This window comes from Rhizobium sp. BR 362, from assembly GCF_036528765.1.
In the GTDB taxonomy this organism is placed as follows: Bacteria; Pseudomonadota; Alphaproteobacteria; order Rhizobiales; family Rhizobiaceae; genus Rhizobium.
Genome location: NZ_JARWGH010000005.1, coordinates 113,381 through 228,126 on the forward strand (window position 1 = coordinate 113,381; position 114,746 = coordinate 228,126).

The following is a 114,746-nucleotide window of genomic DNA, read 5'->3' on the forward strand; positions in this document are numbered from 1 at the left end:
TGCTTTACGACACCATCTTCGGTTGACGAATCACCCGTGATGCGAGAATCTGCACGCGCTGAAGATCACGGTAATTAACCGATCCGTAATATTTGCCCAGATTTTGACATGATTTGCCCTAGTTTGGGCCCACCGCAGTCTGCAGGGTTCCTCAATTCATGGTCGAAAGTCCATTGCGCGTCCAATTTCCTGCAGAAGCTGCAATTCAGGCGCGGCCGCATCATGAATTTCACGTTCCTTTTCTGCCCCGTTCTGCTCATCTTCGCCACCTGATCGCCATCGGCCTTGCCGGCACCGCCTCCTTCGGCCTTCTCGCCACCGTTCTTTACCCGCTGCTTGCCCGCCACACGATCGAGCAGGCCGTGCCGGTCCGCATAGCCCAGCTCATCCGGTCACAGCCGGCGTTGCCCAAGAGCGACCGGATCGCCGCGAAACAGCGTTTCGACGGCGCCCGCTTTGCGCAGGTGGCGGAAAAGACCTCGAGCGGCGAAACCCGCATCTTCACCTATCACCGCACGACGCTGGTCTTCAAAGCCGAGGCTGCCGAGCCTTCCGACGACGATGCCACGGCCATCAATGCGGCCTATGGCGACGATGCCCAAGCCGAGCCTGCTCTCTTCTCGGCGCCGGCGCTTGCAGATATCCGCCCGGGCATCTATCCGCATGCCAATCGTTACGACGCGGTCCGGCGCTCCCGCTTCCCGGTCCGCGGCGTGCCGTTGAATGTCAGTGTGTCGAAGGCGACCACAGGCGAGGCCGGCCGCGAGTTCAAAAGGTTGGTTTCCATGCCGAAGGATCGGCAGGAGCTGCAGGATATCCTTGCCTCCGCCGGTCTCGGTGAAGACGCTGGCGACGAGCTGCAGCGCGCCTTGGAAACGGATACGGTTTCGCCCGGCGATAGCCTGGAACTGCTGCTAGAGAAAAAGACCGCCGACGCGGCGCCGAAACTGATCATGGCCCGCCTCAGCGGTGAGAAAACGCCCGAGCGCGTCGTCGCACGCGACGATGCCGACGGCTTCGTGCCCCTCACCGACGACCGGCTGTTTTCCACGCTCTATAGCGAGAGCCAGGCTGAAGCGCCCTCCTCCTCGGACGTGGCCGCCGTCGACCTCAAGGGCATCGACAGCGACGATCGCTCGACGATCCGAGCCAAACTGCAGAAGGCGGGGCTTTCGGCGGAATGCGCCGACCAGCTTATGAAGCTCGCCAAGGCAAATGGCATTTCCCTGACGGGGGGCGACGACGCGCCCGACAGTGTCGATCTGCTGTTCCGCAAGGCGGACAATGGCAAAAGCGAACTGATGTTCATCGAGTTCCATACCGATGGCGACACGCACCGCTTCTATCTGCACAAAGAGGGTGGCGAAGGCCCCTCGGAATTCTACGATGAGGGCGGTCACTCCGTCGCCAAGGTGCTGACTCACCGTCCAGTGCCGAACGGCACGCTCGGCGACGGATTTGCCTGGCGCATCCATCCGATCCTCGGCGTCCGGAAATTCCACAATGGCGTCGATTTCCGCGCCCCGATGGGCAGCCCGATCATGGCGGCCGGCGACGGCACCGTCGAAAAGATTTCCTGGGAAACAGGCTACGGCAAATATGTCCGCATTCGCCACGATGGCGGCTACGAGACCACCTATGCCCATATTGCCTCGACGCCGTCGGACCTGCATGTCGGCGAGCGTGTCACCCAGGGCCAGGTCATTGCCTATGTCGGCTCCACCGGCTATTCCACCGGTCCGCATCTCTATTACGAACTGCGCGTCAACGGCCGCTACGAAAACCCGCTGACCGCCCAATTACCAGCCGGCACCAATCTCACCGGCAAGTCGCTGGACAGCCTGCGCTCGCAGGTCAGCCACGTCGACAATATCATGACCTATCTCGACGTGCCGCCGCCCAACGAAGCCCGCCCCTTCTCAGCTTTCGATCAGGGACCAGAGTGAGGCCCAGGCCCCGGACCGGGTCACTTCGGCAGACCCTAATACGCCGATTGCAGCGGCGCTTTGCTGCGGATCATCGGCGAACCCCTCGATGGGATCGCTACACCGCTGATTTAAATCTCAACGCATCGCTGGCTGGAACACATACTCGATCAGATGCTGAGCCAATCTTGCGGCGAAGGCTATGGTCGTAAGGGTAGGGTTTGCCTGGCTCGAGGTCGGGAAAACCGAGCTGCTGGCGACGTAGAGATTCTTCAGATCGAAAACTTTGAGGTTCCGGTCGACGACGGCTTTTTGCCGGCTGACACCCATTCGCGTCGTCCCAATCTGATGGGTACCGTGGCGAGCCATGGTCAGCATCGCTCCCGATAGCTCGCCGGTTGGTTCGCGAAACCGCAATTCGGCGCAGCCGGTCTCTCGAAGCCACTCGTTAAGAAGGTAATGAGCACGCGCTAGCGCGTCGGCGTTCTCCTTCGAGAATTTGATATCGATTTCGAGGCGGGGCAGACCGAGTGCGTCTTGCTGATTTCCCAGCCGAACATGGCTGTCCCGATCCGGAAAGTGCTCGGAATGAAAATAGAGCCCATAGAGGCGATGACGATTTTTGGCGTAGAAGCCCGGCCGGCGAACCGTCGCGAGGTACCGCCAATACAGAAATGACGGAAGGAATGAGAGTATCTCCAATGGGCTTCTGACTATATTCTTGACATGATCCGCGTTGCTGACCCGGTGCATCGCGTGATGCCTTCGTATGACTTCGGATGTCAGCCTCCTGCCGAGCGGCGGGAATTTGACCGCGAGATAGGCCAGCGATAGCAGCGCGCTCCCATGAGTGGGATCCGACACCTGCGATACCACTGGCCAGAAAGCCACATTTGGCAGCTTGTGCTGAAGAATCTGGTCGTCGGCAGGTATTATCCTTCGGCGAACGTAGGATCGGTGTTCGTCCAACTCGAAATTGAACGCGGCCTCGATCCCGGGATCGCGGAAATAGATCTGACTGGCTTGGCCAACGATGTGGCTCATATAATAGCGGCCGAGAGCGCCTTCGGCGCCGCCGAACAAAGCGGGTTTGCGTCGTTGGAGCGCCAGGAGCAGTCGTGTGGTCTCCAGACCGCCCATAGCAAGAACCGTCACCTTGGAGGAGATCATGATCTCCGCGCCGTCGGGTCGACGGGCGATTACTTTTTCAACGTTTCCGTCCTCGGAGATCACCAGATCGGAAACCGTCAGCTTAAGGTGAATATCAAGTTGATCGTCGTGGAGGGTGTCGGTGAACACCGATTGGATGAGTTTCTTGTTGCGGCTGTAACGTTCGCGCCTGCTGAGGTCGAATTGGCCGTTTCCGCAGTCGAGGCGAGAATCTGGATTTTGGAAGGTGGAAGGGCCGCAGTCTGCATACTGCGCGGCCACATCGAAGTAAGGCGCTATGTCGGCATAGCCTATCGGCCACTGGCCGTCGTCGAAGCGATCAACGAAATCCACCGGATCGTATGGTACGCATCGGCCGCTCCAAAGATTGGACGTGCCGCCAAGTTGGCGCGAGACGCAAATCCTCACGTCGTCGTGCAAGTTGGAATCGACGATATGCGCTTGAGCGAGCTGTTGAGCGGCTGGCGAGGGCCGTCGGCCGCCCGATTCCGCAATCAAGATTCTAAGCTTGGTTTTTCGCAGTTCCGATGCAAGTGCCAGACCGACCGGACCGGATCCAATGATGCAAACATCATAGCTATCGCAAGCCGGTTGTGTGGCTTCTTCGAAAATCATGCTCGCTCCCATTCACGCGAGGCGGGAGGACATAGCGCGTCCGCAATCGATTAAAACATGATTTTCTAATTTAGCATGAATATTGGGTATCGCCAGGCCTGCGGCCCGCCAGCGCAAGCGATGGCATCGGCTCGGATGCCAGGTTGGAATTTAAGGGAATGTGAATTTGGTCGGATGCCCCGAGCAGTCGCACCTTCGCAGGCACACGAGGATCTAAGCAACCATTGCGCTCAGAAAGAATTCAGTTCCTGCGGCTTGCCACGAAGCGTGCCGTCTCGATCAGCAAAGACGCCTTCTCTCCATAGGGAGACAGTAGTTCGGCAGCTTCCGTCACCAGACGGGCAAGCGTGCTTTCGGCCCATGCCTGGCCATGCAGCGCGAGCAATGTTCCCTTGCCCCGCGCGGCGTCCTTGCCGGTAGCCTTGCCCATGGTTGCGGCGTCGGCGGTGAGGTCGAGGAGATCGTCGGCAAGCTGGAAGGCAAGGCCAATCTTTTCGCCGAAGATACGCAGCCGCTGGCGGTCCTCGGCCGAGGCGCCGGCGATGATAGCGCCGGCCTCGCAGGCAAAGCGGATCAGTGCCCCGGTCTTCATCGCCTGCAGCATGGTGATGCCGCGCTCGTCGGGAGCCTCTTTTTCGGCAGCAAGATCGAGCGCCTGGCCGCCCGCCATGCCGCCGATGCCGGCCGCGCGCGACAGCGCCAGCACGAGTTCGATCTTTCGGTCCGCCGGCAGATCGGTCTCCGGTGCGGCGATGATGTCGAAGGCGTAGGTCAGCAGGCTGTCACCGGCCAGGATCGCCGTCGCATAGTCGAAGGCGACATGCACGGTCGGTTGGCCGCGGCGCAGGTCGTCGTCATCCATGGCCGGCAGATCGTCATGCACCAGCGAATAGCAGTGCACGCATTCGAGCGCCGCGCCGATGCGGAGCGCCGCATCGGCTTTGCCGCCGAGAAGTGCTGCAGCCTCCATCACCAGAAACGGTCTCAGCCGCTTGCCGCCGTTTAGCACGCCATGACGCATCGCTTCGAGCAGGCGTATGGGGCGAATGATTTCGCCGTTCAGGCAGGTATCTGCGAAAAGCCGGCTCAGGACGGTCTCGACCTTGCCGGCATTGTCCTTAAGGCGATGTTCGAAGGAGGAATTGGTGCTGTCCATGGCCGCTGTTTGGCACGAGTGCGGGTTGCTGGCAACGAGAATTGTCAACAGCGGGGATGGGAATCTCGTCGCACTCTGGTCATCGCTCTGTGTAGACGGTATGACAATTGCAGCATTCCTGGCGCGCTCCTTTTCGCGCGAAGGGTGCTCCGGGGCGGAGCAGCGGAGGGGGCCTTCAGCAATTGGAAGTATCGACGGATAGCGATGAGGAAGCAGAAATGCCGCGACGCCCGGGTCGGCTTGCGCGGTTCAGGAGCCGTCCCCTCTGGCAGCGCATCGTTCTCGTCCTCGTCGCTTTGATGCTGCTGCCCTATTTGTTCATTCTGCTTTATGTTCTCCCGTTCATTCACCCGATTTCCACCCTGATGCTGCGCGATGCCGTCACCTTTCAGGGATATGATCGCCGATGGGTTTCTTTCGATGACATAGCGCCGGTGCTCGTCCAGTCGGTCATGGTCTCCGAGGATGGGCAATTCTGTTTTCACGGTGGTGTCGACTGGGGCGAGATGCGCATGCTGGTGCGGGAGACGATGCGGGGCGAGTCCACGCGCGGCGGCAGCACCATCCCGATGCAGACCTCGAAGAACCTTTTCCTTTGGAACAGCCGCTCCTTCGTGCGCAAGGCGCTGGAGCTGCCGCTGGCCGTTTCCTCCTCCTTCGTCTGGTCGAAGCGGCGGATGATGGAAATCTATCTGAATATCGCCGAATGGGGGCCGGGTATTTATGGCATAGACGCGGCCGCGCGCCATCATTTCAAGGTGCCGGCCTCCAAGTTGAACGCCCGCCAGGCCGCCCTTCTCGCCGTCTCGCTGCCCAATCCGATCGACCGGGTGGCAAGCAAGCCGGGGCGCGGGCTGCGCCAGCTCGCCTCGCTGATCCAGCGGCGGGCGAAGAATTCCGGCGAGTACATCAAATGCCTTTATAACTGATATCAGAACTTGTCGTTCGATCGGCTGACCGTCATCTGGCATTCTTGCTCGTGACGTAAGGGCGGGTGATCTGCCAACCAAATCGGACCTGCCCCATGAGCATCGATGCCTTTTCGCCCGAACTTCTGAAATATTCCAAGAGCCGCCATCCCGAACCATCCGTTCATCTCGGCACGCGCTTCGATCTTTCGGGCAATTTCCAATATGAGCCGGGCAATACGATCGTATGCCATGTGGTGGAAGGCTCCGAAACGCAGCGCGCCCTCGTTGCGGCCCGGGAGAAATTTCTGGCAATGCCGGAAGCTTCGCAATTCACCTTCACGCCGATTTCCAGCCTGCACATGACGCTGTTTCAGGGTATTATCGAATACCGCCGCACGCAGCCCTTTTGGCCTGCGGATATTGCGCTGGACACGCCGATCGATGAGATGACCGAGATCCTGGGCGAGCGCCTGAAGGCCTTTTCGATGCGCGATCCCTTCAAGGTGGCGGTGACGCATGCGCGGCCGAGCGGCCTTTTGATGGATGGCGCGACCGAGACGGATCGAAAGGTGATGCGGCAATGGCGCAACGCTTTTGCGGATCTTCTCGGCTACCGCCATCCCGATCACGATGTCTATCCGTTCCACATCACCTTTTCCTATGTGATCGAGCGGCTGAGTGATGAGGCGCTGCCGCGTTGGCAGGCGATGCTGGACAAGGTTGCTGCAGAAGTCCGCGCCGAGGTGCCGGTTCTCGAGCTGCATCCGCCGGCCTTCTGCGCCTTCAACGACATGAAGCATTTCGAGGAACTTCTGGTGTTCGAGTTCGCAAAGTAAAAAGGAAAAACCATGGACAAGCTGACCCTCTATATCGGAAACAAGAACTATTCCTCCTGGTCGTTTCGCCCGTGGATCGCATTGGAGGGTTGCGGCATCGCTTTCGAAGAAGTGCTGATCCCCTTCGATTTTCCGGCCGGCAATCCGCGCATCCGCGAGGTTTCGCCGACAGGCAGGGTGCCGATGCTGGTCCATGACGGTTTCAAGGTCTGGGAATCGCTCGCCATCATCGAATATGTGGCCGAGCTTTTCCCAGATGCCGGCCTCTGGCCCAAGGAGCGGCAGGCGCGCGCACTGGCGCGCTCGATCTCCATGGAAATGCTGGCGGGCTTCCGGGCGCTCCGCAATGCCTGCCCGATGAACATTCGTCGTCCTGTCAGCCGGCTCGATCTGCCGGAAGGCGTCATGGAGGACGTTGCGCGTATCGAAACGATCTGGCGCGAAATGCGCGCCCGATCCGGCGGCCCCTTCCTGTTCGGCACTTTTTCAGGCGCCGACGCCATGTTCGCGCCGATCGTCAACCGCTTTGAAGTTTATGATCTCGTCGGTTCCGCTGACACGCTGGACTATATGGCGGCGATGAAAGCCCTGCCCGCCTGGCAGAAGTGGGAAAAAGCGGCGCGTGAGGAGCCGTGGATCGTGCCGGAAGACGAAGCCTGATCGCTGATTCGGCATTCATCTGGCTGAATCCGACGGTGCGGGCAAAAAATGCGGGAAGGGACTGGTCAAAGTCCCTTTAGCCATGTATAAGCCCGCCCAATTTCCGAAATTGATCCATGTCTGTTTCGGCCGCCTGGCTGGCCGCTGATATGTTTCGTCCGCAAAGTGGAGTAACGAGAATGGCTGTACCGAAGAGAAAAACGAGCCCGTCCAAGCGCGGTATGCGCCGCTCGGCCGATGCGCTGAAGGCTCCGACCTATGTCGAAGACAAGAACTCCGGCGAACTGCGTCGCCCGCATCATATCGATCTGAAGACCGGCATGTATCGCGGCCGTCAGGTTCTGACGCCGAAGGAAAGCGCATAATCCAGCGCTCCTTAAGGGCTGAGATCAAAAGGCTGGCGTTTCGCCGGCCTTTTTCTGTTTGCGCATTTGGTGCCGCAGGATCCCCGCCGAAAACCGCTTCGCAGTTTTGAGGCTATGCGCTAAGACTTGCGGCGACTTTTATTCCGAAGAGATTTTCTGACTATGATTGTTGCCTTCCCGCTAATGATCGTTCCCCTCGTGCTCTACAATCTGGCGATGCTGGGTCTGATGGGCGCCGGCGGCATTGCTTCCCTCAACGATGTCATTCTTGCGCTCGCCATGCTCTCGGGCGCGACATGGACCCTGCAGCTCGGCGATCTTTTCATCGTAATCGCCCTGATTACGCTGTTCTTCGAAATTCTGAAGGCAACGCGCAATGGTTCGGGTTCATTGCTCAACCACATGCTGTCGATGCTGGTGTTCATCGCCTATCTCGTCGAATTCCTGCTGGTCAAGGATGCCGCGACACAGACTTTCTTCGTCCTGATGACCATCGCCTTCATCGACGTCATCGGCGGATTCACGATCTCGATCCGCTCGGCGGGACGAGATGTGTCGATCGGGTTGTGAGGGGTGTTTGGCTTCTCCCCGGCGGGGAGAAGCTCGACCGGAGCATGCTTGCAGGGTGTTGCGCCGTTAGAGGGCGGTAAAAGCGCGAGAACACAGATCGCCAGTAGCGCCCCCTCACCCGGCGCCCCTTCGATAAACTCAGGAGCGCCACCCTCTCCCCGACGGGGCGAGGGTAAAAGTTCAGCTCACAAGCTATCCAGCTTGTTCTGCATCGCGCGTAGCTGCTCTTTCAACTCGTCGATGTCCTTTGCCTCTGCCTTGCGGCTTTCTTTCGCCGGCGGCTTCATGAAGGGCGAGAACATCTGCATGGCCTGCTGGAACATTTCGGTATTGCGGCGAACCTGTTCTTCTACCATTTGGATCGGCAGTTGCAGGTTCTTGCCGAGCGGCGTTTCACCAAAGGCGCGATTGATCTGCTCGCGCATCTGTGTCTGCTGCTCGGTGAAGGCGCGCATGGAATGTTCGAGAAAGCTCGGTACGACCATCTGCATCTGGTCACCGTAGTAGGTGATCAGTTGCCTCAGGAACGAAATCGGCAACAGCGTATTTCCGGTCTTCGATTCCTGTTCGAAAATGATCTGCGTCAGCACCGAATGCGTGATTTCCTCGCCGCTTTTTGCATCCTGGACGATAAATTCCTCTCCCTTTTTTACCATCTCCGCCAAGTCATCCAACGTCACATATGTGCTGGTGCCGGTATTATATAGGCGGCGATTGGCATATTTCTTGATTACGATCTGGCCCTCATTCTTTGCCATTATCAGTCTCCTGGACCCGTCTGATTGTATGGAAACTCCTCCGCGACCAAGTGTAGACGCAAAAGAAGCTTGGTGACAATCGCTTTGTGCGATGCGGCAAGCCCTTTCCTTTGATTGGATTTTTTGCCGGCGATGACGGCTTCATGAAATCTGCAAGATCAAAATTCTTGGCGTTTGACTCGGGCGCAAAGCTTTGACAGTTTCGGCTTATATATGTTTTCAACCTGTGAGGAGCTTCCCATGAGCAATCCATCTATCGTCGTCGCCAGTGCGGCTCGCACTGCTGTCGGTTCCTTCAACGGCGCCTTTGCGACCATTCCGGCTCATGAGCTCGGCGCGGCCGCGATCAAGGGCGCATTGGAGCGCGCCGGTGTCGAGGGCCGGGAGGTCGACGAGGTGATTCTCGGCCAGGTGCTGCAGGCCGGCGAAGGACAGAACCCTGCCCGCCAGGCCGCCATGAAAGCCGGCCTCCCGCAGGAGGCGACCGCCTGGGGTGTCAACCAGCTCTGCGGCTCCGGTTTGCGCGCCGTGGCGCTCGGCATGCAGCAGATCGCTTCCGGCGATGCCAAAATCATCGTCGCCGGCGGTCAGGAATCCATGTCGATGGCCCCGCATGCAGCCCATCTTCGCGGCGGCACCAAGATGGGCGACATGAAGATGGTCGACACGATGATCAAGGACGGCCTGACGGACGCCTTCTACGGCTATCACATGGGCATCACGGCGGAAAACATTGCCCGCCAGTGGCAGCTTTCGCGCGACGACCAGGATCAGTTCGCCGTTTCCTCGCAGAACAAGGCCGAGGCAGCGCAGCTTGCCGGCCGCTTCAAGGATGAGATCGTGCCTTTCATCGTCAAAGGCCGCAACGGTGACGTCAGCGTCGATGCCGACGAATATATCCGTCACGGTGCGACGCTGGACGGCATGACCAAGCTGCGTCCGGCCTTCGACAAGGAAGGCACGGTGACGGCCGGCAATGCTTCGGGTCTCAATGACGGCGCAGCGGCCGCCGTGCTGATGACCGAGGCGGAAGCCTCGCGCCGCGGCATCCAGCCGCTTGCACGCATCGTCTCCTGGGCAACCGCGGGCGTCGACCCGCAGATCATGGGCACCGGCCCGATCCCGGCCTCGCGCAAGGCCTTGGAAAAGGCGGGATGGTCCGTCGGCGATCTCGATCTCGTCGAGGCCAATGAGGCATTTGCCGCGCAGGCCTGCGCCGTCAACAAGGATCTCGGCTGGGATACATCGATCGTCAACGTCAATGGCGGCGCGATCGCCATCGGCCATCCGATCGGTGCGTCCGGCGCCCGCATCCTCAACACGCTGCTGTTCGAGATGAAGCGTCGCGGCGCCAAGAAGGGGCTCGCAACGCTTTGCATCGGCGGCGGCATGGGCGTTGCCATGTGCTTCGAGGCGCTCTAGTGCGCTTTCCTCGATCCCCGCACATGCGAGGGTTGTGAGTAAGCTCGTACTAAAATAAACAGCAGGCGCGGATGAACGATTCGAGATCGCTCATCCCCGCTTTGGCGACAACAGAGGGGAGTAGACTATGAGCAGAGTGGCGTTGGTGACAGGCGGTACGCGCGGCATCGGGGCATCCATTTCGGTGGCGCTGCGCAATGCGGGCTACAAGGTTGCAGCAACCTATGCCGGCAACGAGGAAAAAGCACAGGCTTTTCGTAACGAGACCGGCATTTCCGTTCACAAGTGGGACGTGTCCGACTATGAAGCCTGCGGCGCGGGCATCGCCAAGGTGCAGGACGAGCTTGGCCCGATCGATATCCTCGTGAACAACGCCGGAATCACCCGAGACGCCATGTTCCACAAGATGACGCCGCAGCAGTGGCACGAGGTCATCAATACGAATCTCACCGGCCTGTTCAACATGACCCATCATGTCTGGCAGGGCATGCGCGACCGCAGCTTCGGTCGTGTGATCAACATCTCCTCGATCAACGGTCAGAAGGGCCAGATGGGTCAGGCGAATTATTCCGCCGCCAAGGCCGGCGATCTCGGCTTCACCAAGGCGCTTGCGCAGGAAGGCGCCGCCAAGAACATCACCGTCAACGCCATTTGCCCCGGTTATATCGGTACGGAGATGGTGCTTGCAGTGCCGGAAAAGGTGCTGAACGAGCGGATTATTCCGCAGATCCCGGTGGGACGCCTCGGCGAGCCGGAGGAAATCGCCCGCATCGCTGTCTTCCTTGCCAGCGACGATGCCGGCTTTATTACGGGATCGACCATCAGCGCCAATGGCGGGCAGTTCTTCGTCTGAGCTGATGACACGAAGTGACGGATGATTGCCGGGGACTACCCGGCAGTCATTGCTGACTTGAACTCACGGGCGCCGTTGCCGAGGTTTGAATTCCAAAACGACAGCCTCCAGCGCCACGCGGCGCATTTCCTTGTCGCGCATCCGTACGGCATGACCTAGTGCATAAAATGTGGTGCCGACAAGAGTGAGTGCTGCGATGCTTGCGATGAACTCGGCCATGGTGCCGTTCCTTTCCAAAAACGTTGACGCGATCCCCCCGAATCCGGCGTGGGTTTGAGTGTTCGTCTTAAGAAAATCGGCCCGAAATTTTCGAAAGCGGGACCTTCATGGCCGATCGTCAACGAAACGTTGACGATCGGCCGAAGGAAAATCGATCCTCGCGTGTAAGCGCTTAGCGGCAACGAGCCTCATAGCGGCGGCCGTGACGGTCGCGGTAGATGCAATAGCCTGGGTGCTCCTGCGACCGACCGATGAGGTAGCCGACGGCACCACCGGCGACGGCGCCTATTGCGGCACCACCCCAGCTATTGCTGGCGACGCCGCCTATGATCGCGCCGGTTCCGGCGCCAATGGCTGTTCCCCTCTCGGTTGCCGTGCACGAGGCAAGTGCGCCGGCAAGAGCGAGCGCGACGATGATTTTTTTCATAACATTGCTCCCTAGTGTGTGAGGTCTTCAACAAATCGGCCGGATCAGATCCGGCCCATCAATAGCAGAATGAGAACGATGACAAAAACCAGCCCGAGACCGCCCGATGGACCGTAACCCCACCCCCGGCTATAACCCCAGTTCGGAAGCGCTCCGATCAGCAACAGAATCAAAATCACGAGCAATATTGTACCAAGCATAGCGTAATCCTCCGCGTCCAGCCCTAGAGCATCCCGCCAGAGCGACCTCACGCAAGCGGATAAGATGCGCTAGATACAAGTGCTGATGCGTCCTTATCCGTTTCTTCGAATGAGAAGCGCATCAATGCCGCTGTCGATAGAAACTTATTTCCTCGAAAATTGTTCCGGCTCAGAAATAAAAACCCATAAAGATGAGCCGGCATGCGGAGGCAAACAAGTTAACGCAGGCACGGACGCCATGCGGCTGAAGAGCTGAAAAGGACTTCGGCTTATGGTTAAAATTTTCTTTAAATACAATATCTTGCGGTGAACGAAACGAGAAAGCGGCCGTGTCCGTGATTCGTCAGCGATTCGTTCTGCATTTGGGCTTTGGTTAACGGCGGCAGCGGTTGGCCATGACGGGATCTACTTCTTTGGATGGATCGGGTTAGGTCTTGTCACCGAAAAGTAGTATCTTCTGCGCCGAAATGGTTAATGTCGCGCAATTTTCTCCCAACCGGCTCATTTATCTCATTCTCCATCTGGATGAGCTCATTCGTTCAAACGCTATATCTAGCCGTGAACAAATCGAGTACACGAAGGAAAAGGCGATTCGTCGCCGATTCGTTCCGGCTTTGATCGAGAAGTTAACGCATTCAATCAGAACGCGAAATTATGGGCTTTTTATATTACGATTCTCTCAAAAGTTAATTGCAATCCACGATTCGATGTGATTCGCCGCTTCAACCCTGCAGAGTCCTGTGCTTTTCTTTCGGAAAGACGCTAGATATTGTGGAGAACAAATGCGGAATTGAGGGAAGTCAGCGATTCGTCGCCAATTCGTTCCGGCTTTGGCCCGAATCTTAATGGGAAGTCGGTCGCGGCATGCGTTGTGAAATTCGGCGACGTTTACAAAAGGTTAACCATGTTCGCAAACGCGCCTGCCCTTCCGCTGGATTCGACGTTTGTCCGCCAGTTCACATAAAAAAAGCAGAAAAATCCGATTCACGATCTGGTGGACTTTCGCAGAGCGAAATCCACATATAGTGGTGAACATAAAGGGAACTGAATGGAGTCAGCGATTCGTCGCCGATTCGTTCTCAAGCTGTTCCCGACTCGTCGGGACTCGTGTGGGATGTAGGGAGAATGTAGCTCTTGGTTGAACCTGCCGGAAATAAAATCGCATATTGCGGCCGTTGTTTTTTCATTCAGGTCTTGCCTTTGTCACATATGGTCGTCATCTCTTCTTCTCTTCCTTGGGGACCTTGCTGATCGGAAGACAGTGGTTTCTCGCCCATGCATGGACCTATGACTCAGACTTCGCAGCCAATGATCCTGAGCGGACGCGGCGTGACCGCGGTGCTCGGACCCACCAATACAGGCAAAACCCATTATGCCATCGAGCGCATGGTAGCGCATGGGAACGGCGTCATCGGCCTGCCGCTGCGGCTGCTGGCGCGCGAGGTCTATACCCGTGTCGTCGAGAAGGTCGGGGCGCAGAATGTCGCGCTGGTCACCGGCGAGGAGAAGATTTCGCCGCCGAATGCGCGTTATTCCGTCTGCACCGTCGAAGCCATGCCGCGCGACACGCGGGCATCTTTCGTCGCCATCGACGAAGTACAGCTCGCCGGCGATCTCGAGCGGGGCCATATCTTTACCGACCGCATTTTGCATTTGCGCGGGCGTGACGAGACGCTGCTGCTTGGCGCCGGCACGATGCGGCCGATCCTCGAGCAGCTCTTGCCGGGGATCACCGTCGTCGAGCGCCCCCGGCTCTCCCATCTCTTCTATGCCGGGCAAAAGAAGATCACCCGCCTGCCGCAGCGCACGGCGATCGTCGCCTTCTCCGCCGACGAAGTCTATGCTATCGCCGAACTCATCCGCCGCCAGCGCGGCGGAGCGGCTGTTGTCCTCGGCGCGCTCAGCCCGCGTACCCGCAACGCACAGGTCGCTCTTTATCAGGCGGGCGATGTTGAATATCTCGTCGCGACCGATGCGATCGGCATGGGACTTAATCTCGATGTCGATCATGTGGCCTTTGCCCAGGATCGCAAGTTCGACGGCTATCAGTTCCGCAAGCTCAATCCGGGCGAACTCGGCCAGATCGCCGGCCGCGCCGGCCGCCATCTGAAGGACGGCACTTTTGGTGTGACGGGCCACGTCGATCCCTTCGACGACGAATTGGTGCGACGCATCGAGGGTCACGAGTTCGATACGGTTAAAGTGCTACAATGGCGCTCAAAGGACTTCGATTTTTCCTCGATCGCATCGCTGCGCGCGAGCCTCGAGAGCGCGCCGCGCGTTCAGGGCCTGACGCGCGCGCTGCCGGCAGTCGATCAGCAGGCGCTGGAATATCTGTCGCGCGATCTGGAGATTTCCGATCTCGCCAATACTCCGGAGCGAGTGGAAAAATTATGGGAAGCCTGTGCGCTTCCGGACTATCGGCGGATTACGCCCGCCCAGCATGCCGATCTCATCGCCACCCTCTTTTCCGACCTTGTACGCTATGGCACGGTAAAAGAGGACTTCCTGGCCGAACAGGTGCATCGCGCCGATCGGACGGATGGCGAAATCGACACGCTTTCGGCGCGAATCGCGCAGATAAGGACTTGGACCTATGTGTCGAACCGGCCCGGTTGGCTTGCCGATCCGACACACTGGCAAGAAAAGACGCGGGAAATCGAAGATCGATTGTCTGACGCGTTACATGAGAGGTTGACGAAACGCTTTGTTGATCGCAGGACATCTGTGCTCATGAAGCGCCTGAGAGAGAATGCGATGCTGGAAGCTGAAATCAGTGTGAATGGGGATGTCTTCGTCGAGGGGCATCATGTGGGACAGTTGACCGGATTCCGGTTCACGCCTATCGCGGGAACCGAGGGGCCGGACGCCAAGGCTGTCCAGACGGCCTCTCAAAAGGCGCTGGCGCTGGAGTTCGAGGCGCGCGCCGCCCGCATCCATGCGGCCGGCAACAGCGATCTGGCGATCAGTGCGGATGGCCTCGTCCGTTGGCTCGGCGATCCCGTGGCGCGGCTCTCGGGCAGCGATCATGTCATGCGTCCGCGCGTCATCCTGCTGGCTGACGAGCAGTTGACGGGCAATGCGCGCGACCATGTCGCCGCTCGCATCGAGCGCTTCGTGAACCATCATGTCAGCACGGTGCTGAAACCGCTCGACGATCTGTCGCGCGCCGAAGATCTGCAGGGTCTTGCCAAGGGTCTGGCCTTCCAGCTCGTCGAAAATCTCGGCGTGCTCTTCCGCCGCGACGTCACGGAAGAGGTTAAGTCGCTGGATCAGGACGCGCGCGCCTCGATGCGCCGCTACGGCGTCCGCTTCGGCGCCTACCACATTTTCGTGCCCGCCCTGCTGAAGCCGGCGCCGGCCGAGCTCATCACCCTGCTTTGGGCGTTGAAGAATGACGGCCTTGACAAGCCGGGCTATGGCGACCTGATCCCGGTTCTGGCGGCAGGCCGCACCTCCGTGGTCACCGATCCGACTTTCGAGCGCATGTTCTACAAGCTTGCCGGCTTCCGTTTCCTCGGCAAGCGCGCTGTGCGCATCGATATTCTCGAGCGGCTGGCGGATATCATCCGTCCGCTGCTGCAGTGGAAGCCCGGCCAGGCGTCTCGTCCGGAAGGTGCTTATGACGGCCGCCGCTTCACGACGACGACGGCGATGCTGTCCATCCTCGGCGCGACGCTGGAAGATATGGAAGAGATCCTGAAGGGTCTCGGCTACCGGGCCGACGCGGTGAAGGCCGAAGACGCTGCAACCTTCCTCTCGCAGCAGGATGCCTCCTCGGCACCTGCAGCAACACAGGCTGCAGAGGCCGCCGCCGACAAGGCCGATCACGACGATGCCGATGGCACCAGCGATGAGCCGGCTACGGAAGTCGAAACCGTCGCCCAGGATGCGGTTGCCGCAGCGCAAGCTCCGGCTGAGCCGGCCGTAGCTGCCGAGCCGGCGGAAGCCGCCGAGGCTGCGACCGAGCTCGCGGGCGCCGATGTCGTCGCCGCCGAGGCGGTCGAACCGAAGCCGGTCCTTCTTTGGCGTCTTGGCGGACGCAGCGACAATCAGCAGCGTCAGGGCGGACGCGGTCATGGCGATCGCCGCGGCCATCAGGGCGAGGGACGCGGTCATCATGGCAACCGCCGCAACGGCAGCGACGAGCAGCAAGCGAGCGGCAACGGCAACCGTGAAGGCCGGGACAATCGCGAAGGGCGCGAGGCTCGCGGCGACAACAAGGGACCGCGCGGCAATCGCGACGGCGGCCGTCCGCAGCATCAGGGCAACCGCTCCGATCGCCAGGACCGCGGCGAGCGGAAAGAGCGCAACGATCGCAATGACCGGAACGACCGCAACAATCGCGGCGCTTCGCAGCCGCTGCGTTTCGAGGCCAAGCCGCCGCGCAAGGAAAAGCCGATCGATCCGGATTCTCCTTTCGCCAAGCTCGCAGCCCTCAAGGAGCAGATGAAGAAATAAGCCATGACGGACGAAAAGCAGCCATCTTCCGGTTCGCGTCAGCGCATCGACAAATGGCTGTTCTTTGCCCGCATGGTGAAATCCCGCTCGCTGGCGCAGGTCTATGTCCAGAACGGCAGCGTGCGGGTGAACGGCGAGCGGGTCGTGCAGCCGAGCTATGGCGTCAAGGCTGGCGACCGGGTCGAGCTCTCGCTGGAGTGGCGCGACGTCGTCCTGATTGTCCGTCAGCCGGGCTCGCGGAGAGGTCCTTTCGAAGAGGCGAAGCTGCTTTATGAGGATTTGACACCGCCGCCGGATGAGACAAAACGTCTCACCCCCTTTGAGCAGGCGCTCCGAGCGCCGGGCAGCGGACGACCGACGAAACGCGACCGGCGCGCCATCGACCGCCTGACCTCCGAGGACGATTAGAAAACTCTGCCCGCTCTCCATGCTTTTGAGATTGTTTATCCCTTGAAATTGGCCGGTAAAGTCGATACCTCACGGTCAACCCGCTGGTAACCAGCCGGTCGGCATGCCTGCGCTTAGCGCATGCGCTTGCCTGCCGGCTTCCGAGGGAAAGGCGCGACGTTCCAGGTTGCGCATCCACGGAAACGAGAGACATTCCTGGAGTGCTTCATGACATATGTCGTGACCGACAATTGCGTTCGCTGCAAATACACCGACTGCGTGGAAGTCTGCCCTGTCGACTGCTTCTACGAAGGTGAGAACTTTCTCGTCATCCACCCCGACGAATGCATCGATTGCGGCGTTTGCGAGCCCGAATGTCCTGCCGAGGCGATCAAGCCGGACACCGAGCCGGGCCTCGACAAGTGGCTGAAAATCAATGCAGATTATGCATCGATCTGGCCGAACATCACGGTCAAGCGCGATCCTCTTCCCGAAGCCAAGGAAATGGACGGCGAACAGGGCAAGTTCGAGAAATATTTCTCGACCAACCCTGGTTCCGGTGACTGATTGAAGGTCGTGACAGGCCATCGATAAAGGTGTAGTCGATAAGCCTTGAAGACGAATCATTACCGTCGGCTGCAGGAGCGGTCGACGTCGCCGCTTTTGGTGTGCGTAAAGCAAATTATTGATTTAGTCAGATTTTTGTGATAGCTTCCTCACACTGATCCACTGCGGCATTTCGCGTGCCCCAAACCATCACGAAAGCAAATAACAAATCCGTACGCGGTTTCCTTGACATATCAAAGTTTTGAATTGTCGGGGTCTGTGATCGCGATGAACGGATTTCTTTTTGCACGCGTCTGGCTGGACCAGGATGAAGTCACCCCGACGGTGCTTCCGTCTCAACCGGGCCTGACTGACCCGGCCCCGGCTCACGCTGGGTGCGTAACAGGGAGTTTTTGAAAAGAATGACGATCCAGCAGAAAAAACCTTCAGCAGCACGCCATGGCTTCAAGACCGGTGAATCGATCGTGTACCCCGCCCACGGTGTTGGTACGATCACCGCCATTGAAGAGCAAGAAGTCGCAGGCATGAAGCTTGAGCTTTTTGTAATCGACTTCGAAAAAGACAAGATGCGTCTGAAGGTGCCTGTGGCAAAGGCCATGAGCATCGGAATGCGTAAGCTTTCCGAGACGGATTTCGTCGATCGGGCGCTCAAGGTTGTCCAGGGCAAGGCTCGCGTCAAGCGCACCATGTGGTCGCGCCGCGCCCAGGAATATGATGCCAAGATCAATTCCGGCGATCTGATCTCGATTGCCGAGGTGGTTCGCGATCTTTATCGCGCTGAGAACCAGCCTGAGCAGTCCTATTCCGAACGCCAGCTCTATGAAGCTGCACTTGATCGCATGGCGCGCGAAATTGCCGCCGTCAACAAGATGTCGGAAACCGAGGCCGTTCGCCTCGTCGAAGTTAATCTGAACAAAGGCCCGAAACGCGGCAAGGTCGTCGAAGAAGACGATTCCCAGGACGAAGCCGCATAAGGCCAGAGGCCATATACCACATCCAAAAAACCCGGCCTCGCGCCGGGTTTTTTCTTGGAACCTTTTTTGGTCTGCCGCGTTTATGCCTCGTATTCGCGGCTGGTGCGCGCATTCTCGTGATGTGAGTTTCTCGCCCAGCCGCTTCCCTTAACGTTCACGAGGACCGGACCCCATGCATTTTGATTGGAAATTTCCCGGCGATCTGAAGCCACTTCGTTCGCTAGGTCGTTTCGGTGCAGCCGAATTAGATCCGTAACCGATTGTCGGATATCCGGAGATCGGCCTCCAATTGAATTCCATTCATAGATTTTCACCGGCGCAGCAATGTCCGGACATGATGTTTGCTGCCTTTTGCGTTGACCGTGGCACAGAGACGATTTTGGGGCAGGATTAGGGGATATGCATATGAAGAATATGTCTGCAGATCGGCGTATGATTAAGATCGCGATGGCCGCTCCCTATCTCGGCCGTGACGAAGAGCACGATCTCGCCATCCGCTGGAAGGATCACGACGACCGCGGCGCTCGCAACAAGATCGCCACAGCCCACATGCGCCTCGTTATTTCGATGGCGGGCAAATTCCGCAATTTCGGCTTGCCGATGAGCGATCTGGTACAGGAAGGCTATGTAGGTCTCCTGGAGGCGGCGGCAAGGTTCGAACCGGAACGGGAAGTACGGTTTTCGACCTATGCAAGCTGGTGGATCCGCGCTTCGATCCAGGACTACATTCTCCGCAACTGGTCCATCGTACGCGGAGGCACAAGCTCGGCGCAGAAGGCGCTGTTCTTCAATCTCCGCCGCTTGCGTGCCAAGCTGGCCAGGGGCAATACCGGCGTCACGGTGCAATCCATCCATGAGGAAATCGCCGTCGCGCTTGGCGTTAGCCTTGCCGATGTGCAGACGATGGATGCGCGCCTTTCCAGCAATGATGCGTCCTTGCAGGCGCCGTCGATTTCCGGGGATGCCGAAAGCGCCGAACGCATGGATTTCCTGATCAGCGACGAGCCCCTGCCGGATGAACAGGTTTCCAACATGATCGACGGCGAGCGGCGCCGCGTCTGGCTGGCTTCAGCCTTGAAGCACCTCAACGAGCGTGAAATGAAGATCATTCGCGCACGCCGCCTGGTGGAGGATGGTGCGACGCTGGAGGAACTGGGTGCCGACCTCGGCATTTCCAAGGAACGCGTGCGCCAGATCGAAAGCCGCGCCATGGAGAAACTCCGCAGCGCACTGGTGGACGCCGATCCGCGCATGGCGAGCTATGCTTGATATAGCCGCATTTCGGTGGCGGCTCCCACGACGCTGCGCGCTCTTTCGGATCGTCACCATCACTTGGAACGCGCCAGAAATTATTTTTCGTAGTGAAACCGGCACTGGATGATTTCCAGCCGCTGATCCGAATCCTTGCCTGTGACGCAATACACGAGTCGATGCTCTCCGAGGATGCGTCTTGACCAAAATCCGGATAGATCGCCCTTCAGTGGCTCTGGCTTGCCCAGACCTTTGAAGGGTGATCTTTTTGCATCCCTAAGCAGTTCGTTGATTTTCTCGACCATCTTCTGGTCGTTTTTCTGCCAGTATTCGTATTCTTCCCAGGAATTCGGGGTCCACAGCAACTTCATGTCAGAGAGTTGGATCGCTCTCTATCGCCTGCCCCTTGCGAAGCTGTTCGATACTGTCGCGTAGCCGGGCAGAATTAGCGGGCGTCGAAAGCAGGTGTAGCGTCTCTTGCATGCTCTCGTACTCGCCCTCGGCAACCAAAACCATTGCTTCGGAACCTTGACGGGTCACCAGCAGAGGAGCCCGAGAAGATAGAACCTGATCAAAATAGGTTGCGATGTTCTGCCGGAACTCCGTCAAACGAACGTGTGCCATCGAGCATCCTTTCTCAGTTATCGTATGTACGGATATGCGTACAGATTCCTTGAAAAGTCAAGCGAGGCCAATACACGGCGCGAGGGCGCGAGGGCATAGTTCGGACAGTCTTCAGCGCCAGCAAAAAAGCGGTTTGGCGGGCAAGGTGCTCCAAACCGCGCTCTGTACGCGGCCCCTCCGGCGGGGCAAAGGCGGGACAATCCGATTATTCCGAAATAATTTTTACCCTGTCGCCGGGCGCAACCGTTGCACCCGTCGGCAAGGCGTTGATCAGCTTGAAGAGATCGAGCTTGCGGTCGGTGCCCATCATGCGGGCGGCGAGCGTGGTGATGTTGTCGCCGCCTTTGACCGTGACGACCCGGACGCGCAGCGGCTTCAGTGAGGAGGCCTCCTCCGGCGTCATGTGCCGGAAACTTGAGCGAAGCACGTCGGCCGTCTGCTGGAGCGCGGCGGTATTGCCTTTCGGCACGGCCGTCAGGAAGCGGAAGATCTGCGAGCGGTCGCGGATAACGGTGACGTCGAAATCCCAGCGATCGGCCGAGGCTCGCGCAGTGGCCGCGTCCATGCCGTTGACGGTGATGGGCTTGATGGTCGAGGGATCGAGCCCGGTGACCCAGCCGCTGGAAATATAATTGGTCAGATTCTGATTCTGGCTGTCGGCCACGCCGTCGAAGCGGACGGCGATGTCGCCGGGCCCGGTCGCCATGACCGCCTCGACCTTGTTGTCGATGTGAAAATCGGGCGGCACGTCGAAGCGAATACCAAGGCCGCCGTGCAGGAAAGTCTGACCGCGCACATAGCCTTCTTCCGGACTGTCGCCGTAAAGCAGGCCGTCGATGCCGTTGAGGTAATAATCGCGGCCGGTATCGCCGACCTTGCCTTCCTCGCCGAATTCGCGGGCATGCATCTTGGCAAGATCAATGCGCTGCGGCGTGCTCGGGTGGCTCGACAGGAAGTCCAGGCTCTGGTCGGCGTCGGAATTGGCCGACATGAAATGGCTGTAGTCTTCCATCGCATTGAGGAAGCGGGCTGCCGCATAAGGGTCGTAGCCGGCCTGGCCGAGCGTGCGGATGCCGATTTCGTCGGCTTGCAGTTCCTGCTGGCGGGAGAAGGCGGCGAGTCGCAGTTTGCCGCGCGCAAGCGCCTGCTTGCCGGCAAGATCGCTCGACAGAACTTCCGAGACGACACGGCTGGCGATGACTTCGGCCTCTTCGCGCTTCTGACGCTCGATACCGTGGTTGGCGGTGACGTGCGCCATCTCATGCGACAGCACGGCGGCCACTTCCGAAGCATCGTTGGCAAGGGCGAGCAGGCCGCGGGTCACGTAGAGATAGCCGCCGGGCAGCGCGAAGGCATTGATCGACGGCGAATTCAAAATGGTGATGCGATAGGATTGCTGCGGATTTTCCGACACGCTGGTCAGCGCGCCGGCAATGCGGGCGACAAGACGCTCGGTCCTGGCATCCTTGTACTCGCCGCCATAGCTCGCAAGAATGCGGGGATGCTCGCGGGCGCCCATCTGCGCGCGCGGATCGTTTTTCTGCACTTCGGAAACGATCTGCGGACTGGCCGACGGCGAAACATTCGGCTTGTAGGATTGATCCAGCACCGACTGGCAACCGTTGAGCACCGTCGCGGCAACGAGGATCGCAGTAAGGCGGCGCGCATGGGCCGCGACAATCGCGTTGATCCTTCGTTCTGCGTGCTTGCTCTGCTTCAGTGCCTGTGTCCCACTCATTTCGCTGCCATACTGGCTGCGCGTCAAACCTGGTTGATCATGACCGGGCCGATCATCGCCGTGCTTCGTCAAAGGTTGCATCCACCACGGTCAAACCTGAGTTCACCCGGATGGTCTACGCCCTTTGCTGTAGCCGATTTCGGCAGCAGTTGCATAGCGAGACTCCGTTTAATTGTGGCAGCGTTGTATTTTGGCAAGCATATGCCAGGACTTTCAGCCGCTCGCCACGACGAAATTAAGGCAAAACAGGCAGCAAAATGCTGCGACGCACTCAATGCTGCAAAAATGTGGTCAGCGCCGGAATGCCGTCCTGTTTCAGGAAACGGTCGATGGGAGCGGAAAGCGGGATGGTTCCGCCATCGATGAAGACGGCATGGTCGGCGAGACGGCGAACTTCGGCCGGGTCGTGCGAGACGATCAGCACCGTATTGCCGGTCTCCCGATGAAGCGCCGACAAAAGCTCGGCCATGCCGGAGCGCAGGCCGGGATCGAGCGCGGCGAAGGGCTCGTCCAGCAACAGGATCGGCTTATCGCGCACCAGCGCCCGGGCAAAGGCAGCCCGTTGTCGCTCGCCGCCGGAGAGTGTGCCGGGCATGCGCCTGTCGAAGCCGGCTAGCCCGACGCGGGCCAGAGCCTGCGAAATCCTTTGCCGATCATCTGCGGAGAGCTTCAGCGACGGACTGATGCCAAGTCCGACATTGGTGAAGAGATCGAGATGGGCAAAGAGATTGTTGTCCTGAAAAACCAGCGACACCGGCCGTTCGGAGGGATGCAGCTTGGTGACATCCTGTCCGGCAAGCATGATGCGGCCACGGTCCGGCGTCTCGAAGCCGGCGAGCAGATTGAGGAAGGTGGATTTTCCAGATCCGGACGGACCCGTGATGGCGATGATCCGGCCCTGCGGCAGTTCGCAATCGAAGCGGAAATCATGCGTGCCGAGCCGCAATTCGACACCGGTCATCGCGATGCCTCGTGCCGCCGTGCCCTGATTATCGCTCATCCTGCTTGCTTTCGTGCTCATGCGTGCCTTGGCCGGCCGTGCCGGCGATGGTCAGGAGAAGACATATCAGCCCCAGGATGAAAGCAAGTCCGTCTGCGTCATTGGTGCGATAGCTGCCGAGCTTGCTGTAGACCAGCCAGGGCAGCGTCATCAGGCTATCGGAGCCGAAGAGGGCGATGGCGCCGAGATCGCCGAGCGATAGCGCCATGGCGAAGGAGAGCGCCGTAAAAAGCGGCTTGCGCAGCCCGGGCCAGTCGACCAGCCGCACCCGTGCGAGACCCTGAAGGCCGAGACTTGCCGCCAAACGCTCGGTGCGGCGGCGATGGACGGCATGGGCCGGCTCGATGACGCGGATGACGAAGGGAAGCGCCATGAGAGCGTTGATGACGACGATCAGAAGCGCGGCAAAGCGGGCGGGATCGCCAAACAGCCTGAGTGCCAGAAACCATCCGGTCGCCAGCACGATCGGCGGCACCAGCAAAACGAGAGAGGACGTGCCGCTCAAGGCAACGGCCAGACCCCGCAGGCTCGGCACTTTCCTGCGCTCGGCCGATATAGCCGCGCGGGCGCGGATGATGGCGAAGGAGACCAGGACCGCCAAGATGCCGGCGGCAAGCGCGATTGCGAGGCTGGTCAAGGTCGCCTGCAGGAAGATCGTCTGGCCGAGAAGCCTGAGAAGATCTGCCTTCAGGCCGGTGACGACCACCGAGGCGAGCGGCAGGCCGATGAACAGGGTGGCGAGCAGAAGCAGCACACTATCGGCCAGTTTAGCGGCGGGCAAGGTGCCGTCGATGCGCCGCACGGCGCGGCCGGCCGTCAGTCCGTGATCGTCCGGCGCTTGAAGCAAGGCCATCGCGCCTAAGATGGCGGCAGTTACCAAGATCTGCAGGAGGGATAGGGCCACGGCGCGGCCCGGGTCGAAATCGAAGCGCAGTGCCTGATAGATCGCCACTTCGAGCGTGGTCGCGGCCGGGCCGCCACCCAAGATCAGCACCAGCGTGAAACTGGTGGCGCAGAGCATGAAGATCAGGCCGGCGATGCCGGGAATGAGGCCGCGCAGTATTGGCCATTCGATGAAACGGAAGACGGAGGCCGGGCGCATGCCGAGCCCGCCGGCCATCAGCCAATATTCCGCCGGCACACGTTCCAGCCCAGCAAGCATCAGGCGGACAGCCAGCGGCAGGTTGAAGAAGACGTGCGCCAGCAGGATGCCCGTCAGCCCGTAGATGCTGACCGGCTGTGCCAGGCCAAGCCCCGTCAGCGCCTGGTTTAAAATGCCCTGACGCCCCCAGATGCCGAGCAGACCGAGCGCGCCGATCAATACCGGCAGGCCCATCGGAATAGCCATCAGCCGGATCAGCCAGAGCCGGCCGGGAAAGCGAGGCTGGCGCGCCAGCGCGCGGGCGACGGGAATTGCGAGAACAACGGAAAGCAGGGTGGACAGCGTTGCCTGCAGCAGGGTGAAGCGAAGCACGCGCAGAAGATAGGGATCGGTGAGCGGATTGCCGCCGGCGGATTTGATGCCGGCGGCAAGCAGGGTGGCGGTGGCAAGGCCGATGAAAAACACGATGCCGACGAGGCTGAAGGCCCCGCCGGCAATGGCACGTCTTCTCTCGGGCGCCGTCAATATCATCCAGATGTCAGTTCGTGCTGGTGGCGGCCAGCCATTCGTCGATCCAGATCTTGCGGTTCTTCTCGACCACATCGGGGCTCATCAGGAAGGTCTTCGACGGGACGACCAGCTTGCTGAAGGCGTCCGGCAGCGGCTCGGACGTGGCCGAGACCGGCATCATCCAATTGTTGGTGGAAATCGTGTCCTGAAAGCCGGGCGAAACCATGAATTTCAGGAAGTCGCGGGCAAGCTCCTTGTTCGGCGACGACTTGATCAGGCCGGCGACTTCGATCTGGATGTAGTGACCCTCGGAGAAGGCCGCTGCCTGATAGCGGTCGGTCTTGTCCGTGATCATGTGATAGGCCGGCGATGTCGTGTAGGAGAGCACCATCGGCGCTTCGCCCTTGGTGAAGAGATCGTAGGCTTCCGACCAGCCGGGCGTCACGGTGAGGATGCGACCCTTGAGCTTCGCCCAGGCATCGGCCGCCTTGTCGCCGTAGACCGACTTGACCCAGAGCAGCAGGCCGAGACCCGGCGTCGAGGTACGGGGATCCTCGATGACGATCTTCTGCGACGGATCGCCTTCGACCAGATCCTTCATGCTCTTCGGTGGGTTCTTAATCGCCTGCGTGTCGTAGACGACGGCAAAATGGCCGTAGTCGTAGGGAACGAAGACGTCGTCCTTGAAATCGCCGGGGACCTTGAGGCCCGATGTGTCTATGCCGCTCGCGTCGAACAGCCCGGTGTCCTTGGCTTCGTCGACGAGGTTGGTATCGAGGCCGAGAACGACGTCGGCCTTCGTGCCCGTGCCTTCCAACTTCAGGCGGGAAAGCAGCGCCACGCCGTCGGTGACGCTGACGTAATTGACCGTGCAGCCGCAGGTCTTCTCGAAAGCGGCCTTGACCTTGGCGCCCGGACCCCAGTCGGCGGTGAAGCTCTCATAGGTGTAGATGGTGAGCGTCTTGTCGGCGGCCTCGGAGTCCTGGGCGGCAAAAAGCGTTGCAGCGGCGGCGAGAGCCACGCCGGCAAACAGTGATAACAGCGATCGGTTGGGCATGACAGCGCCTCCTCGTTGGTTTGTCTTGAACGGGAAAAGGGCGCTATGATTTTGTCACGCGTCTAATCCCTCCGCCGGTGTTAGCCGGATCAGGTTCCGCGGGTTGGCCGGTGAAAGCCTCTCAGCCAGATGTCGTTGAATGACATAAGGCACCCCGTTAGAGCGTTGGCAGGTTTAGTCCTGTGACGGAGCGATGACAAGGGGATAAAGAAGGGGGAAATGATTCCCTTGTCGATTGCAGGACGCGTCTTACTCGGCGGCGTGCGCGGCCGCCTGGCTGTCGAGCTTCTTGGCGGCGCCGGGCAATTGCACGTTCTTCAATGTGATCGCCGTCAGCAGGCCGAGGAAGCAGATGGCGGCCGCCGTCATGAACAGCGGGCTGAAGGCGCTCGCATAGGCATTGGCGACGGCTTCGCGTGTGGCGTCCGGCAGAGCCGCCATCATCTTCGGCGTCAGTTCCTCGATGTTGGAGACTCCGGGAATGGAGACGCCGACATTGCCGAGCTTGGCGGCGATGATGGCGCCGTAGATGGAAATGGCGATCGAGGCGCCGCCCATCCGCGAGAGCGTTACGGCGCCGGTGGCAGCCCCGACATCACCCCTCGCCGCGGCATTCTGTACGCCGATGACGGGGACCTGCTGTGCCAGACCGATGCCGATGCCGTGCAGCAGCATCAGGGCGCCGATGAAAAAGATCGGCGTGCCGGCATGAACCTGCGCCAGCGTGGCGAAGGCGATGGTGCTGCAGGCCGCGCTGGCGATGGCGAAGGGCTTGTAGCGGCCCCTAGCCGAGATCAGCCGGCCAGCCGAAAGCGAACCGCAGACGATGCCGCCGGTCAAGAGTATGAACAGCAGGCCGGCCATGGAGGGCGACAGGCCGGTCGTCGTCTGCAGGAAGAGCGCGAAGTAATTGACCATGCCGATCGCGACCGCGCCGCTGGTGACCGAGATGATCAGCAGCAGGCCGAAGGTTGGGTTGCGGAAAAGCGTCATCGGTACGATCGGCTCTGGTGCGCGGCGTTCGACGGAGACCCAGGCCAGCGCACAAAGCGCACCGAAGGCGATGATGCCGAGGCATTGCGGCGAGAGCAGCGAACCGAAAAGCTCGGTGCCATCGGCGGCGAGCACGATGCTGGTGGTCGTCAGCGCCAGCAGGAGCGCACCGGCATAGTCGATCTTCGGCTTGCGGGCCGGTTTGCGGTAGGGCAGCATGAAGGCGAGGCCGGCCAGAACGATGAAGCCGATCGGTACGTTGACGAGAAAAATCGAGCGCCAGCCGAAGAGGTCGCTCATCGTGCCGCCGAGGACGGGGCCAATGGCGCCGGAGGCCATGAGCACCGGGCTGGAATAGCTCTGATAACGGGCGCGTTCACGCGGCTCGAAGAGATCGGCGTTGACGGCGAAGATCGACACCAAAATGCCGCCGCCGCCGAGACCCTGCAGCACGCGGGCGGCGATCAACGTGTTCATCGATACCGCAAGGCCGCAGACAGCCGAGCCGATGGTGAAGATCGCAATTGCGGTCATCATCACATATTTGCGGCCGAAGAGGTCACCGAACTTGCCGTAGACGGGCATCGAGGCGGAAAGCGCCAGCAGATAGGCCGAGCCGATCCAGCCGAAGCGTTCCAAATGCCCGAATTCTCCGACGATGGTCGGCAGCGCCGTCGAGACGATCTGGTTGTCAAGGGTTGCCATGAACATGGCGGTCATCAGGAAAAAGAAGAGAATAAGCCGGCGGCGATGATCCGCCACGAGTGGCGCGTGCGCAATTTGCATATCCATGGAACGAGAAATCCGAGCTTGCCCGAAACGCTATGCGTCCGACCGAACGCATGGGAACGCCCCGGTTCCTGAATGCGGAACACGGCGTTTTCGAGAGGTCTTCGAAAGCGGATGTTCCGTAACAACATATGTGCTATCAGCATATAACTGTCAATGGCAAGTGAATGCTGTCTGCATATTTCAATTTCTGTCCGTCTCTGATATGTTGGAATAATGACAACAGCAACGAACACACGAGAAGTTGAAGCCTCGCCGCTGCCCGAAGACGAAAACCTGCTGCGCATCGGACAGGTGATGACCCGCATGCGCCTGATGACGGGCCGCCGGATGATCGGCCGGCTTGCCATCCAGAACGTCGCGCCGGGCCTGGAGCTTTCGCATCTCGACGTCATCGATGCCGTGAGGCGCGCGGAAGAGGCCGGCGAAGTAACCGTCGGTACGATCGCCGAGATCCTGCGCATCGATCCTTCACGGGCAAGCCGTATCGTCGCTGAGATGGTCACTCGCGGCGTGCTGCGTCGCAAGGCCTCGCAGGCCGATGCGCGACGCATCGTCGTCGTGCTCACCGCTCTTGGCCAAAGATTGCTCGCCGAGATCCAGGCGCAGAAATTTTCGGTCATCGAGAGCATCATTGCCGACTGGCCGGCGGAGGATATTGAGACTTTCTCGCTGCTGTTCGATCGGTTCGTTGGCGGTTACGAGCGGGTTTTCCAGGCGCGCATCAAGGAAACGGACGGCTGAGCGGCTAACACCGCCGTTCTTGCCAACAGCGCTCTTCCCTACGGACGCGTCTTTGCGCTATGGGCTTGGCACATGAGCCAATCCACCATCTTCACCATCCTTCTCGGCGGCGAGCTTCGTCTGACAGACCGGCTGTGCGCGGCGGTCGCCGGTAGCCGGTTCATCGCGGCGGATGGCGGCATGCGCCATGCCGTTGCACTCAATGTGACTCCCGAAGTCTGGGTGGGCGATTTCGACTCGACGCCGGCAGACTTGCGCGGTGCGTTCCCGGAAGTGCCCAGGCAGCCCTATCAGCCGGCAAAGGCGGTGACGGACGGCGAGATCGCCATATCTGAAGCGATCGACCGCGGCGCGACCCGGCTGATCCTTGCCGGCGCGATGGGTGGGGAACGTTCGGACCATGCGATCCAGCATATGCTCTATGGCGTTCAGCTCGCCGAATTAGGTTTTGAGGTGCTGCTGACCTCCGGCGACGAAGAGGCCGTGCCGCTGCTGCCGGGTGAACTGGAACTGGCGCTGCCGGCCGGCTCGCTGTTTTCCATCCTCGGCTTCAGCGATCTGACGGGTCTTTTCATTCACAATGCCCGCTATCCCCTGCGCGATTTCCATCTGCCTTTCGGCGCATCGCGCACTATTTCCAATGTGGCGGAAGGCCCTGTGCGTCTTTCGCTTGGCAGCGGCAGGGCGATCGTCCTTGCCCGCCCCTATGATCTCAGCGGAGTCTGATCTTGGCCCCTCCAATCCTGAAACTCGATGACATCTTCCTGAGCTTCGGCGGCGCGCCGCTCTTGGCCGGCGCCGGGCTGCAGGTGGAGCCGGGCGACAAGATCTGCCTCGTCGGCCGCAACGGCTCCGGCAAGTCGACCCTCCTCAAGATCGCCGCCGGCCTTGTCGAGGCGCAATCCGGCGAAGTCTTCCGTCATCCGTCGTCGACGGTGCGTTATCTCGAACAAGCGCCGGACTTTGCCGATTACAAAACCGTCGCCGCCTATGCCGAAGCCGGGCTCGGCCCGGGCGACGATCCCTATCGCGTCACCTATCTGCTCTCCCATCTTGGCCTGACCGGCGAAGAAGATCCGAAGAACCTCTCGGGCGGCGAGGCGCGCCGTGCGGCTCTGGCCCGCGTCCTCGCGCCGGAACCGGATATTCTTCTGCTCGACGAGCCGACCAACCACCTCGACCTGCCGACCATCGAATGGCTGGAAGGCGAGTTGCAGAAGAGCCGCAGCGCGCTGGTGCTGATCTCGCACGACCGGCGCTTCCTGGAAAAAGTATCGACCGCGACCGTCTGGCTCGACCGTGGTGCGTCGCGGCGGCTCGATCGTGGCTTCGCCTTCTTCGAGGCCTGGCGCGACCAGGTGCTGGAAGCCGAGGAGCTGGAGCAGCACAAGCTCGGCAAGGCGATCGAACGCGAGGAACATTGGCTGCGGTATGGCGTGACCGCTCGGCGTAAGCGCAACATGCGCCGCCTCGGCGAATTGCAGGACATGCGCGCGCGTCATCGCGGCCACAAGGGACCGCAGGGCACGGTGCAGGCGACCGCGGCCGACGCGCAGGAGAGCGGCAAGCTGGTGATCGAGGCGGAGAAGATCACCAAGTCCTATGACGAGCGTATCATCGTGGCGCCGTTTTCGATCCGCGTGCATCGCGGCGATTGCATCGGTCTCGTCGGCCCGAACGGTGCCGGCAAGACGACGCTTTTGAAGATGCTGACCGGGCAATTGGCGCCGGATAGCGGCACAGTCAAGCTCGGCACCAATCTGGAGATCGCCACCCTCGACCAGAAGCGCGAGGACCTCAATCCGGAGGATACGCTCGCCAATTATCTGACGGATGGGCGCGGCGAAAACCTGCTCGTCAACGGCGAACAGCGGCATGTCACCGGTTATATGAAGGAATTTCTCTTCCAGCCGGAACAGGCGCGTACGCCGATGAAGAATCTTTCCGGCGGCGAGCGCGCCCGGCTGATCCTGGCGCGCATCCTGTCGCGGCCGACCAATCTCTTGATCCTCGACGAACCGACCAACGATCTCGACATCGAGACCCTGGACCTGCTGCAGGAAATCGTCGCCGGCTTCAACGGCACGGTCATCCTCGTCAGCCACGATCGCGATTTCCTCGATCGCACCGTGACCTCGACCATCGCACCCGCCAATCCGGAAGAGCCCGACGGCCGCTGGACCGAATATGCCGGCGGCTATTCCGACATGCTCGCCCAACGCAAGGGCGCGATCGAGGAGCGTAGACGAACCGAAAAGGCCGCCGAGAAGCCGAAAGCAGCGGAGACGCAGTCAGCGGCCGGCGAGGCTTCGAAGGGCAAGGGCAAGCTCTCCTACAAGCAGAAATTCGCCCTGGAAAACCTGCCGAAGGAGATGGCGAAGGCCGAGGCAGATATCGCCGCCCGCGAAAAGAAAATGGCCGACCCAACCCTCTTCACCAAAGATCCGGCCGGCTTCAACCGGCTTGCGACCGAGATGGAAAAGCTGCGCGCCAGCCTGACGAAGATGGAAGAGGAATGGCTGGAGCTCGAGATGCTGCGGGAAGAGCTGGAGGGGTGAAGACCGGTTCACACCGTGTCATCAACCTTTCATCGCCATCGCTATATTAAAGAAAACAGATGGTTGCAGCCGACGCTATTCCCTGTTGTCGAATTCGATAAACGGTTTATACATTGTGTTGAAAGTCCCGGACTAGAGCATCCCCTTTCAGGTGAATCACCTAGGCGGACAGATGCTCCAGGTTCAAATGTCCAGAGCCCCTTCTGCGTTTAGGCAAACGGTCGGCGCTCTAGAGCTGGAGGACGTCGCGGATCGTCACTCATCCGCGACGCATTGGGGAAGTCCGAAGAGACCTGACGATATGACGCCGCCCCGCGGCGGTAGGTCCTTCGTGGAAGACCGCAGGCATACATCACGAACGCTTGGCGCGGCAGTTTTGCCGCGGGTGATTTATTGTTCAGGGGGCCTCCATGCCGATGACGCTGGCGCGTGTCGCATTATTGAGCTGTGCAATTGCTGCTTTCCCGGGATCTCAGGTGCTGGCGCAGAATGCGCCGCCCGCGGCCCCCGTGACAGTCGCCAAACCCGTGGTCCGCGATGTCATCGACAGCGATGAATTCATCGGGCGCTTCCAGGCGGTAGACGAGGTCTCCGTGCGTTCGCGCATCGGCGGCTACCTGCAGGAAGTGCATTTTCAGGACGGCACCATAGTCAAGCAGGGAGACCTGCTCTTCGTCATAGACCAGCGGCCCTATGTGAACGCGCTGAATGAGGCCACGGCTTCCCTGGAAGTGGCGAAATCGACCCTGACGAATGCCGATGCGCAATTTGCGCGCACGCAGGCATTGGCGGGTACCGGCAGCTTGTCCGCGTCCAATCTCGATGACCGCCGCCGTGACCTGATCTCGGCGCAGGCGAACGTCCGCGGCGCGCAAGCGGCCGTCGATCGTGCCTCGCTCGACATGGAATATACCAAGATCACCGCGCCGCTCAGCGGCCGCATCGACCGGCGCCTGATTTCGGTCGGCAATCTCGTGCAGGCCGACCAGACCGTTTTGACGACCATCGTTTCGCTCGATCCGATCGATTTCTATTTCGACGTCGACGAGCGCCGCCTGCTTTCCTATGCCGATGAAGCGCGCAAGAACGGCAGCGCCCTGCAGCAGGGCGGCGGCGGCCTCGATGTCACTGTCATGATCGCCGACTCCCGCCAGCAACCGTTCAAGGGCAAGCTCGATTTCGCGGAAAACCGCGTTGACAACCAGACCGGTACGATCCGCGTCCGCGCCCGCTTCCCGAATCCGAATTTCGTTCTGCAGCCCGGCCTGTTCGGGCGCATCCAGGTCGCTGGTTCCAACAGCTACAAGGCAGTGCTCGTTCCTGACGAGGCCATCGGTGCCGATCAGGATCAGCGCGTCGTCTATGTCGTCGGTGCCGATGGCAGCGTGACGCCGAAGTCCGTGCGGCTCGGACCGAAGCTTTACGGCTACCGCGTCATCCGCAGCGGCATGACCGGCGACGAAACCATCGTCGTCAATGGGTTGATACGCATCAGGCCGGGCGTCAAAGTCGCGCCGCAAATGATCCAACTACCCCAGGACGCGACGAACGAAGAGGCGCCGACCCAAGCCTCGGCCCAGGGGTCGGATCAATGAGATTTTCCCATTTCTTCGTCGACCGGCCGATTTTCGCGTCGGTCCTTTCCATCGTGCTGCTGATCGTCGGCGGCATTGCCTATTTCCAGCTTCCGGTCGCGCAGTATCCGGAGGTAGCGCCACCGACGATCGTGGTGCGGACCTCTTATCCAGGCGCCGATTCACAGACCATCGCCGATACGGTGGCAACGCCGATCGAACAGGAGGTCAACGGCGTCGAGGACATGCTCTACATGTCCTCCTATTCGAGCGCCGACGGCTCTATGTCGCTGACCATCACCTTCAAGCTCGGCACCGATCTCGACAAGGCGCAGGTTCTGGTCCAGAACCGCGTCTCCATCGCAGAACCCCGCTTGCCGGACGAAGTCCGCCGCATCGGCATCACCACTGTCAAAAGCTCGCCCGATCTGATGATGGTCGTGCATCTGCTTTCGCCAAGCAATCGCTATGATCAGCTCTATATCTCCAACTACGCCCGCACGCGCATCCGCGACCTTCTCGTCAGGCTCGACGGCGTCGGCGACGTGCAGCTCTTCGGCGAGCGTCAATATTCCCTGCGCATCTGGCTCGACCCGGAAAAGCTTGCCGCCTATGGCATGACCGCCGGCGACATCGTCCAGGCATTGCGGGATCAGAACGTGCAAGTCTCGGGCGGCGCGATCGGCGGCCCGCCGATTTCGGGTACCAACGCCTTTCAATATACGGTGACGACCCAGGGGCGTTTTTCCGACGCGCGGCAATTCCGCTATGTCATCGTCAAGGCGACGGATAGCGGCCGGCTCGTGCAGTTGCAGGATGTGGCGCGTATCGAACTCGGCGCGCAGGACTATGTTACCAACAGCTATCTGAACGGCGCTCCTGCCGTTGCGCTCGGCATCTTTTCGCGGCCGGGCACCAATGCGCTCGCCGCCGCCGCGGATATCCAGAAGACGATGAAGGATCTGGCACAGGATTTCCCCCAGGGCCTCGAATACCGCATCGTCTACAATCCGACGGAATTCATCTCGGAATCGATCAACGAGGTCTACAAGACCATCTTCGAGGCAGCGCTCCTCGTCGCCATCGTCGTGCTGGTCTTCCTGCAATCCTGGCGAACGGCGATCATTCCGATCGTCGCCATCCCGGTGTCGCTGATCGGTACCTTCGCCTTTCTGCTCGCCTTCGGCTTCTCGCTGAACATGCTGACGCTATTCGGCCTGGTGCTTGCCATCGGCATCGTTGTCGACGATGCGATCGTCGTCGTCGAAAACGTCGAGCGCAATCTCGCGCTCGGAATGACGCCGAAAGAGGCCTCGCACGTGACCATGAACGAGGTCGGCACGGCGGTGCTGGCGATTTCGCTGGTGCTTATCGCCGTCTTCCTGCCGACGGCTTTCATTCCCGGCATAACGGGGCAGTTCTACCGGCAGTTCGCAGTGACGATTTCCGTTGCGACGGCGATTTCCTGCCTGAATTCACTAACGCTGTCGCCGGCGATAGCGTCGATCGTGCTGCGCCCGCACGACCACAAGAAATCGACGAACATCTTCTCGCGCTTCGGCCGTGCGCTCGGCAATGGCTTCAACCGTGGTTTCGACCGGATGAGCAGCGGCTATTCCTGGCTCATCAGCCATCTCGTCACGACCTGGGTCGCGCTCGGCTGCGCTCTCATCGTTTTCGTCGGGCTGCTTGGCGCGACTTGGTACATGGCCAAGATCGTGCCACAGGGTTTCGTCCCGACCATGGACCAGGGCTATGCCATCGTCGTCGTACAGCTTCCGGACGGCGCCTCACTCGCACGCACCAACGCGGTCATTCAGAAGGCGACGGAGATCATCAGGAAAACACCGGGCATCGAAAATGCCGTCGCCTTTGCCGGCTTCAACGGCGCGACCTTCACGAATGCCTCGAATTCCGGCGTGATCTTCACGCCCTTCAAATCATTCGAGGAGAGACTGAAGAGCGGCGAGACGGCAAGCAAGATCATCGGTCAGCTCTATGGCAGCCTGCAGGGCATCCAGGAAGCCTTCATCATCGCCATTCCGCCGCCTTCGATCCGCGGCGTCGGCAATTCCGGCGGCTTCAAGATGCAGATCATGGACCGGGAAAATGCCGACATGCGCCGGATTCTCCCGCTTGCCTATCAGCTCATGGGGATCGCCGCCCAGAACAAGGGCGTCAGCGGCGTCTTCACCACCTTCTCGGCCAACAGCCCGCAATATTTCCTGGCGGTCGACCGCGACAAGGCGCGGGCGTTGAACGTGCCGATCCCGAATATTTTCGAGACCTTGTCGATCAATCTCGGCACATCCTATGTCAATGACTTCAACGCCTTTGGGCGCGTCTACCAGGTGCGCGCGCAGGCGGATCAGCAATACCGCATGGATCGAGACGATATTCTCGCTCTGAAGGTTCGATCGGCCACCGGCGCGCTCGTGCCGCTCGGCACGCTGGTCGACATTCAGGATACGACCGGGCCGACGCTCGTTCAGCGCTATAACATGTATGTCTCGGTTCCCCTTCAGGGCAATCCGGGGCCGGGTGTGTCGACCGGCAGCGCGCTCGATACGATGGAGGGACTGGCGAAGAACCTGCTGCCCACGGGCACGACCTTCGAGTGGACCGAGCTCGCCTATCAGGAAAGGAACACCGGCAATACCGCCGTCTACATCTTCGCGCTGTCGGTCATTTTCGTCTTCCTGGCGCTTTCGGCGCAATATGAAAGCTGGATCTTGCCGCTGGCCATCATCCTGATCGTACCGCTGGCAGTGCTGGCTGCGCTCATCGGCGTGCATCTGAGGGGCATGGACAACAATATCCTGACGCAGATCGGCCTCATCGTGCTGATCGGCCTTGCGGCGAAGAACGCGATCCTGATCGTGGAATTCGCCCGCCAGGCGCAGTTGGAGGGCAAGAGCGCCGTCGAAGCGGCGATCGAGGCCAGCCATCTGCGCCTGCGGCCGATCCTGATGACCGCCTTCGCCTTCATCTTCGGCGTCGTGCCGCTGATGATCGCCACCGGTCCCGGTGCAGAAATGCGCCAATCTCTCGGCACAGCGGTCTTTTCGGGCATGCTCGGCGTGACGCTGTTCGGCTTGTTCCTGACGCCTGTCTTCTACGTCGTGCTGCGCAAGCGGCGCAGGCAGGCGGAGGAGGTCGCGACGGAAACGTCAGTCCACGACGCTGCGGCGCAGTGACACCGATCAGAGATGCGGATTGCGCGGCCGGTATTTTTTCACCAGCCGCTGATTGATTTCCTTGGCGCGCGGCATGTTGGCGCTGAGATAGACCGGCGGATCGCCGTCCTTGCAAAGCTCGGCGGCGACTTCGGCGAAAATGGCGTTCAGCACCGTGGCGCCGATTGCGGTCGACGCCGGCCCGACTTTCAAATCACTACCCGGCAGATCGATGATGGCGTCGCCCGGCGGCAGGCCATTGTCGAGGACGATGTCGGCAATATCCGCCAACCGACGGCGGCCATTGGCAATGGCCGCGGAGTAGGCGAGCGAGGTAATGGCGATGACGGTCGCGCCGATCTCGCGGCCATAGTCCGCCGCCTCGATCGGTGCGGCGTTGACGCCGGAATTGGAAGCAATGATCAGCACATCGCCGGGCTGCATGCCGTAACGCTCGAAAATCGGCCGTATCAGACCCTCGGTGCGCTCGTAGACGGAGCTGATGACGGCGCCTTCGTGCAGCATGGCGGAGCCGACCAGCACGGGTATGGTGAAGGCTAGGCCGCCGGCGCGATAATGCACCTCTTCCGCCAGCATGTGCGAATGGCCGGTGCCGAAGACATAGACGCGTCGGTCGGCGCGCGCCGCCGCTGAGATGACACCGGCTGCCTTCGCCATCGGCTCGGCAAGCGTTTCGCGCAAGGTTTCCAGCCGGCCGATGAGGGCGGAGAAATAGCTGTCCGTGACTTCGGTCATTCCGTGCCTCTCTCGTTTGCTGTCTCAGGCCGATGGCTGGCCCGAGATCCATGTTCCGGTGACTTCGATGCCGTCATTGATATGGACGAGATCTGCCCGCGCGCCGGGCGTCAGATATCCACGGTCGGTGAGCCGCAGGAACTGGGCCGGATAGGATGTCGCCATGCGCAGGGCTTCCGCGAGCGGCAATTCGAGCATGTTGACGCCGTAGCGGATAGTCGAAATCATATCGACGTCGGAGCCGGCAAGCGTGCCGTCGTCCAGTGTCAGCTTCGAGCAATAACCACCCTTGGTGCGATAGACCGTGCGGCCGTTCAGAGTGAAGCTCGGAAGGTCGGTGCCGACCAGCGACATGGCGTCGGTGACGAAGAACAGCCGGCCTTCGCCGCGCTTGGCGCGGAGCGCGATGCGCAGGGCTCGGGGATCGACATGGTGACCATCGGCGATGATGCCGCACCAAGGCGAGGGATGGTCGATCGCCGCTCCGACGAGACCCGGCGCGCGATGGCCCATCTGGCTCATGGCGTTGAAAAGATGGGTGACGCCGCGGGCGCCTGCATCGAAGCGAGCGTCCGCGGCTTCCGCAGTGCAGTCGCTGTGGCCGATGCTGACGATGACGCCGCCTTCGTTCAGCGCCTGTACCTGGCGCTCGGTGACCTGCTCGGCCGCCATGGTGACCAGCAGGGTGCCGATCGCCTCACGGGCGCGGATGAAAGTCTTGACATCCTTATCTTCGACCGGGCGCATCAGTTCGGCGAGATGCGCGCCCTTGCGGGCCGGCGCCAGGTGCGGGCCTTCGAGATGCAGGCCGGCGACGCCGCGATTGGCCTTGACGGCCTCGATGGCCGCTTCGATCGCCGCCGACGTGGCGGCTGCGACATCGGTGATAAGGGTCGGCAGCACCGACGTCGTGCCGTAGGGGCGATGCCCCTTGGCAATCATGTACATGGATTCGGCCGAAGGTTCGTCGTTCAGCATGCGGCCGCCGCCGCCGTTCACCTGGGCATCGATGAAGCCGGGGGCGAGGACGCCGCCATTCAGGCGGATGGTCTCGGCATTGTCGGGCACGTCATTTGCGCCGGTGATGGCGTGCACGCGGCCATTGCCGATCACCAGCGCACTGTCTTCATGAAACCGGTCGCCATCGAAGATGCCGGCGCCGGTAAAGACCTTGTAATCCATCACATGGTCTCCGTTACCTTAAGAAGATTAGCCGGCTTATCCGGATCGAAACCCTTGCGCCGCGTCACGGATTCGATGAGGCGATAATAGCAGAGCAGCGACACCAGCGGGTCGATCAGTCCGCTGCCGGTGGTGGGCATGCGAAGGTTGATGCCCGGGAGAGGCGCGTTGGAGAAGGATACCGCCGTGGCGCCAAGCTTCTGCAGGCGTTCCAGCGCCTGGGCGTTGTTGGCAAAGGCTGCATCGTCGGGCGAAAAGGCGACGATCGGGAAGCCCGGCTGCACTAGCCGCATCGGCCCGTGCATCAGCTCGGCAAGCGAAAAGGCTTCAGCATGCAGGCCGGAGGTTTCCTTGGCCTTCAGCGCTGCCTCCAGCGCGATGGCAAAGGCAGGGCCGCGTCCGCCGGTGTAAAGCGATGTTGCATTGAAGAGCACGTCCTCGGCGGCCTTGCCGTCGATCCCCGATGTCGCGGCAAGCGCCTCCGGCAATTTGGCGAGGCCGGCGGCAAGCGCCTGATCTTTCGAGATTGCCGCGGTGACGCCGGCAAGTGCCGCGACGGAGGCAATGAAGGATTTTGTGGCGGCGACGCTTTTTTCCGGGCCGGCATTGAGGCCGAGCACGATATCGGCCTCTTTGGCGAGCGGGCTGTCGGTGACATTGACGACGGCAATCGTCGTGGCGCCGCCCCGCTTGGCGGCGGCCTGCAGCGCGATGATGTCGGGGCTGCCGCCGGATTGCGATACGGTGAAGTGGATGCCGCCCTTCAGGTACAGAGGCGCGCCATAGACCGAGGCGATCGACGGCCCGACCGAGGCGACCGGAATGCCATGGGAAATTTCGAAGAGATATTTGAAGAAGGTGGCTGCGTGGTCGGAAGAGCCGCGCGCCGCCGTGGTGATCACAGACGGGCGGCTGGAGGCGAAGAGTTTTGCAATTTCCGCAAAGACGGACTTTTCTTTCTCAAGCAGGGCCGCGACGACATCCGGCGACTGGCCGGCTTCCGTCAGCATCAGGGATTGGGTCTCGCTCATAGGTCATCTCCAATTCTCAATTCGGCAACGAAATCGTAGGCATCGCCGCGATAATGCGAGCGGGTGTATTCAACGACGCGCTGGTCTTCCAGGCGTGAAATGCGTTCGATCAAGAGCGCCGGCGCCCCGGCTTTGACGTTGAGGATCGACGCGGAGGTCGGATCGAGCGTCACGGCTGTCAGCCGCTGCAGGGCCCGGACCGGCTTGAAGCCGTTTTCAGCCAGCGCATCATAGAGCGAACCCTCTGAAACCGCATCCTCGCCGACAAATTTGATCGGAACGACGGCACGCTCGATGGCGAGCGGCTGGCCGTCCGCCAGGCGCAGACGATCGAGCCGCAGCACAGGCTCGTCGAGGCCGAGCCCGAGCAGGAAGGATTCTTCCGGGGCCGGCGTGCTGATGGTGCACGACAGGATCTTCGCCGCCGGCTCGCGCCCACGCGAGCGCATATCGGCTGAGAAGGAGGAGAGCCGCCAGAGCGGTTGTTCGATGCGCTCGACGCGCTGCGACACGAAAGTACCGCTGCCATGACGCGACTCGATCGCGCCGGAGGCCAGCAGATCACGATAGGCGGTGCGGACCGTGACGCGGCCGACCCGCAAGGCCTCGGCGAGGTCACGCTCGCCCGGCAGAGCCGTTCCCGATTTCAGCAGGCCTTCCTGGATAAGACCGGTCAGCGCCTGCGCCAGGCGCTTGTACAACGGACCGGTCATGGCCTCATCGCGGAGACCACGGCTGTTCAGTTCAGCGATTAAACTGGTTCTATCCATGGGTTCCTTATAGAACCTATCTAGAACCAATCCGCAAGATAAAACTGGTCTATCGGCTAAAATGAATCGCCTGAGCGCTATCTGCGCCCAGGCGATAAGTCCGGGATAGCAGGGTCTTCAGCTCAATTCTTGGTGAAGATGTAGTCCGTTTCCTGTCGCAGCACTTCACCGGGGCGAAGGACGGCGTTCGGGAAGCCCTGGTGGTTGATGGCATCCGGCCAGACCTGAGTTTCCAGGCAGAAACCCGCAAAGGGGCCGATCTTGCGGCCGTCGTGACCGGGAACGGGAACATCCAGCTTGAAACCGGCATAGAACTGCACGCCCGGCTCGGTCGTGCGCACTTCGAGCGAGACGCCGGAATTGACGCTACGCGCCAGCACCACCGAGCGCTTGGCGGTACGCTCGGACGACAGGCAGAAATTATGGTCGTAGAGCGCCTGTTCAGCCCCATCGAAGCGCATCATCGGCGCCATTTCGCGGAAATCGAAAACGGTGTCGGCGACGGGGCGCACTTCCCCCGTCGGCACCTGCTTCTCGTCCGTCGGCGTATAATGATCGGCGGCGATCATGATGTCGTGGCCGAGTGCGTCGTCACGTCCGTCGAGATTGAAATAGGCATGCTGGCAGACATTGGCGAGCGTCGGCTTGTCGGTCGTCGATTCGTAGGTGACCGAGAATTCGCCGTTGCCATGCACCCAATAGGTCGCCTGTATCGTGCAATTGCCGGGATAGCCGGCGCGGCCGTCGGGATCGACGATCTTCAGGACAACGCGGTCGACGGCGTGTTCGACGATCGTCCAGTTGCGCTTGGCGATATTGTCCTTGCCGCCATGCAGATGGGTGACGCCTTTTTCGTTGAGCTCGAGCTGATAATCCTTACCGTCCAGCGTGAAATGGCCGGCGCCGATACGGTTGGCACAGCGGCCAGGCGTCGCGCCGAAATAGGAGGAATGGGCCGGGTAATCGTCGAAATTGTCGAAACCGAGCAAAAGGGCCGGGCTATGGCCATCTAGACGCAGGTCCTGAATGACGGCACCCCAGGTCATGATATGGGCCGTCAGACCACCGCCCGCTATTCTGACGCGATAAACCGTTTCTCCATCGGCCGTCGTTCCGAAAACTTCCCGCTCCAAACTGTCTGTCGTCATATCAGCTCATCCATTCCTGTCGAAATATTCGATGCCAGACCCTGCCCCCATTTTCGCCGGTCCGCAACCGGTTCCCTCGCGAAATTTAGGAGCGGCCGACGGGCGATCAAGCCTTGGTCTGGCTTCGGAGTTGCTACCCTGCGCCGGTAATGTGGAATGCGTGCGACAGGCTGGCGAGTTGGTTTCGTTTGGGCCTGTCAGGAAAGTTCGATTTTGCCGCGATCTTGTGCCAGGCACAAAGATGCGGCATCAACGCAGATTGTCTCAACGCGACAATTCCTTTGTCGCCTTCTCCAAACCGCCGAGCGTCAGAGGATACATCCTTCCGCCAAGCAGGCGGCGGATGATCGAGATCGAGGTGGTATGGCTCCAATAGTCTTCGGGCACGGGATTGAGCCAGACGCATTTGCGGAAATGGCCGGTGATACGGCTGAGCCAGATCTCGCCGGGCTCCTTGTTCCAATGTTCCACCGAGCCGCCGGGATGGGTGACCTCATAGGGGCTCATCGAGGCATCGCCGACGAAAACGACGCGATAGTCGGGGCCGAAGGTGCGGATCAGATCGGTCGTCGCAATGACATCGGCGCGCCGGCGGCGATTGTCCTTCCAGACGCCTTCGTAGAGGCAGTTATGAAAATAGAAATATTCCATGTGCCGGAATTCGGCGCGGGCTGCGGAGAATAGTTCCTCGACCACGCGGATATGATCGTCCATCGAGCCGCCGACATCGAAGAACATCAGCAGTTTGACGGCATTGCGCCGCTCCGGCCGGGTCTGGACGTCGAGATAGCCGTGCTCGGCGGTGGAGCGGATCGTGCCGGATAGGTCGAGCTCTTCGGCCGCCCCTTCGCGCACCCAGCGGCGGAGCCGTTTCAGAGCGACCTTGATGTTACGGGTGCCGAGCTCGACGCTGTCATCGAGATTTTGAAATTCGCGGCGATCCCAGACTTTTGCAGCCTTGCGGTGACGGGAGGCTTTCTGGCCGATTCGCACGCCTTCCGGATTGTAGCCATAGGCGCCGAACGGCGAAGTGCCGGCCGTACCGATCCATTTCGAGCCGCCCTGGTGCCGGCCCTTCTGCTCTGCAAGGCGCTGACGCAGCGTCTCCATCAGCTTTTCGAAGCCGCCGAGCGCCTCGACCAGCTTCTTTTCCTCGTCCGTCAGATGTCTTTCGGCGAGCTTGCGCAGCCATTCATCGGGGATGACGGCCAGCTCGGCCGGCTCGGCGTCACCGCCGAGGGTCTCGACGCCGCGAAAATAATCGGCAAAGACCTGGTCGAAACGGTCGATGAAACGCTCATCTTTGATCAGCGCCGTGCGCGCCAGATAATAGAAGGCCTCGACATCGTAGTCGGCGATCCCTTCTTCCATCCCTTCCAGAAGCGACAGGAATTCCCGGAGCGTCACCGGAACCTTCGCTTCCTTCAGCTTCAGGAAGAAGGGAATGAACAAGCTCAGAACCTCTCTTGGCCGATCTCCTCGAGATCATAGGGCGTCGTCTGGTAGATCTCATTGATCCAGTTGCCGAAGAACAGATGCGCATGGCTGCGCCAACGGTTCTGTGGCGCAATGTCCGGGTCGTTATGCGGGAAATAGTTATGCGGCATCTTGATCGGCACGCCCGCATTCACGTCCCGAAAATATTCGTCGGCCAGCGAGGTGGAATCATACTCCACGTGATTGAACATGTAGAGCCGGTTGCAGGCCTGCTCGTGGACGAGGCAAACGCCCATCTCGCTCGAATCCATCAGTATCTGCAGTCCCGGCACCTTTTCGATATCGGCGCGGCGCACTTCCGTCCAGCGCGAGACCGGAATGGCGAAATCATCCGAGAAGCCGTTGAGATAGACCGAGGACGGCTTCAGGTTCTGGTGGCGATAAACGCCAAAGGCTTTTTCCTTCAGCGTATATTTCGGCACCTTATGGAAATGATAGGCAGCCGCCATAGCGCCCCAGCAGACATTCATAGTCGAATGAACGTTGGTTGCCGTCCAGTCGAAGATCTGCTGCATCTCGTTCCAGTAGGTGACCTCCTCATAGTCCAGCAGCTCGATCGGCGCGCCGGTGATGATGAAGCCGTCGTACTTGCGGTGCTTCACCTCCTCCCAGGTCTCGTAGAAGGCGAGCAGATGCTCTTCCGAAGTATTCTTTGCCTTGTGGCCGCCGACGCGGATCAGCGAGAATTCCACCTGCAGCGGCGAGGCGCCGACGAGGCGCGCCATCTGTACCTCGGTCTTGATCTTGTTCGGCATGAGATTGAGAAGCCCGATCTGAAGGGGGCGGATATCCTGCCGGATCGCCACCGTTTCGGTCATCACCCGCACGCCCTCGCTCTGGAGGGCTTCAAACGCGGGCAGCGTATCGGGAATCTTGATGGGCATCGTTATCACTCGACCAAAAACAAAAAACCGGCCGCGATAAGAATCGCTACCGGTCCGCACGCGGCCCTTTAGCGACTTTTTTAACGTGGCTGCAAGCCGGCCGGCCAAATCACCACGGGAGAAATTCAATAGACCTGACATCTCGGCCGGTCAATGGGCAAGCGTCGAAGGAAGGCTGGCGGCCGCGCCCTGATGTCGGATGCGGCCTACAGATGTTCAAGCAGGGCTTCCATGCCATAGCCGAGCCGCTGCTTGGCGGCCTCGATCGGCAGCCAGAAGAAGCGAAAGGCAATCGGGCTGCTACCGTCGAAAGGCGTCATTTCGTAGTGGAGCCAAGTGGCGGGCGCTGTCTGGGAGATACGGCAGCGGAAATAGTGCCGCTGGTGATGATGCTCGCGGCCGTTCTTTTCGAAGCGGTAGTCGTGGAGGCCGAGCGGATGGAGTTCGTCCGGCGCAAAACCGGTCTCCTCCTCGAATTCGCGCGCCGCCGCCGCTACAATATCCTCACCGGATTCGACAGTGCCGCCGGGAACCTGGAGCTGGACAGCGGGAAAATCTGGCTCATCGAATACCAGCAGGTGCCGGTCGCGCACCGCGTAGATCAAGACCTTCACGGCATCCGGCCGCATTATTTCCCCTGCCCGCGCGCGATAAAAGCCAGCCGCTCGAAGAGATGGACGTCCTGCTCGTTCTTCAGCAAGGCTCCGTGCAGCTTTGGCAGTGCGCTCTTCGCATCGGCACGCAGTGGGGCGGGATCGACGTCGTCGGCGACGAGGAGGCGGATCCAATCGAGCGCTTCGGAGGTCGAGGGCTTTTTCTTCAGCCCCGGCACATCGCGGATCTCGAAAAATTGCGTGAGTGCGGCCCGCACCAGCGTCTGCTTGATGCCGGGATAGTGCACCTCGACGATACGCGTCAGCGTTTCGGCATCGGGGAAGCGGATGTAATGGAAGAAGCAGCGGCGCAGGAAAGCATCCGGCAGCTCCTTTTCATTGTTCGAGGTGATGATGACGATCGGCCTGACCGCGGCGCGGATCGTTTCGCCGGTCTCATAGACATGGAACTCCATGCGGTCGAGTTCCTGCAGCAGATCGTTCGGGAATTCGATGTCGGCCTTGTCGATCTCATCAATTAGCAGCACGCATTTCTCTGGTGCCGTAAAAGCCTGCCAGAGCTTGCCTTGGCGGATGTAATTCCTGACGTCATTGACGCGCGCATCGCCCAACTGGCTGTCGCGCAGGCGCGAGACGGCATCGTATTCGTAAAGGCCCTGCTGCGCCTTCGTGGTCGATTTGATATTCCATTCGATGAGGTCGAGGCCGAGGGCAGTGGCGACCTGGCGCGCCAGTTCCGTCTTGCCGGTTCCCGGCTCGCCCTTTACCAAAAGCGGACGTTCCAGCCGAATTGCGGCATTGACGGCGACCATCAAATCCTTGTCGGCAATATAGTCTGCAGTGCCGTGAAATTGCATTGGAAGGCTTTCATCAATCTTTGAGGCGCAAGCTAGTCCTTGGTCTTATTCGGTTCAAGGCATGAAACGGTGTATATACCGAACGTGATCACGCTGATGTATCGCATGGATGGACATGTGAGCAGGTCATGATTAACTGGGAATTAAGTGCGTTGCAGGGACGTGTTGATGGCAGTTGAAACGCAAGCCAAGTCGAACATCGAGGGAGCTGACCGGGTCGGATACGACTTCAGCGTCCTTTATCGGCTGCGCATGATGTTTTCCGCTTTTTGGTATTCGGCGGTACGCATCAAGATCATTTCTCTCACGATTGCCTTGTTCGTGATCATCATTGTGACGGCCTATGTCCAGGTTCTGCTGAACAATTGGAATGCGCCGTTTTATGATTCACTCGCGCGGCGCGATACTGCCGCGTTTTTCCATCAGCTTGGCGTCTTCGGCATCATCGCCGGCCTGCTTCTGGTCCTCAATGTCGTGCAGGCATGGCTTAATCAGATGACTGCGCTTTATATGCGCGAAGGCCTTGCGCGTGACCTCGTCGATCAATGGCTGCAGGCTAAACGCGCGCTTCGTCTCGCCTCTTCCGGCCTGATCGGCGTCAATCCGGACCAGCGGCTGCACGAGGATGCCCGCAATCTTGCCGAAAGCACGACAGGGCTCGCGATCGGCCTGGTGCAGGCGACCATCCTGCTGTTCAGCTTCATCGGCGTGCTCTGGGAACTCTCCAGCGGCATGGTCTTCAATTTCAAGGGCATGAGCTTCTCCATCCCCGGCTATATGGTCTGGGCGGCCATCATCTATGCCGGTTCTGCCTCGTTCCTGAGCCAGTTCGTCGGCCGCCGGCTGGTGCGGCTGAATGCCGATCGTTATTCGAAGGAAGCCGAGCTGCGCTTTGCGCTGATGCACGCCAACGAGCATATGCCGGCGATCACCATTGCCGGCGGCGAGGAGAATGAGCGCCGGCGGATCAATCTCGATATCTCCGCCGTGCTTGCCGTCATCCGTCAGCTCGCCATTGCCAATACCAATCTCACCTGGGTTTCGGCCGGTTATGGCTGGCTGGTGCTGATCATTCCGATCCTGGTGGCTGCGCCCGCCTATTTCTCCGGCGGGCTGACCATCGGCCAGTTGATGGTGGCGGTCGGCGCTTTCAACCAGGTCAATACTGCCTTGCGCTGGTATGTCGCCAATTTTGGCCCGATCGCGGAATGGCGCGCTACGCTGATGCGCGTCACCGATTTTCGCCAGGCGTTGACGGAGATGGATGACGGTAAGGTCATGCCGCATACCATTGCTTTCGATCACGCGGCGCCCGGTAAAATGGTCTGGACGGACATGGAGATTTCGACCAAGACCAGCGAGGATGCCATCGAGAACGGTTTCCGTATCCGCGAAGGCACGGTGACGATCGCCGCCGGCGAGCACATCATGGTCAATGGCGACCATGGCGTGAACCGCAGGCTGCTGTTCCAGTCGCTGGCGCATCAATGGAATTGCGGCGCCGGCAAGATCAGCCTGCCGCCGATGGAAGACATGCTGTTCATGCCGCATACGCCCTATGTACCGGGCGGCACGCTGCGCGAAGCGATCTGCTTTCCCGAGGATCGGGATGCCTATGACGAAGCCGCCGTCGAGGCAGCAATGGATAAAGTCGGCCTTAGCCGCCTGAAGAGCCGGCTCGATACGCAGGCGCGCTGGGACCGGCTGCTGGACAATGACGAGCAAAAGGCGCTCGCCTTCGCGCATTTGCTGCTGGCGCAGCCGAAATGGATCATCCTCGATGAAGTGATGGAAGGCCTGGAACCGGATATTCAGGCCAAGTTCTCGGCACTGCTGACGGAGTTCACCGACGCCGCCGTCATTTATATCGGCCGCTCCGAAGCCTATCTTCAGGCAATGTCGCCACGCGTCCTACATCTTCAGGCGCTGGTGCCGCACGAGGAAGTCGTTGCCGAAGTCGTGCCCCCGGCGGCCGTGATACGGGATGCGAGCCCCAAGAGAGCGAATTCGCCGTCGCGGTAGTAACCTCTGTCAGGAATGTCCCGCAGATTTCTTGGGGCGGCCGCCCTTGGCGCCGTTTGCACGGCTTGCCGCGATTTTAGCAGGCGAGCGGGATTGGCCTCCACGGCGCTGGGCTTCCATAAATGCTTTTGTGCCGAATATCCCGTTCATCAGACCGGTAATCGTGTAGTCGGCGTCGAGACTTTCCCAGTGCAGTGCTGTCTCCCCTAAAAGCTCCACTTCGGCCAACTGCGCAGCGGTCGCCTCTTCCAAACCCTCTAAGGAGCGGGCCGGGAACATAAAGGACGCCCCGTTTGTAAATTCAACGACGATGCGTTCCGAAAGACCATCGAAACGCACGGAAAGTGGAATAGGCCTTTCGACTCGTTCTGCCTCCCAACGCTGCTTTGCTCGGGCCAATTCCGCGTCAGTGACCTCAACCATGATACTTTCTCCAGGTATCGAGGAATAATTGCTGGTTTGCTTCTATTGTAGCGACCGCCCGGCGGACGTCTCTATCGGACATTCCGCCTTGAGTGATTACGGTTAGGGTGACAATATCGATCCGAGCTTCCCCTTCGCCGACAACATGAGCATGAGGAGGTTCGTGATCAGCCGTGTAAATGACGAACCGCATTCCATGCTGACGAAGCACTGTGACCATCAGAGAAAATAACCTAACAACTTGGGTATTTCAAGCGTTCAGCAAGCGCATCTGCCGAATTGTAATTCCGCCAAGACTCCAAACAAAAACGCCCCATCCATAAGGACAGGGCGTTTCCCATGAAACGATAGACCGTTCTCTCAGTCCTTGGCGCGCTCGACGTAGGAATTGTCTTCCGTGGCGATGACGACGCGGGTGCCGGCGTTGATGTGCGGCGGCACCATGGTGCGCACGCCGTTCGACAGCATGGCAGGCTTGTAGGAGGACGATGCCGTCTGGCCCTTCACGACCGGTTCCGTTTCGGTGATTTCCAGCGTGACATGGCGCGGCAGTTCGATGGCGAGCGGAACGCCTTCATGGATCGACAGGATGCAGGTCATGCCTTCCTGGAGATAGGCCTTCTGGTCGCCCATGGTTTCGGCGTCGACGACGACCTGATCGTAGGTGGCCGGGTTCATGAAGTGGAAGCCTTCGCCGTCTTCATAGAGATACTGGAAGTTCACATCTTCGACGAAGGCGCGCTCGACCTGCTCGGTGGTGCGCCAGCGCTCGGACACCTTCACGCCATCGACGATGCGGCGCATGTCGACCTGGGTGACCGGCGTGCCCTTGCCCGGATGAAAGTTCTGAGCGGTAAGAACGACGTAGAGTTTGCCGTCGACGTCGAGAACGTTGCCCTTGCGGACTGAAGAGGCGATGACCTTGACCATAAGACTTCCTTGTAACTCGGCCTGTCGCGTCGTAGAGGACTGTCGAAATGCACCTCGCGACGCAGCTATTGTTTGCTTGGGGGCGCAACTACCCTAAATCAGTGGAAATAGCCACCCCCATACCCGGCGATCCCGAGAAGAAAGCGCGCAATGGAGCCAACGAGCAGCAAAGCGTCCCCCTGGTGGACCCGCAGCGTGCATGCGGACCGGCGGCCATTCCTCATCGGCCGCAATGCCATCCAGGCGGCGCTGCGCGAATTCTTCGCCCGCAATGGTTTCATCGAAGTCGACACGCCGACGCTGCAGGTGTCGCCGGGCAACGAGGCACATCTTCATGCCTTCGCCACCGAGGCGCTGACGACGGATGGCCAGAAAGCGCCTTTCTATCTCCACACCTCGCCGGAGTTCGCCTGCAAGAAGCTGCTGGCCGCCGGCGAGGAGCGCATTGCCTGCTTCGCCCATGTCTATCGCAACCGCGAGCGCGGACCGCTGCACCATCCGGAATTCACCATGCTGGAATGGTATCGGGCGGGCGAGACCTATGAGACGCTGATGACCGATTGTGCTGCGCTGCTGGCGCTGGCGGCGGAGACGGTCGGAGCGAAGACACTCAGCTATCGCGGCGCCGAAACTGACCCGTTCCTTACGCCGGAACGCATCAGTGTTGCCGCCGCCTTCGAACGCTATGCCGGCATCGATCTGCTGGGCTCGGTCGGCCTCGACGGATCGACGGATCGCGACTATCTGGCGGCCGAGATGCAGCGTATCGGCATGCGCGTTGCAAAGGACGATCACTGGCCGGATCTTTTCAGCCGCGTGCTGGTCGAAAAGGTCGAGCCCTATCTCGGCTTCGGCCGGGCGACGATCCTCGACGAATATCCGGTCTCGGAAGCTGCCCTTGCCCGACCTTCGGCGCGCGATCACCGGGTGGCCGAACGCTTCGAACTCTATGCCTGCGGTGTCGAGCTCGCCAATGCTTTCGGCGAACTCACCAATCCCGACGAGCAGCGGCGGCGGTTCGGGATCGAGATGGCGGAAAAGATGCGCATCTATGGCGAAAGCTATCCGCTGGACGAGGAATTTCTCGAAGCCCTTGCCGCCATGCCGGAGGCGAGCGGCATAGCGCTCGGCTTCGACCGGCTGGTGATGTTGGCGACCGGTGCCTCGCGGATCGAACAGGTGCTCTGGGCGCCCGTTTCGGAGTTTGGTTCATGAACGTGATGCGCCCGATCAGAAATGTCGACGACCTAGCACAGGCCGGTTTGATCGATGCCGGTGAGGCTCTGTCGCTGGAGGCGGTTGCCGAGCGCTATGCCATTGCTCTGACCTCGACCATGGCAAAGCTGATCGACCGCAGCGACCCTGCCGATCCCATCGCCCGGCAATTCGTGCCTGACATCGCCGAACTCCTCGCCACGCCGGAAGAGCGGATCGATCCGATTGGCGATCACGCCCATAGTCCCGTTGAGGGTATCGTCCATCGCTATCCCGACCGCGTGCTGCTGAAGGCGGTGCATGTCTGCCCGGTCTATTGCCGCTTCTGTTTCCGCCGCGAAATGGTCGGACCGCAGGGCCTCGGCACACTGGACGCGGCGGCGCTCGACGCCGCCTTTGCCTATATCCGCGATCACCGGGAAATCTGGGAGGTCATCTTGACCGGCGGCGATCCGCTGGTGCTGTCGCCGCGCCGGCTGGAGGAGATGCTGAGTGCGCTCGCCGATATCGAGCATGTGAAGATCGTCCGCTTCCATACCCGCGTGCCGGTTGTCGATCCCCTGAAGATCGATGGGGCGCTGATCGCGGCACTGAAAGCGAGCGGCAAGACCATTTATGTGGCGCTGCATGCCAACCACCCGCGCGAGCTGACCGCCGAGGCGCGTGCCGCCTGTGCGCGGCTTGTCGATGCGGGCATCGTGCTCGTCAGCCAGTCCGTGTTGCTGAAGGGCGTCAATGACGATCCGGATGTGCTGGCGGCGCTGATGAAGGCTTTCGTCGAGACGCGGATCAAGCCCTATTACCTGCATCACCCCGATCTTGCCCCCGGCACCAGTCATTTCCGGCTGACGATAGCCGAGGGGCAGAAGATCGTCGCGGCACTGCGCGGCCGCATTTCCGGCCTCTGCCAGCCGACCTACATCCTCGATATCCCGGGCGGCCATGGCAAGGCAGATATCGGCCGAAACGCCGTCCGCGAGATCGGCGAAGGCTGCTATTCCATTTCGGACTATCGCGGTGGCGAGCATATCTATCCGCCGGCGGATTAAGGTCTGCTCCCCGCCCGCTTTTTCTACTTCAGCGTGTCCGAAACCCCGCGTTTGTAAATGAACTTTGCTGGAAAATTTGGCACATTAACCTTGGTGTCAAGTACCGTTTTCCGCACATCAACCCGTCTAGGTTTTAGAAATTACAAATATTATCCTGTAAACGACAGGTTATATGGTTTAGATATCGTAAATTTATTTTAGACAAATATAAAAGATAAGATTTTCTTGCTAAGTATTGCCTGGTTATATTTACCACGTCGCTTAGCGGAATGTTCTAATTTCCCTGTTACTTCTCGGCTCAGGATAAGACGGCGTTGCTGCCGTCGTGTTTACGATTGCCTGGAGGAACTACAAGATGAATGAGACGATTCGCGATTTGCTGGCCAAGTTTGGTGCGCTCCCCGTTACGATGGATCAGATAGCTGACGATGCCGATCTCTATGCGGCCGGACTGTCTTCCTTTGCATCGGTGCAGCTCATGCTCGGCATCGAAGAAGCCTTCGACATCGAATTTCCCGACAATCTGCTGAACCGCAAATCCTTTGCCAGCATCGTTGCCATCGAAAAGACGGTCGGCATGATCCTGGACAGCCGAAAGGTTGCCTGATGAACGTCGCGGTCGCTTTGGTTGAAGCCGGAGCCGGAGACACGGCGGCGGTGCGAGCCGCGCGCGTCGCGGCAATCGCCGGCAAATATGCCGATGCAGTCGACGTCGAGGGCAGGTTCCCGCGCGAGGCCGTGGATGCGATGCGCGCCGAAAGGCTGCTGTCGATGCAGATCCCGGCCGATCTTGGCGGCGAAGGTGCATCGACCATTGAAATAGCCGAGCTCTGCTCGATTCTCGGCCAGGCCTGCGCGGCGAGCGCCATGGTCTTCGCCATGCATCAGATCAAGCTGTCGAGCTTGGTCGAACACGGCGCCGGCAGCGAGTGGCACCGCGAGTTCATGCGCCGCATCGCCAAGGAACAGCTTCTGCTGGCATCGGCGACGACGGAAGGCGGCATCGGTGGCAATCTCCGCAACAGCATCTGCGCCATCAGGGTGGAGGGCGACCGTTGCTTCCTCGAGAAGGACGCAACCGTCATCTCCTACGGTGCCCATGCCGACGCGATCCTGATCACCTCGCGCAGCCATGCCGAGGCGGCCTCTTCCGATCAAGTTCTGACCGTCTTCCTGAAAGATCAATACACGCTGGAGCGCACCGTCGAGTGGAACACGCTCGGCATGCGCGGCACCTGCTCCGACGGCTTCCTCTTCAAGGGCGAAGCGCCGGCCGTGCAGATCCTGCCGAAACCGTTCGCCGAGATTGCCGCGCAATCGATGCTGGCAAGCTCGCATCTGCTCTGGAGCGGCGTCTGGTATGGCATCGCAGCCGATGCGGTGGCCCGCGCCCAGGCTTTCGTGCGCGCTGCGGCCCGCAAGTCGCCCGGCACGCAGCCGCCCGGCGCGCTGCGGCTGGCGGAAGTCTCGAGCCTGCTGCAGATGGTGAAATCGAACGTCGTCGCCGGCCTGAAAGTCTATGAAGAGGCCAAGGCCGATGCCGACCGGCTCTCCTCAATGGCGTTTGCCGTCGCCATGAACAACGTCAAGATCGCGTCGTCGGAGATGATCCTGCCGATCATCAACCACGCGATGCTGATCTGCGGCATCATGGGCTACAAGAACGGCACGCCCTACAGCCTCGGCCGCCATTTGCGCGATGCGCATTCCGCTCAACTGATGATCTCGAACGACCGCATTCTCGGCAACACGTCGACCATGTTGCTCGTCCACAAACAAGATGCCAGCCTACTGGGATAATCGTCATGGATATGCAGACCTCGTTTCTCGACCGCCTTTTTGAATCCGGTCTTTTGATCGATACCGGCGTTGATGGCCTTTACGGCCGCAGCGGCCAGTTCGAAGACGTCATTTCCGCCTTCGAGCGCCTGATCGATAAGTTCGGCGGCGCCGATGGTGCCGAAGCCATCCGCTTTCCGCCCGGTATGAACCGCGCCTTCTTCGAAAAGAGCGGGTACATGAAGAGCTTTCCGCAGCTTGCCGGCACGGTGCACAGCTTCTGCGGCAACGAACTCGATCACATGAGCCTCCTGAAGTGCATGGAAGTTGGCGACGACTGGACCAAGGACCAGCAGGCGACCGACATCGTGCTGACGCCGGCGGCCTGCTATCCGCTCTATCCGACGGTGGCCAAACGCGGCGCATTGCCGGAGAGCGGCGCGCTCTTCGACCTGCAGTCCTATTGCTTCCGCCACGAGCCCTCCAAGGATCCGGCCCGCCAGCAGCTCTTCCGCATGCGCGAATATGTCTGTATGGGCACCGACAAGCATGTGACCGATTTCCGCCAGAGTTGGATGGATCGCGGCATCGAGATGATGAAGGCTGTCGGCCTGGAAGTGACCATCGATGTCGCCAACGACCCGTTCTTCGGCCGCGCCGGCAAGATGCTTGCCAACAACCAGCGCGACCAGAACCTGAAGTTCGAGCTGCTGATTCCGATCACCTCATCGGCCAATCCGACCGCCTGCATGAGCTTCAACTATCATCAGGATGCCTTCGGCGCGAAATGGGGCTTGAACTTCAAGGACGGCAATGTCGCACACACCGCTTGCGTTGGCTTCGGTCTGGAGCGCATCGCGCTGGCACTGTTCCATCATCACGGTCTCGATACCAAGGAATGGCCCGAAAGCGTGTGCAAGGCGTTGTGGGGCTGATCGTCTCCATGGCCTCCGTCTTCGCTGGACTCGATCCCACCGCCTATAAGCCACATGCGCTGCACGACAGCGAGCGCATGTGGCCGGAAACCAATTGCTATATCGATCTCTGGATCGAGGTGCTTTCAAGCCTGAAGCTGCCGCCGGAAGCCATGCTCGGCTTCACGGTGACCCAGGATTTCGAGGGCGACCAATTCACCTTCTTCAAGGTGCCGCTCGAAGATCTGGAGGCGCTCTACGGCATCCGCTGCACCGAACTGGCGATCTACGACAAGGTCCAGCACCACATCGCCGAGCAGATCGGCCGTGGCCGGCTCTGCCTGGTCGAAATGGATTCCTTCTACACGCCGGACACCCAGGGTGTCGGCTATCGCCGCGAGCATGGCAAGACGACCGTTGCCATCAACCGGTTGGACATGGCGGCCCGCGAGCTCGACTATTTCCACAATGGTGGCTTCTTCCGGCTGTCGGGCGAGGATTTCGACGGGCTGTTCCAATTGCACCTGACGGAAGAAGATCTGCCCTTCCTGCCCTATGCCGAATTTGCGAAGTTTCCGGGGAACGCACCGGGCGAGGCTGCGATCCGAGAGACGTCTAGGCAACTTCTGGCCTTCCATTTCCGCCGCCGCCCGGGGGCAAATCCCATCCGTGCCTTCGCAGCGGTTTTCCCGGCGCAGGTGGAAGCGGTGGCCGAGCGGCCCTTCGGCTTTTTCCACAAATATGCCTTCAATACGCTGCGCCAGCTCGGGGCTAATTTCGAGCTCGCCGGCAGTCATCTCGATTGGCTGTCGGCAGATTTTTCCGAGATTGCCGGTGAGGCCCGGCGGATTTCGGAGGTGGCGAAATCGGTGCAGTTCCAGCTAGCCCGCGCCATAACACGCAAGAAATTCGAGCCGCTGCAGACGGCCCTTGATCCGGCCGCTGATGCATGGGATTCGATGATGGGGCTGCTTGAACAAAAGCTGTAGGCGAACATGATCTCCTCCCAAAAGCCGCCTGCACTTTTGGGAAAGATGTTCTGAGCTGAGGAATTGAATGCAAGGGCGTTTGGCTGATTTTGGCGGCGAGACGCTGCTAAGCGAAGGATGGAACCTGGTTCTGACGGATGCGGGCGCCTGCGCCTCGCCTTCGGACGTCCCGCTTTCGGGCGGGTTCATTCCGGCGTCAGTGCCGGACACCGTCGCCGTGGCGCTGGAAAAGGCCGGCCTCTTCAATCGCGAGAATCCCCACCCGCTGAACGACAAGGACGCCTGGTATCTTTGCCGATTGGTCGACGCCGACCCCGGCAATGCCGTTCTGCGGCTCGGAGGGTTGGCAACGCTCTGCGAAGTCTTCCTGAACGGCAGAAAAATTCTCGTCTCCGAAAGCATGTTCGAATCGCACGAACTTGCCGTCCACCTGCTTGGCGGCGATGAGCTGGCGCTCTGCTTCCGCGCACTGGAGCCGCGCCTTGCCGAAGCTGGCCCCAGAGCCCGCTGGCGGCCGCAGATGATCACGCCGCAGAGCCTGCGCCTGGTGCGCACGACCCTTCTCGGCCATATGCCCGGCTGGTGCCCCGAAATCCACGCCGTCGGTCCTTGGCGGCCGATCTCGCTGTTGCGTCCGCATGGCCCAGTTATTCGCGACCTTTCACTGCGGCCGGACCTGCTGGAGGATGGTGAGGGCCGGCTTTATGCCTCGCTCACCGTCGAGGGGCAGGTCGGAGAGATCGTGCTTCGCTGTGGCGATGTCGAACAGGCCTTCCAGAAAGACAATGGCGGCCATTGCACGGCGATCCTGAAAATCCCCGGCGTGGCGCCTTGGTGGCCGCATACGCACGGAACGCCCAATCTTCATGACGTCGCGCTGATGATCGATGGAGTCGAGCATCCTATCGGGCGCACCGGCTTCCGCCGGCTCGCGGTCGATCGCGGTGCGGACGGGCAGGATTTTGCACTTATCATCAATGGCGAGCGCATCTTCTGCCGTGGTGCCGTCTGGACGACGGCGGATATCGCGCGTCTGCCCGGCGGTCGCGAAGACTACGAGCCATGGCTGCGGTTGGCGGCAGAAGCGGGCATGAACATGGTCCGCATCGGCGGCACCATGGCCTATGAAACCCCGGAATTCTTCCGGCTCTGCGACAAACTTGGCCTGCTGGTCTGGCAGGATTTCATGTTCGCCAATTTCGATTATCCGAAGAACGATAAAGCTTTCAATGCCCATGTCGAGGCGGAGGCGGCGCAGCTTCTCTCCGCGACGCGCCTGTCGCCGTCAGTCGCCGTGCTTTGCGGCGGCAGCGAGATGTATCAGCAGGCGGCGATGCTCGGATTGCCGGAGCGGTTTTGGGCAAGCCCGATCGTGGAAGAAATCATTCCGGCCGTCGTAAAGTCGCTGCGGCCCGATGTTCCCTATGTCGTCAATTCCCCCTCGAGCGGCGCCATGCCGTTTTCCCCGAATGAGGGGGTGACGCACTATTACGGCGTCGGCGCCTATATGCGGCCGCTCGCCGATGCGCGCCGTGCCGATGTCCGCTTCGCGGCCGAAAGCCTGGCTTTCGCGCATGTGCCGCAAGCCCGGACCTTGGCACGGCATTTGCCGGTTCCGCCGGTCCATAGCCCACTATGGAAGGAGCGGGTGCCGCGCGATCGCGGTGCATCCTGGGATTTTGAGGATGTGCGCGACCACTATTTGACCGAACTCTATGGTTTTGAACCGAATCGGCTGCGGCGGGAGGACCCCGATCTCTATCTGGCTTTGTCGCGGGCGGTCACCGGCGAAGTCGCGGAAGAAACCTTTACCGAATGGCGGCGGCAGGGCTCGGGCTGCAATGGCGCCCTCGTCTGGACGCTGCAGGATTTGCTGCCCGGCCCCGGCTGGGGCGTGATCGATTCCACCGGCGAGCCGAAGCCCATATGGTATGCGCTCCGCCGCGCCTTTCGGCCGGTGCAGGTACTGCTTACCGACGAAGGCACCAATGGCCTCGATGCGCATGTCATCAACGAGGGTGACGTTGCCCTCAACCTTGATCTCGATGTGATCTGCCTGCGCGACGGCCGGCAGACCGTGGTCAGCGGCAAGCGGGAGTTATCGGTCGAAGCCCGCGCCAAGTGCAAGATCGCCTGCACCGATCTCTTCGGCGCCTTCTTCGACACGACCTATGCCTTCCGGTTCGGACCGCCGTCGCATGATGTGACAGTGGCGCGTCTCACAGCGCGTGAGACGGGGGCGGTGATTGCCGAGGCTTTTTACTTCCCGCTTGGGCGAACCAAGGCGTTTCACGATGCCGAGATCAGGGCGTCGGTCCTTCAGGAGGGCGAGGATTGGTTCCTCGATTTGCGCAGCGACCGACTGGCGCAATCGGTACAGATCGATTTCGAAGCCTATCGGGCGGAGGATGATTGGTTCCATCTTGCACCGGGCATTAGCCGGAGGTTGAGGCTGTATCCGCGCGAGGGCGTTCCGGCCGATATCATTCCATCCGGCCAGATCCGCACTATGGGTGGCCGGCGGATCGTCGAAGTCTGATTGAAGCGCTGCAAACGCGGAACCCTATCTCGCCCTTGGCGGGCGAGATAATTCTGCGGATGCCGCCGGCTTCCGTTACAGCGTCTTTCCATCCGGCCCGAACAGATGGCAGCGCTCGGGATCAATATGGATGCTGACTGTTTCGCCAGCGCGAATGGCCTGCTGATCTTCCAGCGCGACCGTCAGCGCTTGACCGCCGTGGAGCGTGACGTAGAGGATCGTCTGGCCGCCGAGATGTTCGACCAGATCGACGCGGGCGTTGCCCAGCGCCAGGCCGCGGTCGCCGACGTTCAGATGTTCGGGGCGGGCGCCGAGGGTGGCGGGTTGTCCGGGCTGGAGACCGCCCAGCCGGCGCGGCAGGCGCACCGTCTGGCCGTTGAGGTCGATGACGGCAGAGCCATCGTCGGAGGCAACGATCTTGGCATCCAGGAAGTTCATCTTCGGCGAGCCGATGAAGCCGGCGACGAACTTGTTGCGCGGCTTGTTGTAGAGATCGAGGGGCGCGCCGACCTGTTCGATGTTACCGCCGTTCAGCACCACGATCTTGTCGGCCATGGTCATGGCTTCCGTCTGGTCGTGGGTGACGTAGATCATCGTATTGCCGAGCCGTTGATGCAGGCGGGCGATCTCGACGCGCATCTGCACGCGCAGTTCGGCGTCCAGATTGGAGAGCGGCTCGTCGAACAGGAAGATCTTCGGTTCACGCACGATGGCGCGGCCGATGGCGACGCGCTGGCGCTGGCCGCCGGAGAGCTGCTTCGGCTTGCGTTGCAGGAGCTGCTTGATCTGCAGGATCTCGGCCGCCTTTTCGACGCGCGGCTGGATCTCCTGCTTCTTCATGCCCGCCGTTTCCAGGCCGAAGGCGAGGTTTTTGTAGACCGACATGTGCGGATAAAGCGCATAGGACTGGAACACCATGGCGATGCCGCGTTTGGAGGCGGGGACATCGTTCATACGGCTGCCGTCGAGATAGAGCGCGCCGCCGGAAATCGGCTCCAGACCGGCGATCATCCGCAGCAGCGTGGACTTGCCACAACCGGATGGGCCGACGAAAACGGCGAATTCACCGGGTTCGATTTCCAGGTCGATGCCGTGGACGACCTCGAGCTCGCCATAGCGCTTGATAACCTTCTGCAGCGAGACGCTTGTCGCCATGGGCGCTTCCTCCTTGTTCGTCCTGATGGCTCGCACGGCCGTTGTCATGCCGGCCTCCAGCTCTTGTATTTCGTGCTTTCCGGGCCGACCGGAAAACGGACTTCGGTACGCGTTTCCGAGGATTCATAGAATGCCGTGACAAGCTCCAGCGCCTGACGGGCGTCGGCTGTCGTCACCGGCAGCGGTCCATCAGATACCAGCGCTTCATGGAACAGCTTCATCTGCGTGTTGAAGCGGATCGGGATCGGCGTCCAATCGGCGAGTAGCGCATCGATCTTCCCGGCGATCTCGTCATTGGCCGGAACGATCTTCCACGGGTCTTGGCCGGGGCTGTAGGGCTCGTGATTGCTCTCGATTAAGACGTTTTCGAAGGCGAGGCGCAGGCGGCTGATCTGCTCCTGCGAGCCGAGCGTCGCGCTGATCGTCGCCAGTGCGCCGTTCTCCATCAGCAGGCTGGCGCTGGCGCAATCTTCGACTTCGATATCGTTGACGCGGGTCGCGACGCGGCCAAAGAGGCCTGATATCGGCCCCATCAGATAGGTCAGCATGTCGTGTAGATGGATTGAATGCGTCATCAGCACGCCGCCGAGTTCCGTTGCCCATTTGCCGCGCCAGGGAACGGCGTAATATTCCGCCGTGCGAACCCAGTGAGTTTCGGAGGTGGCGACATAGGGCTTGCCGGCGATGCCGGCATCGATGATGCGTTTGGCCTTCTGGATGCCGTCGCCATAGCGATATTGAAAGATCGGCATCAGCTTGCCCTTGGCCGTCTTTTCCGCCGCGATGAGCGCGTCCACGTCGGCGAGCGAGCCGACCAGCGGCTTCTCGCAGACCACATGCTTGCCGGCGGCAAGCGCCTGCATGATCAGTTCGAAATGCGAGCCGGGCGGCGTGCAGATATCGATGATGTCGATATCCGGCATGTTCAGGACTTCGGCGAAATCCTTGAGCCGCCGCGTGATGCCGAATTCGTCGCCAATGGTGTTCAGCCGCTCGTCATTGAGATCGCAGAGCACGGCGACTTCGAAGCGGTCCGGATGCGGCAGATAGCCTTCGACAATATGGGAGCGGCCGATGCCGAGACCGATGACCGCAACTTTCTTCACGTCGGACATGTGCAAATTACCTTTGTATGCTGTTAAGCGATGTCGCTTCGGCGAGAGCCTGCGCCTTCAGCGCCAGCTCCATGGCCTTGAAGCAATGGTCCTGTCCCATCGCGGTTTCGGTGCGGTCCCTGATGTCGGCGGCCAGTTGTCGGCCATAGGGCAGCTCGACGCCGCTGCAATCGATATGCTGCATGCCCTTGCGGTCGGTGAGGAAGAGATGATCGGTGCCGGGACGTCCGGCGACGTCGATATATTTGCGCAGCTCGATCGTGCCTTCCGTGCCGACGATAAAGAGGCGGCCGTCGCCCCAGGTGGAAAGCCCGTCCGGCGTGAACCAGTCGACGCGGACATAGCCGGTGACGTCAGGCGTGCGCAGGTGGAAATCGCCGTAGTCCTGCAGGCCGGGCGTATCGGGATTGGCGCGGTTCGAGACGGTTGCGGACAGCACCTCGGCTTCGAGTGAGTCCGCGAAAAACAGGAACTGCTCGCATTGATGCGAAGCGATGTCGGTGATGATGCCGCCGTAGCGCTCGCGGTCGAAGAACCAGTCCGGCCGGGTGGGCTTGCGCAGCCGGTGCGGGCCGAGTCCGGTCGTGTGGATAACCTTGCCGATGGCGCCGGCCTTGACCAGCTCGCCTGCCTTGACGGTCGATGCCGTCTCGAAATGCTCCGAATAAAGAATGGAGACGATGCGCTTGGTTTCGGCCTGTACCCTGCGCACGTCGGCGAGCTGATCCAGCGTCACCATGCCGGGCTTGTCGAGCATCACGTCCTTGCCATGACGCATGGCCTCGATGGCGAGGCCCGACCGCTCGTTGGAGATCGCCGCGCTGACGATCAGGCTGATCGAGCGATCTTCGAGGATCTCGCGCTTGTCGGCAACGCGCTTTGCCTGCGGGAAACGCCCGGCGAAGACGGAAGCGAGCTCGTCCTCGACAGAATGGAAGGCGACCAGCTCGGCGCCCGCCCTCAGCATGACGTTGACCTGGCCGTAAATGTGATCGTGGTTGAGGCCGATGGCGGCAAAGCGCAACGCGCTCATGCGACATTTCCTTTCGGTGCGTTTTTCTAATGCGGTCCCGAACCTTGGGCGTTCGGGACCATGCGATTCGTATCAGCGTTTGAGGCCGGCCGTGGCGATGCCGTCGATTAGCAGCCTCTGGAAGAACAGGAAGATCAGGAAGACGGGGATCAGCGAGATGCTCGACATGGCGAACAGGCTGCTCCAATCGGAGCTTCCGGTCGAGTCCACGAACGAGCGCAGGCCGAGCTGCACCGTGTAGGTGTTGATATCGGAGAGATAGATAAGCGGACCGAAGAAATCGTCCCAGGTCCAGATGAAGGAGAAGATGGCGGCGGTCGCAAGAACCGGCAACGACAACGGCAGCATGATGCGCCAATAGATGCGCCACGCACTGCAGCCGTCCATCATCGCCGCTTCGTCGAGCTCGCGGGGAATGCCGCGGAAGAACTGTACCATCAGGAAGATGAAGAAGGCGTCGACCGCCAGGAATTTCGGCACGACCAGCGGCAGCATGGTTTTCACCCAGCCGAGCTTCAGGAACAGGATATATTGCGGGATTAGCGTCACGTGATAGGGCAGCATCAGCGTGCCGAGCATCAGCGCGAACCAGAAATTCTTGCCCCAGAAATTCAGCCGCGCGAAGGCATAGGCCGCCAGCGAGCAGGAGATAACATTGCCGATGACCGAAAGGACGGCGATGACGACGGAGTTCCACACGAACGAGCCGAAGGTGACCTGCCCGCCGAACCAGCCGCGGGCATAGGAGCTGAAGTCGAAGTGCGACGGGATCAGCGAGGCCGTACCGAATATCTCGTTCTGATCCTTGACCGAACCGGACAGCATCCAGAGCAGCGGGTAGAGCATCACGATCGACGCGCCGACCAGAGCGACATGGATGAGGACGGACAGGAACCACGGCCGCTCGCGCGGCGGGTTCAGATCGTCGGCAAAATGGGTGAGCTTCGCGTCAGTCATCGTAGTGGACCCAATAACGAGCGGAGAGGAAGGAGAAGGCGGTGAAGATCGCGATGATGATCACCAGGACCCAGGCAAGCGCCGAGGCATAGCCCATGCGGAAATAGCCGAAGGCCTCCTGGTAAAGGTAGAGCGTGTAGAACAACGTCGAATCGATCGGACCGCCGGTGCCGGACGAGATGACATAGGCGGGCGTGAAAGCCTTGAAGGCATCGATGGTCTGGACGACGGCGTTGAAGAAGATGACCGGCGTCAGCAGCGGCAGCGTGATCTTGAAGAAAATCCGTGCCTTCGACGCACCGTCGAGGCTAGCCGCTTCATAGAGATCGGTCGGGATCTGCCGGAGGCCGGCAAGAAAGATGATCATCGGCGATCCGAACTGCCAGATGGCGAGGATCACGAGCGTATAGAGCGAATAGTCAGGATTGGAGATCCAGCTCGGCCCGTTGATGCCGAAGGCGTACCAGAGCAGGGTGTTGACGATGCCATCTGCATCGAAGATCTGTCGCCACAGCACCGCGATCGCGACACTGGAGCCGAGCAGCGATGGCAGGTAGAAGATGGCGCGGTAGACCGGCAGGCCGCGGATGCCGCGGTTGAGCAGCAGCGCCACCAGTAGCGCGAAGGCAAGCTTCAGCGGCACAGAACAGACGACGTAGAACAGCGTCACCTTCATCGACGACAGGAACTTGTCGTCTGCCGTCGCGATCCGCACGTAATTGTCCAGCCCGACCATGTTCGGCGCCTGGAGCAGATTATAGTCGGTGAAGGACAGATAGAGCGAGGCGATTGCCGGGCCGAGCGTCAGTCCAAAGAAGCCGATGAACCACGGCAAGAGGAAGAGATAGCCGGGGGCGTTGCGCGCGAATGCGCTCGGCGCCTTGTAGGAGGTTTCCACGCGCAATGGCGCGCGCCCGCCGACGGCCAAGCCGTCGGCAACGCTCTTGCTGTTTGTACCCACGGTATCAGCCTCGCGTAATGTTTGCTGCTGCCTGTTCAGTGAACTTTGCGCCAGCGTCCTTCGTGCTGGTTTTGCCGAAAGCCGCTTCCTCGGCGATCTTCTTCAGCAGGAATGCGTTCTCGCCGGCGCCGTTCGGCGGAGACGGCGGCAGTGGTCCGACATGCGGCGTCAATCGGCCGATATAATCGACCACCTGTTTGCTTGTCGCATCGAGATCCGGCGTCAGCAGGTCGCGGATCTTCGGCGAGGCGGGAACGCCGCGCTCGACACCGAGCGTCTTGGCGCCCTCCGGATCCTCCACTAGGTAATTGACGAAGGCGACGGCGGCATCCTTGTTGGGGGACGTTGCTGAAACCGACATCAGCATCGAGGGTTTCAGATATTGGCCGGGTTTGCTGCCGGCATCCATCGGGTAAGAGACGAGATCGATCTTTTCCTTGACCAGGCCCTGAATGGCCACGAACTGGTTGGAATGAGCGTAGCTGACGGCTGCCTTCTTGGTCACGAGCATGTCGGTTTCGAGGGTCTGCTGGTCCAGCGCCTGGACATCGGCCGGCGTGCAAGCACCGATCTTGCGCATATGGGCCCACAAATCGAACCATTCGGTGGCATCCTTGGCCTCGAAGGCCAATTTGCCGTCGGCCGTGTAGAGCGCCTTGCCGCGCTGGCGCAGCCAGCATTCGAAAGCAGGCTCCCCGCCGCTTGCATCCGCAGTGCCATAAAATCCGCGGCGCTTCTTGGCAGCCGTGACCTTGGCACAGGCATCACCGAGCTGCTCCCAAGTCATGCCGTCATGCGGCGGCTCCACGCCGGCTTCCACCCAGGCGGAGGTATTGACGACGACCATCGAGGAATTCACGCCGAGGCTCACGCCATAGATCTTGTTATCGACCTTGCCGGAATCGATGTTGGCAGGGCCGAAATCCTCGATCGCCAGGCTCTTGCCGAGATAGGGCGTCATGTCGAGCAGCGCGCCGCGGCGGGCATATTCGAAGATGTAGCGATAATCCATCTGAATGAGATCGGGCGCATTGCCGCCGCCAGTCTGCGTGGCCAGACGCGTCCAGTAGCTGTCCCAGCCGAAGGATTCGCCGGCGATGCTGACATCCGGGTTCTTGGCTTGATAGGCCTTTACTGCCGCAAATGTCCGGTCGCTTCGCTCCTTCGATCCCCACCAAAGAAGGCGCATTGCGGTTGCCGCATTGGCGCGTGAAAGTCCGATACCGCTGAAAGCCAGCGTGGCTGCCATGCCGGCAAGCAACTGCCGGCGATCGATCGTCAACGTCATCCTGGTCTCCTCCCCAGTTAACCGGTGATTTACGAACTGCTTGCGTGATATAACTATTTGGTTACAAGTTGGATAGAAACGCGACCGCTGTCAAGCGCCAATCGTGTCACAATCAAATGACCCGCGCTGAGGCTGGAGGCGTCCGTTGCGAAAGAGATAGATCGGGGAGGAGGAATGTCCATGGTGGCCAAAGCAACGCAAGGAACTGAAAAATCAGCGAAAGCGGGCGCTTACGGCAATGCGGAAACAAGGCCGAAAAAGGTGCCGCGCAATCCGCAGCGCACCCATGCCATGATCCTGGAAGCGGCGACGGAGGAATTCGCCGCACACGGTTTTGGCGGGGCCAGGGTGGATGCGATCGCAGCCAGGGCGCAGACCAACAAGCGCATGCTCTATCACTATTTCGGCGACAAGGAGGGACTCTATGTCGCCGTGCTGGAAGCGACCTATGCGACGATCCGCAATGCGGAGAAAAATCTCGACTTGGCGCGCCGTGATCCCGAGGAAGGCATGCGAGAACTCGCGCTCTTCACCTGGCATCACTTCCTCGAACATCCGGAATTCTTGAGCCTGCTCGTCACCGAAAACCTGCATGAAGCGCGCTATCTGAAACGCTCCGAGAAAATTTCAGCAATGCATTCGCACTTCATCGGCGAGCTCGCCGACGTGCTGCGACGAGGTGAAGCAGCCGGCATTTTCCGGGCAGGCATCGATCCGGTGTCGGTTTACCTCACCATTGCGGCGCTCGGCTTCTTCTACCTGTCCAATCGTCATACGCTGTCGACGATTTTCGCCCGAAAGCTGACCGCGCCGGCGGCGCTGAAAGCCTGGGGCGAGCATATCGTTTCGGTGACCTTGGCCTCCATCAGAGCTTAACGAGCGCCGCGATGGCGCTCCGGCGATCACGAGAAATTTTCAAAAGGCGATTGACAAATCCGGAGATATCGCGCGATCGTGTAACTATATAGTTACATTGACTAAGCAGCCAAACCTTTGCTTTTCCTGACTCTGGAGGGAGTCGGGTCGAATTTCAGGAGGGATCATGAAGCGCGTCGGTATCATCATGCACGGCGTTACGGGACGCATGGGTTTGAACCAGCATCTCATCCGCTCGATCGTGGCGCTTCGCGCCGAAGGCGGCGTGCTGCTGTCGAACGGCGAACGTATCATGCCCGATCCGGTCCTCGTCGGCCGCAATGCGGCGCGACTGGAGGAACTCGCCCGCAAATATGGCATCGAGCGCTGGACCACCGACCTCGACGGCGCGCTTGCCGATCCCAACGATGCGATCTTCTTCGACGCGGCGACAACCCAGATGCGCGCCGAGCTGATTTCGAAGGCGCTGGATGCCGGCAAGCACGTCTATTGCGAAAAGCCGATCTCCGACGACCTAGACACGGCGATAACGCTCGCCCGCAAGGCCAAGGCTTCGGGCCTGAAGAACGGCGTCGTGCAGGACAAGCTGTTTCTGCCGGGCCTTCGCAAGATCGCCATGCTGCGCGACAGCGGTTTTTTCGGCAAGATTCTCTCCGTGCGCGGCGAATTCGGCTATTGGGTGTTCGAAGGCGACTGGCAGACGGCGCAGCGGCCGTCGTGGAACTATCGCAAGAAGGACGGCGGCGGCATTATCCTCGATATGCTCTGCCACTGGCGCTATGTGCTCGACAATCTCTTCGGGCCGGTAAAGGCGATCAGTTGCCTCGGCGCCACCCATATTCCCGAACGCGTGGACGAGGCTGGCCGGCGCTATGTCGCCGATGCCGACGATGCGGCCTATGCCACCTTCGAGCTGGAGGGCGGCATCATCGCCCATATCAATTCCTCCTGGGCCGTGCGCGTCCGCCGCGATGACCTCGTGACGTTCCAGGTGGACGGCACGCACGGCTCGGCGGTGGCGGGGCTCACCCGTTGCTGGACCCAGCATCGGGTCAACACGCCGAAGCCGGTCTGGAACCCCGACCAGCCGCAGACGATCGACTTCTACGACACCTGGGACGAAGTGCCGGACAATCAGGTCTACGACAACGGCTTCAAGATCCAGTGGGAAATGTTCCTGCGCCATGTGCTCGAAGACGCGCCCTGGCGCTACACGCTGACGGAAGGCGCCAAGGGCGTGCAGCTCGCCTCTCTCGGTCTGAAGAGCTGGGAAGAGCGCCGCTGGCTGGACGTCGAGCCGCTGGAGATTTGAGGGATGATGGGTTCTTGGTCGTTGGAATGGTCAGGACAGTCCGTCGAGGCCGGATCCCTGTGCATGGCCCCTCACCCTAACCCTCTCCTCGCCAATGCGGGGAGAGGGGACGACGGAGCAAAGCAACCGCCCGCGTTTTTCGCGGAAGACTGCTTTTGGCAGGAAAGAGCCCCCTCGCCCCGCTTGCGGGGAGAGGGCTGGGGTGAGGGGCCAGGCAGGACGTTGCGGCATGCGCAGACCTGCCTGACAATCAGAGGAGCTGCCTGAAACCATGACAGAACCAATGAAAATCAGACTTGTCGAAGCCGAGACATTCGAGCGGCCGGTGACATTGCGGCTTCCTTTCCGCTTCGGCGCCGCGACGCTGCGGGAGGCGCGGCAGATTTTTTTGCGTGTCCGCATCGAAGATGCCCGCGGCGGCTCCGCGTGCGGCATGGCGGCCGAGCTGATGGTACCGAAATGGTTCGACAAATCGCCCGAGCTTTCCAATGCCGACAATGAAAACCAGCTTCGCCGTTCGCTGGCGCTGGCGCTCGACTCCCTGAAAGGTGCGGGATTGGGCACGGCTTTCGCGCTGCATGCCGCCGTCGAAGCGGCCCATCATGCGCGAGCCGGGGCCGAGAGCTTGAACGGCCTCGTCGCGTCCTTCGGCCTGGCGCTCGCCAACCGTGCGGTTCTCGACGCGCTCAGCCGGATGGAAGAGCTGACGGTCGCGCAGGCGATCCGAGCCAATCGGCCCGGCATCGATGCATCGACGGCGCCCGATCTCGCAGGTTTCGACCTGCCCGGTTTCCTGTCGGGCTTGGCGCCCGCCGAGAGCCTTGCGGCGCGTCATACGGTTGGCCTGGTCGACGCCATCCGGGCAGGCGATATCCCGGCTGCCGACCGTCTGAATGACGGCCTGCCGGAAAGTTTCGAAGAGGCGATCGACGCCTATGGCCTGACCTTTTTCAAGGTGAAGGTATCGGGCGTTTCGGACGCTGATATCGACCGTCTCTGCCAGATCGCTGCTGTCATTGACGCCAAGATGCCGGCCTATTCGGTGACGCTCGATGGCAATGAGCAATTTACCTCTGCCGAGGCGGTCGCCGATCTGCTGGCGCGCATTCAGGCTGAGCCGCGGCTGGCCCGTTTTGCGGCTTCGATCCTGTTTGTCGAGCAGCCGATCGCCAGGGCGCATGCCTTCGAAAAGCCGGTGGGAGCACTCGCGGCTTTCAAGCCGGTGGAAATCGATGAATCCGATGCCGACATCAACGCTTTCGTAACGGCCAGGCGGCTTGGCTATACCGGCATCTCCTCTAAATCCTGCAAGGGTTTTTATCGTTCGCTGCTGAACCGGGCGCGTGTCGCCAAGTGGAGCGCCGAAGACGGCGGCGCCTATTTCATGTCGGCGGAGGACCTGACGACCCAGGGCGGACTTGCCGTGCAGCAGGATCTGGCACTCGCCTCACTGATCGGCATGACCCATATCGAGCGCAACGGCCACCACTATGTCGACGGCATGGCCGGCGCGCCGGAGGCCGAGCAGGCGGCTTTCGCGCGGGCTCATTCCGATCTTTACGCCGTTCGCGACGGGCGGACGCGGTTGAAGATCGAGGGTGGAAGGATTGCCATTGGTTCGGTCACTGGCGCCATCGGCCTCGGTTCGTCCGTCGAGCCGGACTGGGGCGCGATGGAGACGTAAATTCCTTCTCCCCTTGGGGAGAAGGTGCCCGCTAGGGCGGATGAGGGGCTCGGTGCGGAGCGCCGATCGTATGAAGCGCACGCGAAAAGGCAGTCTTACGGTACAACGCCCCCTCACCCCGCGCGTTCCGCGCGACCTTCTCCCCACTGGGGAGAAGGTAAACAAAGGTCTGGAGGAGAAACATGTCGTTATCGAAGAAGCGCTATGCCCTGGTCGGCACGGGCAATCGCGGTGCCACCATGTGGGGCAAGGATCTGGTCGAGCGCTGGAGCAATGAGGTCGAGCTGGTCGCTGTCTGCGATCTCAACGCGATGCGGGCCAAGCGCGCCCTCGAATATATCGGCGTCTCCGTGCCCGTCTATACCGATTTCGATGAGCTGCTGCGGGTCGAAAAGCCGGACCTCGTCATCGTCTGCACCCGCGATTCCACCCATGACGAGCTGATCGTCAAAGCGCTGGAATCGGGCGCCAATGTCATCAGCGAAAAGCCAATGACGACGACGGTCGGCAAGATCAAGCGCATTCTCAATGCCGAGGCGCGCACTGGCAAGCGGGTCGACGTGTCCTTCAACTATCGCTTTGCCCCGACGGCGGCGAAGATCAAGGAACTCATCAACTCCGGCGTTATAGGTGATGTGACCTCGGTCGATTTTCATTGGTATCTCGATACCAGCCACGGTGCCGACTACTTCCGCCGCTGGCATGCCTTCGTCGAAAATTCGGGCAGCCTTTTCGTCCACAAGGCGACGCACCATTTCGACCTTCTGAACTGGTATCTGGATTCCGATCCGGAAACGGTGTCTGCCTTTGCCGATCTCAAGCATTACGGCCGCAAAGGCCCCTTCCGCGGCGAGCGCTGTCGCACCTGTCGCTATAAGGACGAATGTGATTATTATCTCGATATCAGCGCGACGCCGCTGCTCGAAAGCCTCTATGAAGACCCCTCGGCGGTCGACGGTTATGTCCGCGACGCCTGCGTCTTCCGCGAGGACATTGACATTCCCGACACGATGGTCGCCTCGATCCGTTATCGCAACGGCATCAACGTCTCCTATTCGCTGAACACCTACATGCCGATCGAAGGCCACCATATCGCTTTCAACGGTCACAAGGGCCGTATCGAGCTGCGGCAATACGAAAAGCAGCATTGGACGATGCCGCCGGCTGACGAGATCGTCGTCATGAAGAATTTCGGCGATGTCGAGCGCATCTGGGTGCCCTACTCCTCGGGCGGCCATTACGGCGGCGACGACCGGCTGCGCAATATGCTGCTGCGGTCCGGGCCGAATGACGAGCTGAGACAGCGCGCCGGTTCACGCGCCGGCGCGCTCTCGGTTCTCTGCGGCATCGCGGCACTGGAAAGCAGCCGGACCGGCAAGCAGGTATCGATCGCGGATATCTGGGGTCAGGATGAGGGGCTCAATCTGCTCGAGGCGCGGCCTTAGCCGCACCTCTCGAGCACCAGCTCAATTGCAATTGCGCAACTGCGAGGCATAGAGGGCCGACATGCTGGCGACCTTCTGTGCCGTTCGCTGCAGATCGGCATTGCCGCGCGAGGCTCCGCGCTCGTAGCCCTTCCAGCCGACATAGTAAGCCAGATAGAGATTATAGGGATCGTTCAATGCGATGCCGTTACGCTCATGACTTTGGGCGTGGTACCAGCCGATGAACTCGATCGCGTCGGAGAAGTCGGAGCGACGCGCACCCCAGCGGCCCGTGTCGCGCTGATAGTGCTCCCAGGCGCCGTCGAGGGCCTGGGAATAGCCGTAGGCGCTGGAAGGCCGCGTCCAGGGAATGAAGCCGAGCAGTTTCCGGCGCGGCGGCCGGGCATGCGGCTGGAAGCCGGATTCGGCATAGATCGTCGCCATCAGGATCGGCACCGGCACGCCGTATTCCCGCTCCGTACGTTCGGCGGCGCGCTGCCAGTTGTTGAACCAGCCGTCGCGCTGATCGAAGATCGCGCAGACATTGCGGGTGTGGGATGGAGCCGTGGCGCAGCTTGCCAGCACTCCGAGCAGCAGCACGACGGCAACGGATACGATACGGGTACGCATGTACTAGAACCTCTTCATTGCCGCGCCGCGCGTCTTGTGGACGCGCAAAGGACGCTGCAACAACCTTGTTGGCGCATGATCCTTTCCAAAAATTCGAAACCGGAATTTTTGGGGTCATGCGCAAAGAGATTGCTAGCCCATAATGATTAAAAACGGGTTTTCCGCTTGTGCCGAAATGGGGCGATTTGGTGATGATTCCGAGGCCTTACGCCATGCGCGCCAGGTCCTCGCGGCGGATCTCATAGAGCAACGGCTTGCCCTCGATGAAGCGGCCGACTTCGTCGACGGCCATCGCGCCGAGGCGGGTGCGTTCCAGCCCGACAGCGCCGGCGATATGCGGCGTCAGGAAGACGTTTGACAGATCGTAGAAAGCGGAGCTTACCTCCGGGATTTCCGGATCGGTGACGTCGATGATGGCATCGATGCGGCCGGTTTTCAGCGCCGCGAGCAGTGCGGCCTCGTCGACGAGCGCGCCGCGCGCCGTGTTGATGAAGGTCGCGCCGTCCTTCATCAATGACAGGCAGCGAGCATCGATCATGTGCCGTGTCGCCGGCAGCGAAGGGGCATGCAGCGAGACGATGTCGGCACGCGCCATCAGAGCGTCTAGCTCGGTCTTCACGGCGCCGAGGCGCCGTGCTTCCGCCTCATCGACCATCGGATCGTAAAGCAAAACCTCATAGTCGAACGGCGCCAGCAATTCGATCACACGACGGCCGATGCGCGACGCGCCGATGATGCCGACCGTTTGGCCGTAGTTGCCGATCGCTTCGCTCTGCATCGGCTGCGTGCGGCCGCGATGGCGGTCGGCGACGTAGACATCGCGAAAACGGAAGACATGCTTGCCGGCGAAGATGATGGCGGCGAGGGTGAATTCGGCGACCGGCAAAGCATTGGCCTGCGCCGCATGGCTCACCAAAATGCCCCTCGCGAACATGCTGTCCTCGATCAGACCCTTCACAGTGCCAGCCGCATGCGCGACCAGCTTCAGATGCGGCGCCTGCGCCAACACGGCGTCGTCGATATGCGGCGAGCCCCAGGAGGTGATCAATATCTCCGTTTCGCTTAGCAGCTTTCGCGCCCTTTCGTTGTCGAAGCGCTCCATCGGCGCAGCGTCCAATACGCGACCGATCCCGTCGAGCCGCTGGATCAGTTCGGACGTCAGGACGTGCTGCGTCCGAGCGGGCTGCATCGCAAAGGCAATGGTCGGGCGGCTTGCGGCAGATTGGGTCATGCCGGCCGTCCCGGCACGTCGATAGCGCTGACGGTGATGCCCTTTTCTGCGATCAGCGCGCGCAAGGCATCGAGGTCGGGTTTTGCCGGCGGCTTGGTCCAGGCGCCCGAGACGGCGGCGGGGTCGCGCTCGGCCAGGATCGCGGAAACGAGAATGGTTTCGCCGGATGGAATCCTCCCGCGCAGTTGCGGCACCAGCGTCTTTGCAACGATCAAATTGGTGTTGGGCGGCGCCTTCTGCGCCAGACCGTCACGCGGCACCGTCGAGCCGAGATCGAGAATGCCGCTGAAATCGGCCTCGCCGATAGCGTAGGCGGCGCCTTTTTGCGACGAAAGCGTATCGGCCTCGAAATCCCGCCGGGCAATGGCAAAACCGCCTTCGGCAGTCTGCAGCGGGCGCGGCGTGACGATCTTGTGCAGGCGGATATGCCAGGGCGCCGCAGGGATCAGCCAGGTTTCGACGGTGACATCGGGCCAGGGCGACCATTTGGCGTAAAGCGTATCGCCGGCGAGCTTCGCCTCTTCATTGGTCTCGCGCACACGATAATGCAGGCCATCATCGCTGAAGGCGAGCATGCTGTCGAAGGCGCCGCCCGCAAAGGCACGCTCGTCGCTTTCCACGCTGAAGCCGTAGCGGGCGGAATAGGCGAATTTGGCGTATTTCTCCGGCCCGGAGCGCATCTGCAGGTTTTCCTGACCGGAGGACAGCGCCACGACATCCGCTTTGCCATGCATCATCACCATGCCGGGATGTTTGAGCGGCACGATCGTCGGCTCGGTGACCGACGGCCTTTCCTCGGCGGTCCAGAAAGGATGCGTCTCGGGGAGCGCCAGCGGCAGGAAGGCCTTGAACGCCCAGTAAGGAGAGCCGGCGGAATTGTAGTTTTCCGACATCAGCAGGTTGGGATAGCCGTAGCCGATCGGCAGCGTGCCGTCGCGATTGGCGATCGGCTTATGGGCCCACCACCGCAGGTGCCGCAGACAGAGCCCCTTGATTTCGCCCCAGGGGAGCGCCTCGACATCGGCGAAGGCCAATGCCGACCAGAAGCCGGCGCAGGCGAAGCGATAGGTCAGGCTGCGGCCGAAGGGCACGGTGGCGCCGTCGGGCGCGAACCAATGGCGGAAATCCTTGGCAAACAGGACTGCGCGCTCGCGATAGCGCTTGGCGCGGTCGTCGTCGACGAGCCTGGAATAGATCAGCCCATAGAAGTGCATGGCGAAGGGAATGTAATGATCGATGCGCCGGACATTGCCGTCGCGATACCAGCCATCGGCAATATAGAGCCCGTCCAGTTCCCTGAGATAATCCTCCGTCAGGCTGCGGTCGAACTCGGCGCCGAGCCGATCGAGGGCGATATCCACGAGGACGCGGAAGAATTTCCAGTTGTTGTCGGCGTAATCGAAGGTGCGGGCATGCTTGAGATAGGCGATGAGATTGCCGCGGGCTCTGCCATCGAGCGGTTCCCAAATCTTTTCGGGCACCAAGGCCAGCGCAAAACCCAGAGCGGCGAGTTCGACCATGCGCTGGTCGCGGCCGTTGACGGTGCCCCAATATTCCGGATGGCTGGGATCGACGCCATTGGCGATCCCTTCGGCAAAGCGTCCCCAATGCGCAAAATCGCCGCCGCCAGCGCCGAATGGCGCAAGACCCCAGAGCGGGCGGGCGAAACCTTCGAGATCGGCGGCGGCACGGTCGAAATGCGCGCCTGCGGCATCGATCCGGACGCGGGCATTGCCCTTGGAGAAATAAGGCAGCAGCGGATAGAACAGGTCGATCAGCGCTCGGCGCATGTCGGTGCGGTTTTGCAGCGGATTGCCGGCGAGTGGGTTGGTGCTGGCGGGGTCGTAGATCATCGGTCTGGCTCTTTTTCGGTCGTTGCCGCTAAAGATACGGGCTCAGGTTTCGGGCGGGAGCGTGCCGCCGGGAACGGGGACGACGGCATGACAGACTTGGCGCGCGGGCGGGTCGCGATCACGAAAACGAGCGGTCATTAAACCGATGGCTTCGCGTCCGATGGCGGCGCGGTCGACGCGCATGGTGGCGAGGCGGGGATTGGTCATCAGCGCGCAGGGCAGGTCGTCGAAGCCGACGATCGCGAAATCATCCGGCACGCGCAGGCCGATCTCCATCACCGCTTCCAGCACGCCGACCGCGACGAAATCATTCATGCAGAAGGCGGCGGTAAAGCTGCTATTCTCGGCAAGGGCGGCGATGGTGACAGCATGAGCTTCCGTGCTGGCGCTGGCCCGGAATGTCAACGGCACGATGCGCCCCTCACCGCCCTCGACGGACGCAATCGCCGCCTCGAAGCCACGGATGCGCTCGCGAATGGTCTGGCGGCGCGAACCGGTCAGGTGCAGGATGCGGCGATGGCCGGCGTCGATCAGACGCCGCGTCGCCGCATAGGCACCGAAGAAATTCGAAGGCGAAACGCCATCGAAGCGCAGTTTTGGATCGGTACCGTTGACGAGCACGACCGGCGTGCCGCTGTCCTCCAGCCAGGTGCGCAGCTCATCGGAGGGATCGATGCCGACGAGGAAGAGACCCTCAGCACCGGCCGCCTGGAGATGCTCCCTGATATGGTCCGGCATTGCCCTCGCTTCGCGGACCAAGCGGATGTCGAAAGGCATGCCGCGTTCGGCCGCACCGGCGCGCATGCCCTCGACAATGCCCTCATAGAAGACGCTCAGGCCGCCCGTGGCGCTGTCGCTGGCGATCAGCGCCAGCGCGGCGGGGACGCTTTCCGTAGCCTGTTTCAGCGGATAGCCGAGATCGCTCGCCACCTTGAAAATCTGCTGGCGGATCGCCTCGCTGATTCCAGGCTCATTGGTCAATACCCGCGATACCGTCGAAACGGAGACGCCGGCCCTGATGGCAATATCGGCTTGCCTGACACGTTTGGATCGAACTTCGCTCATGCGGCAATAGTTTCGCAAATTATGCAAATTTGCAAGAAAAAGATTATCTCTTGCACTGAGCTGCTTAATTGCATATCCTCTTCGTGAATGTATCCGCACGAGGCGTCGGGAGGTCGCTGCGGATCACGCGCCCATGGGCATCGCAAGAGAAGGAGGAATCTCATGCGTATGAATCGCCGTTCATTCATGATTGGAACTGCCGGAGCTGCAGCCGGTCTCGCTTTCGGTACCGGTGGATCGCTGCCGGCTTTCGCCGACGCGACGCAACTGCGGGCGATGTGGTGGGGGTCGGCCGACCGCAGCAAGCGCACGGTCGCGGTCGCCGAACTGTTTCACAGCAAGAATCCCGATGTTTCCGTTGTCGGCGAAAGCATCAGCGGCGACGGCTACTGGGCCAAGCTCGGCACGACGATGGCCAGTCAGAACATTTCCGACGTCTTCCAGCTCGAGCCGAGCACGATATCGGACTATTCTAAGCGCGGCGCCTGCCTGCCCCTCGACCAGTTCGTGCCCTCGACGCTGAAGGTAGACAATTTCGGCAAGGATATGCTGAAGCTGACGACGGTCGACAACAAGCTTTATGGCATCGGCCTCGGTTTGAATTCGTTCGCTCTGTTCTATGATGACGACGCCTTCAAGAAAGCCGGCCTGACGCCACCCGGCCCGACCACGACCTGGGCCGAATATGCCGATCTGGCGGTGGAAATGACCAAGGCATCCGGCAAGCGCAGCTATTGGGGCGGGCCCTATGGCGCGCGCTACAACTATGTCTTGGACGCCTGGCTGCGTCAGCGCGGCAAGACCCTTTATACGGACGACGGCGGTCTCGGCTTCGGTGTCGACGATGCCAAGGAATGGTACACCTACTGGGAAGACGTGCGCCAGCGCGGCGGCGCGGTTTCCGCCGATGTGCAGACCCTCGACCAGAACACCATCGAAAGCAATTGCCTGGCGCTCGGCAAATCGGCGATGGGCATGGCCTACTCCAACCAGCTCATTGGCTATCAACTCGTGGTCAAGAGCAAGCTCGCCATCACCCTTCTGCCGCGCGAAAAGAAAGATGGTCCATCGGGCCACTACTACCGCCCGGCGCTGATCTGGAGCGTCGGCGCCACCACCAAGCAGGGCGAGGCGGCCGCGAAATTCATCGACTTCTTCGTCAACGATATCGACGCCGGCAAGATTCTCGGCGTCGAGCGCGGCGTGCCAATGTCACCGGCCGTGCGCGCCGCCATCCTGCCGACGCTTAATCCGGTCGAGCAGCAGACGGTGAAATATGTCGAACTGTTGAAGGATCAGGTGGGTACCTACCCGGCGCCGGCGCCGCTTGGTTCGGCCGAATTCGATCAGAACGTCATGCGCCCGGTCGCAGATCAGCTCGCTTTTGGCAAGATCACGGTTGCGGAAGCAGCCCAGAAGTTGGTGGAAGAAGGCGCGGCGAAGCTGAAGCGGAAGAGCTGATTGGATGAGGCATGACACCGGATCGCGAAAATCGTCGACGCGATCCGGTCTGACAGAGGCCGTGCCTCGAGACTGATGCGTTATTCGTTGATATCGGGTTCGACGAGTTTCGCCAGATTGCGCAGCGATTCCTGCCAGCCGAGATAGCAGGCTTCCGGCGGAATGACGTCAGGCACGCCCGCCTGCGTTATATTCACTTCCGTGCCAACCAGGACTTTTTTCAACGTCACGGTCACCGCCATTTCACCCGGCAGGTTTGGATCGTCGAACTTGTCCGTGTAGCGCACCAGCTCGCCGGGAACGAGCTCGACATATTCGCCGCCGAAGGAATGGCTTTTGCCGGTCGTGAAGTTGCGGAAAGACATTTTGAACGTGCCGCCGACTGCCCCTTCCAGATGATGCACGGTGCAGACGAAGCCGTTGGGCGGAAGCCATTTGGCGAGCGCGTCGGCCTCGATGAATGCGCGATAAACCTTCTCCGGGCTGGTTGCGAAAACGCGATGCAAACGAATGGTATTCGGCATGGTTGTGATCCTTCTGAATAGACGGAGTGGACGAGCCTAGGACGAACGATACCTCAGCAATCCGACATCGGATCGATTTTTCTTCAAAATTATTCTGCCTTACGCTCTGCGGTTTTGATCGGGATCGTCCGCAACAAAAATGCCGGAGCCCTTTCGAGCCCCGGCATTCCCCACCCCACTAGAGGTTGAGCTTACTTCGCAGCGTCGGCCCAGCTCTTGACCAGTTCGTCATAGTCGACGGTGACCGGCTTTTCCTTTTCGTTTGCGATCTTCAACTGCGGAGCGAGATGGCCGTTCTTGACGGCATCGGCGTTCCAGTAGTTGAGGTCATGCTCTTCGGCGAGCTTCGGACCGATATCGCCCTGCACGCCAGCGCGTTCCAGGCGCTGCAGCACCTTTTCCTGATCGGCGCAAAGCGCATCCATGGCGCCCTGCGCATCCTTGGCGCCGGATGCGGCGTCACCGATGGCCTGCCACCAAAGCTGCGCCAGCTTCGGATAGTCCGGAACGTTGGTGCCGGTCGGCGACCACTGGACACGGGCCGGCGAACGGTAGAACTCGATCAGACCGCCGAGTTCAGGCGCGCGCTTGGTGAAGCTCTTGTCGCGGATGGTCGATTCGCGAATGAAGGTGAGACCGACATGGCTCTTCTTCACGTCCACCGTCTTCGAGGTCACGAACTGCGCGTAGAGCCAGGCAGCCTTGGCGCGGTCGAGCGGCGTGGACTTCATCAGCGTCCAGGAACCGACGTCCTGGTAGCCGAGCTTCATGCCGTCCTTCCAGTAGACGCCGTGCGGCGAGGGAGCCATACGCCATTTCGGCTTGCCATCGGCGTTGACGACCGGAAGACCGGGCTTGACCATGTCGGCGGTGAAGGCGGTGTACCAGAAGATCTGCTGGGCAATATTACCCTGTGCCGGAACCGGGCCGGATTCGGAGAAGGTCATGCCCTGGGCTTCTGCCGGTGCGTAAGCCTTCAGCCAATCGAGATACTTCTGAATGGAGTAGACGGCGGCCGGGCCGTTTGTGTCGCCGCCGCGGGCGACGCAGGAGCCAACCGGACGGGAGTTGGCGTCGACCTTGATGCCCCATTCGTCGACGGGTAGACCGTTCGGCAGGCCCTTGTCGCCGTTGCCGGCCATCGACAGCCAGGCGTCGGTGAAGCGCCAGCCGAGCGACGGGTCCTTCTTGCCGTAGTCCATATGGCCGAAGACCTTCTTGCCGTCGATTTCGCGGCCGGTGAAGAACTGGGCGATATCCTCATAGGCCGACCAGTTGACCGGCACGCCGAGATCGTAGCCGTATTTGGCCTTGAAATCGGCCTTGTTCTTCGGGTCGTTGAACCAGTCGTAACGGAACCAATAGAGGTTGGCGAACTGCTGATCGGGAAGCTGATAAAGCTTCTTGTCCGGAGCGGTGGTGAAGCTGGTGCCGATGAAGTCGGCTACGTCGAGACCGGGATTGGTGACGTCCTTGCCTTCGCCGGCCATCCAGTCGGTCAGGTTGCGTACCTGCTTGTAGCGCCAATGCGTGCCAATCAGGTCCGAATCGTTGACCCAGCCGTCATAGAGGTTCTGGCCGGTCTGCATCTGCGTCTGGATCTTTTCGACGACGTCGCCTTCCTGGATGACGTCGTGGGTGACCTTGATGCCGGTGATGGCGGTGAAGGCGGGCGCCAGCACCTGCGATTCATACTGGTGCGTCGTCAGGGTTTCCGAAACAACCTTGATTTCCATGCCCTGGAAAGGCTTGGCCGCATCGACGAACCATTGCATTTCCTTTTCCTGGTCGGCGCGCGAGAGCGTCGAAAGATCGCCGATCTCCTTGTCCAGGAATGCCTTGGCTTCGTTCATGCCGGCATGGGCCGATCCGGCCAGAGCCAGCAGCGCGATTGCCGTCGTTGTTATGAGATGCCGTCGCATATATTCCTCCCTACAGGTTGCGAGTGCATTGTCAGGCGGCCAGACTCCCGGCCACCCGTATCGACTTGTCTTACGGCGCCACGTGTCCGGAAATGGACAAAGGGCGCGGTAACTCTTTGAAACCGCGTCAGACCAGACGGAAGACGCCGATGGCGTAAACCACCGAAATGGCGACCGCCCACCACAGGTTAGGCCCACCAAGGCCCAGCCAGGCGACATGAATGAAGGCGGCGCCGAGCAGCGAGACGAACAGCCGGTCGCCTCGCGTCGTTTCGAAATGCAGGATGCCGACGCGCGGATTGCCGCCGGGCGAGAAATATTCCCAAATGGCCATGCCGACCAGAAGCAGCAGGATGGTCACGAAGAACAGCACCGTCGGCAGCGTCCAGGCCATCCAGGAGAAATCGGTATTCATGTCGGTTTCCTCCTAGACGCGTCCGAGCGCGAAGCCCTTGGCGATGTAATTGCGGACGAAATAGATGACGAGCGCGCCGGGGATCAGCGTCAGCACGCCGGCGGCGGCCAGCAGACCCCAGTCCATGCCGGCAGCCGAGACCGTGCGTGTCATGATGGCGGCGATCGGCTTGGCGTCTGTTGTCGTCAGCGTGCGGGCGATCAACAGTTCCACCCAGGAGAACATGAAGCAGAAGAAGGCAGCGACGCCGATGCCGCTTGCGATCAACGGAATGAAGATCTTCAGGAAGAAGCGCGGGAACGAATAGCCATCGATATAGGCCGTCTCGTCGATCTCCTTCGGCACGCCGGACATGAAGCCTTCGAGAATCCACACCGCCAGGGGCACGTTGAACAGGCAGTGCGCCAGCGCCACGGCAATATGGGTGTCGATCAGGCCGAAGGCCGAATAGAGCTGGAAGAAAGGCAGCGCGAAGACCGCCGGCGGCGCCATGCGGTTGGTCAGCAGCCAGAAGAAGACGTGCTTGTCGCCGAGGAAGCGGTAGCGCGAGAAGGCGTAGGCCGCAGGCAGGGCGCAGGCAACCGAGATCACCATGTTCATGACGACATAGGTGATCGAGTTGATATAGCCCTTGTACCAGGACGGATCGGTGAAGATGATCGCGTAATTGCGCAGCGTCGGCTCATGCGGATAAAGCGTCAAGCCGCTGACGATCTCCTCATTGGTCTTGAAGCTCATATTGACGAGCCAGTAGATCGGCAGAAGCAGGAAGATGATGTAGAGCGTCGGCACCAGCCAGGACCAGCGCCCTTCCTCGCGGTGCCGGCTGACCGGCTGTGTGCCTGTCGTGGCGGTAACGCCTGCGACCGGACTGGAAGCCGCAACCTTGTTCATCGTGGTATCGCCTGCGGAGGTCGTAAGAGGTTTGCCACTCATCGCGTCGCTCCCGCATCATAATTGGTCATGACGGTGTAGAAGACCCAGGACAGCAGAAGCACGATCAGGAAGTAGATCAGCGACATTGCCGCCGCCGGGCCGAGGTCGAACTGGCCGAGCGCCATCTTGACGAGATCGATCGACAGGAAGGTCGTCGAATTGCCAGGGCCGCCGCCGGTGACGACGAAAGGTTCGGTATAAATCATGAAACTGTCCATGAAGCGCAGGAGCACGGCGATCAACAGCACGCGGTTCATCTTCGGGAGCTGGATGTAGCGGAAGACGGACCAGCGCGAGGCGCCGTCAATTTTGGCAGCCTGATAGAAGGCATCGGGAATCGAGGCGAGGCCGGCATAGCAGAGCAGCACGACGAGGCTCGTCCAGTGCCAGACGTCCATGATGATGATCGTCGCCCAGGCATCGGCCGGATCGGACACATAATTGTAGTCAATGCCGAGGCCGACTAGGACATAGCCCATCAGGCCGATATCGCTGCGGCCGAACACCTGCCAGATCGTTCCCACGACATTCCAGGGAATCAGCAGCGGCAGCGCCATCAGCACCAGGCAGACCGGCACGCCGATACCCTTCTTCGGCATGTTGAGCGCGATGAAGATGCCGAGCGGCACCTCAATCGCCAGAATGACGAAGGAGAAAATCAGGTTGCGGATCATCGAATCCCAGAAGCGGCTGGAATGAAGAATCTCTTCAAACCACTGCGTGCCCGCCCAGAAGAAGACGTTGTTGCCGAAGGTGTCCTGTACCGAATAGTTCACCACCGTCATCAGCGGAATGACGGCCGAGAAGCCGACCAGCACCAGGACGGGAATGAGCATGAACCAGGCTTTGTTGTTCCAGGTCTTGTCCATGATCAGGCTCCCATCTCGACGCGCCAGGAGTTGGCATAAATATTGATGCCGGCGGGATCGAAGGCGATGTGCGGTTCGGCTGGCACGGTCTGATCCTCGCCGATGATCGCCGTGATCTCCTGTCCCTGCAGTTTGGCGCGCACCACCTTGCGGCGGCCGAGGTCCTCGACCTTGGTCACGGTCGCCGGCATGCCCTCGCGGCCGAGGCGGACGAATTCCGGGCGGATGCCGAGTTCGGTCTTGCCGCCCTGGCCATTCACGGGAGCGCCGGGCAGCGCGACGGTGCTGCCGGCCAGACGGGCGTTGCGGCCTTCGATTTCGACCGGCATGACGTTCATGCCCGGCGAGCCAATGAAATAGCCGACGAAGGTATGGCGCGGCCGTTCGAAGAGATCGTTCGGCGTGCCGATCTGCACCACCTCGCCATTATACATGACGACAACCTTGTCGGCGAAGGTCAGCGCCTCCGTCTGATCGTGGGTGACATAGACCATGGTGAAGCCGAAGCGGCGGTGGAGCTGCTTCAACTGCGAGCGCAGCACCCATTTCATATGCGGGTCGATGACCGTCAGTGGTTCGTCGAACAGGATGGCGCTGACATCGGAGCGCACCAGGCCACGGCCGAGAGAGATTTTCTGCTTGGCATCGGCCGTCAATCCCCGCGCCTTGCGATGAGCGCTGTCGGAAAGGCCGATCATCTCGATGATCTCATCGACCTTGCGCTTCACGTCGGCTTCCGGAACATGCCGGTTGCGCAAGGGAAAAGCGAGGTTCTCATAGACCGTCATCGTGTCGTAGACGACCGGAAACTGGAAAACCTGGGCAATGTTGCGCTCCTGCGTCGACAGCTTGGTCACGTCCTTGCCGTCGAAGAGGATGCGGCCTTCCGAGGCGCGCACGAGGCCGGAAACGATGTTGAGCAGGGTGGTCTTGCCGCAGCCGGACGGCCCGAGCAGCGCATAAGCGCTGCCGTCCTCCCAGCTATGATGGACTTCCTTCAGCGCATAGTCCGCATCGGATTTGGGATGGTCGTTATAGGCGTGTCTTATATGGTCAAGGTCGATGCGTGCCATTGGCCGTGTCTCTCCTCAGGCGGCCCATTGCAGGGCGGGTGTGACGGCGGCGCCGTTGGTGTCGAACACCATGATGTGGCGCGGGTCGATGTAGACATCGATCGCGTCGTCGACATCGATATCCTCTACGCCCTGGGTCAGCATGACCCAGCGCCGGTCGGCGAAATCGATGTGGATGAAGCTTTCCGAACCGGTGATTTCGGTCACCATCACCCTTGCCGGTGCTGCGACCGCCTCGGATGTCTGCGGCTTCAGCGCCAGATGGTGCGGCTGGAAGGCGATGGTGTAGGGGCCGTCCGGCTGGGCTTCGAGCCCCTGCGGCACGGGCAGGCTCATGTCGCCGTTCAGCACGAAGAGATTGCCGCGCTTGTCGAGCGAGATCGTGTTCAGCGGCGGATCGGCGAAGGTAACGGCGGTGATCAGATCCTTCGGCCGGCGGAAGACATCGATCGTCGGTCCGAACTGCGTGATCCTGCCTTCCGACAGGGTCGCGGTATTGCCGCCCAAAAGCAGTGCTTCCGAGGGTTCGGTCGTGGCGTAGACGAAGATGGCGCCGGATTCGGCGAAGATTTTCGGCAGTTCGGCGCGCAGCTCTTCGCGCAGCTTATAGTCGAGGTTGGCGAGCGGCTCGTCGAGCAGCACCAGGCCGGCATTCTTGACGATGGCGCGGGCAAGCGCCGTGCGCTGCTGCTGGCCGCCGGAGAGGCTAAGCGGCAGGCGGTCGAGGAACGGACCGAGCCGCAGGAGATCGGCCGCCTTCTTGACTTCGCGGTCGATCGTTGCCGCATTGACGCCGCGAAGGCGCATCGGTGATGCGATATTGTCGTAAACGGTCATCGCGGGATAGTTGATGAATTGCTGGTAGACCATGGCGACGTTGCGGCGTTGCACGGGCACGCCCGTGACATCGGCACCGTCGACGTGGATCGTGCCCGAAGTCGGCTTGTCCAGCCCCGCCATCAGCCGCATCAGCGACGTCTTGCCCGAAAGCGTCGGTCCGAGGAGGACATTCAACGTGCCGCGCTGCAGCGTCAGGTTCGTTTCGGCGATATGCATTTCGCCGCCGACCGCCTTCGACACGTTTCTGAGTTCAAGCACGATATGCTCCTTCCATAGGCTGCGACGGATTGCCGGGCCGTATGGCCTGTTTGTTTCCCATCGGGTAGCGACCCGGAGATATATCCCCGCGATCGCTTAGGTTTTCACTCAGCGATACCTCTTGCCGAAACCGGCTTTGGCATCGACGCCGAATGCCCGTCCCTTCGACGGATTCGGGAGCGGCGGGACGGTCTTGGAGGAGTTAATTGCGTCAATCCGGATGTAATAAATTCAAGAGCCTGCATCTTCTTTGAAAGGATGCGGCAAGCGCGCTCGACGGGACTGCGGCGCGCACCGCAATCGATGACATCCGTGACGTCGATTTGAGCTCTGGACAATTGTATCTCCCCTCGTTTCGATTTCTACCCCTCACGCGAAAACGAAACTAGAATGACGATAAATGAAGATAAAGGAATGTCAAACGAAAATTGGGCAAGCTGCAATTTCCAGCCGAAAGCCACAGCGAGGCACATGCTTTTGCCTGCGCCATAGCGACTTAGCCGGGACCGAAAAGGCCGAAAAGGCCGCCTCGAAAGCACAAAGCCGCAGCGGCGGTTTTGCCCTCGCCTGCCCGGCTTTTCCTTGAAGAATTGACGAAAAATCAGCCGAAGAAGCCGCGACTGTCTCCGCCGGGATAACGACTGGCCGTCTCCCGAATGACATCGACGCTCATGCCCCGGCAATCGATGACACTGATGAGGCCGCTCTTTTGGGATCACTCGTCGTATATTCGAAAGCAATGAAGTTCGCCGGACGCGTGGCCGAAACTATGCAAGGCGAACAGGATGGAATGCAGGCAAACATCTTCGCAAGTCCACTTCAGCTCGGGTCGGCGTTGGAATTCTAAAGCCAGTTGATGCGCTTCAGCACCCACAGGGTCGCAATCGAGGTAACCGTGACGAAGATGACGATGATGACGAAGGCCCAGGTGTCGTTGACGCCGGGAATGCCGCCGACATTCATGCCGAAGAGGCCGGCGACCACGCTCGGCGGCAAAAGCAGGGCCGCAAGTGCGGCAAGGCGGTTGGAGTTGCGGGCGATGCGCTCGCTGATGACGGTCGACAAGTCGTCGTGCAGGATGCTGGTGCGGTCGCGGATGGCGTCGAGATATTCGATGTAGCGCATCAGCTTGTCGATGACTTCGCGCATGCGCAGCTTGTCGCGCTCGGCAAGCCAGGGCGCATCGTCATGCTCGATGCGGTTCAGCGCGTCGCGCTGCGGGGCGAGATAACGGCGAAGCTGCACAGCGCGCCGGCGCAGCAGTTTCAGACGCTCGCGCACCTGCCCGGCTTCGCCATGGAAGATCAGTTCGTCGAGTTCGTCCACCTCTTCGTCCATGGCGTCGAGCACGGGTTCGAGATCGCGCACCAGCTTGTCGCCGATGAGGGCGAGCAGGTCGCCGGTGCGCTGCGGTCCCTTTTTCTTCTCCAGCGACAGACGGATATCGCGTAGCGCCGTGATGTAGTGGCCGCTGTCGCGGAGCGAAACGATGCGCTCGCCATCGACCCAGAGATGGAGTGGCACAAGGTCGATATCGGCGGGTTTCTGCGTCGCGCCGTCCGGCGACGTGGCGCAGACGCCGCGCAGGATGATCAACAGGCCATCGCCCACGGGTTCGACGCGCGGGCGCGAATCCTCTTCCAGCAGGGCTTCAATGACGAAGGGATCAAAGCCGCTCTTATGAGTGACCCAGTCTGCTGCAGCGGGGTGGTCGCGCTCGAGATGCAGCCAGGTCGCACCATTGCCGGGTTTCCAGACACTCACCTCATCCATGCAGAGCTGTCGACAACCGCCACGTCCGTCGAGTTGGGAAGCGAAACGCAGACCCGGTTCGGCGCCGTAGCTGACCGCCGACGTGTTCGGTGCTTCCATGGCGCCTTGACCCATCCCGCCCCCCATGACAGCAAAAAGTGCAAGCAGCACAGGTATTTGTGGCGTGCTGGCGGTATTTTATCAGTTCGGGTCAAGGTGGCAAGGTGATATGGGGCCGGAGGGGGCCGTCATCCGTCGTGACGAGGATACCGGGATCGTCCCCTCTCCCCGCCTCCGGGGAGAGGGTTAGGGTGAGGGCAATCCTTGCTCCGAAGGGGCAGAAGCGCCCTCAACGCGCCGCCCAGTTGGCGCCGCGGCGGAAGATGGTTTTCATCTGCGGCACGTTGAATTCCTTGGCCTGGTGGCCGAGCGAGGAATAGAAGACGCGGCCCTTGCCGTATTTGCGCTTCCAGGCGACCGGCATGACGACGCCGTCGATCCAGTACGCGTGATCGCCGGTGAAGGTCGTGGTCGCCAGCACCTCGTTCGACGGGTCGACATGCATGTAATATTGCTCCGACGTGTAGGGAAAATCGGTGATTCCCTCCATGATCGGGTCATCCGGCCGCGTGATGTTGACCTTGTAATCGATGATGTTGCCGGGATGGGCGACCCATTGGCCGCCGATGATGAACTGGTATTCGACGCTTTCGCGGAAACTGTCGCCGGCGCCGCCATGATAGCCGGCGATGCCGACGCCGCTTTCTATCGCGGCGGCGAGGTTCTTTACCTCTTCCTTTTCGATCTTCGACATGGTGACGATCGGCACGATCAGGCTAAGATCGTGGATCGACGGATCGGCGAAGGCTTCGGTGCTGTTTTCGAGGTAGACCTTGAAGTCGTCCTCCTCCAGCATGTCGCGGATGATATGGGCGCATTCCTGCGGTTCATGGCCGCTCCAGCCGCCCCAGACGATAAGTGCTTCACGCATGGTGGTTCTCCTGAATGAGCTGAACTAGCGGCCGATCTTGCCGTCCACGAGGGATTCGGACACAGGGGCCGGACGCTCTGTTTGCGTCGTGATGGTGACCGTGCGCCCGCTGTCGGATGCCGTCTGGAAGGCTTCCATGACTTCGAGCACATGCAGCGCGAGGTTGCCATTGGCGCGGTGCAGACGATTCGAACGGATGGCGTGCGCCAGATCGGCAACGCCGAGCGAGCGGTAATTGCCGTCGGCGTAGGGCGCGGTGATCTCGCACTCGGCGAATTCGCCGCACTTCTTCAGGAACTCCACGGGGCCGCCGAAACGGTTCGGATCGGGCACGATCAGCGTGCCTTCGGTACCGTAGACTTCGAGCGGCACATGCTTGTGGCCGGCGACATCGAAGCTCATGCCGATCTGCACGACAGCGCCACTGGCAAAGGCCATGACGCCGGCAACGTGGGTCGGCACATGCACCGGGATGCGCTCGCCATTGCGCGGCTCGCTGGTGATGATGCGCTCCTTGCGCGGCGTGACGGCAAAGCCTGCGACCTGGGAAACGGGGCCGAGCAGATTGACGAGATCGGTGATGTAATAAGGACCCATATCGAGCATCGGGCCGCCGCCAACTTCATAATAGAAAGCCGGATTCGGATGCCAGCGCTCGTGACCGGGGCACATGAAGGTGGCGCTGCCGCCGACCGGGATGCCGATTGCACCCTCGTCGATGATGGCGCGCGCCGTCTGGTGGCCACCGCCGAGGAAGGTATCGGGGGCCGCGCCGATGCGAAGGCCCTTGGCAGCGGCGGCATCGGCAAGCTTCTTGCCTTCGGCGAAATTGATGCCGAGCGGCTTTTCCGAATAGGTGTGTTTGCCGGCGTCCAGCGCCTGCAGTCCGACGGCGACATGTGCCTTGGGAATGGTCAGGTTGACGATGATCTCGATCGAGGGATCTGCGAGCAGGGACGCGACATCGACCGCCTTCAGGCCGAATTCGGCCGCCTTCGCCTCGGCGAGCTCGCGATTGAGGTCGGCCACGCCTTTGATGTCGAGAATGGGAAAGGATTTCATGGCGGTGAGATAGGCGCCGGAAATGTTTCCGCAGCCGATAATGCCGATGCCGACCTTGTTCATAGGTTTCCTCCAGATGAATTGTCTTTGCCTGTCCTGTAGCGGTTCAGCGTTTCACGGAATCGCTGAACCGTTCTATCCTGTTGTTTCGACGCACTTCCTGGCGGAAAACCGCTGCGCACTTTTCCTGGAATTGCTCCCGGGATCAGAGGGCCGGTGCCGGTCCCGTCGTTCCCCAGGGCGATTCGTAGAGTTCGCGCAGCGCAACGACGGCAGCGCCCTGCGCCCAGGTCTCGTCGGTCGACTGGTCGAAAACGAGTTCGGTCACGCCCTTGATCGACGGCGGGATTGCCAGCGAATAGGCCTCCCGCAGGCTGTCGAGGAAGGGCTGGCCGAGCGCCAGGCTCGATCCGACGAGAATGACGCGCGGCGGCGCAAACAGTGTGACGATATTGGCAAGCGCCATGCCGCAGGCCTCCCCGGCGCGGATTGCCGCGCTGATCAGCGTATTGTCTTCGGCGTCGATCAGCGTCTTGGCATGTGTCATTCCCCGGCCGAGCCGGATGGCTTCGGCAAAACGGCCGCCGCTCGGCTGATCGCCGAGAATAGCGCTTTCGCCGGCAAGGCTTGCCAATCTGACGGTGCCTTGCGGCCCCATGCCGAGCACGAGATCGCCGAGATTGTGGCTAAGGCCGCCGGCGCCGCGGAAGAGCTGGCCGCCATGCAGCACACCAAGCCCCAGCGTCTGTTCCAGCGACACGAGCACCATGTCGTCCAGGTCTCTCGCCTTGCCGAACCAGTGATGCGCGAGCGTAATGGCGTGCGCATCGCTCTCGACGATGGTGGTCACGCCCAGCCGCTCGGACATTTCCTTGGCGAAATCGACCCCGGTTTCGCGAAAGATCGGGCTGGTGCGAACATGACCGGTGCGGTGCTCGACGACGCCGGGCAGGCCGAGGCAGACGGAATCGATCTCGTCCAGGGCCAGATTGGCATCGACGACGCAGCGGCGCACGCCATCCTCGATGAGATCGGCAATGACGCCGATCGGCTGGCGATCGACGCGGAGCGCCAGCGTGAGGGTGGACAGAACCTCGCCGCGAAAGTCTGTGACGACGAAGACCATGCGGTTGGCGGCGATTTTCGCGCCGACGACGCGGGCGGCATCTGGATTGAGTTCCAGCATGACGCGGGGCCGGCCCCGGGCAGCCGCCTCGCGCAGGTCGCCTTCGGTGCGCGCCAGGATCAGCCCGTCATCCAGCAACGACGCGGTGATCGCCGAGACTGTCGTGGTCGAAAGCTGAGTTCGGTCGCTTATTTCGATACGCGCAATGGAGCCCGCCCGCCGGATCGTATCCAGCACATTGAAGCGGTTTATCGCCCGCATAAGCTCGGGATCTGCTGTTTTCATGAGAATGGCGCCGAATGATGGACCCGCTCGGCTGCGGCCTGATATTTTTAACGGAATGCGAATTAAATAACCTATGGTCATTGCCCAATGTCAAGCCGTTTTGCAGACGGTCGGCCGAAAATTTGGCGATGGTGGTTGACATTTCAGCAAAGCTCCGTTGAATTATTCCGCATAAGGGAAAAAATATTGAGGCTCTTGGTTCCCTTGGGAGGAGAAAATCATGATCCATCTACGTGGGGCCAAGGCCCTTCGCATCGCCGCTATTGCCGCCACGACCGGGCTGGCGATCCTTGCCGGCGCCACCGGCGCGGCAGCGGATACTGTCGTCAAGTGGCTGCATCTGGAACTTGATCCGAAGTATGTCGCCGTATGGCGCAAGATCGCCGATCAGTACGAGGCCAAGCACCCGGGCACGAAGATCGAGATGCAGTTCCTGGCCAACGAAGCCTTCAAGGCGAAGCTGCCGACACTGCTGCAGTCGAAGGACGCGCCCGATTTGTTCTTTAGCTGGGGCGGCGGCGTGCTGAAGCAGCAGCAGGAGACGGGCACGCTGATGGACCTGACTGCGGCGATGAATGCCAAGGATGGCGCCTGGCTGAAGAGCTACAATCCCGCGGCCGTGAAAGGCCTAACATTCGACAACAAGATCAGCGCCGTACCCTATAAGCTCGGCACGGTTTCCTTCTTCTACAACAAGGCGCTGTTCGCCAAGGCCGGCGTCGACGCGAGCGCCATCAAGACCTGGGACGATTATCTGGCCGCGGTCAAGAAGATCAAGGCCGCCGGTATCGCGCCGATTGCCGGTGGCGGCGGCGAGAAGTGGCCGATCCATTTCTACTGGAGCTATCTGGTGATGCGCGATGGCGGTCAGCAGGTCTTCAACGACGCCAAAAACGGCAAGGGCAACGGCTTCAACGATCCGGCCATCATCAAGGCCGGCGAGCAACTTGCCGAACTCGGCAAGCTCGAACCCTTCCAGCCCGGCTATCTCGGCACCACCTGGCCGCAGGCGCTCGGCGTCTTCGGCGACGGCAAGGCTGCGATGATCCTCGGTTTCGAAAATACGGTTGCCAACCAGCGCACCAATGCCGGCGACGGCAAGGGTCTGGCGGATGACAATGTCGGCCGCTTCGCCTTCCCGGCCGTGACAGGCGGTGCTGGCCTGCCCACGGATACGCTCGGCGGGTTGAACGGCTGGGCCGTCACCAAGAAGGCCCCGCCCGAGACGCTTGATTTCCTCGCCTATCTGACCAATGCCGAAAACGAGCGCACCATGGCGCAGGCCGGCATGATCATCCCGGTCGCCGTCGGTGCCGAAGACGGCGTCAAGGGTCCGCTGATGCACGAAGCCGCCGATCAGTTGGCGCATTCGACCTGGCACCAGAACTTCTTCGACCAGGATCTCGGCCCCTCGGTCGGCCGCGTCGTCAACGATGTGGCCGTCGGCATCGTCTCCGGCCAGATTTCGCCAAAGGATGGCGCGCAGCAGGTCCAGGACGCCTTCGAACAGGACCAGCTTTGATGCCTAAACCCTTCGCCCCCACGGGGAGAAGGTGGATCGAACGGTTGAGCGTCGCTAAATCGTGAGAGACGGATGAGGGGGTGTCGCGGCAAGCTCCGGGCGGCCTAACGGTGCAACGCCCCCTCAACCTGCCCTTCGGGCATCCTTCTCCTGGGGAGAAGGTGAAACGTGCCCGAGCGCCATCTGCGGAAATCTTCCGGATTGGCGTGACAATTGACCGGGTGAGCCGGCTTCCCAAACCGGCTCGCCATTTCAAAAGACGACTTATGCTTCCCTGAATTTCAGGGGTCAGGATCACCAATGACCGATGTCAGCGCCACGACCGCCATGCCTTCCATCGCAAGAGCGAGGCCGGCGACCAAGCGAAAATCGCCCGCCGCGCGCGGCCGTCTGCCCGTCATCCTGCTGTTCCTGCCGCCGGCGCTGCTGCTCTTCACCATCTTCGTCATCCTGCCGATGGGGGAAGCGGCCTGGTACAGCCTTTATCGCTGGAACGGCTATGGCCCGCCGACCGAGTTCGTGGGGATGCGCAATTTTCAGGTGCTCTTCAAGAACGACGCCTTCCTGACGTCGCTCAAGAACAATGCGCTGATCATCCTGGTTTCGATTGCCATTCAGGTGCCGCTGGCCATCTGGCTGGCGACGATGCTGGCGCACCGCATTCGCGGCGTCGTGCTCTTCCGTCTGATCTTCTTTTTGCCCTATGTGCTGGCTGAAGTGGCCGCCGGCTTGATCTGGCGCTTCGTCTATGATGGCGATTACGGCCTGTTTGCCGCAATCGCGCATTTCCTCGGCACCGCGACGCCCTATGTGCTCGCCGACAAGGACCTGGCGATGTATGCCGTGCTCGGCGTGATCGTGTGGAAATATTTCGGCTTTCACATGATGCTGTTCATCGCCGGCATGCAGTCGCTCGACAAAAGCGTGCTGGAGGCAGCCGAGATCGACGGCGCCACCGGCTGGCAGAAGTTCCGCTATGTGACGCTGCCGCTGCTCGGCTCGACGCTGCGCCTTTCCGTCTTCTTCGCCGTCGTCGGATCGCTGCAGCTTTTCGACATGATCATGCCGCTCACCGGCGGCGGCCCGTTCAACTCGACCCAGACGATGGTGACCTTCCTCTACAATTTCGGCGTCACCCGCATGCAGGTCGGCCTCGGCAGCGCCGTCGGCGTCGTGCTGTTTGTGATCTGCGTTACCCTCGCCTTCGGCTACAAACGGATATTTATGCGCAATGACTGATATGGCCTCATCCGTTCGCATGACCACCGGCACGAAGATCTATCTTTATGTGTCGCTGACCATCATCGCCGCCATCGTGCTGATCCCGCTCCTGACCACGGCGCTCGGCGGTTTCAAGTCGCTCGGCGATCTCCGCACCAATCCCTTCGGCCTGCCGGCCGAGTGGCATTTCGAGAATTATACCGGCATCCTGTTCGGCGATCGCTATTGGCGGCAGATGATGAATTCGCTGATCATCGCCGCGCTGACCGTGTTCCTGACGCTGTCGGTCTCGGCCATGGCGGCCTTCGCCTTCGCGCATGTGAAGTTCTTCGGCTCGAATTTTCTGCTGAACTATTTCCTCATCGGCCTGATGTTTCCGGCTGCCACCGCCATCCTGCCGCTCTTCATCCGCATTCGCGATCTCGGCCTGCTCAATACCTATTGGGGCGTGGTGCTGCCGCAGGTGGCTTTCGGCCTCGGCATGAGCATTCTTCTCTTCAGAAACTATTTTCGCAACCTTCCGGAAGAATTGTTTCAGGCCGCTTTCGTCGATGGTTGCGGCTATATCCGCTTCTTCTGGCATATCTCGCTGCCGCTTTCGCGGCCGATCATTGCCACTGTCAGCATCATTTCCTTCGTCGGTAGCTGGAACAGCTACATCCTGCCGCTGATCATGCTGAACTCGGATTCGATCTATCCCTGGCCGCTCGGCATGATGGTCTATAGCGGCGAATTCGGCACGGAATGGGAGCTGGTACTTGCCTTCATCACGCTGACGATCCTGCCCACCATTATCGTCTTCTTCCTGGCCCAGAAGCACATCATTGCCGGCCTCACCGCCGGTGCCGTGAAATCCTGAGCCTCGAGCGGTTCAGCTTTTCGCGGAAACGCTGAACCGCTCTATCTCTTTGTTTTCCCGCAATTCCGGACGGAAAACCGCTACGCACTTTTCCTGGAATTTCTCTCATCGGAGCAAACAAAATGGCATCCGTCGAACTGCACAACATCCACAAGGCCTACGGGGCGCTCACCGTCATCCACGATATCTCGCTGGCGATCGAGGACGGCGAGTTCATCGCGCTCGTCGGCCCCTCCGGCTGCGGCAAGTCCACGCTGCTGCGGATGATCGCCGGGCTTGAGGAAATCACCGATGGCGACGTGTCGATCGGTGGCCAGGTGGTCAACGCCATGACGCCGCGCGAGCGCAACATCGCCATGGTCTTCCAGTCTTACGCGCTTTATCCGCACATGACGGTCGCCGAGAACATGGGCTTCAATCTGAAGCTCTCGGGCGAGACCAAGCAGGTGATCGAGCAGCGGGTCAACGAGGCGGCGCGCATGCTGGACCTCACCAAATTGCTCGACCGCAAGCCGGCACAGCTTTCCGGCGGCCAGCGCCAGCGTGTCGCCATGGGCCGCGCCGTGGTGCGCAACCCCGCCGTCTTCCTGTTCGACGAACCCTTGTCGAACCTCGATGCGAAGCTGCGCGTGCAGATGCGTTCGGAAATCAAGGCGCTGCATCAGAAGGTGCAGACCACTTCGATCTATGTCACCCATGATCAGATCGAAGCGATGACCCTTGCCGACCGCATCGTGGTGCTGAATCAGGGGCGCATCGAGCAGCAGGGCACGCCGATCGAGCTTTACCGCCAGCCGGCCAATCTCTTCGTTGCCGGCTTCATCGGCTCGCCGGCCATGAATTTCCTCGACGGTGTGGTTGAAGGCGTCGGGGGTGCCCCTGCCGTGCGGTTAAAAGACAGTACGCCGGTGCGTATCGCAAACGAGCGAAAGGTGAAGGCCGGCCAAAGCGTAAAGATCGGCCTTCGGCCGGAACACTTGAGCTTGACGGGCAGCGGCTCGCCGCTCACCGGCCCGACCTTGCTGGTCGAACCGACAGGCGCGCAGACGCATGTGCTGTTCGATCTGGCGGGCGAACAGGTGACGGCCGTCGTCGACGGCGAGGCGCCGGTTCGCTATGGCCAGCAACTGAAGGTCAGCGTCAATGCCGAGCAGGTCTACGTTTTCGACAGCGGAAGCGGGCTGGCCCTTTAGGCGTCGATGTTGATGGCGTCGACCCGATCAGGATAGAAAGCCATATAATCCTTGATCTCGCTTACGGAGGCGTGGGGATTTTCGTAGGTCCAGACAGCGTTCACGGAGCGCTCGCCGCCGGCGGGGATGCTGTAATAGGAGCAATCGCCCTTATAGGGGCAGTAGGTGGCATGGTCGGTTCTCCGCAGCGCGGACATGTCGACATCCCCGCGCGGCACGTAAATGACTGCCGGATAGGAGGCTTCCTTCAGTGACAGCGCGTCACGCGTATCGGCAATGACCTTGCCGGCGACCGAGACGGTGACATGGGCACGCTTGTTCTCGATCGTAATGGGGTGATCGGGACCGGGAATCTTGATCAGCTTTTCGGACATTCTTACTCTCCTCAGCTTGATATTGATCAGGCATGCCCACTCGTGCGGAACCTCTGTGCCTGGCCTCTCACCCCAACCCTCTGTGTGGCGGAGAGAGGGGGCTCTACGATGCCCCGCACCACTCCCGCTTGACGGGAAAGATTGATCGCCTTGCGCTGTCGTCCCCTCTCCCCGCTAGCGGGGAGAGGGCTAGGGTGAGGGGCCAGGCACGAAGCTGCGGCAGAAGAAAACTCGCCTGACGAACTCAGTTCAAAAAAGCATATAGGAAGTGCCCCGCCGAATATCAGGCCCCTGCGGCATCATGCTTTCGGAGCGCCCCAGCGCAGGCCATCCATTAGCAAGCGGACGAGACGGCGGGAGCGGTCGTGCCACTCCGGTGAATTGGGCATGGAATAGGTGCCGGACAGTGCGTGCAGCACGTCGGTGCTGTCGACGTCGGCGCGGATGGAGCCGTCGGCAACTGCCCGTTCGATCAAGCCCTTGAGGGCGATCGGCACCATGCCGTAGCTGTCTGCGAAAAGTTCGGAATTGCTGTTGAGGAGAATGCGCAGGCTGTCGGCCATGCCGCGCTTGGTGGCGATATAACCGACGAAGCGGTGCATCCATTCTTCCAGCGCTTGATCCGGCGCATGTTCGTGCGAAAGCTCTTCGGCCGCGTTGCAGAGCACTTCCACCTCATGGCGATAGACGACTTCGACCAGATGTTCGCGGGTCGGAAAATGACGGTAGAGCGTTCCGACGCCGACGCCGGCGCGGCGCGCAATCTCTTCGAGCGAGGCGGCGGTGCCGTGGTTGGCGAAGGCTTGCGCCGCGGCTTCGATGAGCTTGTCGCGATTGCGGCGCGCGTCCGCGCGTAGGGTTTTTGCGCCTGGCGGCGTGTCGTCCTTCAGCTCTGACAATGGCCTCGAAGCCAATTTTCGCTCCATGTGGATTGCGACTTGACGATGTCAGACAAGTCTCTAGGATAATAAACGGAGGCGCCTCCGTTTATTCTGGAGTACCAGAGGATTGTTATCGCATAATGGGCCGGGATGCCATTGCCGTCTGACTTGAGCATCGAAGACGGTGAAAACGCAGCCCCCCAAGGCACCCCACCACAAGCCGCAAGCGCCGGCAAAAGCGCTGTAGCCTGATTACCTGGCGCCGGTCGGGCTGACGTCAAGAGCGATGTCGCGGCTGGCAGATCCTGATGATTGCAAGATGACCCGAACAGGGAGTGACCTGATGATTACCGTGCATCTCGATATCAATGGACACGTACACGAGCTTTCGCTCGATCCGCGTGTCACGCTTCTCGATGCCCTCCGCGAGCATCTCTGCCTAACCGGCACCAAGAAGGGCTGCGACCAGGGCCAATGCGGCGCCTGCACCGTCCATGTCGACGGCGAACGTGTGCTCTCCTGCCTGACCCTCGCCGCTCAGGCGGAAGGCCGCAAGATCACGACGATCGAAGGGCTGGCAGCGGAAAACGGCGATCTGCACCCGGTACAAGCTGCATTTCTGGAACATGATGCCTTCCAGTGCGGCTATTGCACGCCGGGACAGATCATGTCGGCGGTCGCCTGCATCCGCGAAGGCCATGCCGGCTCCGATGACGAAATCCGCGAATATATGGCTGGCAATCTCTGTCGGTGCGGCGCCTATCCGCATATCGTTGCCGCCGTGCGCGAAGCAGCGGAGGCCGCCCGATGAAGGCATTTTCCTATCTCCGCGCTGGCTCCGTCGATGAGGCCCGGCAGGCCGCTGCCTCCCCCGCCGCCATGCTGCTTGCCGGCGGCACGACGTTGCTCGATCTTGCCAAATGCGGCGTCGCTGAGCCCGAAACGATGGTGGATATCAGCCATCTCACTGGTCTCGACGCGATCTCGCTCACCGATCGGGATGTTACGATCGGCGCGCTCGCCAAGATGAGCCGTGTCGCCGACGACGCCAATATCAAGGCGCAATTCCCGGCGGTTTCGCAGGCGCTGTCGCTTGCGGCCTCGGCGCAGATCCGCAACATGGCGACGATCGGCGGCAATCTGCTGCAGCGCACGCGGTGTCCCTACTTCCGCGATCCGGCAACCTTTTCTGCCTGCAACAAGCGAGCCCCTGGGTCCGGCTGTTCGGCGATCGGCGGCGTCACGCGCAATCACGCCGTCCTCGGCACGAGCGAAGCCTGTATCGCCACCAATCCCGGCGATCTTGCGGTGGCTTTGGTGGCCTTCGATGCGGTCGTGCATCTCGGCAACCGCCAGGTCGCGATCGACGATTTCTTCCTTTTGCCGGGAACGACGCCCGAGCGGGAACATGCGATCGAGCCGGGGGAGATGATTACGGCGATCACTATTCCGGCATCCGCTGCCGCGCGCCGTTCGACCTATCTCAAGGTGCGCGATCGTCAGTCTTACGAGTTCGCCGCGGCCAGCGCCGCCGTCGGACTCGAGCTGGAGGCGGATGGCAGGACGATCCGCGATATCCGGGTGGCGCTCGGCGGAGTCGCCACCAAGCCCTGGCGCGCCCGCGCCGTCGAAAACGCATTGAAGGGCCAACGGCTGGATGCGGCCGCTGTGAAGCGCGCCAGCCTGCTCGCTGTCCAAGGTGCCGTCTACCATGGCGGCAATCACTACAAGATTGCGCTTGCGCTGCGCGTCGTCGAGCGCGCCATCCTGACGATGGGAGAAATGGCATGACCATCATGGAAACCAGAAAGCATGGCGTCGCCGACGGCGCGCTCGGCGGGCGGCTGTCCCGCCTGGATGGAACCGCAAAGATCAAGGGCGAAGCCGATTACGCCGTCGAGCACGATCTCGAGGGACTGACCCATGCGGTAATGGTGCAAAGCACGATCGCTGCCGGCCGGATCACCGGCATGGATACGTCGGCGGCGGAGAGCGCACCCGGCGTTCTGCTGGTGCTGACGCCGGATACGATGCCGGACCTGAACTCGCCGACCACTTGGCTCGACACTCCCGGTCCGGAAGGCCCTTATCGGCCGCTTGTCAAGGACATTACCTACAGCGGCCAGCACGTTGCTATCGTCGTTGCCGAAACGTTCGAGCAGGCGACGGCCGCGGCCGCTTTGGTGAAGGTCACCTATGAGGAGGCTCCGGCGATCTTCAGCCTCGACGACCCGAAAGGCGGCGAAGGTTTTCCGATCGATCCGATGACCAGAGAACGGGGCGATGCCGCAGCGGCCCTCGCCGCAGCGCCCGTCAAAATCGAAGCCGAATATAAGACGCCGCGGGAATACAACGTGCCGATCGAGCCGCATGGGCTGATCGCCAGATGGGACGGCGACATGCTGACCCTTTGGGAGCCAAGCCAGTGGATCGACGGCATGGCGCGCACATATGCCGAATGGTTCGGCATTCCCTTCGAGAATGTGCGGATGATCTCGCCCTATATCGGCGGCGGCTTCGGCTCCAAGGCCCTGGCATTGCCGCATGGCGCGGTTGGTGTCATGGCGGCGAAGCTGCTCGGACGTCCGGTGAAGCTGGTCATCACCCGGCCGCAGACCTTCACTTCCTTCGGCGGCCGGCCCGGCACACGCCAGACGATTGCGCTTGGCGCGACCAAGGACGGCAAACTCACCGCCATTATCCATACCAGCGCCAATGAGACGTCGATGGGCGATGTGGCGGTCGAGCCGCTGGGTGTCGTCACCTCGATCATGTATGCGACGCCCAATCTCTCGTCGCGGCAGAACATCGTGCGGGTGAATACCGTCAAGCCCGGCGCATTGCGCGCTCCCGGCGAAAATCCCAGCGCCTGGGGCATCGAAAGCGCTATCGACGAGCTCGCCTACGAACTCGGCATGGACCCGCTGGAAATCCGGCTGAAGAACTATGCCGAGCGAGACCAGGAAGTCGACAAACCGTGGTCGACGAGGCAATTGCGCGAGGCTTTCGAGGCGGGTGCAAAGGCTTTCGGCTGGGCGAAGCGCTCGCGTGCGCCGCGCTCGATGCGTGACGGCAAGCATCTGATCGGCTGGGGTGTCGGCGCCGGCACCTATCCGGTACGCCGCACGCCGGGTGAAGCGCTGGTGCGCATCCTCGCCGACGGTTCGGCGGAAGTGGCGAGCAGCGGTATCGACATGGGTCAGGGCACTTATACGATCCTGGCGCAGACGGCCGCCGAAACACTCGGCATTCCGGTGGAACAAATCCGCGTCAAGCTCGGCGATTCCGCCCTGCCGCGCGCGCCCGTCGCCGGTGGTTCGCAGCTCGCCAACCTGATGACCGGCGCCGTCTACAAGGCGGCGATGGCCGCCCGCGACGAACTGGTGGGGCTGGCGATCAACGATCCCAACTCGCCGCTGCGCGATCTGCAGGCCAATACGCTGACCGTCTCCGAAGGCCGCATCCTGCCGCCGCGCGACGGCGGCGACGGCATCGCCATTGCCGAGCTTCTGCGGCAGATCGGCCGTGACAAGATCGAGGTACTGCGCAACACGCTGCCGGAAGACAAGCAGAGCAAGGCGGATCACTACCGCAACTTCTCGACGATCGCGACCATGCTGTCGCCCACGGACGGCGACTATTCCATGCATAGCTGGTGCGCGCATTTCATCGAAGTGCGCGTCGACGAGGATTTCGGCACCGTGCGCGTCTCGCGCGTCGTCTCGGCGCTCGATTCCGGCCGGCTCTACAATCCGAAGCTGGCCGAAAGCCAATGGAAGGGCGGCATCATTATGGGCATCGGCCAGGCGCTGCTCGAAGAAGGCATCGTCGATGAGCGCTATGCCCGCGTCATCAACAACAACCTCGGCGACTATCTCGTGCCGACGAATGCCGATATTCCCGACATCGAAGTGATCTCCGTCGGCATTCCCGACACGCACGCCTCTGTGCTCGGCGGCAAAGCGGTCGGCGAACTGGCGATCGTCGGCGTAGCGCCGGCTATTGCCAATGCGGTTTTCCACGCGACAGGCAAGCGGATACGCGAGTTGCCGATTACGTTGGAGAAATTGCTGTAATTTTGCCAGTCGGACGAGGCCGCTGTTGACATGGTCTTGTGCCCGGCCCCTCATCCCCTCCCCCGTATTCCGGGCGATCGCATATGGGGCGGATGAGCACCGGAAGTTCCTTCTCCCCAGCGGGGAGAAGGGGTTGCCCGGCAACGACCTCATCTCATATGCGATTCTCCTGCCCGCATTGCGGGCGAGTATGCTGCTCTGGGCAATGACGCTGGTAAAAAGCGTGTCATATCCTCAGCTTGTTTTTGACAGCCGATGATTGCTGTCTCTAGACTGCCGTCCGATTATGGGAAGCCGGTCGGAGGTTTGGCTGGCTGAGGAACAGGGCGGAGCATCATGAGCGACTATGATATTCTCGATCAGCGCTTCAAGACGCTGATCAACGGTTCTGCGAAATTGGAGCAGCTTTGGACAGGCGGGCGTTGGACCGAGGGGCCAGTCTATGTGCCGGCCGCGCACCATGTCGTATGGTCCGATATCCCGAATGATCGAATTTTGCGTTATGACGAGGTGACGGGTGCAGCCGGCGTCTTCGAGAGTCCTGTCGGTTATCACAACGGCCATACGCTCGATCTCGAGGGCCGCATCATCGCCTGCGAGCATGGACGCCGCCGCGTCAGCCGGCTCGATCACGACGGCCTATGGCGGCCGCTCGCCGAGCGTTTTGAGGGCAAGCGGTTGAATTCACCGAACGATGTCGTCGTAAAGTCGGATGGCTCGATCTGGTTCACCGATCCGACCTACGGGATCGACAGTGATTATGAGGGCTTTGCCGCACCGTCCGAAATCAATGCATCGAACGTCTACCGCATCGATCCGGCCGACGGAGCGGTAACGCTGGTTGCCGGCGATCGCGTCAAGCCGAACGGGCTTGCCTTTTCACCGGATGAAAGCACGCTTTATGTCTCCGATACCGGCGGGTCGCATGTGCCCGGCCTACCGCCGACAATTACGGCCTATTCCGTCAATGCGGACAAGCGCAGCCTCAGCGAAGGACGCGTTTTCGCCACCTGCGAAGTCGGCATGTTCGACGGTTTCCGGGTCGATCGCCACGGCAACATCTTCGCCTCCAGCGGCGATTCCGTCCGCGTCTACGCACCGGATGGTACATTGATCGGCCGCATTCTCATTCCGGAAGTCGTATCGAACCTCTGCTTCGGCGGCCCGAAGCGCAACCGGCTCTATATCACCGCCACGACGTCGCTCTATGCGATCTACGTGAACAGCGGCCCTGCTGAGCCGGCAAATCGTCTCAGTTAGAGTTCGATGGTGTCTCAGTTCGAGTTTTTCGCCACGCTGCTTTGCTGAAAATGTTCAGCGCCTTCGATCTGAACCCAATCGTATTTCGACTGTTCAAAAACCGATCTGGCCGGACCCGGGAATTTCGGGTCGGCTATCGCGCCGACGGCAACGCCGATGAAGGACGGCAGGTTTTCGGCCTTCCAATAAATCGATGACCCGCAGCTTGGACAAAAGTAGGTGTGGACCTTCCCGCCGCTTGCCGCCTCTCGGGTGAACTCTTTCGAAGGTCCAGAAATGTTAACGGCGTCGGCTGGATAAAAGGCGCCTACGCCAAACGGCGCGCCGGTTCGCCGTTGGCAGTCAAGACAATGACAGGCAACAACCAATCTTGCCGGTTCTGAAAGCGTCAACCTGAGAGCGCCGCAACTGCATCGAGCATCAGCCATTGAAAACCCTCCGTTTTCGGAAGCGGGATCGTCGCAAAATGTCACTGTGACAAGAATTCTTTAGGGCAAGAGTGACGCCTTGGCGTTTTCATGCCAATTCTGACGCCCATTGCAGTGTCAAGCACGCGGAATCGGCCGCGGTCTTCATCCTGCGGAGCTATCCCATGCATGAGGCGCTTGCCTATTTGCCGCAGATCCTGCCTGCCTATATTGCCTATCTCATCGCCGTCGTCAGTCCGGGACCGGCGATCATGGCCATCATCGCCACCTCGATGACCCACGGCCGCAAGGCGGGTATGACGATTTCGCTCGGCATTTTCGGCGGCTCGCTGACCTGGGCAACCGCTGCCGCCGCCGGGCTCGCCACTCTGTTGCAGACCTATGCTATGGCGCCGGAGATTTTAAAGATCTTTGGCGGGCTCTATCTGCTCTATCTCGCCTACAAGGCATTTCGGGCGGTGCGGGCGAGCGGCGATTTGCCGGCCGCCAAGGAAGAACCGAAAAGCCCCAGTTTCAAGTCGCTGGTTCTACGCGGCTACGGCATCCACGTCACCAATCCGAAAGCGATCTTCGCCTGGCTCGCCATCATCGCCCTCGGCATGCCGCAGGGCGCACCGGCCTCCGTCGCCGTGCTGATCATCACAGTCTGCTGCACGACCGGTTTCGTCGTGTTCATGGGCTATGCGACGCTATTCTCGACGCCACACGCCCTTAAGATTTACAAAAATGCGCGTCGGTGGATCGAGGGCGCCATGGCAGGCTTCTACTGCTTCGCCGGCATCAAGCTGCTGACCAGCAATATCTGACGTCAGGGGCAGCAGCAGATCACTCCGCCGCGACGCTCTTCTGGCCGAAACGCTTCTCGATATAGTCGGCGACCAGTGCTTCGAAATCCGAAGCGATATTCGGACCCCGCAGCGTCATCGCCTTCTTGCCATCGATGAAGACGGGGGCGGCAGGCGTTTCGCCAGTGCCGGGCAGCGAGATTCCGATGTCGGCATGCTTGCTTTCGCCGGGGCCATTGACGATGCAGCCCATGACCGCGACGTTCAGCGCCTCAACGCCCGGATATTTCTCACGCCAGACCGGCATGTTCTTGCGAATGTCGTTCTGGATGTTCTGCGCCAGCTCCTGAAACACGGTCGACGTCGTGCGGCCGCAACCCGGACAAGCGGCAACGACCGGCACGAATTGGCGGAAACCCATGACTTGTAGCAGTTCCTGCGCCACCTGCACTTCCCGGGTGCGGTCGCCGTTCGGTTCCGGCGTCAGCGAAACGCGGATGGTATCGCCGATGCCATGCTGCAGCACGTAACCCATGGCCGCCGAGGAGGCGACGATGCCCTTGCTGCCCATGCCAGCCTCGGTAAGACCGAGATGCAGCGCATGATCCGAGCGCTCGGCAAGCATCGAATAGACCGCGATCAGATCCTGCACCTGGCTGACCTTGGCCGAGAGAATGATGCGATTGCGCGGCAGGCCGATTTCTTCGGCAAGATCGGCCGATATCAGCGCTGACTGCACGATCGTCTCGCGCGTCACCTCGCGGGCCGAAAGCGGCGAACCCTCGGCAGCATTCTTGTCCATCAGCGCCGTCAAAAGGTCCTGGTCGAGCGAGCCCCAGTTGACGCCGATGCGCACCGGCTTGTCATAGCGGATCGCCATCTCGATGATTTCGGCGAACTGCTTGTCCTTCTTGTCCTTGAAGCCGACATTGCCGGGATTGATGCGGTATTTCGCCAGCGCCTCGGCGCAAGCCGGATGGTCGGCCAGCAGTTTGTGGCCGATATAATGGAAATCGCCGATCAGCGGCACGTCCATGCCGAGACGCAGCAGCCGCTCGCGGATCTTCGGCACGGCAGCGGCACTTTCATCACGATCGACGGTGATGCGCACCAGCTCCGAACCAGACCTATAGAGCGCCGCGACCTGTGCCACCGTGGAATCGATATCGGCAGTGTCGGTGTTGGTCATGGACTGCACGACCACGGGCGCGCCGCCGCCGACAATGACGCCGCCGACATCGACGGCAACGGAGGAACGGCGCGGTTTCGGATCGAAATCACTGGCGGACGACATGGAGAGCTCTCGTTAGCCTCTGGAAATGGGTGCCTTTCAGGTGGATCACGGAGCGGGCGTTGTCAACCGCTCCGGGCATCACTTTTGCTCAGGCGAAGCATGGGCGATAGCAGGCGAAAGCGACCAAATTAATGCGAGCCGCCGCCAATACCATCGGCATAATGCGCCAGAGACGATAGCGCCAGTACGATCAGCAGCAGGACCGGCAGCGCCATCAAAACCGGCGAGAAGCCGACATGTTCGGCGGCGAAACCGATCGCGGATGGGGCAACCAGCATGCCGGAATAGCCCATGGTGGTGACGACGGAGATGCCGATCCCCGGCTGCAGCCCCGGAATATTGCCGGCAGCCGAAAAGGCGATCGGCACCATGTTGGAAATGCCGATGCCGCACAGCGCGAAGCCGACAATGGCAAGCTCCGCATTCGGCGCCAACGCCGCAAGCAGCATGCCGACAATCGCGAAGACCGTGCAGACCCGCAGCGTCTTGACGGCGCCCAGCCGGTCGCGGACGAAATCGCCGGCAAAACGCATGGTCGCCATGGTGAGCGAAAAGGCGGCGAAGCCGAAGCCAGACAGCGTCACCGATGCCGCCTTTTCCTGGCCGAGATAGAGCGCGCTCCAGTCGAGCACCGCGCCTTCCGGAATCATGCAGAACAGCGCCATCATGCCGAGCAGCCAGGGCAGCGGGATCATCGGCAGCCGCGCCTTCGGTTTTGCCTCGTCCGGATGCGGCTGGTCGCCGAGGATCATCGGCCAGGCGACGGCGAGGAAGAGAACGGCAAGGGCGGTGGACACTTCGGCATGGCCAAGCACACCCCAGCGCGAGATCAGAAAACCACCGATCGCCGAGCCGATAAGTCCGCCAAGGCTCCAGAAGGCATGACAGGACGACATGATCGCACGATGCATGGATTTCTCGACCGACACGGCATTGGCGTTCATCGCCACGTCCATGGCCCCGATGAAGCCCCCGAACAGGAAGATGGCGATCGCGGCGGTCCAAACATCCTGAGTGACGGTCAAGGCGAGCAGCATCGGCAGCAGCAAGATGGCAAAGGCCTTGACGACAATCTTCGAGCCGCGCCCGGCGATCTGCGCTCCTGCCATCGGCATCATCACCAGAGACCCCAGGCCGAAAACGAGAATCATCAGGCCGAGCTCGAATTTGGTCAGTTGCAGCCGCTCGGCAAACTCCGGAATCTTCGGCGCCCAGCAGCCGACGGTGAAGCCGTTCATCAGAAACAGTAGGGAAACGGCGGTGCGCGATTTTGTGAAAAATCCGCTTCTGCGAGCCTGAAAACTATTGGATCGTGGCATATCATCCATGAGAAAACCCCCAAATCAGTGGCCGCAGGATATTTAAATCGATTGAAATCGCAACATCCGAAAAGACGGACGTCGGTCACGTTTCGTCTCCGTCTGTTAAAACGGAGGCAAGCAAGTCACAACCGCAAATAATATTTTGCGGCTGGTCTACCCTGCCCATATGGCCTATTGACGGCGGAAAACTAGGCTCCTATCGGTTGAGCCTTAAAAGAGTTTTCGACCGGCCTGCTTCGAGCCATTCTCCTGGTGCTTCCGTGAAAAACCCCATCAGCTACGGCATCCTGCTTACGGTGATTGCCTACATGCTGTTCACTGCCCATGATTCGGTGGTGAAACTGCTCGTCACCGATATTCCGGTCTGGCAGATCCTCTTCTGGCGCAGTTGCACCATCCTCGCCGGCTGCTTCCTCGCCGAGGGACCGTCGCTGGCACGCAAGGTTCGCCGTTCGCCGATCATCAAACCGATGATCGTGCGCAGCATATTGCTGGTGATCGCCTGGACTTCCTATTATTCCGCCGCCCGTTACCTGCAGCTTGCCGAAGTGACGACGCTCTATTATGCCGCCCCGATCGTCGGCACGATTCTTGCGACCGTCGTTCTGCGCGAGAAGGTGACTTTCGTCCGTTGGATGGCGGTCGGCCTCGGCTTCTGCGGCGTCGTGATCGCCTCCAATCCGGTCGGCCTATCGATCTCCTGGCCAGTCTATCTGGCGCTGCAGGCCGCCGTGCTCTGGGCGACGGGCATGGTGCTCCTGCGCAAGACCGCACTGCACGAGAAGAGCCATATCCAGATGGCCGTCTCGAACATCATCTTCATTCTGCTGACCGCCACCATGGCCATCCTGCATTGGCATACGCCAAGCGCCTATCAGGTGCTGCTGCTTTTCGGCACCGGCGTCATTGCTGGCGCGGGGCAGCTTGCCCTGTTCGAAGGCATGCGTCAGGCCCCGGTCTCCGTCCTGGCGCCGTTCGAATATACCTCGCTCATCTCAGCCTTCCTGCTCGGCTTTCTGATCTGGGGCGACATTCCGAAGGCCAACACCTTCATCGGCGCAGCCTTCATCCTCAGCGCCGGCCTGATCATCATCGTCAGCGAGCGCATGAAGGGGAGAGTGGCAACAGTTTGAGGAACAGATAGCGGCTGCTGGACTCACTATGCACTGTCAGCCATGCGCGCGGCGCAACAGCAATCACGATCCGGCGGACCGGTAGCTCCGTGCCACCGGCTGCCATTTCGATGGATGCTTTTGCGCCATTACTAGTATGGCCCGACGCACGGCCGTCGTGGACCATAGGAGGGCTGGAACGTGTCGTCGTAAGCCCTGTAGGACCGATAACGTGCATAGCACCAGCGCACATGCGCACTGCCACCATAGTAGGCTCGGCGGTAATACCGTGGCGCGTAGTAGCGCGGACCGTAATAGCCGTAATAGCTGGGGCCATAATAGGACGGACCATAATAGGACGGACCATAATAGCCCGGGTAGTAGCCAGAGCCATAATAATTCGGCTGCGCCAGCAGCCCGCCGATTAACGCGCCCGCGGCAAGGCCGCCGAGCCCCCAACCCCAGCCACTGCCACCATGGTGGTGATGATAGTAGCCGCCGTGATGATATCCGCCGTGACCGCCACGGTAGCCTGCCGGCTGCGCCTGGGGCGCCGCCTCGACTTTCGGGACGACAATGGTGGGAAACGCCTCGGCCGGCGGGGCGCTCGTCAGCGCCGTCGCGAGCGACAAGGCAACGATTGCTAGCCTGTTCATTGGCTTTACCTTTCTGTCTACATCGCAGCCGATTATTATAGCGCGGAAAGGACGCGGTGGCACTTAATTTCCAAGCGGATGATAGCCCCGGCAGGGCTGACTTTTGTCGGGCTTTCTCTTGCCGTGGTCGATCCGCCTTGCGCCGACTGCAAAGTGGATCCCAATGCAGCTTTGCGCCAGCACGCTTGGGGAACGTGAATAAGAGATAGTTGCACGCAGCCATTTGGCGGCACGCCTTGGCCCATGCGCACCGGCGGGGCGCTCCATTCCATACGCCGCAGAACCAATGCTATAAATAGGCCTATGATGACGCGCGAACCCGGACCACAGGATAAGGATTGGATCGTCAAGCTCCTCACAGAACGATGGGGCGGCACGAAAGTCGCCGCTCATGACGAGATTTTCGATCTGCTGGATCTGCCAGCGCTCATTGTTGATCCCGACCAAGGATTGGCAACCTACCGGATGCAAGGCAATGAGGCTGAGCTGATGTCGCTGGATGCCGTTCAGCCCGGTCAAGGTGTCGGAACTGCTTTGATAGACGCTCTGACCGACAGGCTGCGTCGGCAAGGCGTGTCCGCACTCTGGGTGATGACAACGAACGACAATCTTGCGGCTCTGCGCTTCTATCAGCGTCGCGGTTTCGAACTTCGGCGGCTTCGACCGGGGGCGGTCGATGCGGCCCGGCTGCTGAAGCCGAGCATTCCAAAGATAGCGGAGAACGGAATTCCCATCAGAGACGAACTCGATTTGTGCCTTCGGCTTCTTTGAGAAAAATATTCGCAATTGCCGATTTCTTTTGCAGTTTTCTACGCTTCGCTGCCCTATGTTTTCTGCAATGTATTTGTCATCGATTGACTGCTCAAGAAACGGAAGAAAACAATGAACTGGTTGAAGACTGTCGCCGCTGCCGCCCTCGTTCAGGCTGCGTTCCTGCTGCCCGCCCATGCCGGCGATAACCTGAAGGCAATCCAGTCCGCCGGTGTCCTGAAGGTCGGCACGGAAGGCACCTACGCTCCCTTCACCTATCATGACGAAAGCGGCAAGCTCGTCGGCTTCGACGTCGAGATCGCCGAAGCGATCGCCGGCAAGCTCGGCGTCAAGGCGCAGTTTCTGGAAGGCAAGTGGGACGGCCTGATCGCCGGCCTCGACGCCAACCGCTACGACACCGTCATCAACGAAGTCGGCATCACCGACGCCCGCAAGCAGAAATATGATTTCTCCGATCCCTACATCGCCTCCAAGGCCGTGCTGATCGTCAAGGACAGCAATAGCGATATCAAGGACTTTGCCGATCTCAAGGGCAAGAAGGCCGCGCAGTCGCTGACCAGCAATTTCGGCAAGCTCGCCACGCAGTCCGGCGCCGAACTCGTCGGCACCGATGGCTTCGACCAGTCGATCCAACTCGTGCTCACCGGCCGCGCCGACGCCACCATCAATGACAGCCTGTCCTTCTACGATTTCAAGAAGCACAAGCCGGATGCGCCGGTGAAGATCGTCGCCCAGCAGGCCAATGCCGATTTTTCGGCCGCCATTATCCGCAAGGGCGAGCCGGAACTGCAGGCCGCCATCAACAAGGCGCTGGCCGATATCAAGGCTGACGGCACCTATGCCAAGATTTCGCAGAAATACTTCGGCCAGGACGTTTCGAAGTAATAGGCATAGACGCCAAATTGTGAAACAGATGCGTCCGGAACCCTTTCCGGACGCATCTTTCATTGAAAGGCCGCTTTTTCGTGCAGCATTGGTTGCAATTGATGTGGGAATCGCTGGGCTCGCTGCTTTGGGCGGGCCTCGTCTTCACCATCCCGCTCACCCTGATCACCTTCGTTCTCGGCTTGCTGCTCGGCCTGCTGACCGCCGTTACGCGGCTTTTCGGCCCGCGCCCGCTCGCCGCCGTCGCGCGCTTCTATGTCTGGGTGATCCGCGGTACACCGCTGCTGGTGCAGCTTTTCGTCATCTTCTATGGTCTGCCGAGCCTCGGCATCCTGCTTGATGCCTTCCCCGCCGCCGTCATCGGCTTCACGCTGAGCGTCGGCGCCTATACGTCCGAGATCATCCGCGCCGTGATCTCCTCTGTGCCGAAGGGCCAGTGGGAAGCGGCCTATTCCATCGGCATGAGCTGGCGGCAGGCGATGAACCGCACCATCCTGCCACAAGCGGCGCGCGTCGCCGTGCCTCCGCTGTCGAACACCTTCATCTCGCTGGTCAAGGATACGTCGCTCGCCGCGGCTATCACAGTGCCCGAACTCTTCCAGGCTGCGCAGCGCATCGTGGCAACGACCTATGAGCCGCTGATCCTTTATATCGAAGCGGCCCTGATCTATCTCGTCATGAGTTCTTTCCTGTCGACGCTGCAGGTCTCTCTCGAACGTCGTTTCGCCCGTTATGGCGGCACGCTGGAGGCACAGACATGATCGAGCTGTCGCACATCGAAAAACGCTTCGGTGAAAATGTCATCCTGAGAGACATCAGCCTGCTCATTCCGGAAGGCACGGTAACGGCGCTGGTCGGCCCTTCCGGCGGCGGCAAGAGTACGCTGCTGCGCTGCATCAACCTCCTGGAAATCCCGACCGCCGGTGTGATCCGTATCGGCGAGGAGACGGCTACCTTCCAGCCGGGCAAAAGGATCGGCTGGCAGGACATCCAGAAAATCCGCCGCCAGACCGGCATGGTCTTCCAGAATTTCCAGCTCTTTCCGCATCAGACGGCGATTGAAAACGTCATGGAAGGTCTGGTGACCGTGCTGCGCTGGCCGGCCGAAAGGGCGCGCGCCCGCGCCGTCGAGCTTTTGACCAAGGTCGGCATGGCGCACAAGATGGATGCCTGGCCCTCGACCCTATCAGGCGGGCAGCAGCAGCGCGTGGCCATCGCCCGTGCGCTTGCCCCCTCGCCCCGCGTTCTTCTCTGCGACGAACCGACCTCGGCGCTGGACCCCGAACTCGCCGCCGAAGTGGTCGACGTTCTCGGAAGGCTCGCCAATGAAGGCACGACCATGGTGATGGCAACGCACGACCTGCGCCTCGCCTCGAAGATCGCCACCAGCGTCGTCTTCCTCGAGGCCGGCAACATCGTCGAAACCGGCCCCTCCCGCGCCATCTTCGGCGCTCCGACACAGGACCGCACGAAGCAGTTCATCTCGACCCTGAATGCAGGTCATACCTACGATATATGAGGAAAAACCCTCGCCCCATCGGGGAGAGGGTCGCGCGGAACGCGCGGGGTGAGGGGGCGTTACCGGGAGTAAAATACCTTTCGCTACCGCCCGAGGTGCTCGTCGCGCTTCTCCGAGTCCTCTCATTCGCCCCTGAGCCTGTCGATGGGCGGGCACCTTCTCCTCGAACGAGGAGAAGGCAAAGCTTCACCCCCCGTAAACCACCAGCAGGTCCTTGGCATCGATCTGATCGCCGGCACGGACGAGGACTTCGGCGATCGTACCGTCCTTTTCGGCGTGCAGCGCCGTTTCCATCTTCATCGCTTCGATGGAGACCAGGACGTCGCCGGCCTTGATCGCCTGGCCGGACGAAACGAAGACGGTGGAGATGACGCCCGGCATCGGTGCGCCGACATGGGCGGCATTGCCGACCTCGGCCTTGCGCCTGACAGCGCTGCCGGACGCACCATGGGCACGGTCCGGCACCTTGATGCGGCGCGGCTGGCCGTTGAGCTCGAAGAACACGGTGACCATGCCCTTCTCATCGGTCGCCGTCATCGCCTGGTTGACGATGACCAGCGTCTTGCCCTTTTCGATCTCGGCAAACAGCTCGTCGCCTTCCTTGAGGCCGTAGAAATAGGCAGGCGTCGACAAGACGGAAACGGGGCCGTAGGTATCGGCCGCCAACGCATAGTCGGTGAAGACCTTCGGATACATCAGGTAGGAGGCGAATTCGAAATCGTCGACCTTGCGTTCCAGCTTGGTCTCGATGACTTTACGCTCCGCATCGAGATCGGCTTCGGCAAGCAGCGAACCGGGACGGACCGTATAGGGCTTCTCCCCCTTCAGCGCCTTCTTCTGCAGCGCTGCCGGCCATCCGGACGGCGGCTGGCCGAGATCGCCCTTCAGCATGGAAATAACCGAATCCGGGAAGGCGATATCCTTGGCCGGGTTCTCGACATCGGCAACCGTCAGGTCCTGACTGACCATCATCAGCGCCATGTCGCCGACCACTTTCGAGGACGGCGTCACCTTGACGATATCGCCGAACATCTGGTTGGCATCGGCATAGGCCTGCGCCACCTGATGCCAGCGGGTCTCCAGACCCAGCGAACGGGCCTGCTCCTTGAGATTGGTGAACTGGCCGCCAGGCATTTCGTGCAGATAGACTTCCGAAGCCGGTCCCTTGAGGTCGCTTTCGAAGGCCGCATATTGATGGCGAACGGCTTCCCAATAGAAGGAGATGCGGCGGATCCATTCCGGATCGAGACCGGGATCGCGTTCGGACCCTTTGAGCGCCTCGACGATCGAGCCGAGGCAGGGCTGCGAGGTATTACCCGAGAGCGCATCCATCGCGGCATCCACCGCATCGACGCCAGCCTCGACCGCGGCGAGCACGGTCGCGGCTGCAATGCCCGACGTATCATGCGTATGGAAGTGGATCGGCAGTCCGGTCGCCTCGCGCAGCGCCTTGAACAGCACCTTGGCCGCGGCCGGCTTCAAGAGGCCTGCCATGTCCTTCAGCGCGATGATATGGGCACCGGCCTTTTCCAGCTCAACTGCAAGATCGGTATAATATTTGAGATCGTACTTGGGCCGAGCGGAATTGAGGATATCGCCGGTGTAGCAGATGGCTGCTTCACAAAGCTTGTTTTCCTCGGCAATCGCGTCCATCGACACGCGCATGTTCTCGACCCAGTTCAGGCAGTCGAAGACGCGGAAAAGGTCGATGCCGCCCTTGGCCGCCTGGCGGACAAAATATTTGACGACATTGTCGGGATAATTGGTGTAGCCGACGCCGTTGGCGCCGCGCAGCAGCATCTGCAAGAGCAGGTTCGGCGCGCCCTCGCGGATCAGCGACAAGCGCTCCCACGGATCTTCGGTCAGGAAGCGCATGGAGACGTCGAAAGTGGCGCCGCCCCAGCATTCCAGCGACAGGAGCTGCGGCAGGGCGCGGGCATAGGTGCCGGCGACGCGGGCGATGTCGAAGGTGCGCATGCGGGTGGCGAGCAGCGACTGATGGCCGTCGCGCATGGTCGTGTCGGTCATCAGCACGCGCTTTTCATTGCGCATCCACTCGGCGAACTTCTGCGGCCCGAGCTGATCCAGGCGCTGCTTGCTGCCCTCCGGAACCTTGCCGTCGATATAGGGCAAGACCGGTTCGGCCGCCTTCGGCGACGGCGCCGGTCGGCCGCGGGCCTCCGGATGGCCATTGACGGTGACGTCGGCAAGATAGGTCAAAAGCTTGGTGGCGCGATCCTGACGCTTGACCTGCTGGAACAGCTCCGGCGTCGTGTCGATGAAGCGCGTCGTATAGCTGTTATCGTTGAACTTCGGATGGGTGATGATCGCTTCGAGGAAGGTCAGGTTCGTCGCCACGCCGCGGATGCGGAATTCGCGCAGCGCGCGGTCCATGCGGGCGATCGCTTCGGACGGGCTCGGTGCCCATGCCGTCACCTTGACGAGCAGCGGATCGTAATAGCGGGTGATGATGGCGCCCGAATAGGAGGTGCCGCCGTCGAGGCGGATACCGAAGCCGGAAGCCGAACGATAGGCGGTGATGCGGCCGTAATCCGGAATAAAATTATGTTCCGGATCCTCGGTCGTCACGCGGCACTGCAGGGCATGGCCGTTGAGGCGGATATCCTCCTGCTTGGGAACGCCAGATTCCGGCGTGCCGATGGCAAAGCCGTCGAGGATATGGATCTGCGCCTTGACGATATCGATGCCGGTGACGACTTCGGTCACCGTGTGCTCGACCTGGATGCGCGGATTGACTTCGATGAAGTAGAATTTGCCGGTATCGGCATCCATCAGATATTCGACGGTGCCGGCGCCGATATAATTGGTCGCGCCGGCGATCTTCAGCGAATAGGCGGCCAGCTCCTGGCGCTGCGCATTGCTAAGATAGGGTGCCGGCGCACGCTCGACGACCTTCTGGTTGCGGCGCTGCACCGAACAGTCGCGCTCGAACAAATGCACGACATTGCCATGCGTGTCGCCGAGGATCTGGCTTTCGACATGGCGAGCGCGTTCGACGAGCTTTTCGAGATAGACCTCGTCCTTGCCGAAGGCGGCCTTGGCCTCGCGCTTGGCTTCCGTCACTTCCTTGGCGAGATCGGCCTCCGAGCGGATGACGCGCATGCCGCGGCCGCCGCCGCCCCAGGAGGCCTTCAGCATCACCGGATAGCCGATCTCAGCCGCCATCTTGGCGACCTCGGCCATATCGTCGGGCAGCGGCTCGGTGGCCGGCACGACGGGCACGCCGACGGAAATCGCCAGATTGCGGGCCGCCACCTTGTTGCCGAGCTGGCGCATCGTATCGGCCCTCGGGCCGATGAAGATGATGCCGGCGGCATCGCAGGCATCGACAAATTCCGGGCTTTCCGACAACAGACCATAGCCGGGATGAATGGCATCGGCGCCGGACAGCTTGGCGACGCGGATGATCTCGTCGATCGACAGATAGCTTTCGATCGGACCGAGATCGCGGGCAAGATGCGGACCACGGCCGACCTGATAACTTTCATCGGCTTTGAAACGATGCAGCGCGAGTTTGTCTTCCTCGGCCCAGATGGCGACTGTTTTGATGCCGAGCTCATTGGCCGCGCGGAACACGCGGATGGCAATCTCGGAACGGTTGGCAACCAGGATCTTGGAAATGGGCAATGCGCTCTCCCTCACGACGCCGAAAGCGGGCATGCTGCACCCGCGAAGGAAATTCTTAACTTCTTGTCACAAGAAGTTCAATTTCCCCTGCGACATCCGACACCAAAATAGTTGCCATTACGGAATAAGTCCGTTTCTAAAAGCGATGGCAACGATGTGCTGGCGGTTTTTGGCGTTCAGCTTATCCTGGATACTGTTCATGTACCAATCGACGGTGTGATTTGAGATCTTGCGCGTCCGGCTGATTTCCATCGAAGTCATGCCTTCGGCCAGATGGTTCAATACCTCCATCTCACGCTTGGTCAGCTTGACGTCGATCGAGGCCGTCTGTTCGAGCGATTGCGCTTCGTCGCGAAGTTCCAGAAGCCGCCAGAAGGCTTTTTTTGCCACCGCATCGAAAAGCGAGATTTCGGCCGGCGACAGGTCGATCACGTTGCCGCCGATCGTCATGCTGCCCAGCAAGCCATTGCGTCCATGAATAGGGAAGATATAGCCGTCGATCAGCCCGTTGGCGCGCGCGTCGGTCATCATCTGCTCCATGCGCCGCCGCAGCGGATCGCCCCTCAGCGCCGCCATGGCATCGCGCCAGCGGAAGGGCCGCTGCGCCCGGCCGAGATAGCGGATGGTGGGATCGACCAGCAGGTATTTCCTCGCGACATAAGTGAGCGGCCATTTGTCAGGCCAGCGCCCGGCCAGCATCAGAGTCGTGGGATCGGTATTCGCTCGCGGCTGCTTCAGCAAACCATAAAAATCGAACTTGTAAGACCGCAGAACGAGTTCCAGTTCCGCGACGACATTCTTGGAAAGCTTGCATTCTTCAAGGACCACAAGCAATTGTATTAAGGAATGAATATTCACATGTGCCCCCCGGCCTAAAAGCCTGGTGTTCGTCCACAGATGCCGCCCTAATTTTCCGCTTTGCCTCCGAGGCGGCCGATGGCGGGCAGACATAATCGGATCAAAAACAAATTAAACGTCATTGGCGAAAAATCTCGCCATCAACCTCAAATAGCAATCGCCCTGCTCAGCTACAATGCCATGACAGGAAGTATTCTCAAGTTGACGCATTTCTCCGGCAGCCGATTGCACCCGTTGCGACGCGTATAAAACACCTAAAAATTCCTCTGAAAAAACAGCGTAGGATTCCGTTAATCGCCGGTTCAGGAACCAATCTGTAGCATCCGAGCATTCCGAATTTCGCGGATGCACAGAGGGTGCCTGACGTGTCACTGTTCAAAGTCTATGCAAGAGCTCTGAAGTATCTTGGCGCATATCGATATCGCGTCTGGATGGTTGTGATCGCAAACATCGCGCTGGCGATGACGACCATTTATGAGCCGGTTCTGTTCGGCCGCATCTTCGACGCCATTGCCAAAAAACAGACGGTGGCGCCGACCATGATGCTGTGGGCCGGTTTCGCCGTCTTCAGCGCGGTCGCCTTCATCGTCGTTTCCCGCGAGGCGGATCGTCTCGCCCACGGACGTCGCGCTTCGTTGCTGACCGAAGCCTTCAGCCGCATCATCTCCATGCCGCTCTCCTGGCACAGCCAGCGCGGCACGGCGAGTGCGCTGAACACGCTGCTTCGCGCTTGCGAAGCCCTCTTCGGCCTGTGGCTCGAATTCATGCGCAACCACTTGTCGACGGCTGTCGCGCTCGTCGTGATGATCCCGACTGCCATCTCCATGGACCTGCGCCTCTCGGCCGTTCTCATCCTGCTCGGCGTCTTCTACTGGATCATCGGCCGTCTGGTCATGAACCGGACGAAGGACGGCCAGACCTCGGTGGAAAGCCATTACAATACCGTGTTCTCGCATGTCAGCGATTCGATCAGCAACGTCTCCGTGCTGCATAGCTACAACCGCATCGAAGCCGAAACCAAGGCGCTGAAGTCCTTCACCGAACGACTGCTCGCCGCCCAGTATCCGGTACTCGACTGGTGGGCGCTGGCCGGCGCGCTGAACCGCACGGCTTCGACCGTCGCGATGATGGCGATCCTGATGATCGGTACGCTGCTCGTCGAAGACGGCAGCCTGAGCCTCGGCGCGCTGATCACCTTTATCGCCTTCGCCAACGTGCTGATCGGCCGCCTGGAGCAGCTCCGCAACTTCGCCAACCAGATCTTCGAAGCACGCGCCAAGCTGGAAGACTTCTACACGCTGGAAGATTCCGTCCGCGACCGTGAAGAGCCGGCCGGCCTTGCCGAAATCAAGGACGTCAAGGGCGAAGTCGAGTTCCGCAACGTGTCCTTCGGCTTCGGCAACACGTCGCAGGGCCTGCGCAACATCAACTTCACGGTGAAGGCCGGCCAGACGGTCGCGATCGTCGGCCCGACGGGCGCCGGCAAGACGACGCTGGTCAACCTGCTGCAACGCGTTTTCGACCCGCAGGATGGTCAGATCCTCGTCGACGGCAACGACATTACCAAGGTGACGCGCAAGTCGCTGCGCCGCTATATCGCCACCGTCTTCCAGGATGCCGGCCTGCTGAACCGCTCGATCAGCGACAACATCCGTCTCGGCCGCGAGGGTGCGACGGAAGAGGAAATGGTTCGGGCCGCCGAAGCCGCTGCCGCCAACGACTTCATCGAGAATCGCGAGAGCGGTTACGAGACCCGGGTCGGCGAACGCGGCAACAAGCTCTCGGGCGGCGAGCGTCAGCGCATCGCGATCGCCCGCGCCATCCTCAAGGACGCGCCGATCCTCGTGCTTGACGAGGCGACCAGCGCGCTCGACGTGGAGACCGAAAACCGGGTCAAGGCGGCGATCGACAATCTGCGCCAGAACCGCACGACCTTCATCATCGCTCACCGCCTGTCGACGGTACGCGAGGCCGATATCGTCCTCTTCCTCGACAACGGCCGTGTCATCGAAAACGGCAGCTTCAGCGAGCTCAGCCAGAGCAACGGCCGCTTCGCCGCCCTGCTGCGCGCCAGCGGCATCCTGACGGACGACGAAGTCCGCAAGGCACATACCACGGAACACGAAGCCGCTTAGTATTTCGCAAGGCTCAAAGATCGAGCCGGGAGAGCAACGCTCTTCCGGCTTTTTTGCTGCCAAAATTTTTGACGGGCGAGGTTGCCTGATGAGACCGCAACCCTGTGCCTCGCCCCTCACCCCAGCCCTCTCCTCGCTCGTGCGGGGAGAGGGAGCTATCGCGGAAAATCGACAGTGCCGTACCTACGGAATCCCCTCTCCCCGCCTGCGGAGAGAGGGCTAGGGTGAGGGGCTTCGCCCTGCAAACAATATGTTCATCGAATACATGCCTCAATCCAAAAGCAAGAAAGGCCCGGCAGGGAAAACCGGGCCTTTCTCCGTCTCTGATCGGAGGTCAATTCGATCTGGCGTCAAGCTGGAGTCACGGCTGACACCAAGCCGGGATCAGATCAGAACTTGCGTTCGAAGCGGAGCACGCCGGCCCACTGGTCCTTGTCGGCAGCGTCCCAATCGGTATAGGAGACTTCCGGCTCGATCAGCAGATCCTTGACCGGGCGCCACGCGACGTTGGCGGTGGCGGCAAGGATCTTCGAGTCGGTGTAAGCGACCTGAGCATTGGCCTGCAGCTTCGGCGTCAACTGATAGCTCGCGCCCGTCCAGAAGGCCCAGTCGCCCCAGCCGCAATCCGCACCGTTGGTCGGGCAGGCGGAGCGGTTGGTGTTGAGGTAGGAGCCGGCATACTTGTTCAGCTTGTCGCCATCCGTGTTCCAGCCGCCCATCAGGAAAGCCTTGAAGTCACCGAAGTCGGCATCGATACGAGCCTTGATGGCACCTTCTTCGACGATCGAGTCATAGCCGCCGATGACCCTAATGGTCCATGCACCCGCCTTGTAGCCTGCGCCGGCAACGACGTCGGGAGCGTAGTGATCGGCCTTGCCGGTGCGCCATGCGCCGCCATAGGAGGAGGTGTCGGCCGACGAGTTGGAATCTTCCAGCGAGATCACCGCCGTGAAGCCGTTGCCGGCGTCATACTTGTAGGTGAACTGGTTGAGTTCCTTCGGGCCGTCATAGATGACATCGTCGTTGATGACGTTGCCGGCATAGCCCATGTAGAGATTGTACTGCGAGTCGAGCTTACCGACGGTGAAGCCGGCGAGGCTGATATTGGCCCAGAGCAGCTTCGTGCTCGTGGAGCCGCCTTCCTGCCAGTCCCAACGGTAGACGGTGTTTGTCTTCAGCGGGCCGTATTCGGTGTCGCTTGCCGTGTCGATGTTGAGCTCGGCGCGGGTGTGCCAAAGCGTGCCGTTCCTGCTGTTGGGATTATAGGCATCGTACCACTCGCCTTCGGTACGGACGCGGCCGCCGATCTTGAGGCAGGTTTCGGTGCCCGGAATGAAGAAGTAGCCGGCGCCATAGGCGTCGCAGATGCGAACATATTCCAGCGGCTCCGGTTCGGCGGCCACGATGGCGTCAGCCGCCTGCGCCCCCGAGGCGGCTGCCAGGGCGGCGGCCGAACCGAGAAGAAGACTTCTGATATTCATAGATTACTCCAATCCAGTATCGATTGGGCATGAGCTATCGCGCCGAGAATTCGACGTCCCTACCCCATTCCCTTTTTGACAATCCCCACGAATGCGTCGCGGCCGTTGGGGCCGCGTTTAGCGCCGGGGTGGCGGCACTCCCCGAGCGCCGTCACGATGCCGATGTAAGTAATTCAA

Annotated in this window: 102 protein-coding genes and 2 riboswitches (1 of these 104 cut by a window edge); of the genes, 47 read left to right on the forward strand and 55 right to left on the reverse strand. The window is 60.8% G+C overall.

From position 1 onward, the window contains the following. Together QDY28_RS09170 and QDY28_RS09175 are read left to right on the forward strand one after the other, a co-directional pair. On the forward strand, window positions 1-26 hold the end of the coding sequence (locus QDY28_RS09170; RefSeq protein WP_331381385.1) for an Nramp family divalent metal transporter. It extends 1,330 nt beyond the left edge of the window; only the last 26 of its 1,356 coding nucleotides appear in the window; its start codon lies off the left edge, out of view; the stop codon is at window positions 24-26. Between the two features lie 132 nt (window positions 27-158). Further along, a complete protein-coding gene (locus QDY28_RS09175; protein WP_331381386.1) occupies window positions 159-1,946 on the forward strand; it encodes a M23 family metallopeptidase in 1,788 nt (595 codons plus the stop codon). Between the two features lie 117 nt (window positions 1,947-2,063). Here QDY28_RS09175 and QDY28_RS09180 read toward each other — a convergent pair whose 3' ends face one another. Together QDY28_RS09180 and QDY28_RS09185 are read right to left on the reverse strand one after the other, a co-directional pair. After that, window positions 2,064-3,710 carry a GMC oxidoreductase gene (locus tag QDY28_RS09180; protein ID WP_331381387.1) on the reverse strand — a complete coding sequence of 549 codons (1,647 nt, stop codon included), beginning with the start codon at window positions 3,708-3,710 and terminating at the stop codon, window positions 2,064-2,066. Window positions 3,711-3,951: 241 nt separating this feature from the next. Next, a complete protein-coding gene (locus tag QDY28_RS09185) occupies window positions 3,952-4,866 on the reverse strand; it encodes a polyprenyl synthetase family protein (RefSeq protein ID WP_331381388.1) in 915 nt (304 codons plus the stop codon). A 218-nt stretch (window positions 4,867-5,084) separates the two neighbouring features. On the opposite strand from QDY28_RS09185, the gene mtgA reads away from it, so the two are divergent. From mtgA to QDY28_RS09210, 5 genes are all read left to right on the forward strand, one after another. Next, window positions 5,085-5,795, forward strand: a complete 711-nt coding sequence (mtgA, locus tag QDY28_RS09190) for a monofunctional biosynthetic peptidoglycan transglycosylase (protein ID WP_331381389.1) — start codon at window positions 5,085-5,087, stop codon at window positions 5,793-5,795. Window positions 5,796-5,890: 95 nt separating this feature from the next. Next, window positions 5,891-6,613, forward strand: a complete 723-nt coding sequence (locus tag QDY28_RS09195; protein WP_331381390.1) for a DUF1868 domain-containing protein — start codon at window positions 5,891-5,893, stop codon at window positions 6,611-6,613. Window positions 6,614-6,625: 12 nt separating this feature from the next. Beyond that, a complete protein-coding gene (locus tag QDY28_RS09200; protein ID WP_331381391.1) occupies window positions 6,626-7,273 on the forward strand; it encodes a glutathione S-transferase family protein in 648 nt (215 codons plus the stop codon). Between the two features lie 179 nt (window positions 7,274-7,452). Then, window positions 7,453-7,638: a 50S ribosomal protein L32 gene (gene rpmF / locus QDY28_RS09205; protein WP_003543812.1), complete on the forward strand. Its 186-nt coding sequence runs from the start codon at window positions 7,453-7,455 to the stop codon at window positions 7,636-7,638. Window positions 7,639-7,800: 162 nt separating this feature from the next. Next, a complete protein-coding gene (locus QDY28_RS09210; RefSeq protein ID WP_331381392.1) occupies window positions 7,801-8,208 on the forward strand; it encodes a hypothetical protein in 408 nt (135 codons plus the stop codon). 185 nt (window positions 8,209-8,393) lie between these two features. Here QDY28_RS09210 and phaR read toward each other — a convergent pair whose 3' ends face one another. Next, the gene (phaR, locus tag QDY28_RS09215; protein ID WP_107109823.1) at window positions 8,394-8,966 is read right to left on the reverse strand and encodes a polyhydroxyalkanoate synthesis repressor PhaR; all 573 of its coding nucleotides are present in this window, start codon (window positions 8,964-8,966) and stop codon (window positions 8,394-8,396) included. A gap of 240 nt (window positions 8,967-9,206) precedes the next feature. On the opposite strand from phaR, the gene QDY28_RS09220 reads away from it, so the two are divergent. After that, window positions 9,207-10,388 carry an acetyl-CoA C-acetyltransferase gene (locus QDY28_RS09220; RefSeq protein ID WP_331381393.1) on the forward strand — a complete coding sequence of 394 codons (1,182 nt, stop codon included), beginning with the start codon at window positions 9,207-9,209 and terminating at the stop codon, window positions 10,386-10,388. Between the two features lie 127 nt (window positions 10,389-10,515). Next, window positions 10,516-11,241, forward strand: a complete 726-nt coding sequence (locus QDY28_RS09225) for a beta-ketoacyl-ACP reductase (protein WP_331381394.1) — start codon at window positions 10,516-10,518, stop codon at window positions 11,239-11,241. Between the two features lie 63 nt (window positions 11,242-11,304). On the opposite strand, the gene QDY28_RS09230 is transcribed toward QDY28_RS09225, so the two are convergent. From QDY28_RS09230 to QDY28_RS09240, 3 genes are all read right to left on the reverse strand, one after another. Continuing rightward, on the reverse strand, window positions 11,305-11,460 hold the full coding sequence (locus tag QDY28_RS09230) for a hypothetical protein (RefSeq protein ID WP_331381395.1): 156 nt from the start codon (window positions 11,458-11,460) through the stop codon (window positions 11,305-11,307). A 172-nt stretch (window positions 11,461-11,632) separates the two neighbouring features. Next, entirely contained in the window at window positions 11,633-11,887 is a 255-nt protein-coding gene (locus QDY28_RS09235; protein WP_331381396.1) for a YMGG-like glycine zipper-containing protein, read from the reverse strand. Window positions 11,888-11,931: 44 nt separating this feature from the next. After that, window positions 11,932-12,087 carry a DUF3309 domain-containing protein gene (locus QDY28_RS09240; RefSeq protein ID WP_283056396.1) on the reverse strand — a complete coding sequence of 52 codons (156 nt, stop codon included), beginning with the start codon at window positions 12,085-12,087 and terminating at the stop codon, window positions 11,932-11,934. A 1,287-nt stretch (window positions 12,088-13,374) separates the two neighbouring features. Here QDY28_RS09240 and QDY28_RS09245 point away from each other — a divergent pair. The 5 genes from QDY28_RS09245 (at window position 13,375) to QDY28_RS09265 (ending at window position 19,745) form a co-directional block, all read left to right on the forward strand. Continuing rightward, complete coding sequence (locus QDY28_RS09245; protein WP_331381397.1) at window positions 13,375-16,548, forward strand: helicase-related protein; 3,174 nt, start codon at window positions 13,375-13,377, stop codon at window positions 16,546-16,548. Between the two features lie 3 nt (window positions 16,549-16,551). Further along, entirely contained in the window at window positions 16,552-16,956 is a 405-nt protein-coding gene (locus QDY28_RS09250) for an RNA-binding S4 domain-containing protein (RefSeq protein WP_331381398.1), read from the forward strand. Window positions 16,957-17,163: 207 nt separating this feature from the next. After that, window positions 17,164-17,502 (forward strand): ferredoxin FdxA, encoded by a 339-nt coding sequence (gene fdxA / locus QDY28_RS09255; RefSeq protein WP_028751539.1) that lies wholly within the window; start codon window positions 17,164-17,166, stop codon window positions 17,500-17,502. A 401-nt stretch (window positions 17,503-17,903) separates the two neighbouring features. After that, window positions 17,904-18,476 carry a CarD family transcriptional regulator gene (locus QDY28_RS09260; RefSeq protein WP_028751538.1) on the forward strand — a complete coding sequence of 191 codons (573 nt, stop codon included), beginning with the start codon at window positions 17,904-17,906 and terminating at the stop codon, window positions 18,474-18,476. A gap of 405 nt (window positions 18,477-18,881) precedes the next feature. Next, the gene (locus QDY28_RS09265; protein ID WP_028751537.1) at window positions 18,882-19,745 is read left to right on the forward strand and encodes an RNA polymerase factor sigma-32; all 864 of its coding nucleotides are present in this window, start codon (window positions 18,882-18,884) and stop codon (window positions 19,743-19,745) included. Between the two features lie 80 nt (window positions 19,746-19,825). Here QDY28_RS09265 and QDY28_RS09270 read toward each other — a convergent pair whose 3' ends face one another. The 7 genes from QDY28_RS09270 to QDY28_RS09300 form a co-directional block, all read right to left on the reverse strand. After that, window positions 19,826-20,098 (reverse strand): Txe/YoeB family addiction module toxin, encoded by a 273-nt coding sequence (locus QDY28_RS09270; RefSeq protein ID WP_331381399.1) that lies wholly within the window; start codon window positions 20,096-20,098, stop codon window positions 19,826-19,828. Between the two features lies 1 nt (window position 20,099). Next, a complete protein-coding gene (locus QDY28_RS09275; RefSeq protein ID WP_331381400.1) occupies window positions 20,100-20,351 on the reverse strand; it encodes a type II toxin-antitoxin system Phd/YefM family antitoxin in 252 nt (83 codons plus the stop codon). 205 nt (window positions 20,352-20,556) lie between these two features. Further along, window positions 20,557-22,089 (reverse strand): M48 family metalloprotease, encoded by a 1,533-nt coding sequence (locus QDY28_RS09280; RefSeq protein WP_331381612.1) that lies wholly within the window; start codon window positions 22,087-22,089, stop codon window positions 20,557-20,559. A gap of 271 nt (window positions 22,090-22,360) precedes the next feature. Then, a complete protein-coding gene (locus QDY28_RS09285; protein ID WP_331381401.1) occupies window positions 22,361-23,089 on the reverse strand; it encodes a thiamine ABC transporter ATP-binding protein in 729 nt (242 codons plus the stop codon). Next, a complete protein-coding gene (thiP, locus tag QDY28_RS09290; RefSeq protein ID WP_331381402.1) occupies window positions 23,079-24,722 on the reverse strand; it encodes a thiamine/thiamine pyrophosphate ABC transporter permease ThiP in 1,644 nt (547 codons plus the stop codon). Before thiP ends, QDY28_RS09285 begins: the two co-directional genes overlap by 11 nt. Window positions 24,723-24,729: 7 nt before the next feature. Continuing rightward, window positions 24,730-25,758, reverse strand: coding sequence for a thiamine ABC transporter substrate binding subunit (gene thiB, locus QDY28_RS09295; RefSeq protein ID WP_331381403.1), 1,029 nt, complete (start codon window positions 25,756-25,758; stop codon window positions 24,730-24,732). Between the two features lie 49 nt (window positions 25,759-25,807). After that, a riboswitch (TPP riboswitch) is annotated at window positions 25,808-25,925 on the reverse strand. Between the two features lie 82 nt (window positions 25,926-26,007). Then, window positions 26,008-27,543: an MDR family MFS transporter gene (locus QDY28_RS09300; protein ID WP_331381404.1), complete on the reverse strand. Its 1,536-nt coding sequence runs from the start codon at window positions 27,541-27,543 to the stop codon at window positions 26,008-26,010. A gap of 213 nt (window positions 27,544-27,756) precedes the next feature. On the opposite strand from QDY28_RS09300, the gene QDY28_RS09305 reads away from it, so the two are divergent. The 5 genes from QDY28_RS09305 to QDY28_RS09325 all read left to right on the forward strand — a co-directional run bounded on the left by QDY28_RS09305 (window position 27,757) and on the right by QDY28_RS09325 (window position 35,613). After that, window positions 27,757-28,284, forward strand: coding sequence for a MarR family winged helix-turn-helix transcriptional regulator (locus QDY28_RS09305; protein ID WP_331381405.1), 528 nt, complete (start codon window positions 27,757-27,759; stop codon window positions 28,282-28,284). Window positions 28,285-28,356: 72 nt separating this feature from the next. Then, the gene (locus QDY28_RS09310) at window positions 28,357-29,010 is read left to right on the forward strand and encodes a thiamine diphosphokinase (RefSeq protein WP_331381406.1); all 654 of its coding nucleotides are present in this window, start codon (window positions 28,357-28,359) and stop codon (window positions 29,008-29,010) included. A 2-nt stretch (window positions 29,011-29,012) separates the two neighbouring features. Beyond that, the gene (locus QDY28_RS09315; protein WP_331381407.1) at window positions 29,013-30,842 is read left to right on the forward strand and encodes an ABC-F family ATP-binding cassette domain-containing protein; all 1,830 of its coding nucleotides are present in this window, start codon (window positions 29,013-29,015) and stop codon (window positions 30,840-30,842) included. Between the two features lie 410 nt (window positions 30,843-31,252). Further along, window positions 31,253-32,437, forward strand: a complete 1,185-nt coding sequence (locus QDY28_RS09320; RefSeq protein WP_331381408.1) for an efflux RND transporter periplasmic adaptor subunit — start codon at window positions 31,253-31,255, stop codon at window positions 32,435-32,437. After that, a complete protein-coding gene (locus QDY28_RS09325) occupies window positions 32,434-35,613 on the forward strand; it encodes an efflux RND transporter permease subunit (protein WP_331381409.1) in 3,180 nt (1,059 codons plus the stop codon). The genes QDY28_RS09320 and QDY28_RS09325 overlap by 4 nt, the downstream gene beginning before the upstream one ends. A gap of 6 nt (window positions 35,614-35,619) precedes the next feature. Here QDY28_RS09325 and QDY28_RS09330 read toward each other — a convergent pair whose 3' ends face one another. The 9 genes from QDY28_RS09330 to QDY28_RS09370 all read right to left on the reverse strand — a co-directional run bounded on the left by QDY28_RS09330 (window position 35,620) and on the right by QDY28_RS09370 (window position 44,331). Beyond that, a complete protein-coding gene (locus QDY28_RS09330; RefSeq protein ID WP_331381410.1) occupies window positions 35,620-36,348 on the reverse strand; it encodes an SIS domain-containing protein in 729 nt (242 codons plus the stop codon). A gap of 24 nt (window positions 36,349-36,372) precedes the next feature. Then, on the reverse strand, window positions 36,373-37,530 hold the full coding sequence (gene nagA / locus QDY28_RS09335; RefSeq protein WP_331381411.1) for an N-acetylglucosamine-6-phosphate deacetylase: 1,158 nt from the start codon (window positions 37,528-37,530) through the stop codon (window positions 36,373-36,375). Further along, window positions 37,530-38,561, reverse strand: coding sequence for an SIS domain-containing protein (locus QDY28_RS09340; RefSeq protein WP_331381412.1), 1,032 nt, complete (start codon window positions 38,559-38,561; stop codon window positions 37,530-37,532). The genes nagA and QDY28_RS09340 overlap by 1 nt, the downstream gene beginning before the upstream one ends. After that, on the reverse strand, window positions 38,558-39,331 hold the full coding sequence (locus QDY28_RS09345; RefSeq protein ID WP_331381413.1) for a GntR family transcriptional regulator: 774 nt from the start codon (window positions 39,329-39,331) through the stop codon (window positions 38,558-38,560). The genes QDY28_RS09340 and QDY28_RS09345 overlap by 4 nt, the downstream gene beginning before the upstream one ends. Window positions 39,332-39,453: 122 nt before the next feature. Next, window positions 39,454-40,479 (reverse strand): aldose epimerase family protein, encoded by a 1,026-nt coding sequence (locus QDY28_RS09350; RefSeq protein WP_331381414.1) that lies wholly within the window; start codon window positions 40,477-40,479, stop codon window positions 39,454-39,456. A 264-nt stretch (window positions 40,480-40,743) separates the two neighbouring features. Further along, window positions 40,744-41,931 (reverse strand): vWA domain-containing protein, encoded by a 1,188-nt coding sequence (locus QDY28_RS09355; protein WP_331381415.1) that lies wholly within the window; start codon window positions 41,929-41,931, stop codon window positions 40,744-40,746. 2 nt (window positions 41,932-41,933) lie between these two features. Next, entirely contained in the window at window positions 41,934-42,860 is a 927-nt protein-coding gene (gene metA, locus QDY28_RS09360; protein WP_331381416.1) for a homoserine O-acetyltransferase MetA, read from the reverse strand. Between the two features lie 48 nt (window positions 42,861-42,908). Next, window positions 42,909-42,986: riboswitch (SAM riboswitch) on the reverse strand. Between the two features lie 80 nt (window positions 42,987-43,066). Next, window positions 43,067-43,489 (reverse strand): NUDIX domain-containing protein, encoded by a 423-nt coding sequence (locus tag QDY28_RS09365; RefSeq protein WP_331381417.1) that lies wholly within the window; start codon window positions 43,487-43,489, stop codon window positions 43,067-43,069. Next, entirely contained in the window at window positions 43,489-44,331 is an 843-nt protein-coding gene (locus QDY28_RS09370) for an AAA family ATPase (protein WP_331381418.1), read from the reverse strand. The genes QDY28_RS09365 and QDY28_RS09370 overlap by 1 nt, the downstream gene beginning before the upstream one ends. A 168-nt stretch (window positions 44,332-44,499) precedes the next feature. On the opposite strand from QDY28_RS09370, the gene QDY28_RS09375 reads away from it, so the two are divergent. After that, window positions 44,500-46,353 carry an ABC transporter ATP-binding protein/permease gene (locus tag QDY28_RS09375; RefSeq protein ID WP_331381419.1) on the forward strand — a complete coding sequence of 618 codons (1,854 nt, stop codon included), beginning with the start codon at window positions 44,500-44,502 and terminating at the stop codon, window positions 46,351-46,353. A gap of 9 nt (window positions 46,354-46,362) precedes the next feature. On the opposite strand, the gene QDY28_RS09380 is transcribed toward QDY28_RS09375, so the two are convergent. The 3 genes from QDY28_RS09380 to efp all read right to left on the reverse strand — a co-directional run bounded on the left by QDY28_RS09380 (window position 46,363) and on the right by efp (window position 47,706). Then, window positions 46,363-46,776, reverse strand: coding sequence for a DUF2442 domain-containing protein (locus QDY28_RS09380; protein ID WP_331381420.1), 414 nt, complete (start codon window positions 46,774-46,776; stop codon window positions 46,363-46,365). Next, window positions 46,769-46,996, reverse strand: a complete 228-nt coding sequence (locus tag QDY28_RS09385; RefSeq protein WP_331381421.1) for a DUF4160 domain-containing protein — start codon at window positions 46,994-46,996, stop codon at window positions 46,769-46,771. The genes QDY28_RS09380 and QDY28_RS09385 overlap by 8 nt, the downstream gene beginning before the upstream one ends. Window positions 46,997-47,136: 140 nt before the next feature. After that, window positions 47,137-47,706 carry an elongation factor P gene (gene efp / locus QDY28_RS09390; protein WP_331381422.1) on the reverse strand — a complete coding sequence of 190 codons (570 nt, stop codon included), beginning with the start codon at window positions 47,704-47,706 and terminating at the stop codon, window positions 47,137-47,139. 150 nt (window positions 47,707-47,856) lie between these two features. On the opposite strand from efp, the gene epmA reads away from it, so the two are divergent. The 7 genes from epmA to QDY28_RS09425 all read left to right on the forward strand — a co-directional run bounded on the left by epmA (window position 47,857) and on the right by QDY28_RS09425 (window position 56,191). Beyond that, entirely contained in the window at window positions 47,857-48,921 is a 1,065-nt protein-coding gene (epmA, locus tag QDY28_RS09395; RefSeq protein WP_331381423.1) for an EF-P lysine aminoacylase EpmA, read from the forward strand. Continuing rightward, window positions 48,918-49,970 carry a lysine-2,3-aminomutase-like protein gene (locus tag QDY28_RS09400; protein ID WP_331381424.1) on the forward strand — a complete coding sequence of 351 codons (1,053 nt, stop codon included), beginning with the start codon at window positions 48,918-48,920 and terminating at the stop codon, window positions 49,968-49,970. The genes epmA and QDY28_RS09400 overlap by 4 nt, the downstream gene beginning before the upstream one ends. Before the next feature lie 355 nt (window positions 49,971-50,325). After that, a complete protein-coding gene (locus QDY28_RS09405) occupies window positions 50,326-50,577 on the forward strand; it encodes an acyl carrier protein (protein ID WP_028751512.1) in 252 nt (83 codons plus the stop codon). Next, window positions 50,577-51,770, forward strand: coding sequence for an acyl-CoA dehydrogenase family protein (locus QDY28_RS09410; RefSeq protein ID WP_331381425.1), 1,194 nt, complete (start codon window positions 50,577-50,579; stop codon window positions 51,768-51,770). The genes QDY28_RS09405 and QDY28_RS09410 overlap by 1 nt, the downstream gene beginning before the upstream one ends. A gap of 5 nt (window positions 51,771-51,775) precedes the next feature. Next, window positions 51,776-52,684, forward strand: a complete 909-nt coding sequence (locus tag QDY28_RS09415) for an amino acid--[acyl-carrier-protein] ligase (protein WP_331381426.1) — start codon at window positions 51,776-51,778, stop codon at window positions 52,682-52,684. A gap of 8 nt (window positions 52,685-52,692) precedes the next feature. After that, a complete protein-coding gene (locus tag QDY28_RS09420; protein ID WP_331381613.1) occupies window positions 52,693-53,652 on the forward strand; it encodes a DUF1839 family protein in 960 nt (319 codons plus the stop codon). A gap of 67 nt (window positions 53,653-53,719) precedes the next feature. Continuing rightward, window positions 53,720-56,191 carry a glycoside hydrolase family 2 protein gene (locus QDY28_RS09425; protein ID WP_331381427.1) on the forward strand — a complete coding sequence of 824 codons (2,472 nt, stop codon included), beginning with the start codon at window positions 53,720-53,722 and terminating at the stop codon, window positions 56,189-56,191. Between the two features lie 75 nt (window positions 56,192-56,266). Here QDY28_RS09425 and QDY28_RS09430 read toward each other — a convergent pair whose 3' ends face one another. The 6 genes from QDY28_RS09430 to QDY28_RS09455 form a co-directional block, all read right to left on the reverse strand. Then, on the reverse strand, window positions 56,267-57,346 hold the full coding sequence (locus QDY28_RS09430) for an ABC transporter ATP-binding protein (protein ID WP_331381614.1): 1,080 nt from the start codon (window positions 57,344-57,346) through the stop codon (window positions 56,267-56,269). Window positions 57,347-57,390: 44 nt separating this feature from the next. Beyond that, window positions 57,391-58,461 (reverse strand): Gfo/Idh/MocA family protein, encoded by a 1,071-nt coding sequence (locus tag QDY28_RS09435; protein WP_331381428.1) that lies wholly within the window; start codon window positions 58,459-58,461, stop codon window positions 57,391-57,393. Window positions 58,462-58,468: 7 nt separating this feature from the next. Further along, window positions 58,469-59,494: a Gfo/Idh/MocA family protein gene (locus QDY28_RS09440; protein WP_331381429.1), complete on the reverse strand. Its 1,026-nt coding sequence runs from the start codon at window positions 59,492-59,494 to the stop codon at window positions 58,469-58,471. Window positions 59,495-59,566: 72 nt separating this feature from the next. Continuing rightward, on the reverse strand, window positions 59,567-60,451 hold the full coding sequence (locus tag QDY28_RS09445) for a carbohydrate ABC transporter permease (protein WP_442967496.1): 885 nt from the start codon (window positions 60,449-60,451) through the stop codon (window positions 59,567-59,569). Next, window positions 60,444-61,355: a carbohydrate ABC transporter permease gene (locus QDY28_RS09450; RefSeq protein ID WP_283058884.1), complete on the reverse strand. Its 912-nt coding sequence runs from the start codon at window positions 61,353-61,355 to the stop codon at window positions 60,444-60,446. The genes QDY28_RS09445 and QDY28_RS09450 overlap by 8 nt, the downstream gene beginning before the upstream one ends. 61 nt (window positions 61,356-61,416) lie before the next feature. Then, a complete protein-coding gene (locus QDY28_RS09455) occupies window positions 61,417-62,700 on the reverse strand; it encodes an ABC transporter substrate-binding protein (RefSeq protein ID WP_283056362.1) in 1,284 nt (427 codons plus the stop codon). A 180-nt stretch (window positions 62,701-62,880) separates the two neighbouring features. On the opposite strand from QDY28_RS09455, the gene QDY28_RS09460 reads away from it, so the two are divergent. The 4 genes from QDY28_RS09460 to QDY28_RS09475 all read left to right on the forward strand — a co-directional run bounded on the left by QDY28_RS09460 (window position 62,881) and on the right by QDY28_RS09475 (window position 68,017). Next, window positions 62,881-63,576 carry a TetR/AcrR family transcriptional regulator gene (locus tag QDY28_RS09460; protein WP_331381430.1) on the forward strand — a complete coding sequence of 232 codons (696 nt, stop codon included), beginning with the start codon at window positions 62,881-62,883 and terminating at the stop codon, window positions 63,574-63,576. 166 nt (window positions 63,577-63,742) lie between these two features. Next, entirely contained in the window at window positions 63,743-64,888 is a 1,146-nt protein-coding gene (locus tag QDY28_RS09465; protein WP_331381431.1) for a Gfo/Idh/MocA family protein, read from the forward strand. A gap of 271 nt (window positions 64,889-65,159) precedes the next feature. Beyond that, complete coding sequence (locus QDY28_RS09470) at window positions 65,160-66,572, forward strand: mandelate racemase (RefSeq protein WP_331381432.1); 1,413 nt, start codon at window positions 65,160-65,162, stop codon at window positions 66,570-66,572. 182 nt (window positions 66,573-66,754) lie between these two features. Further along, entirely contained in the window at window positions 66,755-68,017 is a 1,263-nt protein-coding gene (locus QDY28_RS09475) for a Gfo/Idh/MocA family protein (protein ID WP_331381433.1), read from the forward strand. A gap of 21 nt (window positions 68,018-68,038) precedes the next feature. Here QDY28_RS09475 and QDY28_RS09480 read toward each other — a convergent pair whose 3' ends face one another. The 4 genes from QDY28_RS09480 to QDY28_RS09495 form a co-directional block, all read right to left on the reverse strand. Beyond that, on the reverse strand, window positions 68,039-68,626 hold the full coding sequence (locus QDY28_RS09480; protein ID WP_331381434.1) for a transglycosylase SLT domain-containing protein: 588 nt from the start codon (window positions 68,624-68,626) through the stop codon (window positions 68,039-68,041). A gap of 205 nt (window positions 68,627-68,831) precedes the next feature. Beyond that, window positions 68,832-69,857, reverse strand: a complete 1,026-nt coding sequence (locus QDY28_RS09485; RefSeq protein WP_331381435.1) for a hydroxyacid dehydrogenase — start codon at window positions 69,855-69,857, stop codon at window positions 68,832-68,834. After that, a complete protein-coding gene (locus QDY28_RS09490) occupies window positions 69,854-71,710 on the reverse strand; it encodes a DUF2264 domain-containing protein (RefSeq protein ID WP_331381436.1) in 1,857 nt (618 codons plus the stop codon). Before QDY28_RS09490 ends, QDY28_RS09485 begins: the two co-directional genes overlap by 4 nt. A gap of 42 nt (window positions 71,711-71,752) precedes the next feature. After that, a complete protein-coding gene (locus tag QDY28_RS09495; RefSeq protein ID WP_331381437.1) occupies window positions 71,753-72,775 on the reverse strand; it encodes a LacI family DNA-binding transcriptional regulator in 1,023 nt (340 codons plus the stop codon). A 162-nt stretch (window positions 72,776-72,937) separates the two neighbouring features. Between QDY28_RS09495 and QDY28_RS09500 the strand changes: the two genes are divergently transcribed. After that, on the forward strand, window positions 72,938-74,236 hold the full coding sequence (locus QDY28_RS09500; protein WP_331381438.1) for an ABC transporter substrate-binding protein: 1,299 nt from the start codon (window positions 72,938-72,940) through the stop codon (window positions 74,234-74,236). Window positions 74,237-74,316: 80 nt separating this feature from the next. On the opposite strand, the gene QDY28_RS09505 is transcribed toward QDY28_RS09500, so the two are convergent. The 11 genes from QDY28_RS09505 to QDY28_RS09555 form a co-directional block, all read right to left on the reverse strand. After that, entirely contained in the window at window positions 74,317-74,760 is a 444-nt protein-coding gene (locus tag QDY28_RS09505) for an SRPBCC family protein (RefSeq protein WP_331381439.1), read from the reverse strand. A 191-nt stretch (window positions 74,761-74,951) separates the two neighbouring features. Further along, window positions 74,952-76,682, reverse strand: coding sequence for an ABC transporter substrate-binding protein (locus QDY28_RS09510; protein WP_331381440.1), 1,731 nt, complete (start codon window positions 76,680-76,682; stop codon window positions 74,952-74,954). Between the two features lie 127 nt (window positions 76,683-76,809). Beyond that, window positions 76,810-77,097: a DUF2160 domain-containing protein gene (locus QDY28_RS09515; protein WP_331381441.1), complete on the reverse strand. Its 288-nt coding sequence runs from the start codon at window positions 77,095-77,097 to the stop codon at window positions 76,810-76,812. 12 nt (window positions 77,098-77,109) lie between these two features. Next, window positions 77,110-78,033, reverse strand: coding sequence for a carbohydrate ABC transporter permease (locus QDY28_RS09520; protein ID WP_331381442.1), 924 nt, complete (start codon window positions 78,031-78,033; stop codon window positions 77,110-77,112). Next, window positions 78,030-78,902 (reverse strand): carbohydrate ABC transporter permease, encoded by an 873-nt coding sequence (locus tag QDY28_RS09525; RefSeq protein WP_283056349.1) that lies wholly within the window; start codon window positions 78,900-78,902, stop codon window positions 78,030-78,032. Before QDY28_RS09525 ends, QDY28_RS09520 begins: the two co-directional genes overlap by 4 nt. 2 nt (window positions 78,903-78,904) lie before the next feature. Further along, a complete protein-coding gene (locus tag QDY28_RS09530; protein ID WP_331381443.1) occupies window positions 78,905-79,975 on the reverse strand; it encodes an ABC transporter ATP-binding protein in 1,071 nt (356 codons plus the stop codon). Between the two features lie 15 nt (window positions 79,976-79,990). Next, window positions 79,991-81,073: an ABC transporter ATP-binding protein gene (locus tag QDY28_RS09535; RefSeq protein WP_331381444.1), complete on the reverse strand. Its 1,083-nt coding sequence runs from the start codon at window positions 81,071-81,073 to the stop codon at window positions 79,991-79,993. 843 nt (window positions 81,074-81,916) lie between these two features. Next, window positions 81,917-82,960 (reverse strand): CorA family divalent cation transporter, encoded by a 1,044-nt coding sequence (locus QDY28_RS09540; RefSeq protein WP_331381445.1) that lies wholly within the window; start codon window positions 82,958-82,960, stop codon window positions 81,917-81,919. A 214-nt stretch (window positions 82,961-83,174) separates the two neighbouring features. After that, window positions 83,175-83,816 carry a ThuA domain-containing protein gene (locus QDY28_RS09545; RefSeq protein WP_331381446.1) on the reverse strand — a complete coding sequence of 214 codons (642 nt, stop codon included), beginning with the start codon at window positions 83,814-83,816 and terminating at the stop codon, window positions 83,175-83,177. A gap of 24 nt (window positions 83,817-83,840) precedes the next feature. Continuing rightward, the gene (locus tag QDY28_RS09550) at window positions 83,841-84,941 is read right to left on the reverse strand and encodes a Gfo/Idh/MocA family protein (protein WP_331381447.1); all 1,101 of its coding nucleotides are present in this window, start codon (window positions 84,939-84,941) and stop codon (window positions 83,841-83,843) included. Window positions 84,942-85,083: 142 nt separating this feature from the next. Further along, window positions 85,084-86,289, reverse strand: coding sequence for an ROK family transcriptional regulator (locus QDY28_RS09555; RefSeq protein ID WP_331381448.1), 1,206 nt, complete (start codon window positions 86,287-86,289; stop codon window positions 85,084-85,086). 220 nt (window positions 86,290-86,509) lie between these two features. On the opposite strand from QDY28_RS09555, the gene QDY28_RS09560 reads away from it, so the two are divergent. From QDY28_RS09560 to QDY28_RS09575, 4 genes are all read left to right on the forward strand, one after another. Then, window positions 86,510-87,811, forward strand: coding sequence for an ABC transporter substrate-binding protein (locus QDY28_RS09560; RefSeq protein ID WP_331381449.1), 1,302 nt, complete (start codon window positions 86,510-86,512; stop codon window positions 87,809-87,811). Between the two features lie 300 nt (window positions 87,812-88,111). After that, window positions 88,112-89,050 (forward strand): carbohydrate ABC transporter permease, encoded by a 939-nt coding sequence (locus tag QDY28_RS09565; protein ID WP_331381450.1) that lies wholly within the window; start codon window positions 88,112-88,114, stop codon window positions 89,048-89,050. Then, on the forward strand, window positions 89,043-89,891 hold the full coding sequence (locus QDY28_RS09570; protein ID WP_331381451.1) for a carbohydrate ABC transporter permease: 849 nt from the start codon (window positions 89,043-89,045) through the stop codon (window positions 89,889-89,891). The genes QDY28_RS09565 and QDY28_RS09570 overlap by 8 nt, the downstream gene beginning before the upstream one ends. A gap of 122 nt (window positions 89,892-90,013) precedes the next feature. Next, entirely contained in the window at window positions 90,014-91,084 is a 1,071-nt protein-coding gene (locus QDY28_RS09575; protein ID WP_331381452.1) for an ABC transporter ATP-binding protein, read from the forward strand. On the opposite strand, the gene QDY28_RS09580 is transcribed toward QDY28_RS09575, so the two are convergent. Both QDY28_RS09580 and QDY28_RS09585 read right to left on the reverse strand, forming a co-directional pair. Further along, entirely contained in the window at window positions 91,081-91,458 is a 378-nt protein-coding gene (locus QDY28_RS09580; protein ID WP_331381453.1) for a DUF427 domain-containing protein, read from the reverse strand. The genes QDY28_RS09575 and QDY28_RS09580 overlap by 4 nt on opposite strands. A gap of 299 nt (window positions 91,459-91,757) precedes the next feature. Continuing rightward, a complete protein-coding gene (locus QDY28_RS09585) occupies window positions 91,758-92,384 on the reverse strand; it encodes a TetR/AcrR family transcriptional regulator (RefSeq protein ID WP_331381454.1) in 627 nt (208 codons plus the stop codon). 298 nt (window positions 92,385-92,682) lie between these two features. Here QDY28_RS09585 and QDY28_RS09590 point away from each other — a divergent pair, with 298 nt between their 5' ends. The 4 genes from QDY28_RS09590 to QDY28_RS09605 all read left to right on the forward strand — a co-directional run bounded on the left by QDY28_RS09590 (window position 92,683) and on the right by QDY28_RS09605 (window position 97,675). Next, on the forward strand, window positions 92,683-93,150 hold the full coding sequence (locus QDY28_RS09590; protein WP_442967497.1) for a (2Fe-2S)-binding protein: 468 nt from the start codon (window positions 92,683-92,685) through the stop codon (window positions 93,148-93,150). After that, on the forward strand, window positions 93,147-94,130 hold the full coding sequence (locus tag QDY28_RS09595; protein WP_331381456.1) for an FAD binding domain-containing protein: 984 nt from the start codon (window positions 93,147-93,149) through the stop codon (window positions 94,128-94,130). Before QDY28_RS09590 ends, QDY28_RS09595 begins: the two co-directional genes overlap by 4 nt. Then, entirely contained in the window at window positions 94,127-96,415 is a 2,289-nt protein-coding gene (locus QDY28_RS09600) for a xanthine dehydrogenase family protein molybdopterin-binding subunit (RefSeq protein ID WP_331381457.1), read from the forward strand. Before QDY28_RS09595 ends, QDY28_RS09600 begins: the two co-directional genes overlap by 4 nt. Before the next feature lie 336 nt (window positions 96,416-96,751). Next, a complete protein-coding gene (locus QDY28_RS09605) occupies window positions 96,752-97,675 on the forward strand; it encodes an SMP-30/gluconolactonase/LRE family protein (RefSeq protein ID WP_331381458.1) in 924 nt (307 codons plus the stop codon). A 14-nt stretch (window positions 97,676-97,689) separates the two neighbouring features. Here the strand turns inward: QDY28_RS09605 and QDY28_RS09610 are convergent, their stop codons facing one another. After that, complete coding sequence (locus QDY28_RS09610; protein ID WP_331381615.1) at window positions 97,690-98,103, reverse strand: GFA family protein; 414 nt, start codon at window positions 98,101-98,103, stop codon at window positions 97,690-97,692. A 164-nt stretch (window positions 98,104-98,267) separates the two neighbouring features. Between QDY28_RS09610 and QDY28_RS09615 the strand changes: the two genes are divergently transcribed. Then, entirely contained in the window at window positions 98,268-98,909 is a 642-nt protein-coding gene (locus QDY28_RS09615; RefSeq protein WP_331381459.1) for a LysE family translocator, read from the forward strand. A 19-nt stretch (window positions 98,910-98,928) separates the two neighbouring features. On the opposite strand, the gene ispG is transcribed toward QDY28_RS09615, so the two are convergent. Continuing rightward, window positions 98,929-100,182 carry a flavodoxin-dependent (E)-4-hydroxy-3-methylbut-2-enyl-diphosphate synthase gene (gene ispG / locus QDY28_RS09620; protein ID WP_331381460.1) on the reverse strand — a complete coding sequence of 418 codons (1,254 nt, stop codon included), beginning with the start codon at window positions 100,180-100,182 and terminating at the stop codon, window positions 98,929-98,931. Window positions 100,183-100,310: 128 nt separating this feature from the next. Next, complete coding sequence (locus QDY28_RS09625) at window positions 100,311-101,510, reverse strand: MFS transporter (protein ID WP_331381461.1); 1,200 nt, start codon at window positions 101,508-101,510, stop codon at window positions 100,311-100,313. A gap of 254 nt (window positions 101,511-101,764) precedes the next feature. Between QDY28_RS09625 and QDY28_RS09630 the strand changes: the two genes are divergently transcribed. Continuing rightward, on the forward strand, window positions 101,765-102,637 hold the full coding sequence (locus QDY28_RS09630) for a DMT family transporter (protein ID WP_331381462.1): 873 nt from the start codon (window positions 101,765-101,767) through the stop codon (window positions 102,635-102,637). A gap of 131 nt (window positions 102,638-102,768) precedes the next feature. On the opposite strand, the gene QDY28_RS09635 is transcribed toward QDY28_RS09630, so the two are convergent. Beyond that, entirely contained in the window at window positions 102,769-103,272 is a 504-nt protein-coding gene (locus QDY28_RS09635; RefSeq protein ID WP_331381463.1) for a BA14K family protein, read from the reverse strand. 489 nt (window positions 103,273-103,761) lie between these two features. Between QDY28_RS09635 and QDY28_RS30985 the strand changes: the two genes are divergently transcribed. From QDY28_RS30985 to QDY28_RS09655, 4 genes are all read left to right on the forward strand, one after another. Beyond that, window positions 103,762-104,043: a GNAT family N-acetyltransferase gene (locus tag QDY28_RS30985; protein ID WP_442967500.1), complete on the forward strand. Its 282-nt coding sequence runs from the start codon at window positions 103,762-103,764 to the stop codon at window positions 104,041-104,043. A gap of 111 nt (window positions 104,044-104,154) precedes the next feature. Beyond that, entirely contained in the window at window positions 104,155-104,928 is a 774-nt protein-coding gene (locus QDY28_RS09645; protein ID WP_331381465.1) for an amino acid ABC transporter substrate-binding protein, read from the forward strand. Window positions 104,929-105,008: 80 nt separating this feature from the next. After that, window positions 105,009-105,689 (forward strand): amino acid ABC transporter permease, encoded by a 681-nt coding sequence (locus tag QDY28_RS09650; protein WP_331381616.1) that lies wholly within the window; start codon window positions 105,009-105,011, stop codon window positions 105,687-105,689. Continuing rightward, complete coding sequence (locus tag QDY28_RS09655; RefSeq protein ID WP_331381466.1) at window positions 105,686-106,447, forward strand: amino acid ABC transporter ATP-binding protein; 762 nt, start codon at window positions 105,686-105,688, stop codon at window positions 106,445-106,447. The genes QDY28_RS09650 and QDY28_RS09655 overlap by 4 nt, the downstream gene beginning before the upstream one ends. Window positions 106,448-106,633: 186 nt before the next feature. Here the strand turns inward: QDY28_RS09655 and pyc are convergent, their stop codons facing one another. Continuing rightward, entirely contained in the window at window positions 106,634-110,095 is a 3,462-nt protein-coding gene (gene pyc / locus QDY28_RS09660; RefSeq protein ID WP_331381467.1) for a pyruvate carboxylase, read from the reverse strand. Between the two features lie 117 nt (window positions 110,096-110,212). After that, on the reverse strand, window positions 110,213-110,953 hold the full coding sequence (locus QDY28_RS09665; protein ID WP_331381468.1) for a helix-turn-helix transcriptional regulator: 741 nt from the start codon (window positions 110,951-110,953) through the stop codon (window positions 110,213-110,215). A gap of 365 nt (window positions 110,954-111,318) precedes the next feature. On the opposite strand from QDY28_RS09665, the gene QDY28_RS09670 reads away from it, so the two are divergent. Continuing rightward, entirely contained in the window at window positions 111,319-113,088 is a 1,770-nt protein-coding gene (locus QDY28_RS09670; protein ID WP_331381469.1) for a glucan ABC transporter ATP-binding protein/ permease, read from the forward strand. 389 nt (window positions 113,089-113,477) lie between these two features. Here the strand turns inward: QDY28_RS09670 and QDY28_RS09675 are convergent, their stop codons facing one another. Next, entirely contained in the window at window positions 113,478-114,569 is a 1,092-nt protein-coding gene (locus tag QDY28_RS09675) for a porin (RefSeq protein ID WP_331381470.1), read from the reverse strand. Window positions 114,570-114,746 lie beyond the last annotated feature (177 nt).

Coding starts and splice junctions, on each gene's coding strand:
- QDY28_RS09230 (WP_331381395.1), bottom strand. CDS start 11,460: ATGGCCGAGTTCATCGCAAGCATCGCAGCACTCACTCTTGTCGGCACC.
- QDY28_RS09465 (WP_331381431.1), top strand. CDS start 63,743: ATGAAGCGCGTCGGTATCATCATGCACGGCGTTACGGGACGCATGGGT.
- QDY28_RS09430 (WP_331381614.1), bottom strand. CDS start 57,346: ATGGCGACAAGCGTCTCGCTGCAGAAGGTTATCAAGCGCTATGGCGAG.
- QDY28_RS09510 (WP_331381440.1), bottom strand. CDS start 76,682: ATGCGACGGCATCTCATAACAACGACGGCAATCGCGCTGCTGGCTCTG.
- QDY28_RS09260 (WP_028751538.1), top strand. CDS start 17,904: ATGACGATCCAGCAGAAAAAACCTTCAGCAGCACGCCATGGCTTCAAG.
- QDY28_RS09185 (WP_331381388.1), bottom strand. CDS start 4,866: ATGGACAGCACCAATTCCTCCTTCGAACATCGCCTTAAGGACAATGCC.
- QDY28_RS09540 (WP_331381445.1), bottom strand. CDS start 82,960: ATGGGTCAAGGCGCCATGGAAGCACCGAACACGTCGGCGGTCAGCTAC.
- QDY28_RS09590 (WP_442967497.1), top strand. CDS start 92,683: ATGATTACCGTGCATCTCGATATCAATGGACACGTACACGAGCTTTCG.
- QDY28_RS09175 (WP_331381386.1), top strand. CDS start 159: ATGGTCGAAAGTCCATTGCGCGTCCAATTTCCTGCAGAAGCTGCAATT.
- metA (WP_331381416.1), bottom strand. CDS start 42,860: ATGCCCATCAAGATTCCCGATACGCTGCCCGCGTTTGAAGCCCTCCAG.
- QDY28_RS09275 (WP_331381400.1), bottom strand. CDS start 20,351: ATGGCACACGTTCGTTTGACGGAGTTCCGGCAGAACATCGCAACCTAT.
- thiB (WP_331381403.1), bottom strand. CDS start 25,758: ATGCCCAACCGATCGCTGTTATCACTGTTTGCCGGCGTGGCTCTCGCC.
- QDY28_RS09380 (WP_331381420.1), bottom strand. CDS start 46,776: ATGGTTGAGGTCACTGACGCGGAATTGGCCCGAGCAAAGCAGCGTTGG.
- QDY28_RS09515 (WP_331381441.1), bottom strand. CDS start 77,097: ATGAATACCGATTTCTCCTGGATGGCCTGGACGCTGCCGACGGTGCTG.
- QDY28_RS09425 (WP_331381427.1), top strand. CDS start 53,720: ATGCAAGGGCGTTTGGCTGATTTTGGCGGCGAGACGCTGCTAAGCGAA.
- QDY28_RS09250 (WP_331381398.1), top strand. CDS start 16,552: ATGACGGACGAAAAGCAGCCATCTTCCGGTTCGCGTCAGCGCATCGAC.
- QDY28_RS09675 (WP_331381470.1), bottom strand. CDS start 114,569: ATGAATATCAGAAGTCTTCTTCTCGGTTCGGCCGCCGCCCTGGCAGCC.
- QDY28_RS09330 (WP_331381410.1), bottom strand. CDS start 36,348: ATGACCGAAGTCACGGACAGCTATTTCTCCGCCCTCATCGGCCGGCTG.
- QDY28_RS09560 (WP_331381449.1), top strand. CDS start 86,510: ATGATCCATCTACGTGGGGCCAAGGCCCTTCGCATCGCCGCTATTGCC.
- QDY28_RS09580 (WP_331381453.1), bottom strand. CDS start 91,458: ATGTCCGAAAAGCTGATCAAGATTCCCGGTCCCGATCACCCCATTACG.
- phaR (WP_107109823.1), bottom strand. CDS start 8,966: ATGGCAAAGAATGAGGGCCAGATCGTAATCAAGAAATATGCCAATCGC.
- QDY28_RS09350 (WP_331381414.1), bottom strand. CDS start 40,479: ATGACGACAGACAGTTTGGAGCGGGAAGTTTTCGGAACGACGGCCGAT.
- QDY28_RS09305 (WP_331381405.1), top strand. CDS start 27,757: ATGACAACAGCAACGAACACACGAGAAGTTGAAGCCTCGCCGCTGCCC.
- nagA (WP_331381411.1), bottom strand. CDS start 37,530: ATGGATTACAAGGTCTTTACCGGCGCCGGCATCTTCGATGGCGACCGG.
- QDY28_RS09180 (WP_331381387.1), bottom strand. CDS start 3,710: ATGATTTTCGAAGAAGCCACACAACCGGCTTGCGATAGCTATGATGTT.
- QDY28_RS09345 (WP_331381413.1), bottom strand. CDS start 39,331: ATGGATAGAACCAGTTTAATCGCTGAACTGAACAGCCGTGGTCTCCGC.
- QDY28_RS09470 (WP_331381432.1), top strand. CDS start 65,160: ATGACAGAACCAATGAAAATCAGACTTGTCGAAGCCGAGACATTCGAG.
- QDY28_RS09585 (WP_331381454.1), bottom strand. CDS start 92,384: ATGGAGCGAAAATTGGCTTCGAGGCCATTGTCAGAGCTGAAGGACGAC.
- QDY28_RS09545 (WP_331381446.1), bottom strand. CDS start 83,816: ATGCGTGAAGCACTTATCGTCTGGGGCGGCTGGAGCGGCCATGAACCG.
- QDY28_RS09440 (WP_331381429.1), bottom strand. CDS start 59,494: ATGAGCGCGTTGCGCTTTGCCGCCATCGGCCTCAACCACGATCACATT.
- QDY28_RS09500 (WP_331381438.1), top strand. CDS start 72,938: ATGCGTATGAATCGCCGTTCATTCATGATTGGAACTGCCGGAGCTGCA.
- QDY28_RS09340 (WP_331381412.1), bottom strand. CDS start 38,561: ATGAGCGAGACCCAATCCCTGATGCTGACGGAAGCCGGCCAGTCGCCG.
- QDY28_RS09655 (WP_331381466.1), top strand. CDS start 105,686: ATGATCGAGCTGTCGCACATCGAAAAACGCTTCGGTGAAAATGTCATC.
- QDY28_RS09605 (WP_331381458.1), top strand. CDS start 96,752: ATGAGCGACTATGATATTCTCGATCAGCGCTTCAAGACGCTGATCAAC.
- QDY28_RS09525 (WP_283056349.1), bottom strand. CDS start 78,902: ATGGACAAGACCTGGAACAACAAAGCCTGGTTCATGCTCATTCCCGTC.
- QDY28_RS09265 (WP_028751537.1), top strand. CDS start 18,882: ATGAAGAATATGTCTGCAGATCGGCGTATGATTAAGATCGCGATGGCC.
- QDY28_RS09405 (WP_028751512.1), top strand. CDS start 50,326: ATGAATGAGACGATTCGCGATTTGCTGGCCAAGTTTGGTGCGCTCCCC.
- QDY28_RS09570 (WP_331381451.1), top strand. CDS start 89,043: ATGACTGATATGGCCTCATCCGTTCGCATGACCACCGGCACGAAGATC.
- QDY28_RS09325 (WP_331381409.1), top strand. CDS start 32,434: ATGAGATTTTCCCATTTCTTCGTCGACCGGCCGATTTTCGCGTCGGTC.
- QDY28_RS09615 (WP_331381459.1), top strand. CDS start 98,268: ATGCATGAGGCGCTTGCCTATTTGCCGCAGATCCTGCCTGCCTATATT.
- QDY28_RS09225 (WP_331381394.1), top strand. CDS start 10,516: ATGAGCAGAGTGGCGTTGGTGACAGGCGGTACGCGCGGCATCGGGGCA.
- QDY28_RS09480 (WP_331381434.1), bottom strand. CDS start 68,626: ATGCGTACCCGTATCGTATCCGTTGCCGTCGTGCTGCTGCTCGGAGTG.
- QDY28_RS09575 (WP_331381452.1), top strand. CDS start 90,014: ATGGCATCCGTCGAACTGCACAACATCCACAAGGCCTACGGGGCGCTC.
- QDY28_RS09595 (WP_331381456.1), top strand. CDS start 93,147: ATGAAGGCATTTTCCTATCTCCGCGCTGGCTCCGTCGATGAGGCCCGG.
- QDY28_RS09645 (WP_331381465.1), top strand. CDS start 104,155: ATGAACTGGTTGAAGACTGTCGCCGCTGCCGCCCTCGTTCAGGCTGCG.
- QDY28_RS09280 (WP_331381612.1), bottom strand. CDS start 22,089: ATGAGTGGGACACAGGCACTGAAGCAGAGCAAGCACGCAGAACGAAGG.
- QDY28_RS09475 (WP_331381433.1), top strand. CDS start 66,755: ATGTCGTTATCGAAGAAGCGCTATGCCCTGGTCGGCACGGGCAATCGC.
- QDY28_RS09195 (WP_331381390.1), top strand. CDS start 5,891: ATGAGCATCGATGCCTTTTCGCCCGAACTTCTGAAATATTCCAAGAGC.
- epmA (WP_331381423.1), top strand. CDS start 47,857: ATGGAGCCAACGAGCAGCAAAGCGTCCCCCTGGTGGACCCGCAGCGTG.
- QDY28_RS09520 (WP_331381442.1), bottom strand. CDS start 78,033: ATGAGTGGCAAACCTCTTACGACCTCCGCAGGCGATACCACGATGAAC.
- QDY28_RS09550 (WP_331381447.1), bottom strand. CDS start 84,941: ATGAACAAGGTCGGCATCGGCATTATCGGCTGCGGAAACATTTCCGGC.
- fdxA (WP_028751539.1), top strand. CDS start 17,164: ATGACATATGTCGTGACCGACAATTGCGTTCGCTGCAAATACACCGAC.
- QDY28_RS09385 (WP_331381421.1), bottom strand. CDS start 46,996: ATGGTCACAGTGCTTCGTCAGCATGGAATGCGGTTCGTCATTTACACG.
- QDY28_RS09365 (WP_331381417.1), bottom strand. CDS start 43,489: ATGCGGCCGGATGCCGTGAAGGTCTTGATCTACGCGGTGCGCGACCGG.
- efp (WP_331381422.1), bottom strand. CDS start 47,706: ATGGTCAAGGTCATCGCCTCTTCAGTCCGCAAGGGCAACGTTCTCGAC.
- QDY28_RS09245 (WP_331381397.1), top strand. CDS start 13,375: ATGACTCAGACTTCGCAGCCAATGATCCTGAGCGGACGCGGCGTGACC.
- ispG (WP_331381460.1), bottom strand. CDS start 100,182: ATGTCGTCCGCCAGTGATTTCGATCCGAAACCGCGCCGTTCCTCCGTT.
- mtgA (WP_331381389.1), top strand. CDS start 5,085: ATGCCGCGACGCCCGGGTCGGCTTGCGCGGTTCAGGAGCCGTCCCCTC.
- QDY28_RS09285 (WP_331381401.1), bottom strand. CDS start 23,089: ATGAGCGATAATCAGGGCACGGCGGCACGAGGCATCGCGATGACCGGT.
- QDY28_RS09415 (WP_331381426.1), top strand. CDS start 51,776: ATGGATATGCAGACCTCGTTTCTCGACCGCCTTTTTGAATCCGGTCTT.
- QDY28_RS09460 (WP_331381430.1), top strand. CDS start 62,881: ATGGTGGCCAAAGCAACGCAAGGAACTGAAAAATCAGCGAAAGCGGGC.
- QDY28_RS09565 (WP_331381450.1), top strand. CDS start 88,112: ATGACCGATGTCAGCGCCACGACCGCCATGCCTTCCATCGCAAGAGCG.
- QDY28_RS09300 (WP_331381404.1), bottom strand. CDS start 27,543: ATGGATATGCAAATTGCGCACGCGCCACTCGTGGCGGATCATCGCCGC.
- QDY28_RS09200 (WP_331381391.1), top strand. CDS start 6,626: ATGGACAAGCTGACCCTCTATATCGGAAACAAGAACTATTCCTCCTGG.
- QDY28_RS09435 (WP_331381428.1), bottom strand. CDS start 58,461: ATGTCCGACGTGAAGAAAGTTGCGGTCATCGGTCTCGGCATCGGCCGC.
- QDY28_RS09210 (WP_331381392.1), top strand. CDS start 7,801: ATGATTGTTGCCTTCCCGCTAATGATCGTTCCCCTCGTGCTCTACAAT.
- QDY28_RS09370 (WP_331381418.1), bottom strand. CDS start 44,331: ATGCAATTTCACGGCACTGCAGACTATATTGCCGACAAGGATTTGATG.
- QDY28_RS09455 (WP_283056362.1), bottom strand. CDS start 62,700: ATGACGTTGACGATCGATCGCCGGCAGTTGCTTGCCGGCATGGCAGCC.
- QDY28_RS09490 (WP_331381436.1), bottom strand. CDS start 71,710: ATGATCTACGACCCCGCCAGCACCAACCCACTCGCCGGCAATCCGCTG.
- QDY28_RS09600 (WP_331381457.1), top strand. CDS start 94,127: ATGACCATCATGGAAACCAGAAAGCATGGCGTCGCCGACGGCGCGCTC.
- QDY28_RS09420 (WP_331381613.1), top strand. CDS start 52,693: ATGGCCTCCGTCTTCGCTGGACTCGATCCCACCGCCTATAAGCCACAT.
- rpmF (WP_003543812.1), top strand. CDS start 7,453: ATGGCTGTACCGAAGAGAAAAACGAGCCCGTCCAAGCGCGGTATGCGC.
- QDY28_RS09505 (WP_331381439.1), bottom strand. CDS start 74,760: ATGCCGAATACCATTCGTTTGCATCGCGTTTTCGCAACCAGCCCGGAG.
- QDY28_RS09610 (WP_331381615.1), bottom strand. CDS start 98,103: ATGGCTGATGCTCGATGCAGTTGCGGCGCTCTCAGGTTGACGCTTTCA.
- QDY28_RS09495 (WP_331381437.1), bottom strand. CDS start 72,775: ATGAGCGAAGTTCGATCCAAACGTGTCAGGCAAGCCGATATTGCCATC.
- thiP (WP_331381402.1), bottom strand. CDS start 24,722: ATGATATTGACGGCGCCCGAGAGAAGACGTGCCATTGCCGGCGGGGCC.
- QDY28_RS09310 (WP_331381406.1), top strand. CDS start 28,357: ATGAGCCAATCCACCATCTTCACCATCCTTCTCGGCGGCGAGCTTCGT.
- QDY28_RS09445 (WP_442967496.1), bottom strand. CDS start 60,451: ATGACTGACGCGAAGCTCACCCATTTTGCCGACGATCTGAACCCGCCG.
- QDY28_RS09410 (WP_331381425.1), top strand. CDS start 50,577: ATGAACGTCGCGGTCGCTTTGGTTGAAGCCGGAGCCGGAGACACGGCG.
- QDY28_RS09235 (WP_331381396.1), bottom strand. CDS start 11,887: ATGAAAAAAATCATCGTCGCGCTCGCTCTTGCCGGCGCACTTGCCTCG.
- QDY28_RS09270 (WP_331381399.1), bottom strand. CDS start 20,098: ATGAAGTTGCTGTGGACCCCGAATTCCTGGGAAGAATACGAATACTGG.
- QDY28_RS09400 (WP_331381424.1), top strand. CDS start 48,918: ATGAACGTGATGCGCCCGATCAGAAATGTCGACGACCTAGCACAGGCC.
- QDY28_RS09240 (WP_283056396.1), bottom strand. CDS start 12,087: ATGCTTGGTACAATATTGCTCGTGATTTTGATTCTGTTGCTGATCGGA.
- QDY28_RS09320 (WP_331381408.1), top strand. CDS start 31,253: ATGCCGATGACGCTGGCGCGTGTCGCATTATTGAGCTGTGCAATTGCT.
- QDY28_RS09555 (WP_331381448.1), bottom strand. CDS start 86,289: ATGAAAACAGCAGATCCCGAGCTTATGCGGGCGATAAACCGCTTCAAT.
- QDY28_RS09625 (WP_331381461.1), bottom strand. CDS start 101,510: ATGGATGATATGCCACGATCCAATAGTTTTCAGGCTCGCAGAAGCGGA.
- QDY28_RS09485 (WP_331381435.1), bottom strand. CDS start 69,857: ATGACCCAATCTGCCGCAAGCCGCCCGACCATTGCCTTTGCGATGCAG.
- QDY28_RS30985 (WP_442967500.1), top strand. CDS start 103,762: ATGTCGCTGGATGCCGTTCAGCCCGGTCAAGGTGTCGGAACTGCTTTG.
- QDY28_RS09220 (WP_331381393.1), top strand. CDS start 9,207: ATGAGCAATCCATCTATCGTCGTCGCCAGTGCGGCTCGCACTGCTGTC.
- QDY28_RS09375 (WP_331381419.1), top strand. CDS start 44,500: ATGGCAGTTGAAACGCAAGCCAAGTCGAACATCGAGGGAGCTGACCGG.
- QDY28_RS09635 (WP_331381463.1), bottom strand. CDS start 103,272: ATGAACAGGCTAGCAATCGTTGCCTTGTCGCTCGCGACGGCGCTGACG.
- QDY28_RS09530 (WP_331381443.1), bottom strand. CDS start 79,975: ATGGCACGCATCGACCTTGACCATATAAGACACGCCTATAACGACCAT.